Source organism: Actinoplanes sp. CA-030573 (assembly GCF_050951115.1).
In the GTDB taxonomy this organism is placed as follows: Bacteria; Actinomycetota; Actinomycetes; order Mycobacteriales; family Micromonosporaceae; genus Actinoplanes.
This window is the reverse complement of the sequence record NZ_CP192038.1, coordinates 2,406,482-2,521,368: the sequence shown is the minus strand read 5'-3', so window position 1 is coordinate 2,521,368 and position 114,887 is coordinate 2,406,482. Positions and strand designations below refer to the sequence as shown.

Genomic DNA, 114,887 nt, shown 5'->3' with positions numbered 1-114,887 from the left:
GGCCGCGGCGCGGATGCCCTGATTCAGCAGGTACGCGATGAGCAGGCACAACAGCATGGCGAAGAGATCCACCACATGGCCGTCGCCGGTCCCGGGCGCGCCGAGCACCCACTTCGGCAGGTGGATGCCGATGTCGTCGAGCAGGAACGAGAAGTAGCCGGAGATGCCGATCGCGACCACCGAGACGATCGCCGTGTACTCGAGCAGCAGATCCCACCCGATGAACCAGCCGACAACCTCCCCCAAAACCGCATATCCGTACGTGTACGCCGAGCCGGCCCGCGGAATCAGGCCGGCGAACTCGGCGTAGGAGAGGGCCGCACACGCCGAGGCCACGCCCGCGATCAGGAACGAGATGACGACGGCCGGCCCCGCGGTCTTGTTGGCCACCGCCCCGGCCAGCGCGAAGATGCCGGCGCCGATGATGCCGCCGACGCCGATCGCGGTCAGTTGGAAGAGCCCCAGCGACCGGTTCAGGCCGGCCGAGCCCTCGTCCGTGATGTCCTCGACCGGCTTGCGCCGGAAGAGCGCCGAAGTATCCATATCTATGGATCTAATCCGTCTCCCGCCGCGGCGCAACATCGGCGACGTGCCCGGCCGGCCCGTCGCTGACCACCACTTCCGTCGCGGGGTCGTGAGCCAGCGCCGACGCGGTGCCGACGATGAACCGCGCGCGCCGCCACGGCCGGTCACCGAGCAGGAAGGGCACCTCCTCCGCCTCCCACTCCTCCCAGTTGCGGTCGGCCTCCTCGGCGTCGCGCCCCTCCTCGGCCATGTCCCGCCGCACGCCCCGGCGTTTCGCCTCGGCGTAGTCGGACTGCACCCAGATCGCCACGTCGAGGTAGGGTGCGAGCGTTTCGCGGGAGACGCCGACGCCCTCGACGATCACGGTCGCCAGCCCCGCCGGCACCTCGATGTGCCCGTCGCGCCCGTCCCGCTCCCACCCCGGCGGCCGATAGCGAACCGCCCCACCGGCGCGCAGCGGTTCCAGAATCCCGTCGATCATCAGGTCGTCCCACCCGAACCGCGAGTGCGCCCAGGCCACGTCGTCGGAGTGCACAACAGCGGCCGCACCCAGAGCGCGCGCAAGCCGCCCGGCGAGCGTCGTCTTTCCACCCCCACCCCGCCCGTCGACCGCGATCACACGCGGCCGCCCGCCGGCGTCGCCACGCGGCCGCCCGCCGGCGACGTCACGCGGCCGCCCGCCCGCGACGTCACGCGGTTGGCCGCCGGCGACGTCACGCGGCTGGCCGCCTGAATCGTTATCTGGGCGGCCGTCCACGTTGCCCCACAGCCGGCCACCCGGATTCCCGCCCAGCCGCCCGTCCGAGGCTTCGGCCGCCCGGACCACGGAGCGGGCAAAGACCGGCAGAGGCTGGACTCGCCACGGCCCGGCCGCGGGCTCGCCCGGGCCAAGCTCGATGTCGCCGTTCGGTTCCACCGTGGCCCCACCGTCCCCGTCGGCATCCGTCACGTCTCGAGCGTGTCAGACTCTCCGCCCGCCCGCTGGGCGAGAGGGTGCGCCGGGCGAGCGAGGTCGGCCGCGCCGGTGAAGGAGAGCGGGCGGGCGCGTTCGGCGGGCAGGCGCGCCCAGCGGGCAGGCGCGCCCAGCGGGCAGGCGCGCCCAGCGGGCAGGCGCGCCCAGCGGGCAGGCGCGCCCAGCGGGCAGGCGCGCCCAGCGGGCAGGCGCGCTCAGCCGGCGGGCGCGCTCAGCGGGCGGCGCCGGCGTGGGTGAGCGCCTCGCGTGCCAGCGCCGACCAGGACAACGGGGACGGCTCGTCGAGTGTGAACCACTCCTTCATCGGCGTGCCCTTGTTGGCGTCGAAAGGGACGCCCGCGCCCGCCGCCACCAGCTCGCTCACCCGGGCCCTCGGCAACTTGACCACCAGGTGGCCGCGGACCAGCATGGCGAAGATCTTGCCGCGGAACTTCAGCGCCGCAGAGCCGAAGCCGCGCCCGGGGGCGGGCGGCGTGACGCCGTCGACGGCCGTCAGCTCGTCGACCAGATGCTCGAAACGCTCCTCCACCGACATGCGAGCACGCTAGCCCCACCCACCGACATTTTCCGCCGCGCGACCAGGCCCGCAGCAGCCGCCGCGCGATCAGGCCGGCAGCAGCCGCCGCGCGATCAGGCCGGCAGCAGCCGTACGCAGCACTGGCCGGGACGCGGGTCGAGCACGGCGCGGAACGGCGAGCCCTCCACCACGCCGCGCAGCAGGTCGAGGTTCACGTTGCAGACCAGCGACGTGTACTGCCGGGCCAGCCGGTGGAAAGGGCAGTTCCGCAACGTGATCGTGCCCGGCTCGGTGACGGACGGCTCGTACCCGGCGCCGGCCAGGGCCGCGTCGAGGTCGTCCGTCTCGGCGGCCCACGCGCGGCCGGACTCGTAGGCCGTTCGGTGCAGCACGTCCTGCACCGCCTCGCCGGAAGCGATCGACTCGGACACCGCGTCGGCGAGCAGGGAGCCGATCACGTCGTAATGGCGTTCCGGCACCGAGACCGCGACCTCGTCGCCGGCCCGCCGGTAGAGCTTGGCCGGCCGCCCGGCGCCGGGACCGCCGCGGCCGGGCGGGCGGCGGAACTCGAACTCGAGCAGGCCCTCCTCGGCCAGCCGGTCCAGGTGCATGGCGGCGATCCGGCGGGTCACGCCGAGCGCCTCGGCGGCGGCGTCGCGACTCACCGGCGCCTCGGCCCGGGACACCAGGTCGAAGACGGCCCTGCGCACGGGGTCGTCGAGCGCGGCCAGGGCGGCGAGACGGTCGGGCAGCGGGCGGACAGCCATGATCCGAGTGTAAAGCACCGGTCGCTTGACTTTAGAACGCGAGCTTTCTAGCGTACGGGAAACGGGCTTTTAGAAGGAGTGAGATGACCGTGGTGACCGAGACGCTCCGCACGAGCACCCCGACGCAGCAGGCATATCTGCTGCTCCGCACCGTTTTCACGGCGGCGCCGATCCTGTTCGGGCTGGACAAGTTCGTCAATCTGATGACCGACTGGCCGGGCTATCTGGCGCCGTGGGTCGATCACCTCGTCCCGGGCACGGCGCAGCAGTTCATGTACGTCGTCGGGGTGATCGAGATCGTGGCCGGCGTGCTCGTCGCCGTGCGGCCGCGGCTCGGCGCGCTCGTGGTCGCGCTGTGGCTGGCCGGCATCATCGGCAACCTGCTGATTCTCGGCGACTACTACGACGTGGCCCTGCGCGACTTCGGGCTGCTGGTCGGCGCCCTGGCCCTCAACCGGCTGGCGACGCCGGCCGGCTGACGCTCAGCCGACGCAGACGCGGTCGCGGCCGCTCTGTTTCGCCTGGTAGAGCGCCGCGTCCGCGCGGGCCAGCAGCTGCTGGAGATCCTGGTCGCCGTCGGGGGCGGCCAGGCCCACGCTGATCGTGACCGGCAGCGGGCCGGCGTCGGTCGGCACCGCCTGGCCCGACACCGCCCGGTGCAGCCGCTCGGCCAACTTTCCGGCCGGCATCGACGTCTGCGCGGTGACCACGGCGAACTCCTCGCCACCGTAGCGGCCGAGCACGTCGCCCGCGCCGAGCGTGTCCCGCAGCCGCCGGGCGACCATCCGGATGACCTCGTCGCCGACCGGGTGACCGTACGTGTCGTTGATGCGCTTGAAGTGGTCGATGTCCACCATGATCGCCGCCACCGGCCGGCCCTGCTCCCGGGCCGCGCCCACCCGCCGCCCGGCCTCGCCGAAGAAGTGGTTGCGGTTGAACAGCCCGGTCAGACCGTCGATCGTGGCCATCCGCCGCACCTGGCTGAAGAGCAGGGCATTCTCGTACGCGGTCATGCCCTGATCGGCGATGGCGGCGGCGATCTGGATCTGGGCCTCGGTCATCACGCCCTCGCCGGTCGCCCCGATCAGCAGGTAGCCGAACTGCTCCCCCCGCTGCGCCACCTGGTGGGCCCACCAGCAGCGCGGCGTCCCGAGCACGCCGCCAAACGGCGTCCGGTCCCCCGGGAAGACCGTGCGCGCCCGCGGTCCGGCCAGGTCGAGCAGGTCCGGCGGCGCCGACGGCAGCAGCGTGCCGACCGCCGCGGCGGCGCCGTGCGCGGCCGCGACCACCAGCCCCTCGTGGCCGACCCGGCTCAGCAGCACGGCCGTGTCGCCGCCGAGCGTGCGGGTGAGGCTGGCCAGCAGCCGGCGCATCACCTCGTCGGGGTCGAGCGACGAGCTCTGGTCGGCCATCGCCGCGCGCAGGGTCTCGGCCACGTTGCGCTGCCGGTGCGCGGCCTGCACCGCGACCTCGAGCTGGGCGGCCCGGGCGGTCTCCAGCGACACCGCGATGTGGTTGGTGATCGCCTTCAGGATGTCGACGTCGGCGCGGGTGAAGACGCCCTTCGCGATCCGGCTGTCCAGATAGACCAGGCCGCGCAGCTGGCCGCTGAACCGCAGCGGGGCGATCATGATGCTGCGCAGGCCGTGGACCTGCACGCTGTGCGAGCCGAGCGCCACGCCCTCCTCGCTGCCGGTCACCACCAGCGGCTCCCCCGAGTGCCGCACGCGGTCGACCAGCGTGGTGCTGTAACCGGTGAGCTCGCGGATGTCGTTGCCCTGCGCGTCGCGGCCGACGTGCGGGACCAGCTCGTTGCGGTCGCGGTCGAGCAGGAAGAGGTACGCCCGCTCGGCGCCGAGGATCCGCAGGGTCTCGTCGAGGGCGACCCGGGCCAGCGCGGTCGGGTCCAGCACCGTCGCCGACGCCAGGCTGACCTGCTGCAACGCCTCCAGCCGGCGCTGGTAGCGGCCGGGATCACCGCCCGGGGGCGGCGGCGAGACGGGCTCGTCGGTGAAGGTGATCGACCCCGGCTGCGTCGAGGAGTGCCGGCTCACCCGGAACTCGTCGCTGATCCAGCGCGACCGCTGCGGCCAATCCTGCTCGACGGCGATCATCTGGGCGAGCCGCGCCTGCTGCGCGGCGCCGGTGGGTTGCTCCAGGGCGAGCAGGGCGCGGGCTCTCACCCGGGCGGTCTCGTACGCGATGAGCGGCGCGTCGAGCGGGACGAGCTCGGCCTCGACGCCGCCGAGCGTGCGCAGCGCGTCGGCCGGCCGACCGGCCAGCACCTCGAGGTCGGCCCGGGCGACCAGGTGGAACGCGCGCAACGGCTTGGTGTCGGCCATCTTGGCCAGCCGGGCGACGGCGGCCTCGGCGGCGGCTCGTTCCTTGCCCGGGTCGGTCGCGGCCGGCGGCTTCTCGTGCCGGCCGGCCTCCACCGTGTCGTGCCGGCCGGCGTCCAGGGCGCCGCGGCAGCGGGCGAGCCGTCCCAGTGCCTCGTAGACGTAGTAGACGCGCTGCTCGGGGACCATCGCCCCGGGCTTGAGGCCGAGCGCCGCGAACTCGCTGGTGAGCCGCTCGAACGGCTCGTCCACGCGGCCCTGCTCGACCAGGGCGACCATCCGGGCGCCGTACAGGTTGATCAGTTGCAGGGGATTGTCGGGGTTGGCCCGCAGGAACCGGCGCAGCTCGTCGATGCGGGCCTCGGCCTCCTCGGGCCGTCCGCGCTGCGCCGCCAGCACCGCGCCGACCGCGCCGATCGCCGCGCCCTCGGCCTCCGCGCCCGGACCGAGGCGGGCCTGCCCGCGGCGGTACCAGGTCTCGGCCTCGGGCGTGCAGCCGCGCTTGAAGAACTGCATGGCCATGGTGGACACGCCGGTCAGGTAGTCGCCGAGCTCGAGCCAGCGCTCGTGGTCGACCAGCGCCCGGCTCCAGATCCGGCTCTCGTCGTCGTGACCGCCCAGGTACGCGCCGGCGCCGCGCTTCCACTCGACGAAGCCGACCAGCTCGGGGTCGCCGATCTCGGCCGCGACCTCGGCCGCCCGGTCGTAGAGGCGGGTTGCGAGCTTCCGCCGGCCGGCCACGTCGGCCACCACCCCGAGGCCGGCCATCTGCTGGGCGTACTCCCGGCCGGGACCGAGCCGGTTGATCGGGTAGAGCGCGCGCAGGCCCATGACCGCGCGCATGGCCCGGCGCATCCGCATCGACAGCGCCAGCGTCCCGATGTCGCAGAGGACGGCCTCGAGCCGATAGCGCTCGCGATCGCGGCCCTGGGCCGTGCCGAAGCCGATGCCGGTGCGGCCGACGAAGAGGCCGAGCAGCACCGACCAGATCGTGGTGAGGGCGAGCCCGATCCGGCCGCGGGGCAGCGGCGCGCCGAGCTCGGCGAGTCCCCGGCGGACCGCGTCGAAGGCGCGGTCCGGGTTCCACGCGCTGTTGTGGACCATCGCCTCCTGGGCCAGGATCTCGGCCCGGCCCAGCCGGTCGGGCTCGCCCCGCAGCGCCTGGTCGAGGTGCTGATGCGCCTCGGCGAACCGGCCCGAGCGGGCACAGCTGGTGCCGAGCGCGAGGAAGAAGTCGGGCGGCGGCGTGACCCCGGCGGCCGCGGCCGAGCGGGCGGCGACGTCGAGGAAGTCGCGGGCCTCGCGCGGCGCGTGCTCGGCCAGGGCGAGCCGGCCGGCCGCGAAGCCGCTGAAGTAGACCCGCTGCGGGCGGCGGGACGTCTCGCCGAGCGCGTAGTGGCGGGCGACGGCGTAGATGTAGCGGGGGTCGCCGGGCGCGGCCGCGTCGAGCACCTCGGCGATGCGCTGGTGCACCTCGCGCAGCGCGGGCTCGTCCAGGCCGAGCAGCAGCGCCTCGCGGATCCGGTCGTGCAGGAACCGGTAGCCGTCGCTGCCGGACGCGGTGACCAGCCGCCGCGACTCGGCCTCGGCCAGCAGGACGCGGGCCCGGCGCGGTTCCATCTCGCAGACGGCGGCGGCCAGCTCGGCCGGGAACCAGCGGCCACCGGCGGCGCCCGCGGCCAGCAGCCGGTGGCTCTCCGGGCCGAGGCCGTCGATGCGCTGCAGCACCAGGTCGACGGCGTCGCCGGTCAGCTCGAGGCGGTCGAGGTCGGCCAGGTCCAGCTGCCAGCCCTCCCACGAGGGCGTGACCAGGCCGGCGTCGAGGACGGCCCGCACGTACTCGCCGACCGTGAACGGGTTGCCGCCGGCCCGGGCCGCCAGCTCCTCGACGTGGCCGGCCGGCAGGCGTACGGCGCCCAGGTGCTCGGTGACCAGCTCCTCCACCGCGTCCTGATCGAGCGGGCCGAGCGGGATGCGGGTGTCCAGGGCGGCGTCCATATCGGCGCCGAACCGGTCGAGCGCGGCCAGGCTCGCCTCGTCGTCCCGGCTGGTGGCGATGACCAGCAGCGGCGTCACCGGCAGCCGGGCGGTCACCCGCTGCAGCACCCGGCGGGTCGGCTCGTCCAGCCACTGCACGTCGTCGATGTGCAGCACCGCCGCCTGGAACTCCTCGGCCAGTCCGATCAGGAACGCCCCGACCGCGCCGGCGAACTGCTCGTGGCGGTTGACCTCGCCGATGTCGGGCGCGTGCACGAGATCGGCGAGCAGCGGCGACAGGGTCCGCAACAGCGGGCCGCCGCGACCGGCCGCCCGGCGCAGCCGCTCGACCGCGCGGTCCCGGTCGGCCGGTGGCAGCCGCTCGACGGTCCGCAGGTACCGCTCGACGGCGCCGCGCAGGGGCGCCAGCGGCACCGGGTCGTCCGGGACGCACTTGCCGTACAGGATCAGATCGCCGTCGGAGGCCACCGCGTTGGTCAGCTCCCGCACCAGCCGGGTCTTGCCGGCGCCGGCCGGGCCCTCGACCACGACCGCTCCCCCGCCGCCGTCGCGGGCCCGCAGCCAGCGGTGGGCCAGCGTGACCACTTCCTCGTCCCGCCCGACCAGCCGGCGGGGTCCGCCCGGCTCGCCGTCCGACCGGCCGGCCGGCGCCACCGGGAACGCCGCGCCCGGCTCCGAGGCCAGCCGGCGCAGGTCGCCGAGCAGGCTCTCGCCGCTCTGGTAGCGGTCGTCGGGATCCTTGGCCATCAGCGTCGCGATGATCGCGGCCATCGTGGCGGTCAGCTCCGGCGCCAGCGTCCGCGCGTTCGGCACCGGCGCGGTGGCGTGCTTGCGGATGAGCTCGCCGGCGTCCTTCGAGTAGTACGGCAGCCGGCCGGTGACGCACTCGTAGAGCAGGACGCCCAGCGCGTAGAGGTCGGACCGCCCGTCGATCGGCCGCTTCAGCATGCCGGTCTGCTCGGGCGCGCTGTAGAGCAGCGTCCCGGCGACCCGGTCGCCCTGCGCGCCGCCGCGGGCCGCCAGCCCGAAGTCGATCAGCCGCGCGCCGCCGCCCGGCTCCACGATCACGTTGTCCGGCTTCACGTCCCGGTGCACGAGCCCGGCCCGGTGCGCCGCCGCCAGCGGCTCGACCAGATCGATCGCCAGCCGGATCGCGGCCGGCTCGTCCAGACGCCCGTTTCGAAGAGTTCTGGCCAGCGGGAAGCCGTCGATGTACTCCAGGATCAGGTAGGGCCCGGTGGACGTCTGGCCGACCTCGAAGATGCGGGGCAGCAGCGGGTGGCCGACCGAGCCGAGGAGGGCGGCCTCCCGGCGTACGGACGTCAGGGATTGCGCATCGGCCGAGGTCAGCACCTTGAGCGTGTAGTCGGCGCCGCGGCGCCGCACCCGATAGACGACCGTGTCGGCTCCGCGCCCGAGCTGCGAGATCACCTCGAGATCCGAGAGTGACCCCGCCGCCGTGCCGAAGATCGCGGTCAACGTGTCCTTCCATCAATGCGGGCTAATCGGAAGCTACGCCGCCATCCGACCGGATGCCACCGCCGCGCGGGCGGCAGAAGCATCCCTGTTCGGCCATGATCGGGTCAACCGCGGCGGCCGTGTCCGTCTGTCGACTGCGGCGTGCGACAAGCGCGGCGCAGGGTGGAGCGCGGCCGCCGCGCCGCCCGCGCGCCGTTGTGACCGTCGGCATAGGGCATTGTCGGGCGCGTCTGGTACCACCGGAGGTAGCCGAACGGGGGAGAACCGATCGTGGAACTGGGGATCGCACTGCCGACGTCCGGGCCGATGGCCTCGGTGGCGAACATCAAGCGGGTCGCAAAGGAGGCCGAAGACCTTCAATACGACGCCCTCTGGACATATGAGCGGCTGCTCCGGCCGATGGCCAAGATCATGCCGGGGCCGGACGGCGAGCTGCAGCGCATTCCGGAGGACTACCGGGAGACGTACGAGCCGCTCGAGACCCTCAGTTTTGTCGCCGGGACGACCGCGCGCATCAAGCTCGGCACCAGCATCATCGACGCCCTCTTCCACGCGCCGGTGGTGCTCGCCCGGCGCTATGCGACGCTCGACCAGTTCAGCGGCGGGCGGGTCATCGCCGGCATCGGGCAGGGCTGGATGCCGCAGGAGTTCGCCACCGCCAACGTGCCGCTCAAGCGCCGCGGAGCCGGCTTCGACGAGATGGTCGCGGCGATGCGGGCGTGCTGGGGACCGGATCCGGTGGAGTATCGCGGGCGGTTCTACGAGATCGAGGCGTCCGAGGTCAATCCCAAGCCGGTGCAGGCGCACGTGCCGATCATCATCGGCTCGAACGGCGAGGCGGGCATCAGACGCGCCGCGCGCATCGCCGACGGAATCAACCCCAATGCGTTCTCGTACGAGCAACTGGCCGCGGCCGTGACGACGTTCCACGACGCGGCGAAGGCCGAGGGACGCGACCCGGCCACGCTCACCGTCACCGCCCGGGCCAACGTGCCGATCACCGCCGGCCCGCTCGGCGACGGCCGCCCCTACCTGGGTGGCTCCCCGGCCGAGATCGCCGGCGACCTCGAGCGGCTGGCCGAGGCCGGCGTCGGTCATGTGCTCTTCTACAACCTCGCGCCGGACGGCGTCGACAACCACCTGCGGCTGATGGCCGACCTGCGCAACCGCGTCCCGGCGGCGCACCGGCCCGGCGCCTGACAGCCCGGCCGCCCCGGTCGCGGCCCGGCTGCCCCGGTCGCGGCCCGGCTCCCCCGGTCGCGGCCCCTCCTCCCCGGTCGCGGCCCGGCTCCCCCGGTCGCGGCCCCTCCTCCCCGGTCGCGGCCCGGCTCCACCGCCCGGCGCATGGTCCAATGGTCGCCGTGCTGCACCTGCGGATCATCAGCCCGGCCGACCGCACCGCCCGGGTCGAGCGGCTGCTCGCCGACGACGTGGCGGCGACCCACGTGGTGGTGTTCCCCGGCGTCGCCCGCGATCCGGCCGGCGACCTGATTACCTGCGACGTGGCCCGGGAGGGTGCCAGCGCGCTGCTGGGCCGGCTGCGCGGTCTCGGCCTGGAGCGGGACGGGTCGATCATGCTGGAGACGGTCGACGTGTCTCTGTCCCGCTCGGCCGACCGGGCCGAGCGCCGGGCGCCCGGCTTCGGCGTGGACGCGGTGGTGTGGGAGCAGATCGAGCAGGCCACCGGGGAGGAGTCGCGGCTGTCGGCGGCGTACCTCGTCTTCATGGCGGTGGCCACCGTGATCGCCGGCATCGGGGTGCTGCTCGACCAGCCGATCCTCATCGTCGGCGCGATGGTCGTGGGTCCCGAGTTCGGGCCGCTGGCCGCGCTCTGCGTCGGGCTCGTGCGCCGCCGGCCGCGGCTGGCCGGCCGGGCGCTGGGCGCGCTCGCCGTCGGTTTCCCGGTGGGCATGGCGGTCACCGTGCTCACCACCTGGCTGCTGGACGCGGCCGGGCTGGTCAGCAAGGACATGCTGCTCGCCGACCGGCCGCTGACCAGTTTCATCTGGCAGCCGGACGCGCTCAGCTGGGTGGTCGGCTTCCTGGCCGGCGTCGCCGGAATGCTGTCGCTGACCTCGGCCAAGGCCGGCACGCTGGTCGGCGTGCTGATCTCGGTGACCACGGTGCCGGCCGCCGCCAACGCCGCGGTCGCCCTGTCCTACGGCGTCACCGACGAGGCGGCCGGCTCGGCCGTGCAACTGCTCGTCAACGTGACCGCGATCGTGCTGGCCGGCGTGCTCACGCTGCTGGTGCAGCGCGTCGCCTGGCACCGGCCGGGGCGGCGGGTCACGGTGGACCCACGAGGGTGAGCACCGACTCGATCGGGTCGAAGCCGGCCGGCATGCCGGTGGTACGCCACGAGCCGGCCGGCGCGTCCGGGGGCAGCCACTCGGGACGGAACACGCCGAGGGCCAGGTCGAGGTCGTCGAGGTGCTTGCGGAGCTCGCCGGTCAGCGGTGTGCGCAGGTGCTCGGCCCAGAGGCGTACGCGCAGATCGCGTACCTCGTCGCCGGAGGTCACCATCGCCGCCGTGAGCTCGGTGTCCACCCCGGCCATCGACCGGCTGAACAGGTTCGCCGAGCCCACCGCCGCGAACTCGTCGTCGACGATGACGATCTTCGAATGCACCGTGAGGTGTTCGACGCGCCAGAGACCGACGTTGCGCCGCAGCTGCTGCGGCAGCGGGTCGAGGACCTTCTTCTGGAGATCGGCGTTGATCGTGGCGTTGATCAGCGGCGAGCCCTCGGCCGGGTCGCGGGAGCCCGAGCCGACCAGGATGACCTTCACGCCGCGGGCCGCCGCCGCCCGCAGGTGCGCGTACAGCTCGAACCGGTGGTCGCCGCCCGGGTACTCGCGGAAGTACTGGTCCTCCACGTAGACGTACCGCCGCGCCGCCCCGATCGCCTGCACCAGCGTCAGATAGACCTCGTGCACGCCCTCGGGCGCGACGTCGCTGTAGTGCCGGCGCTCCCACGGCAGCACCGAGTCGATGTACCAGGGCCCGACCGACCGCAGCACCTGGCAGGCCGAGCCGGGCGCCTCCCGGGCGGGCTGGGCCGGCGCCGGGCCGATCTCGTCGGTGAGGCCGGGCGGGTTGATCAGCGGCATGCCCTTGAGCGTCGGCCACAGGTACCGCCGCCGGGGCAGGTTCACCGCGCCGGTCCAGCGCATCCGCAGGACCCGCCAGACGTCGCCGGCGGCCGGTCCGCGCAGGATGGCGCCGGCGTCGTGCCAGCCCCAGCGGCCGCCGCGCACGGTCTGCCGCCGGTGCGGCGTCTCGTCGAACCGGTTGGCCGCGTAGTCGATCCCGCCGACCGCGGCGGTCAGCTCGTCGCCGCGCCGCACCAGGGTGATCTTCTGATGGTTGGAGCCGATGCCGGAGCCGGACCAGTCCAGCACGACCCGCTTGGCCAGCGGCGAGGGACCGGCCGCGGCCGTGCGCCAGTGCCGCAGCCGGTGGGCGGCGGCCACGTTCTGGTGGAACGGCCCGATCGTCGGCCGGGCGATGCTGCTGCTCACCACCGCGCCGGCCAGGATCACCCGGACGTCGACCCCGTTGCCGGCGAGCCGGGCCAGCAGGTCGCCGAGCGGCTGGTAGCCGGCCTCGCCCGGGCGCTTGCCGGTCAGGTCCATCTCCGGCTCCAGCTGCAGACCGCAGATGTACGCCGCATCGCCCGGCCCGAGCGACGTCAGCAGCTCGCGCATGCGCCCCATCCAGTGCCGGCCGTCGACCACGAGCTCGACCGACGAGTTCTCGCAGTGCGCGGTCACGGCCGGCGACAGATAGCGAGCGACGAGGTCGTCGAGCGGGGCCATGGCCGTGACTATATCGATCCCGATTCGCTGCTAAGTTCCTCCGAGACGATCATCGATCTTCGGGGGACGGAACGATGAGCACCCGCCGCGAGCGGATTGTCGAGGTCATGCGGGCCGGGCAGGAGGCGTTCGGCCGCGCTCTGGAGTCCTGCGACGGGCCCGGCCGTCTGGCGCCGCATCGCTGGGAGCGGCCGGGCGGGGGCGGCGGCGAGGCGCGGATCCTCGAGGACGGCGCGGTCTTCGAGCGGGCCGGGGTCAACGTCTCGGCCGTGCACGGCGACGAGGCGCCACCGTCGATCGCGGCCGAGCACGGGGTGGATCCGGCGGCCGGGTTCTTCGCGACCGGCCTCTCGATCGTGGTGCATCCCCGCAATCCGCACGTGCCGTCCTTCCACGCCAACTTCCGATATTTCGAGATGGGCGGGGAAACGTGGTGGTTCGGCGGCGGCGCCGACCTCACTCCCTCTTACGGGTACGCCGAGGACGCCGCCCATTTCCACCGCACGCTCCGGGATTACTGCGACGAATACGATCCGTCGTTCTACCCGTCGGCCAAGGACGCCTGCGACCGGTACTTCTACCTGCCGCACCGCCGGGAGACGCGCGGCGTGGGCGGCATCTTCTTCGACGGCCTGCGGCCGGGCGGCGCCGACGGCTTCGAGCGGGCCTTCGCCTTCGTGCGCCGCGGGATCGACACCAATGCCGGTGGCCTATCTGCCCATCGTGCGGCGGCGCATGCTCCAGGCGTACGGGGAAAGGGAGCGCCGTTGGCAACTCCACCGGCGTGGTCGCTATGTCGAGTTCAACCTGGTCTACGACCGGGGCACGCGGTTCGGGCTGCAGACCGGCGGCAACATCGAGGCCATCCTCATGTCACTGCCCCCGCTGGCGGGATGGTCCTTCGACGTGCGGCCGGAGCCGGGCACCCCCGAGGCCGAGATGCGCGAGCGGTTCCTGACCCCGCGCGACTGGGCCGCGGAACACGCGCCGGCGTAGGACCGTTTCGGCGGCTCGTCCCAGGCGACACCCGATTCCCGGCCGGTCGCTTGGCATCCGCGCTTCCGGCCAACCGGACGCGCAGAGCGTCCCCGTTGACGCCTCCGTGCAGGCGGCCTAAAGAGTCACCTCTGTTCCGATCGTGGCGGCCACGTCGTCCAGGATCTCCGCCGGCAGCACTTCGGAACCGGTGCTCGGGTTCACGTTGCCGCGCTTTCGTGAGCCGGTCCGGTGTCGTTGTTGGTTCTCCGTGGAACGTCCGCGTTCGCTACGCAACCAGATGCGAGGTTTGGCACGCCTTCGGATTTGCCGGTTTTGCTCGCGCCGAAGCCCTAACCCACCCCACCCGTAACTGGGTGGGGCTCAGGTTACGGCCCGGGTATGACACTTTTCAGCGGTTATCCCCAGGGCAGCCCGCTCAGCGCACTCTGCCGCAGCAGAGGACCAGCCGCGGGACCGGCGTGGGCGGGTGCGGGCCGACGCGGGCCGGCGCAGGCAGGGGCCCGACCCACGCTCACCGGGCCAGGCACGCCACGCTGAAGACGGCGGCCACCACGCCGTACAAATGGATGGTGTGCAGACGCTCGCGTAGCACCGAACGGTTCAGCAGCAGGGTGACCGCCGGGTAGAGGGACGCGACCACGGCGGCGGGGGCCAGGGCGGCTACGGCGGCGGTCAGGAAGGCGACGTCGGCCAGGGCGTCGGAGAGGCCGACGAAGACGATCGGGGGGCGCAGCAGGTTGCGGTCGCCGCGGCGCAGGGCGAGCACCAGGATGAGCGCGCCGATTCCCTCGGTTATGCGGGCCAGTGCCAGCGCCCAGAACTGGTCGGCCTCGCCTGCCTCGGGCAACAGCACGAAGTAGATCCCGAAGCCGAGCGCGGCGCCCAGGGCGCAGAGGTTCGCCGTACGGCGCCGGCGGTGCTGGGCTCCGCTGGGCACCGGCCAGCTCGCCATCGTGGCGCCGAGGAGGCCGGCCGCCACGCCGAGGCCGGCGCCCAGCCCCAGGCGCTCGCCGTGCAGCACGCCCCAGCCGACCGGCACCAGCGCGGCGACCGCGGCGACCGGGGCCACCACCGACGGCGTCCCGTCCCGCATGGCGCGGTAGAGCAGGCCCATCGCCGGCAACCCCACGACCCCGGCGGCCACGCCCAGCCACAGGCGGTTGTCCCAGGTGGCGGGCAGTCCGCGTACGGCCGCGGCGAGGAGCGCGAGCACCATCGCCGCGATCCGCGATCCCACCAGGATCGTCAGGACCGGCAGCCGGCGCGCCAGCAGGCCGGCGAGGAAGTCGGAGATCCCCCACGCGGTCGCCGCGCCGGCCGCGGCCGTCATCAACCACGCCATGCCCGTCAGGAGGCGGTGCCGGGGACGCTGGATACACGCGAACTCATGCGGCGACTATGCCGACCGCAAAGCCGCAGGTCAGTCGCCCGTAGGAGGGCGACCGACCGGACTAACCCGTTCGCGCACCCGGCTACTCGGTGGTGAGCAGACCGTTGGTCAGGGACGCCGCGGTCAGGTGGCGATAGCCGACCGAGTCGAACGCGACCACCAGCTCGTGGTCGTCACGGCTCAGGATGGTGCCCGGGCCCCACAGGCGGTGGCGAACGCGCGTGCTGCCGGGCGCGGCCGCCGCCCGGCGCGGCGGGACGGCCACCGCGTGGTGCGCCGCGTGGTGCGGCGGGGCCGCCGCCGCGTGGTGGTCGTTGTCGCAGGAACCGCAGGGCGGGTCGTACCGCTCGCCGAAGTAGCCGAGCAGGTCGGCCCGGCGGCAGTGGGTCGACTCGGCGTAGCCGCGGGCGGCCTCGATGCGGGAGCGCAGGATCGCCTGGCGACGGTCACCGGCGGCGGTCACCTGGCGGAACGCGTCACCCATCGGGGCGGCCAGCACCGCGTCGTTGCCGTCGGGGCGGACCAAGCCCAGCTCGAGCAGCTCGTCGACGACGCGGCTCACCGAGGGGCGGCCGGCGCCACTGGCCCCGGCCAGCTCCTTGACGGTGATGCGGCCGGTCGCGGCCTCGATCGCGTCGATGACGGCGTGCACCGTGGCCTCGCCGAGTTTCGACTTCGCGGCCAGCAGGCGCGGGATGCGTACGGTGCGCGGGTCGTAGACCAGGACGGCGCTCGCCGGTTTCCCGTCCCGCCCGGCCCGGCCGATCTCCTGGTAGTACTCGTCGAGGCTGCCGGGCACGCCGGCGTGGACGACGGTGCGCACGTCGGGCTTGTCGATGCCCATGCCGAACGCGCTGGTGGCGACGACCACGTCGAGCCGGCCGGCGAAGAACGCGTCCTGGATCCCGGCGCGGCGGGCGGCGGGCAGCCCGGCGTGGTACGGCTGCGCCCGGTACGCGTCGAGCCGCAGGCGGGCGGCCAGGCTCTCGCACCGCGCGTGGCTGAGGGCGTAGACCAGGGCCGGCCCGTCGTGGGCGAGCACGACCTCGACCGTACGGTCATCGATCGCCCGGTCCTCGGGAAGGTCGTGCCGCGCGCGGCGTACGGCCAGGGAGATGTTGGGTCGGTCGAAGTCGGCCACGATCACCTGGGGATCACGCATGCGCAGCTGACGCGTGATGTCCGCCTGCACCGGCGGCGCGGCGGTCGCGGTCAGCGCCAGCACCGGCGGACGGCCGGCCCGCTCGACCACGTCGGCCAGGCGCAGGTACTCGGGGCGGAAGTCGTGACCCCACTCGCTGACCAGGTGGGCCTCGTCGACCGCGACCAGCGTGATCGGGCGCGGGCTGCCGGCGACGGCGGCCATCGTCTCGGCGTTGGCCAGCTGCTCGGGACCGAGCATCAGGAAGTCGGCCCGGCCGCCGTCGAGCTCGGCGAGGGCGGCGGCCCGCTCGGCGTGGTGCTGGGCCGAGTTGAGCATGACCGCCCGCACCGTGCCGCGCGCCTCCATCGACCGCATCTGATCGCGCTGGAGGGCGATGAGCGGCGAGACGACCACGGTCAGCCCGCCCAGCGCGAGTCCGCCGACCTGGTAGATCGCGCTCTTCCCGCTGCCGGTCGGGAGCACGGCCAGCGTGTCGCCGTGCCCGGTCAGGGCGGTGAGCGCGCGGCGCTGCGCCGGCCGCAGCCCGATGCCCAGCACGTCGGCGGCGATGCGATCCAGCCGATCCATCGTCGTGCTCCTTACGCTCTGGTAAACACCGCCCGGCGACCTACGCGCTGCCGAGCCTCCGCGACGACCTCCTCGGCGTTCTCCACCGGCTGGACCTGCGCGACACCGTCCTGATCGGGCACTCGGTCGGCGCCTACGCCGCGGCGTTCGGCATCCTGACCGTCCGGCGCGACTATCACCTGCGGGCGCTGGGCTCGCTGCTGCGCCAGCTGTCCCGGCCCGATCCGGGCTGGTGGGAGCGGCTGGCCGCGGTCACCCACCCGACGCTGATGCTCTCCGGCGGGCCGGCCAGCTGCATCCCGCCGGGGCGGCTGGCCGACGCGGCGGCCGCCATCCCGGGCGCCCGCCTCGCCACGATTCCGGTCGGTCATCGCGTACACAGCCTGGCGCCCGACCGCTTCGCCACCGAGGTGCTGGATTTCCTCGAGCCAACTAGCCGTTGCGGCGCGGGAGCACCCAGTCCGGCCGGGGGAAGTGGCAGGTGTAGCCGTTCGGGATGCGCTCCAGGTAGTCCTGGTGCTCGGGCTCGGCCTCCCAGAACGGGCCGGCCGGCTCGACCGCGGTGACGACCTTGCCGGGCCACAGGCCGGAGGCCTCCACGTCGGCGATCGTGTCCTCGGCGACGCTCTTCTGCTCGTCGCTGGTGTAGAAGATGGCCGACCGGTAGCTGAGGCCGACGTCGTTGCCCTGGCGGTTCAGCGTCGTCGGGTCGTGGATCTGGAAGAAGAACTCCAGGATCTGCCGGTACGAGGTGACCGCCGGGTCGAAGGTGATCTCGATGGCCTCGGCGTGGGTGCCGTGGTGGTAGTAGGTCGCGTTCGGCACGTCGCCGCCGGTGTAGCCGACCCGCGTGCCGAGCACGCCGGGACGGCGGCGGATGAGTTGCTGCATGCCCCAGAAGCAGCCGCCGGCCAGGACGGCGGTCTCGGTTTGGCTCATCCGGCAACGGTACCGCCGGGCCGGGCCGCGGGTGTCCAATGATCTGGTGACGTTCCCCGCTCCCATACCGCCCATGCTGGCCACTCCGGGCACCTTGCCGACGGGCGGTGGCTGGGCTTACGAGTACAAATGGGATGGCGTGCGCGCCGTCGTCTACATCGAGGGCGATGACGTACGCATCCTGAGCCGCAACGAGAGGGATGTGACGGCCGCCTATCCGGACGTCGCCGACGCGGTCCGTGGCCTGGGCACGCTGGTGCTCGACGGCGAGATCGTGGCGCCCGACGCGCACGGCCGGCCGTCGTTCGCGCGCCTCCAGCGCCGGATGGGCGTGCACGAGCCGAGCGCCGAGCTGATCTCCGGGACGCCGCTGCGCTACAACGTCTTCGACCTGCTCGGCGAGGGCCGGACGTCGCTGGTCGCGAAGCCGTTCAGCGAGCGCCGGGCCCGGCTGGAGAAGCTCGGCGGTCTCCAGGTGCCGCCGTCGTTCGTCGCCGACGACCCGGGCGAGGTGGTCGAGGAGTCACGCGAGCGCGGGCTGGAGGGCGTGGTGGCCAAGCGGCTGGCGGCGCCCTATGCGCCCGGGCGGCGGTCGCCCGACTGGATCAAGGCGCCGTTCATCCGTACGCAGGAGGTCGTGATCCTGGGTTTCAAGGAGGGCGAGGGCCGGCGGGCCGGCACGATCGGCGCGCTCCTGGTCGGGCTCTACCGCGGTGGAAAGCTGTCGTTCGCCGGCGGCGTCGGGACCGGCTTCACCGACGCGGCCCTGCACGCGCTGCAGGCCCAGCTGAAACCGCTGGTCACCGCCGAGCCGGCGGCCGGCGATGTGCCCCGCCGCGACGCCCGCGGCGCGATCTGGGTGGAGCCGAGCGTGGTCGGCGAGGTCGAGTACCGCAGCTTCACCGAGGACGGCCGTCTCCGCCACTCGAGCTGGCGCGGGCTGCGCCCGGACCGCCGCCCCGAAGAGGCAAAGCTCTGATCGCCGGCAGGATCTCGGGGAACGTGCCGACGGCGGCGGTGAGATGGCGCGGGTGGAACTCGTCCAGCCGCCGCACGCCGCTCTGCAGGCAGGCGATGAACCGGATGCCGGCGCCGCCGGCCGCCAGCGCGTCGCCCGGCGAGTCACCGACGTAGACGCACTGTTCCGGCCGGAACCCGGTCTCGGCGAGCAGCTCGTCGAACACGCGCGGGTCCGGCTTGCGGAACCGCGTGTTGCCCTGGTGATAGGCGGCCGTGATGCGCGAGGCGAGGGCGTGGCCAGGTATCGCTGGTGGACGACCGGGAACAGCGCGGCGAACCGGTCGACGTCGACGATCACGGCTTCGGTCACGCCGGCAGCTTAAACAGGTTCACCAGCGTGCCGTCGGGGTCGCGGAACAGCAGGGACCGGTTGCCCCACGGCATCGTGGTCGGCTCCTGCACGAGATCGATGACATCGCGCAGCCGGGCGAACTCGGCATCGACGTCGTCGACCCGGAACTCCACGATCGCGGTCCGGTTGGCGGCGGGCGCGGCGGCGCCGACCGTCCGCACGCTGCCGATGGCGAGCGTCGCGCCCGGAGTGACGATCTCGGCGAAGTCGGGCGTGTGCCGGCGGGCCGGGATGCCGGTGACCCGCTCGTAGAAGGTCGTGAGCCGGTCGACGTCGGCAGTGATGATGCGGATCGAAGTGAGATTCATGGGAGCGACGCTAGAGCCGATACCGGACAGGATCCGCCCGGTATTTTGAGCAATGTGACCCGGCCGACCGCGCGCGTGCTCGCGCTTCTCGAGATCCTGCAGCGCGGCGGCACCCACACCGCGTCCGGCCTGGCCGCACGGCTCGGCCTGGACGAGCGGACGGTGCGGCGGTACGTGGAGCACCTGCTCGACCTGGAAGTGCCGGTCGAGTCGGTCCGCGGTCGCCACGGCGGCTACCGGCTCGCGCCCGGCTTCCGGATGCCGCCGCTCATGCTGACCGACGAGGAGGCCCTGGCGGTCATGCTCGGCCTGGTCGCGACCGGGCAGGAGTCCGCCGCCGCGAAGGTGCGCCGGGTGCTGCCCAAGCCGCTGGCCGCCCGCCTCGACGCGCTCTTCGGGAGCACGTCGTTCCTCAGCCGGAGCGCACCGGTCCCGCCCGAGGCGGCTCTGATGCTGCGGCTGGCCGAGGCGATCCGGCTGCGCCGGCCGGCGGCCATCGCCTACACCGACCGCGCGGGCCGGCGCACCGAGCGGACCCTCTGCCCGTACGGGATGGTGGCCCGCTCCGGACGCTGGTACGTGACCGGCGCCGACTCCGCCTCGGGCCGGGTCCGCACGTTCCGCCTGGACCGGATCGTCCTCGCCCGGATCGTCGAGGGCTCGTTCGCGGTGCCGGAGGGCTTCGACCCGGGCGCGTCGGTGCGGTCGGGCCTGGCCGCGACCCCGTGGCGGCACCGGGTGGCCGTGCTGGTCCGCGGCGCCGTGGAGGACGTGCGGGCGCGCCTGCCCGAGGGCCTCGCGACGATCGAGCCGGCGACGCCGGACGGGCCGGGTGGGCCGGGCGAGCCGGACCGGCGCAACGGGCCGGACGGGCCGGGGTGGGTGCTGGTGCGGCTGCGGGCCGAGCGGCTGGACTGGCTGCCGGCGGTGCTCGCCGGCCTCGGCCTGCCGTTCGTGGTGCGTGAGCCGGCCGAGCTCCGCGAGCTCACCCACGCGTGGGCGACCCGGCTGGCCGGGTGTGCGGCGGCCACGTCACCGGCGGAGGCGGCGCACGCCTACGACCGGCGGTGAACCGGGCCGTCAGCAGGACCTCTCGAAGGTCAATGCCTTTGCCGTGGCGGTCCACTGATAGGCGATCTGTTTGGGCCACAAATACCACGGCAACGGCGCGATCGCGACCGCCAGTGATCCGTCGTAGCACCGTTTTGTGCGCAGTTCCGCCCGCCACGCCTGATCGCGAGTGGTCACCAGAATCACCGAATGCCATTCGTATTTCTCGGCCAGTTCGGCGACCGCGCGCGCCTCGCCCCGGGTGGTGAACGGGTCCGAGTGGAAGCAGACGACCGGCACGCCGTACAGCGATCCCCGGTCGCACCAGCCCCAGCGCGCCTCGTCGTCGGGCACCGAGATCGCCACCACCGGCGCCCGGCCCTGCCGGTAGAGATCCATGGCCACGACCCGGCGCTCGCCGGTGCCGCCCAGTTGCACGATCGCGTCGGCCCGCTCGGGCACCGGGGGCAGGTCCGGCCATACGAACAGGTGAGCGGTCAACACCGAAAAGGCCGCAAAAAACACCAGGAAAACCGTTAGCACGCGACGCTTTATTCGCCTACGCGGCGCGGAACGGGCGTCGGTCGCGGTCATGAAATCACCGTAGGAAATGCCGCCACCGCTGTCCACGACTATGCGCGAGGTAACAATGACCATTTCATTCGCGCGGGGTGATGCGGCCGGGCCGGCGAGCCAGGACGATCGGCGGAGTGGGCACGCTGCTGACCGCCGGGGTCATCCTGATCGCCTATGCCGCGACCTCGGCCCGGCTCGACCGGCTGGGCGTCACGTCGGCGATCGTGTTCGTGTCCGCCGGGCTGGCGGTCGGCGGCGCCGGCTGGTTCGACGTCGGGGCGGCGAGCGAGGTGGCCCAGCGGGTCACCGAGGTCGCCCTGGTGCTCCTGCTGTTCAGCGACTCGGCCCGGCTCGACCTGCGGGCGCTGCGCGACCACCTGGCCTGGCCGAGCCGGCTGCTGCTGATCGGGCTCCCACTGACCATGCTGCTCGGGATCGGCGCCGGCCTGCTGCTCTTCCCGGGCCTGGGCCTCGCCGGCGCCTTCCTGCTGTCGACGATGCTGTGCTCGACCGATGCCGCGCTCGGTCAGCGGGTCGTCGAGGACCCGGCGGTGCCCGCTCGCGTACGGCAGGCGCTGGACGTGGAGAGCGGGCTCAACGACGGCCTGGCGGTCCCGTTCTTCCTGGTCGCCCTCGACATCTCGCTGGCCACCCTGGACAGCGCGGTGCCGTCGGCGGTGTTCCACAACGCGGCCGAGCAGATCGGCTGGGGACTGGTCGCCGGCATCGGCACCGGCGTCCTGGCCGGCCTGGTCTTCCGCCGCTCGGAACGAGCGGGCTGGCTGCACGGCCAGTGGGTGCAACTGTTCACCATCGCGGCGGCGCTGACCGGGTACGCGGCGGCGGCCACGCTCGGCGGCAGCGGGTTCATCGCCGCGTTCGTCGGCGGCATGGCTTTCGGGCACGTGTCCCGCGAGCACGGCCTGCGGGCCACCGCGTTCACCGAGGAGACGGGGAACCTGCTGGCCGCGGTCACCTGGATCGGCTTCGGCGCGGTCGCCGTCCGCACGGTGTGGCCCGAGATCGGGTGGCGGGTGCTCGCGTACGCGCTGCTCAGCCTCACGGTCGTCCGGATGGTCCCGGTGGCGGTGGCGTTCACCCGGTCCGGGGCCCGATGGCCGACGGTCGCCTTCGCCGGCTGGTTCGGCCCGCGCGGCCTGGCCTCGGTGGTCTTCGGGCTGATCGCGCTCGAGCACGGCATCCCGGACGAAGAGACGATCCTCGCCACCGTCGTGGTGACCGTGGCGCTCAGCGTCCTGCTGCACGGGCTGACCGCGTTGCCGCTGGTCGCCGCGTACCGGCGCTGGTACGACGGCGCCGGCCCCAGGGCGGGGACCGGCGGGGAGGCCGTCGGGGAGGCGCAGGACACCCCGGTGCCGCGCGCCCGGCGACGGGCCGCCCCGGCCTCCGCGCCGGCGGCCACCGCTATCTGACGTTGCGCCACTTCGCCCAGAACGGGGTCAGGTCGATGGTCGTGACCGCCTGGAACGCGTCCCGCAGGGTCGAGGGCTGGGCGATGCCGAAGCGGTTCCGGGCCAGGTAGTCGCGCAGCGCGGTCCGCACCCGGTCGGCGCCGATCAGCGACTCCAGTTCCAGGAACATGCAGGCGCCGTCGCCGTAGATGCCGGGGGCGTAGAAGTCGTGGTGGGTGTCGTAGTAGTCCATGCCGGCGTCGATCCGCATGCCGTCGTCGAACCAGAACGGGGCCTGCGCGCAGTAGCCGGGCGTCCCGAGCAGCTTGTCCGTCGTGTACTGGGCGAGCGACTCGTCGAGCCACGGATGCCGGTACTCGTCGTTGCCGACCAGCGCGTACCACCATTGATGCGCGGTCTCGTGCACGGCCGGCAGCGACGACGGCTCGGTCAGCACGAAGTTCGGGTACTCCATGCCCTGGAAGCCCTCGAACCCGCCGATCACGGCGTCCATCTCCGGGTACGGGTACGCGCCGTAGGTGGCCGCGCCGTACTCCAGCGTCCGGGCGACGTCGGCCTGCACCGAGCGCGCGGTATCCGCCGTGACCTCGCCGGTGTACCAGGTGTGCAGGCGGACCCCGGTCGACGTACGCCCGCTCACGCTGCCGAACGGCCCGGCCGCCCAGGCGAAGTCGCGCACGAGCGGCGCCGCGATCCGGGTGGTCACGCGCCCGCCGTGCCGGGCCTCGCCGACCACGGTCCCGGTCGCCGGGACGGAGATTCCCGCCGGGTGGTCGAGCGAGACGAGGAACGTCGAGGTGAGCGATTGGAAGCTCTCACCACCCGAGACGTACGGCGGCAGGTCGTCACCGATCGCCGGCACCGGCAAGGCGTTGCCGAGGAACGCGTAGTCACCGACCCGCCCGAAGCGATCCGCCCGCTCCGGCACGCGGATGGTCAGGGCGAAGGACAGGTCGGTGGTCCGGCGCGGCGGCAGCGGCCTGTTGAGCCGTACGCGCACGGCAGTGCAGCCGACCGCCGGCTCCCCCGGCGTGCCGCCCGTGAAGGATCCGACCGTCACGTCCGGTGTCGCGGCGCACCCGTCGACGCCGTTTCCCCACAGCCGCAGCCAGACCGCGTCGATCGGGGCCGGACCGGGGTTGCGCAGCACGATCGTCTCCCGGCCGTCCCACCGGGCGCCGGTCGCGTCGCTCGACAGGTTCACGTGGTAGGCGACCGGCCGGATCGCCGTCTCCACCGCGGTATCCGGGGCGGGTGCGGGGGCCGGAGCTATCAGGAGCAGCGCGCTCAAGGCGGGCAAGGCAGTCATGGCGGTCAGGATCGCGGCCACCTATCGACGGGCGCGATCCTTTCGGGCAGGGTCGAAACCATGCTGCGCCTGCACTTCGAGCCCGAGGACCGTGGGCGGGTCGTGTTCGACCTGGCCTGGCACTCCGAGACGATCGGCAGCCTCCAGGCGGTGCGGCAGCCCGGTCGCGGCCCGTTCCTCGACCGCTGGGCCCAGACGATGCGCCGGAAGGCGCACGGCCCGTTGCTGGAGGCGGTGCCCGCCGACGGTTACGTCCCCGACCTGTTCACGCCGGAGGAGCTCAGCGCGCTGCCCACCGACCGGGTGGTCGCCCGGGTGCGCACGGCGGGGAGGAACCGGGAGCTGCTGCCGTTCGGTGACGCTCTCCTCGCGTACCAGCAAGCCTGTATCGCCCCGGCCCTGCCGACGATCGGCGCCCTCCTGCGCGCCGAGCTGGCCCACCGCGCGCATTTGATCTTCACCGCGGGTCTCGACGCGGCGCTCGCGACGCTCGGGCCCGGCATCAGCTGGGAGCCGCCGGTGCTCGCGGTGAGCTCGCCGGCCGACGGCGACGTGCTGCTGAACGGCCGTGGGCTGCGGCTGGTGCCGTCGGTGTTCTGGCCGCGGCCGGGTGTGAGCGTGGCCGGCTACCGGCGGCCGACCGTCAGCTACCCGATCCATCCGGCGCCGGCGTCGCCCCCGAGGCCGCGCGACGATCCGCTGGCCGCTCTCGTCGGCGCGACCCGGGCCGAGGTGCTGCGCGCGCTCACCACCGGCTGCGGCACCACCCAGCTGGCACGCCGTCTCGAGATCAGCCCGGCGACGGCGTCCGCGCACGTCACGGCGTTGCGCGAGGCCGGGCTGGCCGCGACGCGACGCACCGGGAAGGCGGTTCATCACACGCTGACGCCGCTGGGACTGCAGCTGTTGGGGGCGCGCGGTGGAGGATCATGGACCCGGGTTGACGGATGACGCCGAACAAAGGACCACGACTGTGCTGACCGACCTCTCCCCCGAGCAGCTCGCCGCGTACCGCAGCACGCAGACCGCCCCCGCCGATTTCGACGACTTCTGGTCCTCGACCCTCTCCGCGGCCAAGGAGCACGAGATCGAGGTGCGGCTGCGTAAGGTCACGACGGGCCTCAAGACCATTCGCACGTACGACGTGAGCTTCCGCGGCCATGCGGGGCAGGACGTCCGGGCCTGGCTCCGTCTGCCCGCCGGCGCCGAGGGCCGGCTCCCGGCCGTCGTGCAGTACGTCGGGTACGGCGGCGGCCGCGGCCACGCGCTGGAGAACCTGTTCTGGGCGTCGGCCGGCTTCGTGCACCTGCAGATGGACACCCGGGGGCAGGGCGCGTCGTGGAGCCTCGGCGACACCCCGGACGAGGCGCCGGCCCCGCCGCAGGTGCCGGGCGTGCTCACCCGCGGCATCCTCGACCGCGAGCAGTACTACTACCGGCGGCTGTTCACCGACGCGGTCCGGGCCGTGGACGCCGCCCGCGAGCTGGACATGGTGGACCCGGCCCGGATCGCGGTGGCCGGCGGCAGCCAGGGCGGCGGCATGGCGCTCGCGGTGGCGGGGCTGCGGTCGGACGTGGCGGCCGTCGCGGCGTACGTGCCCTTCCTGTGCGACTTCCCGCGGGCGCTGCGGGTGACCGACGCGTTCCCGTACCGCGAGATCATCGACTACCTGGCCGTGCACCGGACCGACGTCGACCGGGTGCACGAGACGCTGTCCTACTTCGACGGCGTCAACTTCGCCGCCCGGGCGACCGCGCCCGCCTACTTCTCGTCGGCCCTGCGCGACGCGATCTGCCCGCCGTCGACGGTGCACGGCGCCTACCACGTCTACGGCGGCGAGCGGACGATGCAGATCTGGGAGTACAACGGCCACGAGGGCGGCGGCATCCTGGACGACGAGCGGGCTCTCGCGTTCTTCCGCGACCGCCTCGGCGAATAGATCGGAGCCGATGCCCATTCCCGCCCGCCCGGGTGGATCGCGCGCGTGTCGGTAATGTTGCCGATCCGAGAATCCGATCTTCAAACCCGCTGTCACGCTGCTCACAATCGAGCGCCGAAGATTTCTTTCGGTTGGTGCACGACGCGAAACCTCGACGCCCTGACCTGGACGTCGAGCGAGGCGGCGGGCATTTCGAAACGGCGGTGCAACCTTCTATTCGTACGGCCGAAAAGGTTGCATCGTGTCACGCGAGAGAAATGTGTTTCCGGGGTCTCGCGGATCCGGTCCGGATCCGCTTCTCTGGGGTTGCCCCCGAATATTCATAAGAGGCAATCGGAGCAGACCCATGACGACACCGCCGGCACCTGCGAACCGGCCCGGCGCCCGCCTGGCCTGGCGCCCACTGCAACGCTCCACCCGCGTCGCGATCATCGGCGCACTCACCGCAACGCTGTTCTACCAGCTGTTCCTGCTGAACCCCGCGTACCGCGGGCCGACGTGGTTGTGGGTCGCCATGCTGGCCGCCGAGGGACTCACCGCGCTGCACCTGATCGGCACGTGGTGGACCATCCTCGCGCACGACGACCGCCCGGAGGCGGTCGACGCCACGGTCTGGCGCAACCGGCTGCGCGCGGGCGCCGAGGCCCCGTCCATCGACGTCTTCATCACCGCGTACGGGGAGGAGCCGGCGCTCGTCCGCCGCACCCTGATCGCGGCCCGCGACATGGACCTGCCCCACCGGACGACCCTGCTCGACGACGGCGACAGCGACGAGTTGCAGGCCGTGGCCGAGGCCGAGAACGTCGGCTACCTCCGTCGGCCGGACGGGCGGCACGCCAAGGCCGGCAACGTCAACGCCGGCCTGGCCCGCACCGACGGCGAGTTCGTGGTCGTCCTCGACGCCGACCACGTGCCCGACCGCTCCTTCCTGATCACCGTGCTGCCGCACTTCCAGGACCCCGACGTGGCGTTCGTGCAGTCGCCGCAGTCGTACGTGAACGACGTGAACCTGGTGGCGACCGGCTCGGCCGAGGCCCAGCGCATCTTCTACGAGCTGGTCTGCCCGGGCAAGAACCACTTCAACGCCGCGTTCTGCGTGGGCACCAACGTGATGTTCCGCCGGGCCGCGCTCGACGAGATCGGCGGCATCTGGACCGACAGCAACTCCGAGGACATCTGGACCTCGATCGAGCTGCACAAGCGCGGCTGGAAGTCGATCTACACGCCGCAGGTGCTGGCGCGCGGCCTCGCCCCCGAGGACGTGCCGTCGTACCTCAAGCAGCAGCTGCGGTGGGCGAGCGGCGGCTTCGAGATCCTGCTGCGCGGCCGCCTGTTCCGGCGCCGCAGCGGGCTCACCATCGACCAGCGCCTGCAGTACCTGTTCTGCGGCACGCACTACCTCCTGTCGCTGGCGATGCTCACCTTCATGCTGTTCCCGGCCCTCTACCTGCTGGCCGGTCTCAGCCCGATCCGGGCCGACGGGTTCGCCTGGGCCACCCACTACCTGCCGTTCCAGGCCGCGGTGCTGCTGGTGACCTGGCTCCAGTCGGGTGGCTTCCGGCTCTCCGCGATCGTCGCCAGCATCGGCGCCACCCCGGTCCACCTGCGTGCGCTGGGCGCCGTGCTGCTCGGCCGCCGGGCCCGCTGGAAGGCCACCAACGCCGGCGGCGCGGCCCGCTCGCTGTGGGCGGTGATGCCGCTGGTCGCCCTGCTGATCCTCAACGTCACGGCGATCGTGGCCGGCCTCGCGGTGATGGACGACCCGGCGCCGACGTGGTTGTCGGTCGGCTGGGCGTCGATGATCGTGCTGATCACCGGCCGGATGATCCTCGAGTCGGTCACCGGCGGCCGGATCCGCCGGCGGCGCCCGGCCGCCACGCCGGCGGTCCAGCCGAGGGCGCTGGCGGCGGCGCCCGCGGGGCAGCCCGACCCGGTGGCCGTTTGAGGTCGGCCTTTCGCGCCGTCAGCCCTTCTGATCGTGCCGTCCCTTCTGATCGTGCCGTCAGCCCCTCTGATCGTGCCGTCAGCCCCTCTGATCGTGTTCCAGCCCCGTGATCATGCCCCAGCCCCCTGACCTCCCCCACCCGGTTACTGGGTGGGGCGACTCTACGGCCCGCCTACGACATCTTTTCGCCGCTGTCCACAGCGGCCGACCCCGAGCGAGGACGACATGAGCACCTCAACCCTGACCCCCCACGTGGAGACACCACCGGAACCGCCGAAAGGCGAGCGCCTGCGCCGGGCGGCACGGATCGCCCGTACCACCGTCGTGGTTCTCCTCCTGATCGCCGCCGCGGTGGCCGGGGGCGGATACGTCGTGCGCGAGCGTGTCGCCGAGCGGTCGATGGTCGACGCCGGCACCGCCGTCCTGTCCGCCGACCCGGTGATGGTCGGCTCGGCCGACGCCGGCGTGATCGCGCAGGCCCTGGTCGCCGAGCGGGACAGCGTCACCGCGGGCCAGCTGCTGGCCCGGGTGCGACTGACCGCGAACGGCGGCAAGGCCGCACCGGTCCAGGAGATCCGCGCGCCCGGCGCCGGCGTGGTGACCAGCATCCTGGGGCCGGGCGCCGTGGCCCGGGCCGGTGAGCCGGTCGCCGTCCTGTACGACCCGGCCAAGCTCGTCTTCACCGTGCCGGTGCCGCTCGAGACGCTCCGGAAGCTGCGGCTCGGCATGCGCGCGACGGTGCGCGGGCCGGGGCTGTCCGGCCCGGTCACGGCCACGCTCGCGGCGGTCAAGCCCGAGGTGGACGGCGCGACCGGAGCCGACGGCCGGCTCACCGTGGTGCTGCGGCCGGAGAAGGCGGCGCTGGCCACCGTCCGCACGCTGGTGCCGGGCCTGTCGTTCGCGGTGACCGTCGACACCACGACGGCGCCGGGCGGGACGCCGGCGGTGAACAGCGCATGATCCGCCGCCGTACGGTCCTGGCCGCCGCCGCGACCACGCTGCTGGCCGCCTGCACGACGTCCGCACCGGGGGCGGCGCCGCCGGGAGCCGCCGGGCCGGGAGCGACCGGGCCGGGAGCGACCGGGCCGGGAACGACCACCGAGGCGACCGGCGACGCGCCCGTCGGCGTCCCGGCCGTCCGCGGCCGGGGCAGCATCGCCGGGACGCTGCCGGCCGCGGCCACGCCGACCGCGCGGCCGGTGCAGGCGCCCGGATCGGCCGGGCAGGCGCTGCCGACCAACCAATGGTGGAGCTCGGCGCTGACCGGGCCGCGCACCCAGCCGCTCTGGGCCCATCCGCTGACCGTGCAAGCGGCCGCCGACGGGCTCCGGATCGGCGGCGGCGGCCCGGTGACGGCGGCCCCGAACGCGATCACGACGGCCTTCCGCCCGGCGCTGACCGTGCCGGGCGCGACCGGCCCGGTGAGCGTCGCCGGGTACGGGGCCTTCCACGTCGTCCTGCGGGTCGGCCTGGCCGGCGGGGGCAGCGTGGAGGCGACGATCGTGCAGGGCAGCCCGGTGCTGTGGCTGCGCTTCCGGGACGCCACCCCGGCGCTGTCGGGCGCGTTCCGCAGCGTCGGCGGACGCGCCCGGCTGTCCACCGGCGGGCAGCAATGGGACGTCCTCGGCTCCGGCCTGCGCGTCGGCGACGGGCTCACCGCCGCCGGATCCGGCCTCGCGGTGGCGCTGCTGCCGGACGGCGTGGACCCGGCGGCGTGGGAACGGGCGACGGCCGGTGCGGACGGCGACCCGGTCACCGGCACCGAGGCGGCGATGGCCTACGACCCGAAGTCCGGGACGGTGACCCAGACGCTGACCACGCACCGGGCCCGGCCCGGCGTCTGGGCGGTCCTGCCGCACCAGCATGTGGAACAGCCGATGGCCGGGTCCTATCCGGACGCCCGCGGCCCGCTCGCCGTGACCACCGGGACCGCCGTGCGGGTCACCGTGCCGATGCCGGGGCTGCTCACCGGCGTACCGGAGGTCTCGATCCCGGACGCCGACCGGCGTGCGGTGGCGGACGAGCTGACCCGGGACCTCGCCGATCCGCCGGGCGCGGGCGGCAGCTATTTCGGGCTCAAGGAGCTGGGCCGGCTGGCCTCGATCGCGGAGACCGCGGCCGCGGTGGGTGCCACCGCGCAGCAGCGGCAGGCGCTCGATCGGCTGCGCCCGCAGCTGGTCGACTGGCTGACCTATGCGGGACCGGCCGACGCACGCTACTTCGGGTACGACCGGGTCTGGGGCGGCCTGATCGCGGTGCCGGCCGAGTTCGGGGCTCAGGACTACAACGACCATCATTTCCAGTACGGCTATCTGGTCCGGGCCGCCGCCGTCCTGGGCGCCGCCGACCCGGCGTTCGCCCGCGACTACGGCGATGTCGTCGACGCGGTGGTGCACGACTTCGCGGGCGGCGCGCCGGGCTTTCCGCCGTTCCGGGTCTTCAACGCGTACCTCGGCAGCTCGGCCGCTTCCGGTTTCGCGCCCTTCGCCGACGGCAACAACCAGGAGTCGTCGAGCGAGGCGGTGGCGGCGTGGGAGGCCGTCGTCCGCTGGGGCACGATCCGCAAGAACAAGACCATGGTCGCGTACGGCGTGACGCACTACGCGATGGAGGCGGCCACCGCGCGCATGTACTGGCTCGGCACCGGGTCGAGCCGGCCACCCGGATACGGCCACTCGGCGGCCGGCATCGTCTGGGACGCGAAGGCCGACTTCGCCACCTGGTTCGACGCCAAGCCCGAGTCGATCCTCGGCATCCAGCTGCTGCCGCTGACGTTCGGCTCGCTGTACCGCGCCGGTTCCGAGCCGCGGATCCGGTCGCTGACCGGCACGCCACGCGCCTGGGGCGACCTGTTCGCCGCCGACCTGGCGCCGACCGACCCGGCCGGCGCCCGCCGCCTGCTGGACACTCCCGGCCTGCCCCGGGAGGACAGCACCAGCCGGGGCCTGGTCCGCTACTTCGTCGCCGCGATGGGGGTGCTCGGCCCGCCGACCGGACGCCCGGCGCCGATCGGCTCGCTCGACTTCGCCCGCGGCGGCCGAGTCAGCGCGGGCTGAGCGGCTCCCCGGGCGGTGTGGCCGGCGCCGTCACCGCGCGGTGTGGGCGGTGCCGTCACTGCGCGGTGTGGCCGGCGCCATCACCGCTCGGTGTGGCGGCCGGTCGAGGTGCTCAGCGACCCGACGAACACGGCGCCCTCACCGCGACGGCGGCGCCGACCAGCGCTGGGCGGCTGCCCGGAGGATCGCTCGGTCGACGGTCGGCCCGCCTGCGGGCCGGCCGTGATCGGGCCTCAGGCGTCGGCGGCGAGCAGGTGGTCGAAGTCGCCCTGCCGGACCCCGATCAGGAACTCGCGGAATTCGTCCGGCGTGTACTCGATCACGGGGCCGTCGGGGTGAACGGTGCTGCCGAACAGAATCTGACCATCGTGGGCGGCGACACGGATGCAGTTGCCCGTGGCACAGGATTTCGACTGGTACCAACGGACGCTCGCGGATGCAGACGGTCGCACTTGGACTCCACTTGGTCATGGGGCTCTCGCGGTTAATCTACCGCGAAGACGGACATTTCCCGGCGGTTTGCCGGAACTGTAGGGCGTTGCGCGACCTAACGGCCCGAGACCCGCGAAGGTCACGCCCGGATTCCGACGCGGCGTCCGTTCTACCGAGACCCGGTGGTGCCGCACAAGTAGGTAGCTCGAACTTGTGAATATCGAAAGCGGCCTACAGCGACGCGGTGACGCCGCGCAGAAAGGCGAGCGACGGGACCGGCGGCAGGGCGGCGGCCTGGAGCGCCGCGAAGGCCCGCTGGTGACGCTCCACGTCGGCCGGCTGGTCGTAGTACTCATTACCGCTCAACGTCTCTACGTAGACCACGGCGGGCACCTCGGCGGCCGGCAGCCCGAGCGCCGGGTTGTCGAAGTCAAGGATCACGAAACCGTTCAGCGTGCCGATATGCATGCCCGCCGAGAACGGAATTATCCGCAATTCCGCCGAGATCCTCTCGATCTGGTCGGCCATGTGCAGAAGCTGTTTCTGCATGACCGTCCGGCCGCCGACCGTGCGCCTCACCGCGGCCTCGTCGAGCACTATTCTGAGCTCCGGGTGACGCTCGCTCTCGAACGCGTGCTGCCGCGTCAGCCGCGCGTCTATCACCTTTTGTTTGCTGGCCTGCTCACCCGCGCCGTAAAACGTATCGACAATGGCGCGGATATAATCCGGAGTTTGCAGCAGACCGGGGATCAGCAATGGTTCGTACTCACTTATCGAGCGCGCCGCGCCCTCCATTCCGATGAGCACCTCGACGGCCGGATCGAGGTGCGACTTCTGCCACCAGGCGGTCTGCCGGCTCAGCTCGGCGAGCTCCATCAGCAGCGCCTGCGCATCGGTCGGAACGGCGTAGACGACGCAGAGATCGCGCACATCACGCAGCGTGGCGCGGCGCTGGCCGGTCTCGATGCGGCTTATCTGGGAGGGCGCCACCATCAGGCGCTGGGCGGCCTGGGTGACGCTCAGGCCGGCCTGGACGCGGTAGCCGCGCAGGGCGAGCCCGAGCTGCCGCCGGCGGACCAGCGGTCCCGGATCTCCGGGCACCTGACGCCTCCCCGGATGCGATTACCCAGCCATCGGCTATCACGCAGACTGCCACATGGCAATTGTTGTCCGCAAATGTATCTTGGCAAGGACCTCTTGGCAATTGCCAAGACGGCGTTGCACCATTTCCTTACACAGGGTCACGGGAAAAGAGATCACAAAGGGGGTGGGAGATCGACTCGACCGGGTTCGTCGGAACATCATTTCTCGCCGGGCCGGTGCGGCAACACCGGCCCAGCACGGCACCCTTCCTGCAATCGTCATGCCACCGGAGGGTCACCATGTCCGAAGCTACCACCATCGTCAATCGCGGACACGATCACGAATTGCCCGGCGGAACATTATGATCATCATGACGCCGGCCTCGTCGGTCATCAAGATTGCCATTGTCTGCGCCTTCATCGGTCTCGTCCTGGGCTGGCTGGTCGCCATGAACTCGCCGTTCTCCCCGGCGCCGGCGGCACCGCCGGCGACGCCTCCGGCCACCGCGCCGCGGTAGGCGGGGCCCGCCCGGCACCCACGGCGGCACCGCCCGGCCGCCCGGCGTGACGTCCCTCTCCGTTCCTCGCCTGCATCCCGGGGCATCTCCGGGGATAAGACTGAGGGTGACTACCGGAGAAAGGACGTACCGATGGCCAGGACCTGGTTCATCACCGGCACCTCCCGCGGCTTCGGCCGGGAATGGGCCGAAGCCGCGCTCGATCGGGGCGACCGCGTCGCCGCGACCGCGCGCGACGTCTCCTCGCTCGACGACCTCGCCGCCAGGTACGGCGACAGCGTGCTGACGCTGGCCCTCGACGTCACCGACCGGGAGGCCGTGCTGGACGCGCTGAAGGCGGCGCACGAGCGGTTCGGGCGGCTCGACGTGATCGTCAACAACGCCGGCTACGGTCAGTTCGGCATGATCGAGGAGATCAGCGAGGCCGAGGCCCGCGCGCAGTTCGAGACCAACCTGTTCGGGGCGCTGTGGGTCACCCAGGGCGCGCTGCCCTACCTGCGGGAGGCGGGCGGCGGCAACATCATCCAGGTGTCCTCGATCGGCGGCGTCTCCGCCTTCGCGAACATCGGCATCTACAACGCCTCGAAGTGGGCGCTGGAGGGCTTCAGCCAGGCCCTGGCGCAGGAGGTCGCCCTCTGGGGCATCCACGTCACCCTGGTCGAGCCCGGCGGCTTCAGCACGGACTGGGGCGGCTCCTCGGCCAAGCACGCGACGAAGCTCGAGGCGTACGAGAAGGTCCGTGAGATCGCGGCCGAGGCGCGCGGCAAGCGGGTCGCCAACCCGGGCGACCCGGTGGCCACCCGGAGCGCCATCCTGAAGATCGTGGATGCCGAGAAGCCGCCGCTGCGCGTGTTCTTCGGTGAGGCGCCGCTCGGCATCGCCACCGCCGACTACGAGTCCCGGCTCGCCGAGTGGCGCGAATGGCAGCCGGTGGCGATCGAGGCGCAGGGCGGCCGGGCGTAGGTTCGAGGCGAAGGCAGAGAGGGGAGCCGATACGTGAGCACTTCAACGATCGATCTCGGTGGCGATCTCACCGTCAACCGCCTCGGGTTCGGGGCGATGCGCATCACCGGGGACGGCATCTGGGGCGAGCCGAAGAGCCGGGACGAGGCCAAGGCGGTGCTGCGGCGCACGGTCGAGCTCGGGGTCAACTTCATCGACACCGCCGACTCGTACGGGCCGGAGGTCAGTGAGATCCTGATCGCCGAGGCCCTGCACCCGTACCCGGAAGATCTGGTCATCGCCACCAAGGGCGGGCTGGTCCGGCCGGGGCCGGGACAGTGGGTGCCGGACGGCCGGCCCGAGCACCTGCGCGAGGCGCTCGAGGGCAGCCTGCGCCGGCTGCGGCTGGAGCAGATCCCGCTCTACCAGTTCCATCGGCCCGACCCGAACGTGCCGCTGGAGGACTCGATCGGCGCGCTGGTCGAGCTCAAGGACCAGGGCAAGATCCGGCACATCGGCGTCTCCAACGTCACCGAGGAGCAGCTGCGCGCGGCCCAGCGGCTGACGCCGATCGTCTCGGTGCAGAACCGGTACAACGTCGACGACCGCCGGTCCGAGTCGCTGGTCGACCTGTGCGAGCAGGAGGGCCTGGCGTTCCTGCCGTGGGCGCCGATCCAGGGCCTGGAGGAGAACGCCGCGGTGCGGCAGGCGGCCGGGACGCACGGCGTGACGCCGCACCAGATCGTGCTGGCCTGGCTGCTCGCGCGCTCGCCGTCGATCCTGCCGATCCCGGGCACCGGCTCGGTCGGCCACCTGGAGGAGAACGTGGCGGCGGGGAGCGTCCGGCTCAGCCCGGCCGAGGTGGCGGCGATCAGCGGCCTCGTCTGACGAGCGGCCTGGCGGAAGAGGTGAGGGCGGCGCGGCCCCGAGGGACACTGGCGGCATGATCACGCATGACGCCGGCGCCCGGGGGTTCGGCAGCGACAACAACTCCGGCATTCATCCCGAGGTGCTCGCCGCGCTCGCCGACGCCAACGGCGGCCATCAGGCCGGGTACGGCGCCGACGCCTACACGGCCCGGCTGCAGGAGGTCTTCCGCTCGCACTTCGGCGACCGGGCCACGGCGTACCCGGTCTTCAACGGCACCGGCGCCAACGTGGTGGCCCTGCAGGCCGCCTGCGACCGCTGGGGCGCGGTCGTCTGCGCGGAGTCGGCGCACGCCCACGTGGACGAGGGTGGGGCCCCGGAGAAGACGGCCGGCCTCAAGCTGCTGCCGGTCCCGGCCGTGCACGGCAAGCTGACGGTCGAGGGCATCGCCCGCGAGGCCCGCGGCTTCGACGACGAGCACCGGGCCCAGCCGCAGGTGGTGTCGCTGACCCAGGCGACCGAGCTGGGCACGGTCTACCGCCCGGAGGAGATCCGGGCGATCGCCGACTTCGCCCACGCCCGCGACATGCGCGTCCACCTCGACGGCGCCCGCCTGGCCAACGCGGCCGCCCATCTCGGGCTGCCGTTGCGGGCGTTCACCACCGACGTGGGCGTCGACCTGGTCTCCTTCGGCGGCACGAAGAACGGTCTGCTGCTGGGCGAGGCGGTGGTGGTGCTCGACCCGGCGCTGAACCGCGGCCTGGACCGCCTGCGGAAGAGCTCGATGCAGCTGGCCTCGAAGATGCGCTTCCTCTCCGCCCAGCTGATCGCACTGCTGTCCGGCGACCTGTGGCTGCGCGGCGCCCGGCACGCCAACGCGTTGGCCGCGCTGCTGCACGAGCGGGTACGGGATTTGCCCGGCCTGCGGGTGAGCCATCCGGTCGAGGCCAACGCCGTCTTCGTCACGCTCCCGGCGGCGGCGCTGGCCGAACTGCACGAGAAGTTCTTCTTCTACGACTGGGACGGGGCGGCGGGCGAGGCGCGCTGGATGACCTCGTTCGACACCACGCCCGACGACGTCGACCGCCTGGCCGAGGCGGCCCGCGCGGCGCTCGGCGCCCGCTGACGGTCAGCGATCCGCAAGCGAGGTACGCGTCCAGGCGTCGAGGTCGTCGCGCGTCTCCCGGGTCATCGGATGGTCGCTCCCGCGGACGCGCTCGAAGGCCGGCAGCAGCGCGGCGAACTGATCGCGGGCCGCCTCGGGATCGCCGGCCCGGCCGGTCCACCCGGCGAGGTCGTACCGGATGCCGAGGGTGTCCGGGTGATCGGCGCCCTGGGTGCGCTGGCAGACGGGTAGCAGCTCGGCGAGCAGGTCGCGGGCCAGTGCCGGGTCGCCCGCCGCGCCCGTCCACCGGGCGAGCTCCTTGCGGAGGGTGAGAGTGTCGGGATGGGTCGCGCCGTGGACGCGTACGCGGATCGGCAGCAGGGCGGCGAACAGGTCGCGCGCGGTCGCCGGATCGCCCGCCTCGCCGGTCCACCGGGCGAGGTTGTGCCGGGTATTGAGGCTGTCGGGGTGCTCGGCGCCCTGGACACGTACGCGTACGGGCAGCAGCTCGGCGAACAGGTCGCGCGCGGTCACCGGGTCACCGGCTATGCCCGTCCAATAGGCGAGGTCGTGCCGGATGTTCACGGTGTCCGGGTGTTCGGCACCCTGGACCTCGATCGCGATCGGCAACAGCTCCGCGCAGATGTCACGGGACCCGGCCCAGTCGCCGGTCGCGTCGCCCCAGCGGGAGAGCTGGTGCTTGACGATCAGCGTGTTCGGGTGCCGCGGCCCGTCGATGCGCTCCCGCAACGCCACGAGGCCGGCGCACAGCGCGGCGGCCCGGACGGGATCGCCGGCCTCGCCCACCCAGTAGGCGTACTCGAAATGTCCCTCCAGAGTGTCCGGATGCTCGGACCCGCGTATCCGCTCGAGCACAGGCAGCAACGCCGCGAACAGGTCGCGAGCGGTTGCCGGATCGCCGGCGTCCCCGGTCCAGCGGGCGAGGTTGCTGCGGATGCTCAGGGTGACCGGCGATTCCGGGCCGCAGGACGCCTCGGCGTCCGGCAGGATGGCGGCGCTCAGGTCGCGCGCCGCCGCCGGGTCGCCCGCCTCTCCGGTCCAGCGGGCCAGGTCGCATCGCTCCTCCAGGCAACTCGACCGAGCCCGTTCGGCCACCGGCAGCAGGGCGGTGAGCACGGTGCGTGCCGCCTTGTGCAGGCCCGCTGTGCCCAGGTAGGTGGCCGTCCGCCGGGCCAGCCCGGCGATCAGCCCGCAGCTGTCGTCGTCGGCGTCGCCGGCCGCGGCCAGCAACTGCACGACGTGCGGGGTGAGCGACTGCCAGGCGCGCCGGTTCGCGGGGTCCGACGGGTCGCCGCCGGCGGCGTGGTCCAGCAGGCGGGCCGCGAGCGCGAGATGGGCCGGCACCTGCCCGGAGTCGCGCAGGTGGTGGCGTTCCGCGTCCCGGATCAGCGGATGGATCCGGATCGCGCCCGATTCGACGGTGAGCAGGCCGACGCCGTCGAGTGCCTGCACGAGCAGGGCCAGCCGGGTGGCGTCGGCCCCGGCCAGCAGCCGCGAGCCGGCGAGCACGGCCGGGTCGATCAGGGCGGTGGGTATCGGCACGTCGGCGAGGAGGGCGAGCAGCCGCAGCACCGTGCGCGCCTCGGGCAGGCCGCGACTGTCGAGCAGGTCGAGCGACAGCTCCCAGGTGCGGTCGAGCGCCGCCACGCTCCGATGCCCGTCGAGCGCCGCACGGTAGGCGGCGAACGTCGCCGGGGCGCCGGCGATGCCGGTGCGCCGCGCCTGGCTGATGGTCTGGCCGGCGATGGCGAGAGCCAGCGGCAGGCCGCCGAGGCGGTCGGCAAGAGCGGCCGCCTCGGCCGTGTCGCCGGCGTCGCTCGCGTGGTCGAGCAGCACCGACGCGCCCTCGGCCGGGGTCAGCATCCCCACCGGGTGCAATCGGTACCAGCTGCCGGGTCGGGAGCCGGCGGGCCAGGTGGCCGCGTCGCCGTCCCGGGTGGTGACGAGCAGCAGCCCGCGCCGCCGCGCCGGTGGGCGGATCCAGCCGCGCCCGGCGGTCACGGCCTCGCCCCCGGCCACGAGCAGGCGCAGGTCGTCGGCGTTGTCGATGACCAGCAGCCACCGCCCGGGCAGCTCGTCCAGCAGCCGCCACACGAGGTCGGGAGCGCTGCCCGCCTCGGACCAGGCATGCCGGACGGCGGAGTCGGAGGCGCCGAGGTCGGCCGCCAGCTGGCGCATGCCGGCATGCAACTGCGCGGTGCCGGCGGCCGACACCCACCAGACCCGGACCCCGGCGCGCCCGAGGCGCCGCGCGACCAGCTGAGCCACGGTGGTCTTCCCGGCGCCGCCCATGCCGTGCAGGACGTGGACGCGCGGCCCGCGCCGACCGGCCAGCTCGGTCACCAAGCGGTCCCGGCCGAGGATGCCGGCCCCGGAGAGCTCCGGCGGCCGCAGCGACCACATGCCGGCCCGGCGGGACGCGGGAACCGCCCGAGCCATCGGGGTGGCGCCGGCGGAAGCGCCCGCGCGGCGGTGCTGCAGCGCCGCCAGCACCATCAGGAGCACGGTGACCGTGCCGACGACCGACCAGATCACCACCGGGTCCTGCACCCAGCGCCATCCGGGCAGCAGGCCGGTGCCGATGTTGGTCGCCGCCCCCAGCGCGACGGTGAGCAGGACCGCCACCATCGTGCCGGTCGATCCGCCGCGTGACCGCCGCCCCCACGGCCCTGCTGCCACGTCGCCCCTCCGCGTGCTCCGGTTCGAGAACTGACGAAAACCCGCAAGACTTTACGGGCGGCCAGGGGCAGCGGTCGATGTTCGATCACGGAGAGTCAGAAGTTGGCACAAACCGCGATCATGTGTCCCCCTGCCGGACGCCGCGCCCGGTGATGGGCGCGGCGTCTCGGGCGGGCATCAGGCGCCGGCCGGCCGGCGAGTGCGGTTGACGGCGCGCAGGCCGAGGACCGCGAGCGGAGCGAACAGCGCCGTGAAGACCAGGCCGTAGGCCACGGTGAGGCTGACCGGGACGGTGAACATGCCGACCAGCGCGACCCCGTACACCGCGGGCGCCCACCAGCCGAGCACGCCCGAGCGGGCCAGGCCGATGTAGAGCAGCAGCAGGCCCAGGAAGCCGATCATGCCGGTGTCACGCCACGGGGAGAGCAGGGTCTGGGCGTCGACGGTGTCGGAGATGCGGACGGCCACGTCGAGCGGGACGGTCTGGCCGATCACCATGCGCCACCAGTCGTCCTTCACGGCGCCGGAGATGTTCAGCATGGTCAGGACGGCGGCGAGCATGCCGGCCAGGGTCAGCAGGCGGCCGCGGACACCGCGGACCAGCAGCGGCGCGACGATCAGGCCGAGCGCCATCGTCATGTTCGAGTAGTGCAGGAACAGCGCCGAGATCTGGGTCAGGTCGCTGTCGCGGGCGAGGGATTCGACGTACGCCTCGGTGGTGTCCGCCGTTTGCTCCGGCGCGGTGAGCATGCCGGCGAAGGTGAGGATCGGCCCGGCGATGAGCAGGCCGCCCGCGATGCGGTAGAGGATGGTGGTGGTCGGGACGAAGGTCTTCGCCGGAGCGGCGGTGGTCGTGATGTCCATGGCCGCAACCCTGCCGACCGGACCCACCCGCCGGCGTCCGCCGAGACGCACCGACCGGGTCCGTCGAAAGGCGGACTCGCCGGCCGCCGCGCCCACCTTACGATTCCCGGCATGAAGCGATCCGCGCGCGTGATTCCCCTGGTCCTGGGCCCGCTGGTGGGTGTGCTCGCGATCGCGGAGGCGCACCTGGACGCCGAGTTCGCCCGGCACGCGAGCGCGATCTGGGGTCCCGGCCTGCTGCTCGGCACGGGCATCGCGCTGGCCACCTGGCTGCCGCTGGCCGGCACCCTCGCCGCGGTCGCCTGTTTCCCGCTCGGCCTGCTGGTGGGCGCCCCGGACATCGGCGGCGCCGGCCTGATCGGGCTGATCGGCGTGGTCGCCTGGTCGGCCTGGCGGCTGCCGGCGCGCCGCGCCCTGCTCGCGCTCGGCGTCGCCATCGCGGCCGGCGTCGTCACCTCGCTGCTGGCCGGGCAGACGGTCTGGGAGGCGATCTTCCAGCCCGCCATCCTGCTGCCGGGCTGGCTGCTGGGCCGGCTGAGCCGTACCAACGCCGAGCGCGCGGCCGAGCTCACCCGCCTCGCCGCCGCCCTCGACGCCGAGCGTGAGCGCAGCGAGCACGCGGCCGTCGTCTCCGAGCGCACCCGGATCGCCCGCGAGGTGCACGACGCCGTCGCCCACTCGGTGAGCGTCATGACCCTCCAGCTCGGCGGGCTGCGCCGGCAGCTCACCGACCCGGTGCACCGCGACGTCGTGCTCGGCCTCGAACGCCTGGGCCGCCGGTCGGTCGAGGAGATGCGCGGCCTGGTCGGCATCCTGCGTGACGCCGGCGCCGCCGGGCCGCCCGCGCCGGAGCCGTCGCTGGCCCGCGCGAGCGAGCTGGTCGCCGACGTCGCCGCGGCCGGCCTGCCGGTGCACCTGGAGGTGGACGGCGACCGGGGCGAGGTGCCGCGGCTGCTCGACGCCTCGGCGTACCGGGTGCTGCAGGAGGCGCTGACCAACGTGCTGCGGCACGCCGGACCGGCGCCGACCCGGGTGACGATCAGGTACGAGCCGTCCCGGGTGTCGGTCTCGGTCGTGAACGGGGCGGGCAACGCGGCGCCGCCGGCCACCGGCGGCCACGGGCTGGTCGGCATGCGGGAACGGGTCTCGCTGTTCCGCGGCACGCTGCGCGCCGGCCCGGAACCGGACGGCGGCTTCGCGGTGCGGGCCACCTTTCCCACCGGGGCGGCGGCGTGATCCGGGTGGCCCTCGTCGACGACGAGGCGATGATCCGGGTGGGCCTGCGCATGGTGCTCAGCGGCGAGGACGACATCGAGGTGGTCGGCGAGGCCGCCGACGGTGACCAGGCGGCCGACCTGGTCGCCCGGGTGAGGCCCGACGTCGTGCTGATGGACGTACGGATGGCCCGCGTCGACGGCCTCACCGCGGCCGCCCGCATCTGCGCCGACCATCCGGACAGCAAGGTCATCGTGCTGACCACCTTCGACGAGGACGAATACGTCGCCGCGGCGCTGCGGGCCGGCGTCAGCGGCTTCCTGCTCAAGGTCGCCCCGCCCGAGCAGCTCATCGAGGCCGTCCGCACGGTCGCGGCCGGCCAGGGCCTGCTCGACCCGGCGGTCACGCTGCGGGTGATCGCCGCCTTCGCCGGCCGCCCGCCGGAGGCGCCCGACCGGGAGATCCTGGACCGGCTCACCCCCCGCGAGCTCGACGTGCTGCGGCTGCTGGCCGAGGGTCTCACCAACGCCGAGATCGCCGCCCGCATCTATCTGGGCGAGGCGACGGTGAAGACCCACCTCTCCCGGGTGCTGATGAAGCTGGGCCTGCGCACCCGGGTCCAGGCCGTGGTCTTCGCCTACCGCAACGGCGTCGTGGGCTGATCGACAGCGGGTTTGTTCCGGTACGCTTAGGTGGCCGCAAGGTTAACGAAGGGTGTACGGGGGTATGCGGGCTCGCGACCTCGCCCCATGCAAGCGTCCAGGGGCGCCAGGAAGCGAAAGGTACGTGCCGTGACGACGGGATTCTGGCAGCGTGACCCGCTGCGGTCGATGGCCGGTCAGGTTCCGAACGTCGAGCTCAAGGTGGTCGTGCCCGAGCAGGGCGGCCGGTCGCTGGGCATCGACACGAACCGCAAGCCGAACCGCCGGGTCTACTTCCTCGACACCCCTGACCTCGCCCTTTACCGGCACGGCGTGATCGTCCGCTTTCGCGACCGGGAGGGCCGCGACGACGCGGTGGTCAAGCTGCGCCCGGTCGTGCCGGGCCGGGTGCCGGGCTGGCTGCGCGACGCCGACACCTTCCACATGGAGATCGACGCGCTCCCCGGCAGGGCGGTCTGCTCGGGCGCCCTCAAGAAGCGCCTGGGCCGCAACGACGTGGCCCGCACGCTGGCCGCCGGCCGCCCGCTGACCAAGCTGCTCTCGTCCCGCCAGCGCCGGCTGCTGGCCAAGTACGCCCCGGCGTCGGTGGGCCCGGAGGACCTGGTCGTCTACGGCCCGATCGACGTGCGCTGCCTCAACGTGAAACTGCGCGGCCTCGACCGGGGACTGACCGCCGAGCGGTGGCGCTACCCGGACGGGTCGCGCCTGCTCGAGCTGTCCACCCGCTGCCGGGTCGGTGAGGCGGCGGCGGTGGCCAAGCGCGTCTCGACGGCGCTGCGCGCCTACGGGGTGACCCCGGCCGACCTGCAGCGCACCAAGACCGAGATGGCCCTCCAGGCGGCCGGCTGAGGACAGCGCGCCGGCCGCTTTCTCAGACCTCGCCGGCGTCGTGCACCAGCAGGGCCAGTTGCACGCGATTCTCCAGGCCCAGCTTGGTGAGCAGCCGGGAGACGTGGGCCTTCACCGTCGGCACGCTCATTCCCAGTTCCGCGCCGATCTGGGCGTTCGAGAGGCCGCGCGCGACGGTCCTGGCCACCTCGCGCTCGCGGCCGGTCGCACGGGACAGCAGGGTCTCGGCGGCCGCGCGGCGGTCGTGGATGACCGGGTCGGCGACCCGCTCGATCAGGCGGCGGGTCACCGCCGGGCTCAGGATCGGCTCGCCGGCGGCGACCCGGCGGACGGCCTCGACCAGCTCGCGCGGCGGGGCGTCCTTGAGCAGATAGCCGCTGGCCCCGGCGCGGAGGGCGCGCAGCACGTAGGCGTCGGCGTGAAAGGTGGTGAGCATGACGACGTACGGCCGGCGCCGTCGCGCGCAGAGCCGTTCGGCCGCCGCCAGCCCGTCGACCCGAGGCATGCGGACGTCGAGCAGGACGACGTCGGGGTGATGGGCGTCGACCATTTCGGGAACGTCGGCGCCGTCCGCGCCCTCGGCGACGATCTCGAGGTCGGGGGCGCTCGCCAACAAAAGGCGCAATCCCTTGCGTACGAGCGGATCGTCGTCCACCACCGCGACCCGCACCGGCCTCAGGCCAGCCACGGCAGCCGCACCTCCAGCCGGAACCGGCCCCGGCTCGTGCCGTGGGTGAGACGCCCGCCGGCCAGCTCCACCCGCTCGGCCACGCCGATCAGGCCGAGCCCGCTGCCCGGCATCGCCGTCGCCGCGCCGGAGACCGGGTTGCTCACCTCGATGCGCAGCCCGTCGCCGGGCCCGCCGTCCAGCACCAGCTCGACCGCCCGGCCCGGCGCGTGCTTGCGGGCGTTGGTCAGCGCCTCCTGCACCACCCGGTAGGCGATGCGCCCGGTCGGTGGCGGCGCCGTGCCGGCGATCCGGTCGTCGAAGCGGACGTCGCTGCCGCAGCGCCGGGCGTCGGCCACCAGCTCACGGACCTCGCCCAGCCCCGGCTGCGGCGGCTCCGGCGCGCGGCCGGCGTCGGCCCGCAGGACGCCGATGACCGCGCGCAGCTCGTCGAGGGCCTCGTGCGCGCCGTGCTGGATGACGCCGGCCGCCTCGTGCAGGTCGGGCGAGGTCGGGGTGCAGCTCGAGGGCGCCGGCCTGCAGGCTGATCATGGACAGTCGGTGGGCGAGCACGTCGTGCATCTCGCGGGCGACCGGTCGCGCTCGTCGCGGCGGGCCCGGGCAACGCGGGCCGCCTGCTCGGCCTCGGCCCGGGTGGCGCGCCGGTCGAGCTGCCGGATCAGCGCCTGCCGCTCCCGGGCGTAGAGGCCCCAGCCCAGCGCCGCGACGGCGAGCACGCCGCGGACCACGACGTCGGTCCAGACCGGAAGGCGGGGCTCGCGCTGGAACAGCAGATAGATCGGGGTGGTGGCGAGGTAGAGGGCGGCGAACCCGGCGGCGACCGCGAGCCGGCGGCGCAGGGCCAGCCCGAAGACGGCGGCGAGGACGGCGCCGGTGGCCATGACGGAGACGGCGCTGAGCGGCACGACCGCGGCGGCCAGGCCGACCGGCCACCGGCGCCGCAGCGGCAGCGCGAGGCAGGCGAGCACGCCGAGCGCCACGTCGACCGGCAGCGGGATCAGGCCCGGCACCGGTCCGGTGGGATCGCCCACGGCGACCAGGATCGCGCCGCCGATCAGCGCGGCCACGACCGCGAAGACGTCACCGAGCCGACGGCGGATCACCCCGTCAGGCTAGACCGGACCGGCTCGCGCTTCGTGACCGCGATCGGCGTCGCCGTCGCGTCCGCGCTGATCGGCGTGGCGATCGCTCGGTCGCCGGGATCCTTCGTCGCCGGGGCCGTCCTGGTGCAGGTGATCGCCCAACTGGTCGGCACCGGCAGCGGGCTGCTGATCCGGCGGCGGTGGGTGGCGATGGCGGCCACCATCGTGGTGCCGATGACGGTGACGGCCGTGCTCACGGTGGTCGCGCCCGATCTGGTGCGGTGGCTCACCCCGTACGGGAACGCGAAGTCCTTGCTGGCCGACCCGCCGGGCTTCGTGGGTCTCGCCGTGGTGGTTCCCCTGTGGTGCGTCCTGCCGAACGTGCTCGGGCTGCGGCGCCGGCGCGTGCTCAGATGATGCCGCCGTTGGCCCGGATGACCTGGCCGTTGACCCAGTGCCCCGACGGGCCGGCCAGGAACGCGACCACCTCGGCGATGTCCGCGGGCCGGCCGAGGCGCTCGAGCGGGGGCAGCTTGGCCAGGTGGTCGATGGTGGCCTGGTCCTTGCCGTCGAGGAAAAGATCGGTCGCGGTCGGGCCGGGCGCGACCGCGTTGACCGTGACGTCGCGCCCGCGCAGCTCGCGGGCCAGCACCAGGGTCATCGCCTCGACCGCGCCCTTGCTCGCCGCGTAGGGCGCGTAGGTCGGGCTCTGGATGCCGACCTGAGAGGTGGAGAGGGTGACGAACGAGCCGCCGGGGCGCAGCCGGCGGGCGGCCTCGCGGGCCACCACGAACGAGCCGCGGATGTTCACCCGGTGCATCCGGTCGAGGTCGTCGAGGTCGAGCTCCGCGATGGTGGACAGGATCATCACGCCGGCCGAGTTCACCACCACGTCGACGCCGCCGTAGGCCTGCTCGGCCCGGTCGAACATGGCGGCCACCGCCTTCTCGTCGGCGACGTCGGCGCCGTACGCGACGGCCTGCCCGCCGGCCGCGGTGATCTCCCCGACCACCTCGGCCGCGCTCGCCTCGTTGCCGCTGTAGCCGACGACCACGGCCGCGCCGGTCGCGGCCAGCTTCGTGGCGATCGCCCGGCCGATGCCCCGAGAGGCGCCGGTGACGATGGCAACCCGCTGCTGTGTCATGGGGAACGCTCCTTCGTAGCACTGTTATCGCCACATGGATTCGGTGATACGCCGACAGTAGCACGCGTCGCTAGCGTTGATACAACGCTGGCGTATCATTGATTTCATGAGCACGATCACGCCCGACGTCCGGTCCGCCATGCTCGCCGCGGCCGAGCGTCTTCTCGCCGACTCCCCCGACCGCGACATCGCCACCCGCGCCGTCTGCGAGGCGGTCGGGGTCACCCAGCCGGTGCTCTACCGGTTGTTCGGCGACAAGAACGGGCTGCTCGACGCCCTGGCCGACGACGGGCTGCGCCGCTACGCCGAGCACAAGGGCCGGCAGCCGCAGACCGGCGACCCGGTGGCCGACCTGCGGGCCGGCTGGGACGACCACATGGAGTTCGCCCGGCGGAACCCGGCCCTCTACCACCTGATGTTCGCGCCGCGCCCGCGCTCGCACGCCCAAGCCCGGCGCCAGATCATGGACCTGCTCGAGGCGGCGCTGCTGCGCTGCTCGGCGATCGGCGCGCTGCGGGTGTCACCGTCGGTCGCGGCCCAGATCATCTTGCCGGCCAACGTCGGTCTCGCGCTCAGCCTGATCGCCCAGCCTTCGCTGTTCGCCGATCCGGACCTGTCGGTGCGCATGCGCGAGGCCGTCTTCGGCGCGGTGCTGACCGAGCCGGCGGCTCCCGAGGAGGGCGACCCGGTGCCGGCCGCCGCCCTGCGGCTGCGTTCCCAGCTGGCGGTGTCCGGCACCTCGGCGCTGGAGCCGGCGGAGACGGCGCTGCTGGACCGGTGGCTCGAGCGGCTGGCATCTCGCGGCTCCGTGGGCCGCTGAGACGTCTCCGCCACGTCTGCCGATCCGGTCATACGCCGGCTTCCCGGCGCCGTCGCCGCGCTCATCGTCGCCGCTACGGCGGCCTATTCGTCCGGGCGGACCATGTCGGTGTCGCCGGACACCGACCGTACGTCGTATCCGGCGCCGCGTGGGACCCGCCCGCTCGGCCGGTCCGCCACCGGGTCGTCGCCGGCGGGCGCCGCGTCCTCCGCGATCTCCTCGTCGCGGACCTCTCTGGTCGTCCCCGGCTGCACCGACTCACCGGGCGGCCGCAGCGACGCGGCGTAGGCCGGCGTGCCATCCGGCTCGTCGGTGGGTGAGCGGTCGGCTCGTTGATCGGTCATGGTGTCCGGCTTCCCCGAGCGGCCGTCGCGAAACTGTTCGGTTCAAACGGATTGCCGAGGTCGACGACGACCCGGTGCGGCGGGCGCGGTCCCGGCCCGTCCGGGGCGAGCGGCTGGTCGAGATCGAGATCGCCAAGAACCTGTCCCGGCGTGAGTTCCTCGGCCTGACGGCCGGAGCGGCCGGGACCGCGGCCCTGGCCGCCTGCGGCAGTTCGGGACCGACTGGAGGCCGCGCGCACCAAGGGCTACGGCTTCGCCGAACTGCAGCGGCCGGCGATGAAACACCTGCTCGCCGTGCGCTGACCACGCCCGCGACCCGGCCGACGGGGCGGGGAAGCTGACTGGTCTACCGGTCGGCGCCCGCGGTGCGGCGCTCGTGCTCGGCGGCCAGGATCAGGTAGCTCGCGGCCGTCCAGGTTTAGGCGCGGTCGCGCAGGCCGGCTCCGGTCCGGGCGTCGAAGTTCTCGGCGAAGCCGGAGCGCTCGCACAGCACCCGGAACCGGCGGCTGATCTCGTCCGCGAGCGCCACGTGACCCGCGCGGCGCAGCCCGTCCTCGATCAGAACCGTCGGCGGCGCCCAGATCGGGCCGCGCCAGTAGCCGTCAGCTTCGTAGCGCGGCGAGTCGACGAGCTCGGTGGCCAGGCCGTGCTCGGTCAGGTGCCGCTCGATGTCGTGGGCGAGGGCGGCGGCGACCGGCGGTGGCAGCTCCTCGCCGAGCACGATCGGCATGAGGTCCAGCAGGCTGGTGCCCGAACGCCGGCCCGTCCCCAGGACGGCGTCGCGCATGCGGTCGGCCTCCTCGTTCCATCCGGCGTCCGGCTCGCCCAGCTCGGCGGCCATCTCGGCCAGGCAGCGCAGCTGCAGCGTCAGGAAGGCGGCGAGGTCGGCGGACTCGATCACGCGAGCGTCGTCGAAGGTGGTGGCGTTGTCCCAGCCGCTGTCGTTGCCGTGCTGGTAGTGCGGCACGGCGTGGCCCGGCGCCCGGCGATGGTCCAGCCAGAACCGGGTCCAAAGCACCATGCGCCGGTACGCCTCCGGCAGCCCCGCCCGGGCCACCGGCAACCCGCGCAGCCGCCGCCAGGCCCAGCCGTGGATCGGCGGCTTCACGAAGTTGTGCAGCACCTCGGAGTGCGCGACCGAGTCGGGCAGCGCGCCGGTGGGGTCCTGGTGGTCGAAGGGCAGCTGGAACTGGTGCCAGGCCAGCTCCGGCTCGCCGCCGGCCAGGGCGAGCGCGTTGAAGCAGTGGTCCCAGCTTCAGACCTTGTCCATCCAGTGCTTGGACATCAGCACGGCCGGGCGCGCGAAGAAGCCGGCCGGGTCCACGGTGGCCGACCAGAGGACGTAGGCGGCCAGCTCGGCGGCCGGCGTCCGCGCGCTGCGCCAGGGCGCGACCGCGTCCACGAACCGCCGGAACGTCTGCTCGGCGGCCCGGCGCGCCTCGTCGAACCCGGCGTCGAACCGGTAGGGACGCCGGGCGGTGGCGAACTCCTCGACCGCGATCTCCCACGGCTCGTCCGCCGGCAGGGTGAGGTGCCGGTCCGCGTCCCCGAGCGCCTCCACTCCGGCGGCGCCCGCCGCCGGGCCGGTCACCCGGTAGCGGCGGCCCGTCTCGTACGAGGTGAAGACATGCGCCCCGTCGACCGGGTCGCGGTAGAGGTAAAGGCCGCCGAAGGGCGTCAGCGTCCCGCTCGCGGCGGCGATGCGCAGGCCCAGCCCGTTCCCGCGCAGCCGGATCGTGTCCGGGGTCTGGTAGACGAGCTCGATCCGGCCGCCGCCGCCCTGCCAGGCGAGCACGGTCGGGGTCGCCGTCACGGTCGCCGGGGCGGACGGGGTGAGGCGCAGGACGGCGTGCATGCCGGTCTGGTGGGAGACCAGATGCAGGTCGTCGGCGACCGTCTTCTCGGCCACGACCGGCGAGACGTCGAACCAGGAACCTCGGTAGCTGAACGGGATGTCCCGGATGTCGAACATGCGGCGCCGCTTCCTTTCCCCATGCCTCAGGTCCCCGTGCCTCAGGTGCCCACGCGCAGGACGTCGCCGAGGCGGCGGCGCCGGCGGACGGCGGCCTCGGTCGCCACCACGGCGGCCAGGGTGACGGCCAGGACGGCCACGACCACGGCCGCCAGCCACCACGGTACGGCCGTCGCGGGGTCCGCGGTCTGGCCGGTCAGAGTGCGCAGCGCGAGCGGGCCGAAGGTCAGCCGGACCAGCAGCAGGGCCAGCAGCGGGCCACCGGCCGCGGCCACCAGCACCGGGGGCAGCAGCTCGCCGGCCGCGACCCGGTTGGTGTCGCGCGGGCGCAGGCCCAGCGTGCGCAGGCGGGCCAGCGTCTCCCAGCGCGACGGCGCGCTCGCGGCCGCGGCCAGGGCGAAGCCGAGCAGGCCCAGCACCAGCAGGGTGCCGGCGGCGAGCCGGTCGAGGGCGACCAGGCCGGCGTTCAGCGGCGCGGTCCGGCGGTCGTGCAGCACCTCGGCCCGGCTGATCGGGTGGCCACCGGCGGCGTTGGCCCGGACCGCGGCGGCGGCGCCGGGGCCGGTCGCCCACACCGTGTTCGGCGTGTAGTCCAGGCCGGCCGCGGCGTCGGCCAGGATCACGTCGGGGGCGTTGTCGACGGCCGGGGCGACGCCCACGGCGCGCAGCTCGACCGGGTCGCCGTCCTCCCGGTAGAGGCGGATCGTCATGCCCGGGCGCAGGCTGCCGTCGCTCGAGCGGACCAGCGCCGGGATCGGCGTGGATCGGCCCTTGCCGGCGAGCAGGGCGAGGCCGGGCGCGGCCGGCAGCGGGGTGGCGGCCAGCAGGCGCTGGTAGGCGGCGACGTCGACGACGACCAGGCTCGGGGTGACGGTGTTGTTGTCGGCGATGACCCGGGCGCTCTCGTTGACCTGGGCGGCCACCACCCCGGTGACGCCGGGCGCGGCCGCGATCCGGCCGGCGATCCGGGCGGTCGCGCCGTCGGCGCCGGGCGCCACGTCGGGGCGGGCGTCGGCGCCGGGCGCCACGTCGAGGCGGGCGTCGGCGCCGACCGTGCGCCAGGCGCCCTCGGCCATGCCGCTCGACGTGGTCGCGTTCAGGGTGGCGGCGAAGACGGCGAGGGCCACGGCGGCGGTGAGCGCGAGCAGCGGCAGCGCGCGGGTGGCGGTCGCGGCGGCGCGGGCGGCGCCGAAGACCGCGAGCGGCCGGCGCGAGCGCAGGGACCGGCGCAGGGCCAGGCCGGTGCCGACGGGCATGAGCCGGAGCAGCACGAGGGCGCCGGCCACGATGCCGAGGGTGGGTGCGGCCGCCGGCAGCGCCGAGTCCCCGCCGGTCGCGATGCCGCGCTGCCGCAGGGCGACGACGGCCAGCACGGCCGCGGCCAGCACGGCGACGTCGACGGCGGCACGGCGCAGCTGGGCGGTACGCCGGGCCCAGAGCCGGGCGGAACGGTTCGCCGGCGCCCGCCGGTCGCGGGTGGCCCGGGCCGCGGTGACGGTCCCGAAGGCGGGGCCGGCCAGGATGGCGCACACCGCCACCGGCGCGGCCCAGCCGACCGCGGCGCCGCCGGCCAGCGCGTTCGCGGCCAGCAGGCCGACCGCGGCCGCGGGCAGGGTGACCGCGAGCGACTCGACGAGCTGCTCGGCCGCCAGGCCGGCGAGGCCGGCGCCGCGCCGGCGGGCGGTGATCAGGGCCGGGGCGCGGCGGCGGGCCAGCAGGTCGGCGGCGAGCAGCAGGACGAAGCCGGCGCCGGTCAGGACGCCGATCAGCAGGACGGACGCCTGCGCGTACGCGGCGTGAACCTGATCGCGCACGTCGCGCAGCAGCCCGTCGAGCCGGGTGTCCCACTTGAGCGAGGCGTCGCGCTCGCCGGACGAACCGGAGGTGGCCTTGAGCGTGGCGACCTCGGCGGCCAGCGCCTGCGCCGTGGCCCAGCTGAGCCGGCCGGGGTCGGGGGCGAACCAGACCGTACGCCGGAACTGGTCCTGTTGCAGCGCGAGCCGGCCGTCGGGCAGCGACTTCGCCGACAGCAGGCCGCCGAACCGGGTGCTGCCGGCCCCGTCGAGGTCGGCGACCGGCCGCACCACCCAGGGAACGGCCTGCCACGCCGGGTCGTTCGGGTCGACCGGCCGGAAGATGCCGCTGACCAGCACGTTGTACTTGTTCCGCTGGTCGTCCTCGAGCGGGACGTGGTCGCCGGGACCGACCTTGAGCGCGGCCGCCTCGACCTCGGAGAGGCCGACCTGCGCCTCCCACTTCGGCCCGTTGAGCGGGATCTCCACGTTGCCGTCGGCGGTGCCGGCCGGCTCCTTGCCGGCGACCCAGGTGACGGCCGGGCCGCCGCTGTCGTTCTGCACGTAGTCGAGCTGGAACCGCCGCTGGATGCTGCCGTCGGTGACCGCGAGCGAGATGCTGGTGGCGGTGGTGACCGGCGGGCGCACCACCTCGCGCAGGTCCGGGTCGAGCGCGGCCACCGCCCGGCCCCAGAAGTCGTCGACGTCGGCGGCGAGCGCCTGGTTGCGGACCCGGCCGCCGGTCGGGCCGTAATCGTCCTCCCAGCGGGCCTGCACCTGGATGGCGGCGTCGGGGCCGGCCCGGCGGACGGCGTCGCGGGTGGCGCGGTCGGCGGTGGACCGCATGAGCGGCGGCACGGCCGCGGTGAGCACGGTGATGACCAGGACCACGGCGGCGACCAGCAGCAGCGGGCCGGCGTCGGCGCGGGCCCGGCCGCGGATGCTGGGCCAGTGCAGCGCGGGCAGGAGCGCGATGGGTCGCCGGAGGCCGGGCCGCCGCGGGGCGCCTGCGGGCGGGCCGGGCCGCCGCGGGGCGCCCGCGGGCGGGCCGAGCCGCCGCGAGGCGCCCGCGGGCGGGCCGGGCTGCCGCGGGGCGGCACCATCGGGGCCGGGACGGCGGGTCACGAGGCGACCCGCAGGTGGGCGGCGTCGGCCCGGCGGGCCTGCACGGTGACGACGGCCGCCACCGCCAACGCCGCGGCGGCGATCAGCAGGCCGAGCAGGGCGACCTCGGTGAGCCAGGGCCAGGCGGCCGCGGCCGGCGGCACCGGGGCGGCGCCGGTGTCGGAGCGGATGAGCAGGGGCGCCACGACCGCGGTCGCGAGCGCGCCGACCAGGGCGCCGGTGACGATCAGCGGCAGCAGCACGGCCGCGTGCTCGCCGAGCAGGGCCGCGCGGATGTCGCGCCGGGACATGCCCAGGCCGCGCAGCCGGGCCACCTCGAGGGCGCGCAGCTGCACGTCGCACGCCACGTGCAGGACGACGCCGCCGAGCAGCAGCAGAACCGCGGCGGCGACGAGTACCCGCAGGACGGCGGGCAGGGAGGCGCGCAACGGGCTCCCGGTGAGGCGGGCGGTCTCGGCCGTCCGGGTCCGGGACCGGCCGAGGTGCAGGCCGGCGGTGTCGCCCTTCGGATTGCCCACCCACCAGCCGGTGACCGGCGAGTCGAGGTCGCCGCGCAGCACCAGCGCGCGGGACAGCCAGTCCACATCGGACAGCGCTGCGGCGGCGCCGGGCCGCGACGGGATCGTGGGCACGACCCGCTTGACGACGGCGGTGACCGGGACGGTCCCGAAGCTGAGGCTGAGCTTGTCGCCGGGCTTGGCGCCGACATCGCCGGCGAAGCGGGCGGAGACGGCGACCGGGACCGGGCCCGGATCCGGGAACGAGGTGGCGACCAGGACGCGGCTCGAATCGGCCGGGTCGGCGAACCGCACCGTCGCGCCGAGGGTGAGCCGGCGTCCGGTGGCGGCCACGGCCGGCTCGGTGAGCTGCTCCGACTCGGGCGAGGCGGCGTGGGCGGTCCAGGCCGCGGCGGCCGGGCCGGGCAGGGTCAGCGCGACCTTGACCTGGCTCACCAGCACCTCCCACGAGTCGGTGGTGACCGGCAGGGCCACCCCGATCAGGCGCAGGCCGGCGACCGGCGCGCAGCCGGGCACCGGGCGGGCGCGGCCGTCGAGGACGATCGGCGGGCCTCCGCAGGCGGTACGCAGGCCGGTCTCGTCCTGCAGCAGCAGCCGCGGGGTCACGACGATCGGCTCCGAGCCGCTCGCCGTGCCGGAGACGGTCGGCGTGGCGCCCTTCGGCAGCGACGGACCGGTCACCACCCCGGCCGGCGCGAGGCCGTCGGCCACGTCGTCCGCGCCCCGGCCGCGCAGCAGCGCGGGTGCGTGCCGGGTATCGACGGCGACCAGCTGCGGCGACGCGCCGGAACCGCCGAGCCACTGGCCGACGGCGATGTTCTCGGTGACCACCGGGCTGATCGTGCCGCCGGCCGCGGCCCGCACCGCGGCGCTCTGGCCGGCCACCGGCGGCGCGTCCAGGGCGAGGGCGAGATCGGTGCCGACGGACAGGTCGGCCTGCTCGTGCTGGGAGACGTTCCAGGTGGCGGCGAAGGCGGCGCCGAACGTGGCGGCCGCGCAGGCGAGACCGATCAGCAGTCCGGCCGCGTACGCCTGGGGGCGGCGCGCGGCCTGGAACGCGGCCAGCGGCAGCACCAGCCCGCGGGCCCGGCCGGCCAGCCGCTCGGCCCCGCGCAGCGCGGGCGGCAGCAGGCGCAGGGACAGCGCGGTGCCGGCGGCCAGCAACAGGGCCGGGGCGAGCACGCGGACGACGTCGGCGCGGGTGCCGGCGGCCGCCGGCTGGGACCGCAGCTGCCACCAGCCGATCCCGGCCAGGGCGAGCAGCAGGACGTCGGCGCCGGAGCGGGCGAGCAGCTCCCGCCGGCCGCGCCGGTCGCCGCGGCCGGTGGCGGGCCGCACGGCCAGGCCGACGTGCAGCAGCGCGAGGGCGAGCGCGCCGGCGGCGACGGCCAGCACCTGGGCCGGGGTCACGGCCGGGCGGGTGGCGAGCCCGGCGGTGGACAGCGGCGGCAGGTGGGTCAGGGTGGCGTGCAGGGCCGACGAGGCCGGGATCGCGGCCGCGGCGGCGAGCACCGCGAGGGCGGCCGCCTCGACCGCGGAGACCAGCGCGAACTGTCCGCGGCTGGTGCCGAGCGCGGTGAGCAGCTCGCTCTCCTCGGCCCGTACGCCGGTGGTCAGCCGCCCGGCGAGGGCGAGCGCGATCGCCGTGAGCAGGATGCCGATCAGCGCCAGCGCGAGGACCGAGCCGGCCGTCAGCTCCTGCTGGCTGCGGGCGCCGAGCAGGGTCTGCGGCAGCGAGGACGAGACGCGCTCGATGCGTACCCGGTCGCCGAGCGTGCCGCCGAGCCGGCGGTCGGCGGCCTGCACCGCGCCGGTGAGCCGGTCGAGCGCGGGGCCGGTCGGCGCGGACAGGTCGGGGCGGGCGGTGACCTCGAGGCGGTCGAGGGCCGAACCGCTGGCCAGCAGGTCGCCCAGGCCGACCAGCAGCGGCCCGTACGCGTTGACCTGGTCGGCGTAGGCGGCGTCCTCGGGGTCGGGGTCGAACCCGGCGCCGCCCAGCGGATCACGGTCCCAGCCGGTGTCCGCCAGCGGGTGCACGATGCCGACGACGACCACGTCCAGCGGGCCGGCCGGGTCGCGGCCGATCTCGGGGCCGAGGTGCACGCGGCTGCCGGCCGTCAGCCCGAGCAGACGGGCCGTGTTGTCGAAGAGGGCGGCCTCCAGCGGCGCGCCGGGGCGGGCGCCGTCGCCCGCCGGCCGCGGCCAGCGACCGGCGATCAGCGTGGCCTGCGACGACAGGCCGTCGACGCCGGAGAGGTAGATCTCGCTGAGCAGCCCATGGTCCTCGTCGCTGGCCGCCGGCAGCTTGCGCATGGCCGAGGACGCGCGGGTGGAGGTGGCCGCGGGGAAGGGGGCGATCGCGGACGTCAGCAGCGTACGCGTGTCGGCCGCCACCGACCGCGCGTCGGCCGCCGCGATCGTCACCGTGTAGGCGGTGACCTCGACGTCGTCGGGCTCGGCCCGGGACGCCGCCACCTCGACCGCCCGCTCCGAGGTGCGGGTGACCAGCAGGGCGCAGGTGCCGAGCAGGGTGGCGCCGAGGGTGAGGACCGCGAGCAGGGCGAGCAGCAGCGGCCATTGCGCCCGGGCCCGCCGCGTGAGCAGCGCGATCACGTGGTCAGCTGTCCGTCGGCGATGTGCACGACCCGGTCGGCGAGCGCCATCATCACCGGGTCGTGGGTGGAGACGAGCGCCGTGACGCCCTCGGACTCGACGACGCCGCGCAGCAGCGCCATCACGGCCAGGCCGGTCTCGGCGTCGAGCTGGCCGGTCGGCTCGTCGGCGATGAGCAGCCGCGGCGACGCGGCGAGCGCGCGGGCGATGGCGACCCGCTGCTGCTGGCCGCCGGAGAGCTCGCCGGGGCGCTGCCCGGCGTGCCCGGCCAGGCCGACCAGCTCCAGCAGCAGCGCGACCCGGCGCTCCCGCTCAGCCTGGCCGGCGCGGGCCAGGCGCAGTGGCACGCCGACGTTCTCGGCCGCGGACAGCACCGGGATGAGGCCGAAGGTCTGGAAGACGTACGAGACCTTCTCGCGCCGCAGTTGCGACAGCCCGTCCTCGTCGAGGGCCGTGACCTCGACGCCGTCGACGGTGACCGTGCCGCGGTCCGGCCGGTCGAGGCCGCCGATCACGTTGAGCAGCGTGGTCTTGCCCGAGCCGGAGCGGCCGACGAGCGCGACCATCTCCCCCGGCTCGACGGCGAACGTGATGTCGCGCAGGGCGTGCACGTCGCCGAAGCTGCGGTGCACGCCCTCGACGGTCAGCAGGCTCATGCGTCGGGCCGGATCGTGACGTGGTCGGGCTCGAGGGCGAGCCGGACGCGGCGGGTCAGGTTGAGCGCCTCGCGGTAGTCGCGCGGCACCTGGACCCGGCCGGCGCGGTCCATCACCGCGTACTCCTCGGCGATGACGTGCTCGCCGCCGTCGTCGGCGGTCGCCGTGCGGCGCAGCACCTCGCTGCTGGTGCGCCCGTCGCGGATGGCGACCGTGCGCTCGACCTGGCCGCTCACCCCGGGGTCGTGGGTGACCACGACGACGGTGACGCCGAGCTCGCGGTTGACGTCGCGCAGCGCGCCGAACACCTCGGCCGAGGTGGCGGTGTCGAGCTCGCCGGTCGGCTCGTCGGCGAGCAGCACGCGCGGCTGGTTGGCCAGCGACACCGCGATGGCGACCCGCTGCTGCTGCCCGCCGGAGAGCTGGCCGGGCCGCCGGTCGGCGAAGCCGGCGACACCGAGCGCGCCGAGCAGCTCCATGCTGCGGGCCCTGCGGGTGCGGGCCGGCACCCGGGCGGCGGTCATCGGCAGGTCGACCATCTGCCGGGCGGTCAGGTACGGCACCAGGTTGCTCGCGGTCTGCTGCCGCACGAAGCCGACGGTCTGCCGCCGGTAGCGCACCCGGTCGGCGCGGGACATGCCCAGCAGGTCCCACTTGTCGACGCGGGCCCGCCCGGCGGTCGGCGCGTCGATCCCCGCCAGGATCGACAGCAGCGTGGACTTGCCGGACCCGGACGCGCCGACGACCGCGACCATCTCGCCGCTCTCGACGATGAGGTCGAGACCCTGCAGGGCCTGCACCTCGATCGGCCCCGACTGGTAGATGCGGACCAGGCTCTCGCAGACGATGAGCGCGTCGGCCCCGAACTCCGGCGCCCGGGGTGGTGGGGCCGGAAGAGACAGCGGTGTGCTGGACATGGGCCTCCTCCGGCTGGTGCGGGGCCTCACCCTACTCGGTGATCACCAGCGGGTCAGACCCGTTCGGCGCTGCCCAGGCCGTACCGCTCCCGGATCCAGTCGGCGGCCGGATGCCGGGTGGCGCCGAGGACGACCTCGAGCGGCAGGTACGACAGGGTCAGGCCGCCGGCCGAGCGCAGCGTCGCCTGGGACTCCCGCCAGCGGCGCCGGATGCTGTCGTCGCCGGCCGGGGTGCAGAGGGCGACGGCGACGTCGTCGTACGCGTGGCGGGCCCGCAGCGCCTCGCCCAGCGCGAGCGCCCGCATCGGCTCGGCGGCGCGGCGGAAGGGGCAGCCGCCGTCCGATGTCCACCAGCCGCTGGCCAGGGGCGGACCGGCGAGGTCGAGCAGCCGCGGATAGTCGATGTTGTCCCGGCGCAGCAGGTGGCACGCGTCGTGGTCGCCGCCGAACGGGGCGTCGACGCGGCAGGCGTCCCGGCGCGGGTTGGCCGGATCGGGGTGGCCGGCGCAGCGGCCGAGCTCCTCCTCGGTCAGCCGGACCAGCAGCAGGACGGCGACCCGGCGGCCGGCCGCGGCCGTGCCGGTGAGCAGCACGTCGATCTCGGTGGTCGGGAAGCCCGCCACGCGGTGGCCGAAGTCCGGCAGGGCGGCCTCCTCGACCGGCAGGCCGAGCAGGTCGCAGACCCGGGCCGCACCCTCGGCGCCGACCGGCGCGAAGACGTTCATGGCGAAGGCCTGGGCGCTGGTGACGATCGGGAAGCCGTCGCTGATCCCGTCGTGCTCCTCGGTGGCGGCGTAGGCGTTCCAGGCCGGCGGCAGCAGCGCCCGCATCGGGTCCGGCCACACGTCGTTCTCGGCGCCGGCCTCGGCCGCCACCTCGGCGATGCGCCGGGCCCGGCGGTGCCCGGACCGGGCCGGGGCGGGGCGTGGACCGGCGGTGGGCGCGTCGCAGACCGGCTGGGCCGCACGTCGCTCCATGCCCTCGGGACCGGGCATCCGGAGCCGTACCGGGGCGAGGTCGAAGGCCTCCAGCAGGGCCGGCGCGGTCGGGTGCAGCTCGTCGCCGGCGACGACGCGGTGGGCGAGGAACAGGGCCGCGTCGGGGACGATCGCGTCGAGCTCGGCCGCCACCGACTCCGCCCACACCATCTGGTCGAGCGCCTCCAGCAGCGCGGTCGGCGACGGCCGGGTGAGGGCCACGATGTGGTCCGGCATCGCGCGGGCGCCGAAGACCGCGGTGGCCGGCCCGGAGCGGGTCCGCCGGCGCACCCGGACCAGATCGGCGCCCCAGCCGTCGGCGGCCAGCAGCGTCTCCTGCTCGCTGTCCCACGGGGTCTCGGGCGGCGGCACCGACCAGCTCTGCGCGCGGTAGTGGGTGTAGACCTCGATCCGGGCCGGCAGCGGCGCGGGCGTCACCCGGCATCCGTCGTGCAGCCAGACCCGGACCCGGACGCTCAGGCACGGCGCCCGCCGCATCGTCGGGCCTTCCCGGCCCTCCGGCAGGATCAGCGTCACGTCGCGGTCGGCGGCGAGCCCGATGCCGTACGCGAGGGCGGCGTCGACGGCCGGCTGCGGCGCGTCGAGGCCGGCCACCACGACCAGGTCGTCGTCGCCGGCGAAGAAGGTCAGCCCGCCGGGGGCCTCGATGCCCGGTCGCAGCCGGGTGGTGGGCAGGCCGGCGCGCTGGGCCAGCCGGGCGTCGGGCTCGACCTCCCCCAGCCCTTCGACCATGGCGGCCAGCTCGCCCGGTCCGGCACCGGCGCGATGGGCGGCGGCGAGGTCGGCCACGGTGTCGCCGCGGTAGGCGAGGCCGGCCGGGCTGAGCGCGCACCACGCGGTGCGGGTGCGGACCATCACCCAGCGCGCCTTGAGCTCCAGGTCATTCTCGACCCCGTACGCCGCGGGCACGCTCCGGACCACGTCGTCCCAGCTCAGGACGCGGATCGTCCGGATCGCGGCGCCCGGCTCGTTGTCGGCCGTCCGCAGGCGCAGCCCGACCTGCCACATCAGCGGGAACATGGCGCCGGGGCGACGGTGCAGGCAGTCGTCGTGGACGCCCTCGTCGAGGTCGAGCCAGCTCTCCACCCGGTCGGCCCACTCGGTCCAGCCGTAGCCGTCGGGATAGCGCTGGCCGCCGCCGGCGTAGATGTCCGCGTACAGCGCGGCCATCGCGTTGTCGGCCCCGAGGTAGACCTTGTCCGCGAGCCGGCCGAGGTCACGGGCCGGGTGCTCGCAGTCGCCGGTCACGACGGCGATCTCGCCGGCGGTCCGCGGGGCCGGCATCAGTCCCCACCGGTGGTAGTGGCGGTCGGTCAGCTCCTGGCTCAGCCGCCACCGCCGCCAGGCCGCGGCCTCGGGCAGCGCGCTGTCGCGCCGGAGCAGCCCGCCGGCGTCCTCGGTCCGCCGCCGCCAGAACAGCTCGCTCACGCCGCCACCGCCAGGCTCTCGCGCAGGCCGCTGGCCCGGGCGATCGGCCGGGTCACCGCGGCCCGCACGGCGTCCTCGGTGCCGAGGATGCGCAGGCCGGTACGGGCGCGGGTCACCGCCGTGTAGAACAGCTCGCGGGTGAACAGCGGCGACGTGGCCGGGGGCAGCACCAGCGAGACCCGGTCGAACTGGCTGCCCTGGCTGCGGTGGACCGTCATGGCGTAGAGCGGCTGGGCCTCGGCCAGGCGGGACGGCGGGATCAGCACGATGTCGCCGCCCCGGGCGAAGGCGGCGCGCGGACCGTCGGGGGTGCGGACGACCACCCCGGTGTCGCCGTTGTGCAGCCCGGCGTCGTAGTCGTTGGCGGTGATCAGCAGCGGCCGGCCGGGCTCCCAGGCGGTGAGGTCGGTGGCGGCCAGCCAGCGGCCCGTCTCCCGGGTCCAGTGGCTCACCCCGTACGGGCCGCGGCGGTGGGCACAGAGCAGCCGGTGCGCGTCCAGCCCGCGCAGCGCCGTCCCGGCATCGCCCCGGCCGGCGGCCTCGGCCACCGCGCGCAGCGCCGCCAGGGCCTCGGTGCGCAGGTCCGCGCAGTCCGCGGCCGGGGTCTCGACGAACGCGAGCTGCCGGCCGCCGGCCCGCAGCAGCGCCACCACCCGGTCGTCGTCGCCGGCGCGGACGGCGCTCGCCAGGGCCGCGAGATCCCCGCCGAAGCGCCAGATCCGGTCCAGTGTGACCACCCCGTTCACGACCGCCTCCCGCTCTCCCACCTCGGCCAGCGCCGCCTGCAGGCCCGGCTCGCCCGGACCGTCCGCCGCCACGATGTCGCCCAGGACCGCGCCCGCCTCGACCGAGGCCAGCTGGTCCGGATCGCCGACCAGGATCAGCCGGGCGTCCGGGCGGACCGCCTCGATCAGCCGGGCCATCAGCGTCAGCGACACCATCGACGTCTCGTCGACCACCACCACGTCGTACGGCAGCCGGTGCGACCGGTGGTGCCGGAAGCGGGTGCGCGACCCGGGCCGCCGCCCGAGCAGCCGGTGCAGCGTCGAGGCCCGCAGGTCGGGCAGCGGCGGGCCGGGCAGCCGCCGGGAGACCTCGCGGACGGCTTCCTCGAGGCGGGCGGCGGCCTTGCCGGTGGGCGCCGCGAGCGCGATCCGGAGCGGACCGCCGGGCTGGGCGGCGAGGACCGCGAGCAGCCTCGCGATGGTGGTGGTCTTGCCGGTGCCGGGACCGCCGGCCAGCACGGTCACCCGGCGCAGGCAGCTGACCGCGGCGGCGAGCCGCTGCTTGTCGTCGCCGTCGCCGAAGAGCCGGTCGAGGTCGGCGCGCAGCCGGGCCCGGTCGGCGGGCGGGGGCGGCGAGACCGCGCGCTGTCGCAGCTCGCGGCCGATCTGGTCCTCCTCCCGCCAGTAGCGGTCGAGGTAGAGCAGCCCACGGACGAGGCGCAGCGGCCGGCCGGGCTCGCCGCGGGCCGACACCACCGGGCTACCGGCACAGGCGGACCGCCAGCGCACGGGGTCGGGCCAGGGCAGGGCGGCGACATCGACGCCGTTGTCGTCGGAGGCGGCGGTGCGGCTGACCGAGCCGAGGTCGACGCAGACCGAGCCGTGCCGCAGCGCCCGCACGGTGAGCGCGATCGCCAGGTGCATCGACTCGTCCGGCTCGCCGCCGAGCAGCGCGATCCGGCGCGCGGTGTGCACGTCGGCGAGGGTGAGCACGCCGGCGTCGTTGAAGGCGGCGAGCAGGCCGGTGGCGTGCAGCGCCCGTTCGACGAGCACGGTCATGGGCGGCCTCCGTCGAGCAGGTCGGACAGGTCGGTGACGAGCGCGGCCGGCGGCCGCCAGCCGAAGACGCCGTGCGGCACCCCGCCGGGCGCGGGCGTGGCCGGGCCGCACATCCCGCGCAGGAACAGGTAGAGGACGCCGCCGAGGTGCGCGGACGGGTCGTAGCCGGGCTGCCGCCAGCGCAGGTAGCGGTGCAGGGCGACGGCGTAGAGCAGCGCCTGCAACGGGTAGTGGGCGGCCATCATCGCCGGGCCGAGCGCGGCCGGGCGGTAATGATGGGCGGTGAGCGGCTCGTCGTACGGCCCGAGCCAGTTCGACTTGTAGTCGACGATCACGTAGCGCGGCCCGGGCAGCCGCAGCACCGCGTCGATGCTGCCGGTCAGGTAGCCGCGCAACGGCTGGACACCCAGCTCCGGGGAGCGCAGCCGGCCGGCGTACGCGGCGAGCGGGTCGCCGGGGCCGAGGTGCCGGGCCAGGCCGTCGCCGACGGCGCTCAGCGTGGCCGCCTCGGTGGTCGCGGGCCGGTCGCCGCCGTGCAGCGGCAGCTCGAACTCGAGCTCGTCGAGACGGTCGCCGCGGTCGAAGCCGGCCAGGCTGCGGCCGGCGGCGAGCGGGCCGAGCGGGGTGTGCAGGGCGGGCAGCAGCGCGGCGGCGAGCTCGTGCGGAGCGGGACCGGTCGGGGCCGGGCCGAGCAGGTCGCGGGCGTGCCCGGTCAGCTCGGCGGCCAGGTCGGCGGCGGCGAAGTCGCAGCGTTCGAGCAGCGCGTGCAGCAGGGTGCCGAACGCGGCGCCGGTGGGCAGGGCGCCCATCGGGGACGACAGGACCGCGGCGGCGGTCTCGTCCGGCACGACCACCGGCGGTATCGCCTCGTCGTCGTCATCGCCGGTCTCGCTGCGCACACCCGGCTCGTCGTGCCGGCCCGCGGTGAGCCGGGAGTACGAGGTGCGCCGCCATCCGCCGTCGAGGGCGCGGGCGAAGCGGGCCGCGGCGAGGGCCGGGCGCGTGGCCGGGGACGGCGCCCACGGCGCGGCCGGCACGCCGGCGGCCGGCGCGACCCGCTCGACCGGCTCGACCGGCTCGACCCGCTCGACCGGCTCGACGGCGAGGCTGTCGGAGGCCAGCGCCCGCAACCGGGCGAGCGCGGTGGCGTCGTCCGGCACCGGGTACCCGGCCGCGGGGCTCTCCGCCTCGCCCGGCCGCCCGAAGAGGAAGCGGTGCAGCGCCGAGGCCCGGGTGTTCGCGGTCGGCGCCCACCAGGCGACCACGCGGCAGGCGGCCCGGGTCAGCGCCACGTACAGCAGGCGCAGGTCCTCGCCGTCCTCCTCGGCCAGGTGCCGCCGGCTGCTCTCGGCGAAGCGCGGGCCGGCCGGTCCGCCCACGTCGAGGACCCGGTCGCCGGCGTCGTCGTGCAGCCGCGGCAGTCCCGGCTTGTCGACGTTCCGGTCCCAGCCGAACGGCAGGAGGACGACCGGGTACTCGAGGCCCTTGCTGCTGTGCACGGTGAGGATCTGCACCGCGTCGGCGTCGGACTCGAGGCGGCGGCTGCGCTCGGCGCTGACGTCGTGCGGCGCGTGGGCGATGCGGCGGCGCAGCCACTCGGCGACGGCGGTGAGGCCGAGACCACCGTCCAGCGCGGCAGCGTGCAGCGCCATGCCGACGTGCCGCAGGTCGGTGAGGCGCCGCTCGCCCGAGCGCAGGGTGAGCAGCCGGGCCGGCATGCCGGTGGCGGTGACGGCCTCGAGCAGGGCGGCCATCCCGCGGGTGGCGGCGAGCCGGGCCCAGTGGCGCAGCGTGCCGCCGAGCTCGTCGAGCTCCCGCTCGCCGGCCGCGGCGAGCCGGTCGGCGGACCAGCCGACGATGCCGGTGAGTGCCGCCGCCGCGACCCGGGGGCCGCGGTGCGGCTGCTCGAGGCCCTCGATCACGGCGAGCCAGTCGAGGGCGGCCGCGGTGCCGAAGACGCTGGCCGCGCCGGCCAGCACGGCGGGCACGCCGAGGGCGGCGAGGGCCTGCTGGGCTTGTGCGCTCTGCCGGTGGGTGCGCACCAGGACCGCGACGTCGCCGGGCGGCACGCCGTCGTCCCGGAGCAGACCGACGACCTGGGCAGCCAGGTCGGCGGTGACGGCGTCGCGGGCGTCGGCGACCGGGACCAGGCCCGAGCGCAGCGTGAACCCGGCCCGGCCCAGCACCCGCAGGCGGAACGGCGGGCCGGGCAGGCGCGCGCCGGGGTGGGCGGCGGCGACCGGCCGGACGGTGATCCGGCCGTCGCCGAGCGCGGCCCGGCCGAACACCGTCTCGAACGCGGCGAGCACGCCCCGGTCGCTGCGCCAGTTGGTGCCGAGGGTGGCGTGGGCCGGGGCGTCGCCGGCGGCGGCCAGGTAGCTGACGACGTCGGCGCCGCGGAACGCGTAGATCGCCTGCTTCGGGTCGCCGATCAGGACCAGCGTCGTGTGCCCGTGGAAGGCGGTGCGGACGATGCGCCACTGGACCGGGTCGGTGTCCTGGAACTCGTCGACGAGCACCACCGCGTAGCGGTCGCGCAGCCGTTGCCGGGCGGCCGGGCCGCGCACCGGGTCGGCCAGGGTCTCGTCGAGGCCGGTGAGCATGTCGTCGAAGCAGTAGAGCCGCCGCTCGCGCTTGCGGCGCCGCACCTCGAGCCGCACGGCGGCGGCGAAGCGGTACCGCATCCGGGCGTCCTCGGGGGCGTCGTCGCCGGCCGGCTCCAGCCGCGCCTGCCCGTCGCCGACGGCCTGCCGGGCGATCTCGAGCGCGGCCTTCCGGTCGAAGTGCGGGACCGGCGCCCGCGGGGTCGCGTACTTGCGGACGTAGAGGTCGTCGACCACTTCGGTGATCAGGTCGTCGAGGTCGTCGACGAAGACGGCGTCCGGATTGCGGTCGGCGGCGATGCCGAGCCCGGCCAGCACCTGCTCGCAGAACTGATGGGTGGTGGCGATGGTGGCGGCGTCGAAGTCGGCGACGGCGGCGGCGAGGCGGCGGCGCCGGAGCGCGACCTCGGCCGGGTCCGCGCCGGCGAGCAGCGCGAGGACGGCGTCGCCGGAGGCACGGGCGGCGGCCGGGTCGGCGAGGCCGCGCTCGGCGCTCACCAGGCGCTCGCGGACGCGCTGACGCAGCTCGGCGGTGGCCGCCCGGCCGAACGTCACCAGCAGCAGCTCGCGCAGCCCGGCGCGGCCCTCGGCGACGTAGCGGGCGGCCAGCGCGGCGATGGTGAAGGTCTTGCCGGTGCCGGCGCCGGCCTCCAGGACCGTGGTCCCCGACGGCAGCGGCCCGCACACGTCGAACGGGGTCGCGCTCATCGCGGCCGGTCCAGGGTCTCGGCCCGGCACAGCGGTTCCCACAGGCGCATCGCGATCGCGCCGAAGCGGGTCGGCTCGGCGCCGGCGGCCGGCTCGGCGAGCAGCCGGTCCAGCGTCGAACCGGCGCCCCAGACCAGGCGGTGCGGGTCGTCGTCGGCCTCTCCCCCGCCCCCGTACCGGGTCCACTCGGTGCGGGCCCTGGCCTCGGCGGCGGGCACGTCGCCGCCGCCGAGACGGCATTGGGCGTACGCGGGAGAGGCCTTGATGCTGAGCGGGACCGGCGCCCGCAGGCCCTCGTCGGCAAGCGCGACCAGGTCGCCGAAGAGGCGCGCGGCGCCGGCGGGGTCGATCGGGCCGGCCGTCGACCGGGACGGGCCGCGCATCCCCCGGCCGATGGTGACGGCCCGCCACCGGACGCCGGGCCGGGCGACGGTGAGCGCGAGCAGGTCGATCCAGGCGCGCAGGCGGTGCTTCGGGGCGAGCTTCGAGTAGGAGACGGCCACGATCGTGTCGCCGTGGACGTCGTCGACGGTGCCGGTGACCGTGCGGCCGTCCGGCAGCGCGAACGAGACATCGACCGCCTCGGGGGCGCCGCCGACATGCGTCAGCGCCGCCCTGGCCAGCGGCTCGGCCTCGGCCGCGATGGCATTCAGCAGCCGGGTGCCGAGCGGGCCGGGCGGCACCACGCCGCGCCGCCACTCGGCTTGGACGCAGCGGTCCAGCGGCGTGCCGGCGAGCAGCGACCGCAGCAGCCGGTCGCCGACCGCCCACTGCGCCAGCGGGTCGAGCTCGACCGGCAGGCCGTCGGCGGGCTCGCCGTCGTCGCCGGCGAACCCGATCCCGAGGCGGCGGCGGGCGAACGCGCGTACCGGATGGGTGAAGAAGGTCTGCAGGTCGCCCAGCTCGATGTCGCCGGGGATCGGCGCCAGCGGCGCCGCCAGGAAGGGCGGATCAGCGGCCCGCTCGCCGGTGGCCGCGAGCGCGCCGGCCAACGCGACCTCGTCGAAGCTGAACGGGGCCGGCGCGATGAAGTGGCGCGGATCGAAGGGCTGCAGCGGATGCCGGGTGACCACGGCGGCCGCCTCCGGGCCGAGCGCGTCGAGCAGCTCGGCGAGGGGCACGGCCGGCGAACGGGGCGCGTTGGTGCGCTCGTCCGCGCCCGAGTAGAGCAGCACGAGCGTTCCGGTCGCGGCCATCACCGCGTCCAGCAGCAGCTGCCGGTCCTCGCCGCGCGGGTCGCGCTCCCCCACGCAGGGAACGCGGCCGAGCACGTCGTCGCCGTCGACGCCGGCGCCGCGCGGGAACACGCCGTCGTCGAGCCCGAGGACGCAGATCACCCGGTGCGGCACCGAGCGCATCGGCACCATCGTGCACATGGTGAGGTCACCGGTGCGGAAGTTGGCGCGGGTCGGGCTTCCGCGCAGCCGTCCCTCCACAAGCGACCGTACGTCGGACAGTGTGAGCGACGCGTCCCCGTCGGCCGCCTCGGCGATGCCGGCCAGCTCCCGCCGCACCTGCGCCGCCTGCCATCCGTCGGCGTCCGCGACCGACGTGAGGGCGTCGACGGCCGAACCGATCGCGCCGAGCCAGCCGGACAGCGGCCGCTCGCCGGTGAGGGCGCCGAGGGCCGCGGCCAGCCGGTCGACCAGCTCGGCGAGGCGGCCGGCGAGGTCGGCGTCGCCGGAGTCCATGTCGTCGAGCGGCAGGGCGGTGCCCAGCCAGTAGGGCTCGTCCTCGCTCATGGCCACGCCGAGCAGGATGCGGTCGAGGCCCGCGACCCAGGTGTTGGAGCGGGCCGGCACCAGGAATTTCGACCGGTGCTCGGCGTCGAGCCCCCACCGGACGCCGGACTCGACGACCAGCTCGCGCAGCCGGTCGAGATCGTCGTCGTCGAACCGGAAGCGGCGGCGCACCGGCGGCAGCGCGGCGAGGTCGAGCACCTGGGCCGCGGTCATCCGGGCATCGGCCAGGCCGAGCAGGTGCGCGACGACGTCCAGCAGCGGGTTGAGCCGGCGCAGCGAGCGGTCGGCGAGCCGCACCCGCAGGCGGTGGGCGGGGTGGGCGGCGTCGGCGCCGAGGCCGAACGAGGCGGAGATGAGCGGCGCGTACGACTCGATGTCCGGGCACATGACGAGGATGTCCCGCGGTTCCAGCGCCGGGTCGGCGGCGAGCAGGCCGAGGATGACCTCGCGCAGGACCTCGACCTGACGGTCCGGGCCGTGGCAGGCGTGCACCTGGACGCTGCGGTCGTGCGTCTGTCCCTCGGCCCCGGCTGCGTTCGCCCCGGCTGCATTGGCCCCGGCTGCATTGGCCCGGGCTGCGTCGGGCCCGGCTGCATTGGCCCGGGCTGCGTCGGGCCCGGCTGCGCCGGCCATGGGCTCGTCGGCGGCGATCGCCCGTTGCAGCCGGCCGAGGCGGCTGGCCGGGAACGGCGTACCGGCGTGGTGGATCGATCGTCCCTTAGCGAGGGTGAGCTGCAGCTCCCGCGCATCCCGGCCGAGCGAGCCCAGCAGCGGGTTCCGGGGCAGGTCGCGGGTCCGATCGGCGGCGCGGGGAACGGGCGACCCGGCCGGGACGTGCGGCCGCAGCCGCTCCCACAGCGCGGGCGACGGGTGCGGCAGCCACAGATGCACGTCACGCCCGGCGGCCAGCGCTTCGAGCAGGGCCACGTGGGCGGCGGGCAGCCGGGTGAGGCCGAAGACGGAGATCCGGTCCGGCAACGGCGACCGCCCCGGATCGTGCCGCAGGGCGTCGCACATCTCGGTGAGCCGCTCGGCCGGGCTCGGCACGGTCATCCGCTTGGCCAGCCGCCGCCACAGCCCGGCCTGCCAGCGCAGGTCGTCCGGGAGCGCGCCGCCGAGCCCGTCCACGTCGTCGCCGGCCGACCAGGAGCGCAGCATCTCGGGCCGGTGCAGGCCGTAGGAGTCGAGCAGCCCGGCCAGGTGACGGGCCGTCGCGTACCGCCGCCCGCGCCGCACCGGATCGCCGTCGAGCGCGCCGAGATAGGCGGCGAGCGTGCGGCACCACGGCTCGGCGAGACACTCGTCGATGACCTCGAGAAGCGGCCAGACGAGCCGGTCGGGCCCCCATTGGTCGCCGCGGCCGGGCGCGCCGATCTGCTCGATCCGGCCGGCCAGCTCGATCAGGCCGGTCACCGAGGGGAAGCGCACGTTGGCGCAGACGCCGTCCTCGCCGTTGCCCGTGCCCAGCCGGTGCGCGAGGCGCTGGGCGAGCCAGCGCTCGACCCCCTTCGACGGGACCGCGACGATCTCGGCCGCGAAGGGGTCGCCGAGCGGCTCGCGCAGCAGCGCGGCGAGGGCTTCCGCGAGCCGGTCGCTCCGCTCGGCACGATGGAGAACAAGCATCAAGCCCAGCGTCGGCGACAAAAGGTGCAATACCGCCGGAACGCCGATTCACCCGCGTAAGCCCGCCGGCGGGCTTACGCTGCCGATGCCGCCCGGCGGCTCCGGACCGCGGGCGGCCCTTTCGGCGGTCTTCCCCCGCGGCCCACCGGCTTTGCGGCGCGGCCCACCGGCTTTGCGGCGCGGCCCACCGGCTTTGCGGCGCGGCCCACCGGCTTTGCGGCGCGGCCCGCCGGGTTCTCCGGGGCCGGTGCTAGCCGCTCGCCATGCGGATCAGGGCGTTGCCGCCCAGCAGCAGCACATCCGCGCCGGCGATCAGGGCCATACTCAGGTGCAGGCGGCGGGCGGCGAGCTCGGCGTCGTCGCCGGTCATGCCGCGCAGCGCGAGGACGACGCCGGCCAGCACCAGCGGGATGCCGCCGATGAGCAGGATGCCGACCGAGCCGGGGGTGTGCCCGCCGGTCACCAGCAGGGTCACCATGACGGCCGGCAGGATGCCGAAGAAGACCACGGCCAGCCCGGCCCACCAGCGCAGTGGCCGCAGCGTGTCCGGCATGGCCCTCCCCTCGTCAGCCGTACCAGGGTAGCCGCCGCCGGCGCTCACCGAAGGAAGAGGTTGAGCAGCACCGTCAGCCCGACGGAGAGCACCACCGAGAGGAGGATCATCCCGAGGCACCCCGGGGCGCCTCCGAGGAACCGGACTTCCGTGCCACCGATACGCATGCCGCATCGGCTACCCCCGAATCGCCCCGGACATGCGCCTCGATCAGTGCCGCGCATCGCTCGCCCGCGGTGGTCAGCGCGTTGTGGGCGGCGCCGGGCACGGTGACGGCCACACCGCCGGTCGCGATCGCGACGGCCGACCGCCAGCCGGGCGGCGCCACCGGGTCGAGCGCGCCGCCCAGCACCAGGGGACGTACCGGCAGCTCGAGCAGGTCGTCCTCGATCGCGTTCCGGGCCGAGTGCCCGACCGTCGCCCACACCCGCCAGGGCCTCGCCTGGGCGACGTCGCAGGCCAGGATCGGGGCCTGCCACGCCGGCTCGAACGGCAGGTCGGCCAGCCACCGCCGGAGCAGGCCCCACCGGCTGCGCGCCCGCACGTCGCAGGTCGGCCCGGCGAGCACCAGCGACGACACCGCGTCCGGACGCAGCACGGCGAGCCGGGCGGCGACCTCGGCGCCGAACGAGTGGCCGACGACACCGACCGGACCGAGCTCGCGGGCGTCCAGCCAGGCCGAGAGGTGCCGGGCGTGCCGGTCCACGTCGTAGGCGACCGGCGGCTTGTCGCTGTACCCGAAGCCGGGCAAATCTGGCACGAACACCGGCCGATGAGCCGCCAGCCGCCGCGCGGTCGGCATCAGGTAGCGGTGCGAGACGGCCAGGCCGTGCAGCAGCACGACGGGCGTCCCGGGCATGTCCCGTCGGTGCCGGTCGTGCGTCCGGACCCCGGCCACCGTGGTCCAGCCGCGGGCGAAGCCGTCGGCGGCCGCACCTACCGGCCGACGCCGTCCGGCGGTCAGACCTACCGGCCCAAGCCGTCCGGCGGCCACCCCTACCGGCCGGAACCGTCCTGCGGCCACCCCTACCGGCCGGAATCGTCCGGCGGCCACCCCTACCGGCCGGAACCGTCCGGCGGAACGTCGCCGATCCGCCGGCCGACGTCGTCGACCAGGCCCGGCGCCATGCTGCCGCCGTGGGCTTCCTGCTCGGGATGGCGTTGCCGCTCGTGCGCGGAGGCCTCCTCGCCGGTGTCACGGGAGCCAGGCCGGTCCGTGTCACGGGAGCCAGGCACGCCCGTGTCACGGGAGCCGGGGCCGTCCTCGGTCACGAACTCGGCATAGTTCTCGGGGTCGATGTCACTCATGATCGTCGTATACCCACCGACGCCGGACTTACGTGCGGTGCATGAGCGCGGGCGTCCGGGGGTAAACCATGACTATGATCCCCAACCTGTTTCGCCGTTTCGTCATCATGGCCATCGTCGTCCCGCTGGGCGCGATGGGCGCCCGCAAGCTCAGCGAGACGATGGAGGCCCGGCGCGGCCCGAGCCGCACGTCCCGCATGCTCCGGCAGGGCGCGGATGCCCTGCAGGGTTTCCGCCGCCCGAAGAAGCGCCGCTTCTCCTTCGGCCGCTGACCCGCGCGTTGCGGTGAGCGCCGCCGGCCGCGCGCAGATAGGTGAGCAGAGCCGGGGTTACGCGGACGTGCCGACCTCCCGCTGGGAACGCCGGCCCGTCCGCACGCCCCGGATCAGCCACGCGACGCCGGTGAGCACGGTGACGATCTCGATCAGCGGCACCCGATCCGCCGGGTAGAAGGACAGGCCGATCAGGGCGGCCATGCTCGCCCACGCCCAGGCGCTCACCGCGAACGGCACCCGCAGCGCGATCACGAACAGCAGCGCCATCTGGGCGGCCAGCACCGCCGGGTGCCAGGAGAACGGCGTGCGGTGGTGGGACTGCACCAGGATGCCGGTGACGGCCGAGGCGAGCCACAGCGCCCGCCAGGCCAGCAGCGGGCGGGTGACGGCCAGGACCATCGGCACCCCCAGCGCCGCGCCGCCGGCCGCGCAGACCAGCACCGGCAGGCCCGACTTGCGCTCCAGGTAGGTGGTCGCGCCCCACCCCACGTAGAGCGCGGCCGCGGTGGCCAGCGCGGTCGCCACGTGCTCGCGGCGACCGCCGGGCCGCGGTGGGTCGGCGCCGATCAGGAACACCGACCCGGAATGCAGGAACCTCTTCGCCAGATTCATCCGCGGAGCGTAGGTACGGGATACCCGCCGCGTCGTCATACCGGGGAGCCAAAAGCCCCCTCATACCTCAGTCCCAGTCGACCTGCGGCGACCGGTAGAAGTCGACGCCCTGCTCGACCCAGCGCGGGCCGTAGGCGCCGATCCGGGCGCGGAACGACGCCCAGTCGCGGTGCGGCGACCAGCCCAGCTCGGCGATGGCGGCCAGCCGCGGGAACGCCATGAACTCGATGTCGTCCAGGCTGCGCAACGTCTCCGACCACAGCGGGGCCTCGACGCCGAGGACCGCGCTCGCGGGCACGTCGGTCAGATGGGTGCCGGGATCCCAGTCGTACGCCGTCCGCACCTCGATGTATCCCGCCCAGTCCAGCCCGAGCGGGGTGTTCGCGTCGTATTTCTGGTCGATGTACGCGAGGTTGGCCGGCGACATGACCACCTTGGTGCCCTGCGCCACGGCCGCCGCCAGGGTCGCGTTGGAAGTGTCCAGGCCCCAGTACTGAGCGACCGCGCGGTGCGCCGCCGGCGCCGCGGCGATCTCGTTCCAGCCGTACGCCGTCTTGCCGTACTTGGCGACCAGCGGCAGCACCCGCTGCTCGAACGCCAGGTAGTCGGCCGCCGTCGTGGCGTGCGCCTCGTCCCCGCCGATGTGCAGGTAGGGCCCGGGCGTCATGGCCGCCAGCTCGCGGATCACGTCCTCGACGAAGCGGTACGTGACCTCCTTGCCGATGCACAGCGAGCTGTACCCGACCTCGGTGTCCGTCCGCGGCGGCGGCGCCACTCCGTCGCAGGTCAGCTCCGGGTAGGCGACCTGGGCCGCGTTGACGTGGCCGGGCATGTCGATCTCCGGCACGATCGTCACGTCCCGCTGGCTCGCATAGCGCACCAGGTCGCGGTAGTCGGCCTTGGTGAGGTAGCCGCCGCCCACGCCGTCGACCCCGGTGCCGGGCGCGCCGCCGACCGTGGTCAGCCGCGGCCACGAGTCGATCTGGATGCGCCAGCCCTGGTCGTCGGCGAGGTGCAGGTGCAGGTAGTTGACCTTGAAGCGGCTCATCTCGTCGATGTACGCCTTGACCTCCGGCACCGTGTGGAAGTGGCGCGCCTCGTCGAGCATCGCCCCGCGGAAGCCGAACCGCGGGTAGTCGACGATCTCCCCGCCGGCGACCGCCCACCGGGCGTGCCGGGGCGTGCTCGCGTCGATCGCCGCCGGCAGCAGCTGCCGCAACGTCTGCACGCCGGCGAAGAGCCCGGCATTGCCGTTCGCCGCGATCCGCACGCCGGAACGGCCGGACGTGAGGCGGTAGCCCTCCGCACCGAGTTGGTCGAAATGACCGGTGGCCAGGGACAGGGCCGGCACGCCGCGCGGCGCGTGGCCGACGATCGGCAGCCGGTACCCGGTGGCCGGGCGCAGCGCCTCGGCGAGCCGGTCGGCCACGTTCCGCGCCGACGCCGGCGCCTCGATGACGGTGTGCGGGGTGAGCCGGAACGCGGGGCCGTGCGGGCGCACCTGGACCGGAGCGGGCACGACGCTGCCGAGCGCCACCGGGGCGGGCGCGGCCCCGGCCGGAGCCGGGGCGCCCGCGAGCGGCAGCGCGACCACGAGAAGAGCGGCGAGACGTAGGCGCATCCCCCGACCGTACATACAGGCTTCTCGATCTGTGAAGACTCTTGTCAGTTCCGGTGCGGCATCCGCCGGGTCGCCCGCTGCCAGAGCCAGCCGGACGGCACGGTCCGGTCGTAGAGGACGTACTCGCTGACCGTGTGGTTGGTGGCGGTGTCGGTCAGCGCCCGCCGCGCCGCCCGATGCCCGGCCAGCAGCACCTGGTCGCCGGCCTCGAGCCGGGTGTCGTCGGCCGGCCCGAGCATCGCCTCGTCGCCGCGGAGCAGCAGCAGCGGCACCGCGGCCAGCTGCCGGTCGCGGTCCTGCGGCCGGCGCAGCAGGTCGCCGAGACGGGCGTCGCCGCTGCGCAGCCACGGGCCGAGCGCGGGCGTCTCGGCGTCGCCCAGGGTGAGCTTCCAGATGTCGCCGAGGCGGCTGCCGCAGTGCGCCTCGAGGCGGTCGAGCAGGTCCTCGGCCCAGTCGTTGCCGCGGGCCGGCATCTCCTGGACGAACCGCCACAACAGCGGGGAACTGAGCTGGGCGTACATCTCCCGGGCCACCACCTCGGCCGGCACCAGCACCCAGTCGGCGGCGACGGCGGCGAACAGCGGCGCGCTGGCCGGCCGGTTCTGCCGGGCGGCGATGAACAGGTCGGGGTTGTGCCGGCGGGCGGCGGCGATCAGCGACAGGTTGGTGGTGTCGTTGTCGGTGCCGGCCACGAAGCCGGTGGCTTCCTCGGGCCGGGCCCGCGCCAGCACCCGCGGATCGGAGGCGTCCCCGACGATGTCGGCCGGCTCGCGCAGGTCGACGATGGTCACCTCGAGGTGGTCGGCGCGCAGGTCCTCGACGAACTTGTGGCCGAACCGGCCGTGGCCGCACACCACCCAGCGCCCCGGCTCCGGCCGGCGGCCGGGCGGCGGCAGCTCGGCGCCGGGGCCGCCGGCCAGCCAGGACATCAGCTGATAGGCGGCCGGGGCGTGCAGGGCCAGCCGGACGTGGTCGCCGAACCGGTCGAAGGGGTTGACCACCGACGGCGAGCCGAACGCCCGCATCCGGTGCTCGATCGCCGGCGACAGGGTGCGGGCCAGCACCGGGACCTCCGGCCGGATCAGCGCGGCCGTCATGGCGACCACCAGGTTGACCTCGTCGTCGTCGGTGAGCGCCAGCACGCCCTCGCAGCGGGGGTGCTCGAGGCCGGCCAGGTGCAGCGTGCGCGGGTCGGCGGCGTCGCCGACCAGCCCCGGCACGTCGGCGTGGTAGGAGTCGATGTCGAGCGCGTCGACCCGTTCGGCCGAGAGATCCAGCACCACCATCCGCCGCCCGAGCGCGTCCAGCGCCCGGCCGAGGATCTGCCCGGTCTGCCCGTAGCCCGCGAGCAGCAGGAACGGCTCCCGCAGCCGGTTGACCGTCCGGGTGAACCGGCGCAGCGCGATGGCCTGCCGGAACGTGCGATCCTGCAACAAGGTCAAGAGCGACCCGATCGCGTACGCCCACCCGACCACCGTGAGATAGATGGTGGCCATGACCCACAGTCGCTGAGCGCCCGTGAACGGCTGCGGAAGCTCCCCGTAGCCGATCGTCGTCGCCGTGTAGCTCATGAAGTAGAACGCGTCGAAGAAGCTCATCCGCGCCGGGTGGCCGGCCGCGTCCCGCCCCGGGATCAGCGTGAGCCCGAGCACACTGATCGCGAAGATGGCGATCAGCACGATGAGCGGCGCCCGCATCCGCCGCAGGATCAGGAAGACCGTCGGCGACCGCTCGGCGTAGCGCGCCGCGAACCGGCGCCGCGGGCGGGACGTCATCGGCGGTGGAACGTGGTGGTCTCGATCACCAGAAGCACGACCGAGACGAGGTTGGCCACCAGCGCGCCGCCGGACAGCGACACCACGGCGGCCGTCGCCTCGCCGTCGAGCCCGGCCGACGAGACCTGCGTCGCCACCGCCCACACCACCGCGGCCGCGATCAGCTGCAGGTCGGCGACCAGGCTGGTGGCCAGGTGCACGGCCCCGATCTGGGTGCGGTCGCCGAACTTCAGCACGGTCGCGATCAGGCTCACCACGACCGCCGCGAACAGCTCGTACACGTTGTGCAACGCCGGGTCGGACAGGTCGCCGATGAAGAACCCGAAGTTCAGCGTGGCCGCCAGCAGCACGAAGAACCCGAAGACCACCTTTTCCAGACTCATGCGCTCACCTCGCCGCCCACGCTATCGGTGCCGCCGTCCACGCGCTCACCGAAGGTCACTCCCGGAGCTAGTGTCGAAGCGTGTCACTAGCCCTCTCTCTTCTTGACCTCGCGCCGGTCGCCAAGGGCCGGCCGGTCCGCGACAGCTTCGCGGCCTCGGTCGACCTGGCCCGCGCGGCCGAGCGCGCCGGGTTCCGCCGCGTCTGGTACGCCGAGCACCACAACATGCCGGCCATCGCCTCGTCGGCGACGAGCGTGCTGATCGGGCACATCGCCGATCACACCGAGTCGATCCGGCTCGGCGCCGGCGGCGTCATGCTGCCCAACCACTCACCGCTGGTCATCGCCGAGCAGTTCGGCACGCTGGCGACCCTGCACCCGGGCCGCATCGACCTCGGGCTCGGCCGCGCCCCCGGCTCCGACCAGAACACGATGCTGGCCCTGCGCCGCAACCCGGCCTCGGCCGACTCCTTCCCCGACGACGTGCTCGAGCTGCAGGGCTACCTGAGCGGGCACAGCCGGGTGCCGGGTGTGCAGGCGGTGCCGCGCGCCGACGAGACCGTGCCGCTCTACATCCTGGGGTCGTCGCTGTTCGGCGCCCAGCTCGCGGCGCAACTGGGACTGCCGTACGCGTTCGCCTCGCATTTCGCCCCCGACGCGCTGCACCAGGCGGTGGCGGTCTATCGCGAGCGGTTCCGGCCGTCCGGGCAGCTGGCCGAGCCGTACGTCATCGCCGGGGTGAACGTCTTCGCGGCCGAGGACCGCGAGGTCGCCGCCCGGCAGATGAAGGCGGCGTGGCGGGCCCGCACCCGCGCGCTGATCAGCCGGGGCGCGGTCGGCGGCAACTTCACCGACGCCGAGATCGACGAGTTCCTGGCGTCGCCCAACGGCGCCCAGCTCGCGTCGATGACCCGCTACAGCGTGGCCGGCACGCCGGAGGAGGTCCGCGACTACCTGACCGCGTTCGCGGCCAGCTGCCAGGCCGACGAGGTCATCACCACCCACCAGGCACCGGAGCCGGCGGACCGGGTCCGCTCGGTCGAACTGACCGGCGCCGCGATGGCGGTCACCGCCTGAGCCCGGCGCCCACCGCTCCCCGCGGGCCGGCGGTCGAGTCGAGATCGCCGTCATGCCCGCCCGTTCCGGGCAGCTGGGCGTGCGCCGGCGTCGCCGGGCTTGCGCCTACCGAGCTGCTCGCGCCCATCGTCGCCGTGCTTGCGCCGCCCGTCGCCGTGCCTGCGCCCGTCGCCGTGCTTGCGTCCAACGCCGCGCCCCGCCGTCTCTGCTCTGCTCACCTATACGCACCCAAGGCGAATGCGCTGTCGTTTCGGTGCGCATGTGTGAGCAGTGCAAAGTGGCCCGAAATACGTCGTCGTGGCGAGATAGCGGGACGGCCGAGGTGATGCGTGGGCGAGCAGGCAGCCGCGCCGATCGGCCCCCTTGGGTGGGCGGGGTGGCGGAATGCGGCGGCGGCCGGTGGCCGGTGCACGGCGGGCCGGTGGCTGGTGGCTGGTGCCCGCTGGCCGGCGGGCGGCGGCCGGCGGGCGGCGGGCGGCGGGCGGCGGGCGGCGGGCGGCGGGCGGCGGGCGGCAGCAGTGGGCAGCCGGGCGCCGGCGCCGGCGCGGGGACAGGCCGACGCCGGCGCGGGGACGGGTCGGCGCCGGCTTCGGCGTGCGACCTAGTTCTGCGGCGGGACGTCGGCCGGCATGCTGCCCCAGCTGTAGTTCGGAGTCGTGCCGAGCGTGTAGGTCAGGTGACCGCCGGCCGTGACCGTGCGGGCCGGCAGCCACGCCTTCGTGGTGCGCTTGCCGTCGACCTTCAGCGCCTGCACGTAGTGCGATGTCTCGGTGCCGGGCGCGTCGATGGTCAGTTCCTTGCCGCTGCCGAGCGTCACCACGGCGCGCGGGAACAGGGGCGTGGTCAGGGCGAGCTCGGCCCGGGTCGGCACGGTCGGGTAGAGGCCGAGCGCGGAGAAGACATACCAGGCGCTCATCGTGCCGGCGTCGTCGTTGCCGGGGATGCCGCCGGTGCCGTTGCTCCACTTGCCGTCGACGATCGCCTTGACCGTCTCCTGCGTCTTGTAGGCGGCGCCGAAGTAGTTGTAGAGGTACGGCGTCTGGATATCCGGCTCGTTGGTCGCGTCGAACCGGGCCGGCTTGGTGGCGGTCAGGTCGAACGTGCCGTCCGGGTTGCGGAAGAACGCGTCCAGCCGCTTCTCGGCGACGTCGTTGCCGCCCATCCGCTGGGCCAGGGTGACCACGTCGGAGTAGACCATCCAGGTGTACTGGGCGCTGCTGCCCTCGACGAAGCCGGTGCCGGTGGACGGGCTGAAGCCCTCGGCCCAGGTGCCGTCGCGGTACTTGTCGCGCATCCAGCCGGCGAAGGGGCTGTCGAGCGGCGCCGGGGTCGGCGCGGCCGGGTCGGCCAGCTCCAGCTCACCGAGCTGCACGATGTCGGCGCCGCCGTTCTTGACGACGTCGAGGCGGTAGAAGGCGAAGGACTGCGGGCTGCTCACCTCGTACGTCCTGGTCTGTCCTCGTTTTTCGAAGGCCTGCCCGGTCTGCGTGTCCACAGTGGTCCAGGCGCTGCCGTCGTTCGAGCCCTGGAGCCGCCAGTCGGCCGGGTCGCGCCCGGGCTCGTCGTTGCCCGAGGTGAGCGCGTAGCGGTCGACGGTGCGTGGCGCGTCGAGCTTGGCCGCGACCCAGCCGGTGGTGGCGAAGGTGAGCCACTTGGTGCCCTTGTCGCCGTCGAACGCCTGCGCCTTGCCCTCGTAGGGCGGGTTCTCGCCGCTCGCCGTGACCGCGGTGATGTGCTCGCGGATGTTGTGCTCCAGGCCCGGATCGGCCTTGGCCTCGGGGTCGTAGACGTTGCGCCAGTTGAGCGAGCGGGCCATGAAGGTCTTGTACGTCCGCAGGTCGCCCAGCGCGCCGGCCAGCTGGGCGATGCCGTAGTCGGCCGCCGCGTCCTCCAGCGTCTCGGCCGCGCCGCCCCAGCAGTGGCAGTCGTCGGCCGGCACGTATCCCTTGGCCAGGTAGAAGTCCAGCGACGGGCGCTGGCCGACGCACTCCACGTTGCAGCCTCGGTCGCTGGAGTCGTTGGCGGTCGGCACGGTCGCGGCCCGTACCAGCGAACTCAGGGCGCCCTCGGCGTCGAAGTCGCGGGCGCCGAACGCGTACAGGCCGGCGATCGCGGCGGCGGCCGGGTCGCCCGACATCACCGCGGTCTTGCCGTGTTCGAGCAGCCAGCGGTCCCACTCGCCGCCGCGCTGGGTGGCGTAGTTGAACAGCGACTGCGCATAGTCGCTCGCCTGGCGCCGGTCGAGCATCGCCAGCAGCTGCACCTGGGCGCGGTAGACGTCCCAGCCGGAGAACGTGCCGTACTGAGCGTGCTGGCCCTGGGACAGCTGATGGATCCGGTCGTCGGCGCCGCGGTAGCGGCCGTCCACGTCGCTGGTCAGCGTCGGCTCGAGCGCCGCGTGGTAGAGCGCGGTGTAGAAGGTGGTGAGCTGGTCACGGGTGCCGCCACCGATGCGGATCTTGCTGAGCCGGTCGGTCCACGCCTTCCGGGCGGCGGCGCGGACGGCGTCGAAGCCCCCGGTGGACTCGGCGGCCAGGTTGCGCTCGGCGCCGGCCTGATCCGTGTACGCGATGGCGACGCGCATGCCGACGCTGGTGGTGCCGGGCGCGAACGTCACGTAGCCGCCCGAGCCCTTGCCGGCGACCGGGCGGCCGGCGGCGCTGTAGCCGCTGCCGCCGCTCGCGTCGGTGCTGTCCGGGGTGAGCGTGCCGTCCGTCCAGGTGCCGGTGGCGGCGAACGGCTGGTCGAGCTGGGCGACGAAGTGCAGCGTGTAGTACGCGTGCGAGTTGTCGGTGCTCTGCGGGCCGCAGAAGTTGCCGGCGCTCACGCTGCCGGTGACCGTCCGGGTGGCCGGGTCGATGTGGACAGTGGCATCGGCGCTGCCGGTCTCCGAGAGCGAGGTGCGGAAGAGCAGGTTGGCCGGCTTGCCGGCGGGGAAGGTGAAGCGGCCGAGGCCGGTGCGGTCGGTGACGGTCAGCTCGGCGCCGGCCCCGCTGTCCAGGCCGACCCGGTAGTAGCCGGGCTCGGCGGCCTCGTTGGCGTGCGAGAAGGTGCTGGCGTAGAGGGCGTCCGTGGCGTCGGCGCTCGGCGAGGTGGTGACGCTTCCGGCGTACGGCATGATCGGAATGTCGCCGTTGGCGCCCGAGCAGCCGACGCCGCTGAGGTGGGTGAGGCTGAGCCCGCGGATTTTCGTGGCCGTGTACTGGTAGCCGCCCGGCGCCGGCGTCGAGATCTGGTTGCCGCGCGACGTCTGCGGGCTCCACGCGAGCATGCCGAACGGCCGGACCGCGCCCGGGTAGGTGTTGCCCAGGTTGGTGGTGCCGATGAACGGATTGACGTACGCGGCCGGGTCGTCGGCGAGCGCGACCGGTGCGGCCTGGGCGGCGGTGACCGGCGCCGCGACGGTGAGGGGAATGGTGACGGCGATCGCGGCGAGGACGGGTCGGAGCATGCGTACTCCCTTCTGACAACGATGTCAGCGTGACAACGATGTCAGTCAGGGTTAATCGATCTACTCCCATGTGCCAATGCCGCACGGTCTTGATCAGGCCGCGGCCCGGGCGGACCGGACGGCCTCGTCGACGGTCGGATGCACCTCGAACAGCTGGTCGAAGTTCACGATCTGCAGGACCGTGCGCACCATCGGCTGGGGGCAGGTCAGCCGCACCGAGCCGGCACCCGCCTCGGCGCGCCGCTGCAGCCGGATGAACAGGCTCAGGCCGGACGAGTCGCAGAACGTCACCCCGTCGAGGTTGATGATCAGATGAACGCCACCGCCGTCGAGCGCCGCGGTCGCCGCCGCCTCCAGCACCGACTGACTGGCCCGGTCGATGTCACCGGCCGGGGCGAGGACCACGACCGCCTCGGTCACGTGGGTCGTCACCACAGTCAGGGCCTGGTCGATCATCGTTGATCCTCGTCTTCTCGGTTCCGGTTGGCGTGCGGCACGGTGTTGCCGGCGGCCGCGGTGGACCATTCCAGCAGCAGAAGCGTGGCGTCGTCGTCCGGGGGCCGCCCTGGTGCTCCAGCACGGCGTGCGCCAGCCGGCGCAGCACCTCGGGCACGGGCAGGCCGGAGCCGGCGTGCCGGTCGATCAGGTGGATCAGGCGGGTGAGGCCGAACCGGTCCCCGTCCGGAGTCCGCGCCTCGGTGACGCCGTCGGTGTAGCAGAGCAACCGGTCCCCGGGCTCGAGTATGAGCTCGGCCGTCCCGCTCCGCCGGTCGCCGAGCCCCAGCGGCAGGCGGCGCCCGCTCCCGAGCTCGTGCACCGCCCGGCCGCGGCGCAACACCATCGGCGGCGGGTGCCCGGCGTTGAGGTAGCTCAGCCGGCCGCTCGCCAGATCGAGCTCGGCCAGCACCGCGGTGACGAAGCGCGCGTCCGGGAACTGCTCGGCCACCGCGTCGTCGGCCGCCCGCGCCTGCTCGCCGAGCCCCTGACCGGCGCGGCGCGCGGCCCGGATCGCCGCCAGCGCCACCGAGCAGGTCAGGGCGGCCGGCAGGCCCTTGCCCACGGCGTCGAAGATCGCCACGTTGACCCGCCCGTTCTCGAGCGTGTAGTCGAAGCCGTCGCCGCCGACGTCGTAGCAGGGCTGCAGCACCGCGCTCACGACGACCCCGTCGCCGGTCGCGGTGAGCGGGGGCAGCATCCGCCACAGCATCTCCGCGCCCGGGGACATGGCGGCCGACCGGCGGGCCCGGTCGAGGTGGTCACCGCGCTCCGACGTGGTGGTGACGAGATGCCCGACCAGCCCGGCCAGCAGCTCGCAGCGCTGCCGGAAAGTGGAGTCGGCCGGGCCGGCCGCCTCGCTCCGGACCACCTCGAGCACGCCGAGCCGGTCGGTGCCGTCGACCATCGGGATCCACCACTGCCGCTCGTCGGTGCCGGCCGCCAGCGACTCGACGCGAGCGAAGGCCCGGCCGGCCAGCGTGCCGGCGATCGGCATCGGCGGCGGGGCCGGGCGGCCGGGCTCCGCGAGCGCGCGCAGGCTGACCTGCTCGTAGTCGACCAGCCAGATGGTCGTGCGCAGACCCAGCGGCACCGCCGCCGCGGCCACCCACGACGCCATCGCGTCCGGGCTCCACCGATGGGAGTGGCCCAAAATCTCGCCGAGCGCGTCGAACCACCTCGTCGTGGCCGCATGGTCCATGGTCCACACCATAGGCCCCCGGCGGCCGATCAGCCGCCGACGAGCCTCTCCAGCTCCGGGATCACGGTCGCCGGGAGCGGCATCGCGGCGATCTCGGCCGCCACCTCGCCGGCCGTCGCCCGCAGTTTCTCGTCGGTGACCAGCCGGGTCAGATCGGCCGCGGTGATCGCCTTGGCCTCCACCGCGAGGCCGGCGCCCCGGCGGGCCAGCAGCTCGGCGTTGTGCCGGCGGTCGCCGGCGCCGATCGTGGTCAGCTGGGGCACGCCGGCCGCGAGGCCGCCGAGCACGCTGCCCGCCCCGGAGTGATGCACGAAACCGGCGGCGTACGGGAGAACCTCGTTCAGCGGTACGCGGCCGACCGCCCGCACGTTCGGCGGGAGGCCCCGCTCGCGCGCCGGCCGGACGAGCACGAACTCGGCGTCGACACCGGCGGCCGCGGCGATGACCGCGGGGCCGGGGTCGCCGTCGTTGGGCCCGGCCAGCGTGCTGCGGCTGACCAGCACCCGGGGCCGGTCGCCGGGCTCGAGCAGCCAGCCCGGGACCGAACCGCCGCCCGAGAACGGCACCGGCCGCATCGGGATCGCGCCCGGCAGCGGCCCGCCGCGGAGGCTCGGCGGGCAGACCGTGATGGTGAGCTCCGGGTTCGGGATGTCCAAGCCGGCCAGGACCGAGGCGCCGGTGACCGCCCCGAACAGCTCGGTGGCCGGCCACAGCGTGTTCTCCTGCAGCACCGACGGGATGCTCAGCCGCCCGGCCACGATCGCGCCCGCCTCCGCCAGCGGCTCGAAGACCAGCAGGTCGGGACGCTCCCGCTCGGCCAGCTCGCGCAGCGGCTCGACCAGTGCCAGGTTGGCCCGGCCGAACAGCTCGCCGACCATCGCGTGCCCCGCGGTGCCGCGCATCTCGGCGCGGGCGACGCCCGGATGCCGCAGCGCCGCCCGGATCGCGCTGCGCGGCAGGCTGAACCGGCCACCGATGTCGGCCGTGCGCAGCCCGAGCACGTCGGCCGGGAAGCCGCCGGACGCCAGGATCACGTCGTGCCCGGCGTCGCGGCAGGCCGCGGCGAGCGGGACGAGCGGCAGCAGGTGCCCCTGCAGGGGCGCGGCGACGAACAGGATGCGCATGCCCGGCTTTCTAACACGGCTCCGCTGAGCCGCCGCTGAGCCGCCGCTGAGCCGCAGCCGCCGGCCGGTCAGCCGTCCAGCCGGGGGGATCGCTCCAGCACCGCCTGGCGCAGAGCGACCAGGTCCGGACCGGGGCCGGCGCCGAGCTGACGGCGCAGCACCTCGTCCGCCTCCCGGTAGGCGGCGAGCGCCGCGCCGGCGTCGCCCGCGCGGTAGTGCGCCAGGATCAGCTGCGCCCAGGCCCGCTCGCGCAGCGGCTGGGCCGCGAGGTGCTCGCGCAGCAGCGGCACCAGGCCGGCGGCGTGGCCCAGCGCCAGCCGGACGTCGGCGAGGTCCTCGACGACCTGCAGCCGGTGCTGGTCCAGGCCTTGTAAGCGCTGGTCGAGCTCGGTGCCGCGGGCGACCCCGTCGCCGGCCGGCCCGCGCCAGATCCGCAGCGCGGCGGCCAGCTCCGGTTCGGCCGCGGCCGGGTCGCCGGCCCGGACCGCCCGCCGCCCGCTCCCGGCCAGCCGCTGGAACTCGGTCACGTCCAGCTCGTGGGCGTCCAGGACGAGCTGGTAGGCGTGCCGGTGGGACAGGATCCGCGAGTCGAGCACCCGGCGCAGCCCGGCGACGTGGTTGCGGATGTTCGGCACCGCCGACGCCGGCGGCGCGCCGGTCCAGAGCAGCCGGCTGAGCATGTCCACGCCGATCGGCCGGTTGCGCTCCAGGGCCAGCGCGGCGAGCAGCGCCCGCCGCTTGGCCGGGCCGAGGTCGACCCGGGCGCCGTCGACCCGCAGCTCGATCGCGCCCAGCAATCGCACCTGGATCGACACCGACCCCTCCCCCGTCCGACCGGCACAAAGGCCGAGAGCGCTCCTCACCCCTGCTCGACCAGATACTGCAGCCGGAGCACGCCGAGCATGCGCCGGACGTTCCGGCTCGGGCGCACCACGCGCAACCGCCGGTCCTCACCGCGTAACCGGGCGTCGGTCTCGGCCAGGGCACGAATCCCGGCGGCGTCGATGAAGGTCACATCGGCCAGGTCGACCGTCAGGTCGGACCCGACGCTCAGGGCTCGCTCGAGATCCCGTTGGAAGGCGGTGAGTGTCGTCATGTCCACCTCCCCGTGCGGGCGCAGTGTCGTCACGGGAGAAAGAGCGCTCGGGACGGCCCGGGCGTTACGCGGAGCCGGCGCGGCCCGGGTGACCCGCGTGCACGGCGGCCGCGCCGGTGCGGACCATGCGATGCCAGCGCAGCCTGCCGCCGAGCACCGCCATCACCGTCGACTGGATGACGACCAGGTACATCAGCTGGCGGTAGACGACCTGCTGGAGCGGCAGGCTCCAGAGCGGACCGTAGCGCTCACCGTCGAGACGCAGCGCGACCGCGGCCGTGGCCGCCTGCAGCACGGTGAAGACGGCCCAGACCAGCGCGGCCTTGCCGAACGGCAGGAACAGCAGGCTGTAGAGCGTGTACACGTCGATCATGGGCGCGGTCAGCGGCAGCAGCACCTGGAAGAGCAGCAGGTAGCCGAGGCCGCGCCGGCCGAGCCGCCCGCCGGCGCCCCGGTGCAGCACGGAGCGGCGGTGCTTCCACATGGCCTGCATGGTGCCGTAGCACCACCGGTACCGCTGTCGCCAGAGCTGGCGCAGCGTGGCCGGCGCCTCGGTCCACGCGACCGCCCGCGGCTCGTAGACCACCAGCCAGCCCGCGCGCAGGACGGCCATGGTGAAGTCGGTGTCCTCGGCCAGCGTCTCCCGGGACACGCCGCCGGCGTCGTGCACGGCGGCACGGCGGAACGCGCCGATCGCGCCCGGTACGGTCGGCATGCAGCGCGCCATCTCGAACATCCGGCGGTCGAGGTTGAAGCCGAGGACGTACTCGAGGTGCTGCCACCGGCCGAGCAGGCCGCCGCGATTGGCGACCTTGGTGTTTCCGGAGACCGCCCCGACCCGGGGATCCGCGAGCGGCTGCACGAGGCGGCCGACCGCGTCCGGCTCGAAGACGGTGTCCCCGTCGACCAGGATCAGGATGTCGCCGCGGGCGTGCCGGATGCCGGTGTTGAGGGCGGCCGCCTTTCCGACGTTCGGCTGCCGCACCACGTGAACGCCGGGCAGGCCGAGACGCTCGACGATGCCGGCGGTGTCGTCGGTGGAACCGTCGTCCACCACGATCACCTCGATCGCCGGGTAGTCGCCGCCGACCATCGAGCGGACGGTCGCGGCGATGTTGGCGGCCTCGTTGCAGGCGGGCACCACGACGCTCACCGGACCGAGGTCGCGCAGCGGCCGCCGATGCCGGCGACGCGCCCGGCGGACGTGGGCGGCGGCCGTGACCAGCTGGACCGCGAGACGCAGCAGGCCGAGCACCACGGCCGCCACCATGGCGGCGGTCAGGAACCGGGTCAGCCCGGCCGCGGCGAGCTGCGCCAGCCGCAGCGCCTGACCGCGCCACCGCTCGGCCGCGCCGGCGGCCGGCGCCGCCGGCAACCGCAGCGCCTCGGAGACGGTGACGAACCGGTAACCCTGGGCCTGGAGGCGGGGAATCACCCGATCGAGCGCGGCCACCGTCTGCGAACGGTCGCCGCCGCTGTCGTGCAGCATGACGATCCCGGGGCGCACGGCCCGGGCGATCGCCTCGGCGCCGGGGCGCGACCAGTCGCGGGTGTCGTGGTCGGTCAGCACGAGCGGATAGCCGGGCGCCGCCTCGCGCCAGGCGGTGTACTCGACCGCGGTGAGCGCCGACGGCGTCGAGGAGTAGGGCAGCCGGAGCAGGACCGGGCGGCGCCCGACGGCGGCGGCGACGGCGTTGCCGGTGAGGGTGAGCTCGGCCCGCATCCGCCACGCCGGGGCGCCGGGGGCGAGATGCGTGAACGTGTGGGACCCGATCTCGTTGCCGCCGGCCACGACCCGGCGGGCGAGCTCCGGGTACCGGTTGACCCGGGAGCCGACCTCGAAGAACGTGGCGCGGGCGTGGTACCGGGCCAGCACGGCGAGGATACGCGGCGTCCACACCGGGTCGGGCCCGTCGTCGAAGGTCAGCGCGATGGTCCGGGCCGGGACGGCGCGGCTGGTCACGGCGCCGCCAGGCTCGGCGCGCTGGACCGCGGCCGCGCCGGTCGCCGCCGCCGGCGCCGGCTCCGGGGCCCGCTCCGGCGACGTCGCGTCCTCGGCGCCGGCATGGGTCACGTAGCCGTTGAGGCAGAGCTCCGCCAGCAGGACGACCATGGCCACGGCGAGCAGCAGCCAGTGCGCGCGCGGCTCGCGACGCAGAACCCGCTTCCCCACCTCATCCCTTCCTCGGCGGCCGCCCGCTCGGCGAATGGATCCGGCCCTTGCCGCGGGCCGGCGCGGTGCTCGGCGTAGTGCTGGGCGTCGCATTCGGTGTCGCGCTCGGGGTCACACTGCCGGTCGCGGGCGGGGTGGGCGTGGCCGGCCGGACGGTGCGGCGCGCGGTGGTGCCGGCGTCCGCCCGCGCCGCCGGGGACGACGCGGGGACCGGCGCGCGATGTCGCGGAGAGGCCTTGCCGGCCTCCGCCGCCGGCCAGCCGGTGATCCCGGCCGGGCCGGCACCGGTGAACCCGGCCACCAGCACGACGACCGCCGCCAGCAGCAACGCCGCCCCGGCGGCGCCCGCGACCAGCACGACCCGGCGGCGCCGGCCGGACCGGTCGACGAAGACCGGCTCGACGATCATTTGCCGTTGCCGGGGTGACCCGGCGTCGTCGCGTGCGGGGTGGGGTGGGACGGCTTGGGCTTGTGCGACGGCGACCGGCCGGGCTTCGTGGTGGTGACCGAGGTGGCGGGGCCGGCCGGGCCGGTGGAGGGGGCGATCCGGGCGCAGTACGACGCCACGTTGTCCGCTCCGCCGGCGGCGGCGACCAGGTCCTTGCGGTCCCGGCCGTTCATCGGCTTGCCGCCGTCCGCGGCCGTCCGCCAGGCCGCGCACCAGGCCACGGCCGGACCGGCGCCGGGCGTGGTGGTGGCCGGCCCCGCCGTCGTGGGCGCGGGCGTGCTCCTGGGCGTGTGCGCCGGCCGGGAGCGGCTGCGGGCCGGCGCCGGCGGCGTGGTGCCTGTTCTCGGCGCTGGTACGCCCAGCGCCGAGAACAGACGGTGCGCGTGCTGCTGGACACCGGCGGGGAGACTTCCGGTCTCTGCCGCCACGGCGGTGCCGGCCAGCCCGAGGACGGCCACCCCGGCCGCGAGGCTCACGACAAACCTCCGGCCGGAGGCCGGCACCTGGACACGAATGGATCCCTTCGGTCGCGTGGTCAGCGCAGCACGGCGACGCTCCGCGGCGAGAGCAGCGACCATCGCCCGCTCACCGCTCATCTCCCCCGGCGTGCCGGGGGCTCGAACGGCGTCGAGCAGGTGGTCCAGCCCGGGGCTCCCCGGACCGGCCCGATCGCCCGCGACCAGGCGATCGGCCTCCTCGAGGCCGTCCCGGTCCGCTCGCCATGTACGCATCGCACGTAGGAGTGCGCTCGGCATCCGCATCCTGTTACACCTCCCCGGCGGTTTCCTGGCGCGAGCTGTCCGGCGCGCGTTTCCGCACGTCCGGGTCGGCGGCGAGCCGGCGCAGCCCGCGCATGGTCGCGATGCGCACCGCGCCGCGGCGTTTACCCAGCACATGAGCGGTGGCCGCGACGTCGAGGCCGGCCACCACCCGCAGCATCACCGCCTCGGCCTGGTCGGCCGGCAGGGCCGCGATCCGTTCCAGCGCCCACGCGGTCTCGGCGCCCTCGATCACCTCGGCGGCGGCGTCGCGGCCGATCGACTCCGGGGCGACCGAGCCGGACGGGTCCTCGCGCCGCCGGCCGGCCCGCCGCAGCTCGTCGATGCCACGATTGCGGGCGATGCTGAACAGCCAGCCGCGGAAGGCGGCGGGGTCGCCGGTGAACCGGTCGAGATCGCGGGCGACCTGCAGCCAGGTCTCAGACGCGACGTCCTCGGCCGCGCCGCCCGCGACCACCCGCAGGTAGCGCAGGACGGCCGGGTGCAGGGCCCGCCAGAGAACGGCGAAGCCCTGCTCGTCACCGGCCCGCGCCGAGATCAGCGCGTCGGCGAGTTCGTCATCCGTCGGCAATTGTGGCTCCCTGCAGAACAGGGCAGCACGCTACCCGTACGGTCAAGCCGGAGGCACCTCGGCGTCCATGTTCGCGAGAAAGGCGTCGACGGAGGCCCGAGCGGTCACCGGGTCGGCGGCCAGCTCGGCCCGGGCCGCGGCCAGTTCGACGACCGGGTTGGCGTTGTCGTCGGTGACATCCCGGAGGCGGTCGATCGTCTCGCCGGTTCGCTCGCAGAACCGGTCGAGCACGGCCGCCACGTAATCGAGATAGGCCGCGAACTGCTCGGTCATCAGCACGATCCCCGGGCTCTTCTCCGGGTCCTCGCAGGTGGGGGCGTTCTTCGCGTACTCCCGGATGCTCCCCGCGGTTAGGGAGACGCCGCGCGCCCCGCTCAGCCACCGGGTGAGCCGCGCGGTCGGCGGATCGGACTGGTCGGCGAGTTTCAGCGCCTGCCCGTAGGCGACCGAGTCGAGGTCGTGCCGGACGAGTTCGGCCGCGAGCTGGGCGAAATCGGTCATCCCCCGGTGGGCATGCACATCGTAGAGCAGGCGCACGGCGCGGTTCAGGTCCCGCGGCAGGCCTCCGGAAAGGCAATGACAGAGCCAGACGTACGGCTCGGGAAGTCGTAAAACCCGCTGCACAAGGAGTCGTCGGGTGTCCGCGAGCCCGAACCGGCGCAGCGTGATGATGTCGTCGAACGCGGTGTCGAAGGTGGTTCGCGTGGTGAGCGCTCGCCGGGCAAAACTGGACAAGGCGTCCTCGGAGACCGCCACCAGGAACACGCAACCGTCCACTCCGAAGATCGTCTTGAGGTCGTTGAGGAACTGCTCGGCCTGCTCGGCGGTAGCGATCTTGTCGAGTTCGTCGACACAGATCACAACCCGGGAGTACGCGCGTCCCGGCCGGCTGCGCAGATGCAGGCCGACCAGGCCGAGGAACTCCCGGAAGTCCCCGACGAGCTGCGGATAGGTGCGGATCTGCTCGGCTCGCTGCCGGGCCATCGAAGCGGTGGCGTCCACACTGGCGGGCGTCTTGACCGTGGCGCCGCGGGTGACCGTCAGCGTCTCGAGATAGCGCAACCGGCGGAGGTGCTGCCGGGCCAGCTCGTGGACCGAGCCGTCCCGCGGCCGCCGGCGACGGACCAGCACCGTCCGGGCCGTGGGCAGCAGGAGAAGCACCACCCCGGCCCCCAGCGCCACCGGCCGGAGATGGCCGGCCAGCCACAAGGGGATCGCCGCAGCGGCGTCCCACCAGATCGCGCCGGCCATCAGCAGCGCCCCGGCCAGGGCAGACACCCACGGCCAGCCGGCGCGCACCCGGCGGCGGGCGTGGCCGGGCTCGGTGGTGACGTCGCCGGGCGGCAGCACCGCCTGACAGAGGCGGGCGAACAGATGCACCAGGAAGTCGCGCCCGTTGTAGCTGGTCGGCGCCGAGACGAAGAGCATCAGGTTGTCGGTGCTGGAGCCGATGCGCTGGTCCCCGAAGCGCCGCAGCAGCGTGGTCTTGCCGACGCCGCGCGGGCCGCTGACCCCGATCGCGGCGGTGAGCGTGGAGGCGAGCGTGCGGCTGAGGCGGTCGCTCTCGGCGGTGGCGACGAACTGCACCCCCTCGGTAATGTCGCCGAGCCGCTCGACCGACACCGGCGGCAGCTCGGTGTCATAGCTGCGGCGCGTGAGGGGCTCCACCTTGGCGCTGATGAGCGGAAGGACCCCGAGGTCGACGACGGCGGCCGACCACTCGTTCCACGCCTGCACGGCAAGCCGGCGAGCGGAGACGGCCCAAGGCATTTCATCCGCGGACGGCCAGGCGGCCTTGTTGACGGCCCGGAGTGCCACGAGCCGCCGATGCCAGGGCCGCGACCAGAGCCACACCAGCCCGAGTACGACCGCGACGCCCGTAGTGACCAGGAGAAACAATGAGCCGAACAGTGTGCTGGCCCGGGTGACCGAGTAATCCCGAATCGCGTAGACCACGAGCTCCGCCACGCCCAGCATGCCCAGTACGAGGGCCGACCATCGAGCCCATGGCCACCACGGCTCCGGAAAGATCCGGATCCGGCGGAGCCCCCGCCACCAGCGACGGCGTTTCCGGATCCGGGCACCGGGCCAATACTGCTCCTCGCCTTCGTTCGCCTCGCCGCGCACCACCGCGGCCCGGCGCCACACTTCGAGGAGGGGCAGCTCGATGAGGACAGCGCCGCCGGCGACCAGGGCAAGCGCCGCGAGCGGGCCACCGGCGTTCCACACGTGGAGCGCCACCCCGGTGAGCGCGACGGCCGCCAGAAAGCCCGCGACGGCGGCGTACCCGATCGATACGCTCGCCGGCCGCGGGATGCCGGCCTGGTCGAGATAACGCCGGCGCGCGTCGGCCAGCCGATCCCACTGGGCCGTCGTCGCGGACGCCACCCGCGCGCTGTCGTTGCTCAGCTCGGCGCCGATCTCGTCCTTGAGGCGGCCGATCCGATCCGGCTCGATCAGATAGCGCACCGTCGCCTGCTCAAAGGCGGCCTCGACCAGCACGGTCCGCAGTTCCTCGATTGCCGTGCTCGCCGGCGTGCGTTTCGGCGGTTGGACGGCGTCGGGGGCATCACCGTGCTCACTCAGGTACTCCTGCAGCGCGGCGTGCCGGAACTGATAGACCGACCCCTTCTGGCGCAGCACGCCGGCGCCCTGAGCCGCCTCCAGGAACGACAGGAGACCCAGCGGCGCCTCACCTCGCGCCCTGAGCCACAAGGCACTCATGAGCAGTCGGCACGAGGCGGTGCCCGTCACTCCGACAAGGACACCGGCCAGGACAGGTCCGGCTGCGAAGCCCAGGTCACCTCCGGCAGCGGCGGCGGCGAGCCCCAGCATCCCGCAGAGCAGAGCGCAAAGAGCAGCATATCGACGATCGGCGTGCGCGAGCGCCCGTAGGTTCGACGCGAACGAGCCGCGCGCCGGCATGCCGACCGCAATGGTCAACGCGGCCATCGGAGCGAAGCATGCCCCGACCGCCACCACGGCGGTTCGCGCGACCGGCTCGGCCAGGATGAGCCCGATAACCACAGCGCTTCCGCTTGCGAGGATACCGAGAAGGAACCATGCCCACACCAGTTCCGCATTCCGCCGCAGACCGATCCGCTGGAAGGAAGCCGGCCGCCTGCCGGTCGCCAGGGTGTTGGCCAGGACGAGAATGAACAGCATCAGGCCCAGCCACCTGCTGCTCAAAAGTCCCGCGGCACCCGCCACCGCGGCCAAGAGGACCGAGACGGCGGTGGAGACGTACGGTGGCACCGCACCGGTCAGCTCCGGCAGGCCGATGGTCGTCGCATTGTCGTTGTCCAGACGGTTGGCCAGCGCCGAGAGCCATCGATACGCGCGCACCGAATATGCCGGTGATCGATAGGGCCCGCCCGGCTCGGGAAACACGGCCGCGACGAAGCGGCCGAGCAGGTGCGTCTCGATCGCCTCCCGGGTCGGGAAACGACCGATGTCCAGCAACTCGCTGGGCGCGCTGTCGGCCTGCGAATAGATCGATCGCGCCAGCTGAACGAACTGCGGGGTGGCCAACGCCGCTGCCAGCGGTCCCGCCGGGTCGGCTCGCAGCGCCTCGATCAACGGACGCCAGCGCTTGTCCGACGACGGTACCGAGCTGGCCAGAAAGCTCGCGACCGCATCAACCGGTGGCGGCTCGAGCTCCACCACCGTCATGGCGGGCGGAACGACGCCTTTGGCCAGCCCTTCGCCATAGGCGGCAGCCCGCGATGTGGCCACGAACGATCCGCCGGCGCCCGCGTACCGGCTCAGTTCCTTGAAGGCCACGGTGGCGTCACGCAGCTCGTCGACACCGTCGATCACTGGAAGAATTGCCCGCTGCGCCACGAGCTCTCGAGTGATCTCCGAGGCGGAGCGACGGCCGCCGTAGTAATGGTCGGTCAGGTGGCGGACCATGAAGTCGTCCACCGAATCGCCCGGATCCCATGCGGCCGCCGGCAACAGGACCGGAACGGGGTCACCCGGCGCCCGCCGGCGCAAAAGATCGAGAGTCAGCAACATGGCGACCGTAGTCTTGCCCGCGCCGGGCGAGCCGACGATGAGCAGTTGCCGCCGCGGGAGCGCGGCGAAGGCGGCCACGAAATCGTCGGCGTGGAACACCTGGCCGGCTCCCGACCGCGCCCGCCGGCTGGAGTCCGGAGCCGAGATCACCGACCAGCGCACCGGCAGGACCTCACCGAGTCCTCTTGCCCGCATCTCTTCGGTCCACTGGTGATGCACCATCGTCGCCAGTTCGTCGGCCCTGTCCTCAGGCCCCACGGGCGGACTCGAGCGCTCCCGCAGGCCCCGCCGCGCCGCCCGGATCGCCCATCCGATCGATCGCCACCGTCGTCCGCTCACGCCAAGCATGATGGCCGAGCGGCAATGCGCGGTCACCATGCAATTGCACTTCTCCCCCACCCGATCGGGCGACGCGGGCACACCCAGGAGTGATCCATTGACATTTGTCACCGGGAGGTGACAGCGTTTATATCGACGGATGTCGGTTTCGTCCCTTTACCAGGAGCGCCCATGCTCGATCGTGGTTCGGTTCGGTCCTTTGCCGCGGCGGCGGCCGGCAGCGTCCTGGTGGGCGGTCTGCTGCTGGCGCCCTCGTCGCCGGCCCAGGCGGTCGGGCGCAGCGCCCGGGATGCGGCCGTCGTCTCCGGGAACGCGCGCTTCGAGGTTTTGTCGCCCACGCTCATCCGGACGGAGTACGCGAACGGCGGCAAGTTCACCGACGCGGCGACGTTCAACGTGGTCGGGCGGGACAAGTTTCCGGCGGCGAGCTTCCGCAGCCGTACGGTGAACGGGTATTTGACCATCGAGACCGACGCCATGACGTTGCGCTACCGGGTGGGCTCCGGATCGTTCTCCGCGAGCAACCTCACCGTGCAGCTCAAGGCGGGCAGGCAGACCGTGCAGGCGGCACCCTGGGCCGGGCGCACCACGCCGGACTGCGCGCTCGGGACGCTGTGCGAGGCGGAGTCGCTGGCGTTGAAGGGGCCGGGCATCGCGGCCGACCACGGCGGCTACACCGGATCCGGCTTCGCGGCCGGGTTCCAGGCGACCGGCGACTCGCTCGCCTTCGCGACCACCGCTTCGGCCGCGGGCGACTACCAGCTGAGCGTGCGGTACGCCAACAGCACCGGCGGCGACGGGCAGAACGTCACCCGCACGCTGTCGGTCTCGGTGGACGGCGGCGCGGCCCGTACCCTCACGCTCCCGGCCACCGCCAACTGGGACACCTGGGCCATCGCGAGCGTGCCGCTCGGCCTGACCGCGGGACGGCACGAGGTCAGCGTCGTACGGACGGCGGCCGACTCCGGCAACGTGAACATCGACAGTCTCGCCGTCGTCGCACCGGGCGGCACCTTCCCCGGACCGACGCCGCCGGCACCGCAGCCGTGCGCGTTCGGGACGCTGTGCGAGGCCGAGACCGGCGCCTTCACCGGCGGGGCGAAGACCGCCAACGACCACAACGGCTACGCCGGAAGCGGCTTCGTGGCGGGGCTCGAGCGGGCCGGGGCCGGGGACGCGCTCACGGTGACCGGGGTGCCGAAAGCCGGTCAGTACCGCGTGCAACTGCGCTACGCCAACGCCAAGGCGGGCGCGCAACCGATCCAGTCGCGGACCATCACGGTGAACGGGACGACGGCGACGCTCCCGCCCACCAGCGGATGGGACTACTGGCGTACGGTATCGGTCCCCGTCACCCTCGCCGCCGGCACCGACACGGTGTCGCTGGGTTGTCCCACCGATGCCAGCTGCAACGTCAACCTCGACACCGTCGCCGTCACCACCGCCGCCTCTCCCCTGCTCGCGCCGCACGCGCCGCTCGGTGGATACCGCCGCGGCCTGGACGGCGTCGACCGCGGCGCGCTGACCGTCCCCGGCCTGCTCTACTCCGACGGCTGGTCGCTGCTCGACGACTCGGCCTCGGCGCTGCTCGACACCACGTCGCGCCCGGAGGCCGAGCAGGACGGCTACGTCTTCGGCTACGGCCAGAACTACGCGCGCGGCCTGCGGGACCTGTCCACGTTGACCGGTCCCACCAAGCTGCTGCCGCGATGGGCGTACGGCGTCTGGTACTCGGAGTACTACGACCGCACCGCGGCCGACTTCCAGCAGACCATCGTGCCCCGCTTCCGGGCCGAGGGCGTGCCGCTCGACGTGCTCGTGGTCGACACCGACTTCAAGGCCCCCGACCAGTGGAACGGCTGGACCATCGACCCGGCGAAGTACCCCGATCCGCAGGGCTTCGTGGACTGGGCACACGCGCAGAGCATCCACACCGGCTTCAACATCCACCCGAGCATCCAGGGCTCGGACCCCAAGTTCGCGGCCGCCCAGGCGACGGCCAAGGGCAAGCTCCAGCAGGCGGGCGGCAACTATGTCTTCGACTGGGGCGACCGGGACCAGCTCGCCGCGTACTTCCAGCTGCACCGCCAGATGGCGCCCGGGAACGTCGACTTCTGGTGGCTGGACTGGTGCTGCGACGGCTCGCGGTCCTCGCTGCCCGGTGTGACCCCGGACGCCTGGATCAACAAGAACTACGCCGACGAGACCGGCTTCGCGTTCTCCCGGGCGTACGGGTCGCTGCAGGCCGGCGGCTACAGCAGCCCGACCGCCGTGCCCACCGGGCCGTGGGCGGACAAACGGACCACGCTGCACTTCACCGGCGACACCATCTCCGACTGGGAGACGCTGCAGTGGGAGGTCGGCTACACGCCGGGTGAGTCGGTGGCGACCGGCCTCGCCGCCATCAGCCACGACATCGGCGGGCACACCCAGGGACTGCAGGAGCCCGGCAGCGAGCCGGGGAGCACCAAGCTTCCCGATGACCTGTACGCGCGATGGGTCCAGTTCGGAACGTTCCAGCCCATCGACCGGCTGCACTCCAACCACAGCGACCGCCTGCCGTGGCAGTACGGTCCCGCGGCCAAGGCCTCGGCCACTTCCTTCCTGCGCCTGCGGGAGCAACTGCTGCCGTACACGTACAGCGCCGCCGCCGAGGCCACCCGCACCGGCATGCCGATGGCCCGGCCGCTCTACCTCGCCTACCCCGGCGAGCAGGAGGCGTACGCGACGGCCGGCGCCGAGTACCTCTACGGCCCCGATCTGCTGGTCGCCCCGGTGACCACGCCCGGCAGTTCGGCCACCACCTCGGTCTGGTTCCCGCCGGGCAGCTCGTGGACCGACTACTTCACCGGCCGGACGTACGCCGGCGGCACCTCCGCCGACATCACGACGACCCTGGACACGATGCCGGTGTTCGTCCGCTCCGGCGGCATCGTGGCCACCGCCGACGGGGCGACCGTGAACGCGGGCGCCCCCGGCACGGCCGTCCTGCGCGACGACGCCGGCGCGACCGTGCTGGCGTACCGCAACGAGACGCTGCGGATCGCCGGCGCGGCCAAGCGGGCCTGGAAGCTGACCATCCTCGACGCGGACGCGCCGCGCACCGTCCGGATCGACGGCCGCACGGCGAAGGGCTGGAGCTACGCCGCCGAGACCCGGACGCTGACCGTCGACGTCGCGGCGCCGAGGACCAGGGCCCCGATCACCGTGACCTTCCGCTCGTAGGTGCCGTCGCGGCGCCCGGGCGGCCCCTTGCCGGGCCGGCCGGGCGCGCGCTCCGCGGCCGGGCACAATGGGCGGGATGCGCATACCGGCCGACGACGAGATCTGGGCGCTGCACGAGCGGTTCGCGCCGACGGCGGAGGCGCTCGAGCTGGTCCGTACCCACTGCGAGATCGTGGCCGGCATCGCCGCCCAGCTCATCGGGCCGGGGCTGGACGCGGCTCTGGTGCGGGCCGGCTGCCTGCTGCACGACATCGGCGTCTATCGACTGGGCCGCGGTGACGCGTACATCCGGCATGGGATTCTCGGCCATGAGCTGCTGCGCGATCTCGGGTATCCCGAGGAGCTGTGCCGGTTCTGCTCGTGCCACACCGGCGTCGGCATCACCCGCGCGGACATCGAGCGGCAGCGGCTTCCGTTGCCACCGGCCGACTACGTGCCGCGGACCGGCGAGGAGCGCCTGGTCATGTACGCGGACAAGTTCCACAGCAAGACCACCCCGCCGGCCTTTCTCACCGCCGCCACCTACCGGGCGGAGGTCGGGCGGTTCGGCGCGGACAAGGCGGCCGCCTTCGCGGCCATGACCGAGGAGTACGGCGAGCCCGACCTCACGGCGCCGGCGGCGGTCTCGGGTCACATCATCCGGTGAGAGCGCAGGGGTGGGAAAACCCCCGGAACGAGACGGATGGTTTCCGGCTTACCGCCACCGCCGGCGCTGCCTAGCGTCGTTCCTGTGATCGAACTACATGAGCTGACCAAACGGTACGGCGACCGGGTCGCCGTCGACGGGCTGAGTTTCCAGGTCCGGCCCGGGGTGGTGACCGGCTTCCTCGGCCCGAACGGATCGGGCAAGTCGACGACGATGCGGATGATCCTCGGCCTCGACGCCCCATCCCGGGGAGAGGCCCTCATCGACGGCGTCCACTATCGGGACCTCGCCCGGCCCCTGCGGGCGGTCGGCGCGCTGCTGGACGCCGGGGCCTTCCATCCCGGCCGCAGCGCCCGCGCGCACCTGGCCGCGCTGGCCGCGAGCAACGACCTCCCCGGCTCCCGGGTCGAGCAGGTGCTACGCACCGTCGGCCTGTCCGAGGCGGCCTCGCGGCGGGCCGGCACGTACTCGCTCGGCATGCGCCAGCGGCTCGGCGTCGCCGCGGCCCTGCTCGGCGATCCGGGCGTCCTGCTGCTCGACGAGCCGGTCAACGGCCTCGACCCGGAGGGCATCCGCTGGATCCGGGACCTGCTGCGCGGGCTCGCCGCCGAGGGCCGGACGGTATTCGTCTCCAGCCACCTGATCGCCGAGATGGCGCAGACCGCCGACCGGCTGGTGGTCATCGGGCGCGGCCGGCTGCTGGCCGAGACCACCGTCGCCGAGCTCGCCGCCGGTCACGAGAGCCTGGAGGACGCGTTCTTCCGGCTCACCTCACCGGTCACCGACTACCGAGGAGCCGAAGCGGCATGAGGAACGCGACACGCATGGAATGGATCAAACTGCGCAGCGTCCGGTCGACGTGGTGGCTGGCGATCGCGACCGTGGTCTCGATGGCGGCGGCCGGGGCCGGGGTGGGACTCGGCTACCGGTCGCACACCCCGGTCGCCACCGCCGCCCAGATCCTCGACAACAGCCTCAGCGGCGCCATCCTCGCCCAGCTGCTGCTCGGCGCGCTCGGCGTGCTCATGGTGACCGGCGAGTACGGCACCGGGACGATCCGCTCGACCTTCGCCGCCGTGCCCCGGCGCCGGACCGTCCTGGCCGCCAAGGTGGCCGTCTGCGGCGGGGCGGCCCTCACCGCCGGCCTGGTCGCCAGCTTCGCCGGCTACCTGGCCGGCCAGCTCGCGATCCGCGGCACCGCCATCCCGGCCGCCTCCCTCGGCGACCCGGTCGTCCGGCGCGCGGTCGTGCTGACCGGCGTCTATCTCGCTGCCACCGCCCTGATCGGGGTCGGCATCGGGACGGTCGTGCGGCACTCGGGCGCCGCGATCGGCATCCTCTTCGCCCTGATGTTCGTCCCGACGATCGCGGCCGGCCTGTTCGGCGAGAGCGGGGTCGCGGTCGGCCGCTTCGTCCCGGTGCTGATGCTGCTCAACTCGGTCGCGGTCACCTCGCCGATACCCGGGCTGTTCACGGCCTGGATCAGCGTGCTGCTGATGTGCGGGTACGCCGCGGTGGCGATCCTGTGCGGCGGCGTGCTGCTCCGCCACCGCGACGCGTGACCGGCGACAATGACGTGATGACCGCGCTGCGCGCCCCGTTCACCACCCTGGCCCTGCGCCAGGCGGTGTTCTGCGTCGCCGGCGTGGTCAGCGCGGTCGCGGTCCTGGCCGTGCCGGCCGCCCTGCCGGCCGTGGCCGTCGCCATCCTGTGGGCGACCGGGGCGATGTCGGAGCGGCCGGCGCCGGTGGTGGCGCCGGTGTTCCTGGTCCTGTTCCCGCTCACCGTCGCGCTCCTCGTCGTGCTGGCCACCACGATCGGGCGCGCGACCGGAGCGGTGCACCGCGCCCTGGCCGGCCGGCTGCTCGGCGTACGCGTCGACGCGCCGCCGCCGCGCCGGGCGAGCCGGGTCGCCGACGGACCGGGCTGGCGTGCCATCGGCTACGGCGTGCTCAAGGTGCCGCTAGCCATACCCGAGGGCTACGGCGCCTTCTGCTACGTCTTCGGCCTGGTCGACCTCAGCTATCCGGTGTGGTGGCCGCTGTTCCGCAACCACCCGCCCGGCACCCGCCTCGGGCCGGTGCACGCGCTGACCCCGTTCGGCATGATCGACGCGCGGACGTTCCCCGGCACGTTCGTCATCGCCGCCGCCGGCCTCGCGATGCTGCTGGTCGCGCCGTGGCTGATGCGGGCCGGCACGACGCCGGACGTAGCCGCGATGCGCCGGCTGCTCGGTCCCGGCCGGCTCGCCGAGCGGGTCCGCGAGCTGCAGGTCAGCCGGGCCCGCGCGATCGACGACGCGGCCACGATGATGCGCCGGCTGGAACGGGACCTGCACGACGGCGCCCAGATCCGGCTGGCCACGCTGGCGATGAACCTCGGCATGGCGGCCGAGAAGCTGGGCGCCGACGGCCCGCCACCCGATCTGGCCCAGGCCCGTGAGCTGGTCGCGCTCGCCCACCGCGGCGCCAAGGACGCCCTCGCCGACCTGCGCGACCTGGTGCGCGGCATTCATCCGCCGGTGCTCGACAACGGCCTCGGCGACGCGCTGGCGACGCTGGCCACGAGCAGCACCGTCCCGGTCGCGGTCACCGTCGAGCTGCCCGCCCGGCCGGCTCCGGCGATCGAGACCATCGCCTATTTCTGCGCCGCCGAGCTGCTCGCGAACGCGGCCAAGCACAGCCGGGCGAGCCGCATCGGCCTCGGCGTCGCCGGGGACGCCGACCGCCTGACAATGACGGTCGAGGACGACGGGACCGGCGGGGCCGACCCGGACGGCCCGGGGCTCTCCGGCCTGGCCCGGCGGATCGGCGTGGTGGACGGCCGGATGCGCGTGGACAGCCCGGCCGGCGGCCCGACCCGGGTCGAGATCGAGCTGCCCACCCAGGTATGAGAGGCGACGGCATGCGCGTGGTGATCGCGGAGGACGCCGCGATGATGCGGGAGGGGCTGGTCCGGCTGCTCACCGACCGCGGCTTCGAGGTATGCGCGGCGGTGGCCGACGCGGAGGCGTTGCGCGCGGCGGTCGCGGACTCGGCGCCGGACGTGGCCATTGTGGACATCCGGATGCCGCCGACCCACACCGACGAGGGCCTGCGCGCCGCGATCGACATCCGGCGCGACCATCCCGGCGTCGGGGTGCTGGTCTTCTCCCAGTACGTCGAGACCCGGTACGCGACCCGGCTGCTCGCCGACCGTCCGACCGGCGTCGGTTATCTGCTCAAGGAACGCGTCGCCGACGTCGCCGACTTCGTGGACGCGCTGACCCGGGTGGCGTCCGGCGGGACCGCGCTCGACCCGGAGGTGGTCGGCCACCTGATGCGGGCCGGGCGGGAGGCGGCCGGGCTGGCGTCGCTGACGCCGCGCGAGCGCGAGGTGCTCGCGCTGATGGCCGAGGGCCGGTCGAACGCCGGCATCGCGGCGGCGCTGGTCATCACGCCCGGGGTCGTGGAGAAGCATGTGGCCGGCATTTTCGCCAAGCTGGGTCTGCCGGCGTCGGACGGGGACAATCGGCGGGTCTTGGCCGTCTTGCGGCATATCGGCGGGTGAGGGGGTGGCGCGGGCGGGCTGTGGATGACGGAGCGAAATTGTCGGACCCGGGTGCTTCACTCGGCCCCGCCCTCACGGGGTGGGCCGGGACCGTCCCCGGTGTCGACGCGGGGCGCCAGGGGCGACGCGCGCTGTCGTTGATCCGGCAGCGGCCACGACAGATCACGGGCATGGTCACCCAAGGATCGTGCGCGGATTCCACGGGGGCCTGATGCCATGGGAATCGAAGCCGCACGCCGAGATCGGCCGGGCGCCGCACCTGCGGCACCTCGAACGGCTGGTCGCCGGGTTACGGGCCGGACGGGGCGGCGCGGTGGCGGTGACCGGCGAGCCGGGCGCGGGCAAGACGGCGCTGCTGGCTCGCCTGATGGAACGCGTCCCGGAAACGACCACCGTCCTGGCCACCTCGGGCGTCGAGAGCGAGGCGGCGCTGCCGTACGCGGCGCTCGGTGACCTGCTACGGCCGCTGCTCACCCGGCGGCCCACGCCGCCCGCGCCGCCTCCGCTGCCCGCGCTGCCACCGCTGCCACCGCCGCAGGCCCGCGCCCTCGGGGCGGCGCTCGCGCTCGAGGACGGGCCGGGCTTCACCCCGTACGCCCTCTGCATGGGTGTTCTGAATGTGCTCGTCGGCGCGGCCCGATCCCGCCCGGTGCTCGTCGTGGTGGACGACGCCGACGCGATCGACCAGCCGTCGGCCACCGCCCTGCTGTTCGCCGCCCGCCGGATCAGCGATGAGCCGGTGGCGATGGTCCTCGCCGCCCGGTCGCCGATCGACGGGCTGAGCGAGCTGCCGCTGACCGCACCGGCGCTCGCCCGGCTGACCCGGCGCGAGCTGCAGGTGGCCCGGGCCGTGGCCGGTGGGCTCAGCAACCCGGAGGCCGCCACCGCCCTGCGCCTGTCCCGGAAGACCGTCGAGACGCACCTCTCCGGCGCCTACCGCAAGCTCGGCGTGCGGTCGCGCACCGAGCTCGTCCGTTACCTCATCGAGGCGGACATCTCCCGTTTTGTCAGGTAGCCGCCAACCGAGGGAGTTCCCCGAGGCATTCCGGCCGCGCGGGCGCCAGTCTTGGTCCTTTCCAGAACGGGGGATTTCCATGCCACGCAACGGCGACCTCAGCACGATCATCGCCCACATCGGACACGGCGCCCACGCGATCGCCGACACCGCACCGGATTCCGCCGAGCTCAGCCGCGAGGGCTGGACGAAGCTCAGCGACGTCGTGCAGAGCGCGGGCCCGGTCGGCACCACCGACTTCGACTATCTGTTCAAGGAGCTGCTCGGCAAGCCCGACGCGCACCTGCCGGCCGGCAGCGAGGACGAGGTGACCACGACCGTCGCGGCGCTCAACGCGCTCGGCAACGCGATGATCGACCAGGAACCGCCGGCCGACGACCGCAGCTCGCCGATCCCGCCCGTCTACACGTACTGGGGTCAGTTCGTCGACCACGACCTCACCGCGGCCACCGACAACGACAAGGTGATCAGCATCCGGGACACCCCGCTGCCGCCGCTCGACCCCGACCAGGTGGTGGGCCTGCTCAAGAACGCGCGGAACCCCGCCCTCAACCTCGATTCCGTCTACGGCGACGGCCCGTTCGCGCCGGCGCCCACCAACCCCGACCGGATCGCCGTGCCGTACCAGGCCGAGGACCGGGCGAAGTTGCGGGTCGGCGCGCTCACCCCGGTCAACGTCGGCGTACGCATCCCGCCCGTCGACGACCTGGCCCGCGACCTGCCCCGCCGCGCCGACAAGGTGCCGCTGGTCGGCGACGCCCGCAACGACGAGAACCTGGTGGTCGCCCAGCTGCACGTGGCGTTCCTGCGCTTCCACAACGCGGCGGTCGACTGGGTGCGGGCCAACGAGCCGCAGCGCACCGGCTTGAGCGACGTCTTCCTGCGGGCCCGCGACCTGACCCGGTGGACCTACCAGTGGCTGGTGGTTCACGATTTCCTGCGTACGGTGACCGTGCCCGACGTGGTCGACTTCGTGCTCGGCAGCGACGGGTCGGGCCTGCTCGACGCGGCGTACATGCCCCTGGAGTTCTCGGTCGCCGCGTACCGCTTCGGCCACAGCATGATCCGTGGCGCGTACGACTGGAACCGCAACTTCGGCCGTCCCGGCAACAACACCCTGCCGAACGCGTCGCTCGACCTGCTGTTCCGCTTCACCGGCGTGGGAGGCTTGGGCGGCAACCCGACGCTGCCGAGCAACTGGCCGGTCGAGTGGAACCGCTTCGTCGACAAGGACAGCCTGTTCGCCGACCGCTTCGCCCGCCGCATCGACACCCACCTGTCGAAGCCGCTGAGCGAGATGGTCAACCAGACGGCCGGCGAGACCGGCGGCCCCGACCTGCTGGCACTGCTGAAGCACCTGGCCCGCCGCAACCTGCTGCGCGGCTACCGGCTGGGCCTGCCGACCGGCCAGGCGGTGGCCGAGGTGCTGGGCCTGCCCACCCTCACGGCGGCCGAGGTGGCCGGCACCGGCCCGGTGGCCGACGCCATCCAGCAGGGCGGTTTCGAGACGCGTACCCCGCTGTGGTTCTACGTGCTGCGCGAGTCCGAGCTGAAGGCCCAGGGCAACACGCTGGGCCCGGTCGGCAGCCGCATCGTGGCCGAGACCCTGATCGGCCAGCTGCGCCAGGACCCGACCTCCTACCTGCACCAGACGAGCTGGTCACCGAGCCAGGGCGTACGCCTCCCGGACGGCGCCCCGATCGACGCGATCCCGCAGTTCCTCCGCTTCGCCGGCGTCCTCTGACCCCGGCCTCTCAGCGCCCGATCCCGGGTCCCGCCACCCTGCCGGGCGGGACCCGCCGGCCGTTCAGGCGTCGCCCGGTCCTCGGGCCGCCCGCGCCGGTCGAACGCCGCCTGCACCGTGCCTTCGACCCGATCACACGGAGACGATCGGCCCGTTGCGATGACGCTTGATCCGCATCCCGAACGCGACAAGCATTCCCGCAGTCGCGGTGGCGAACACGAGCGGTGCGATGCCGTGCGCATCCGGCATCGCGGCGAAAGTCAAGCCCCAGCAGAGCGCCGAGACCGCGGTCGGCACGCCGAAGGCCAGCCAGCCGCCCAGCAAGCCCTCGGCCAAGCCGGCCGGGCCCGATCGCACCGCCACCACGGCCAGAGCGATCGTCACCATAGCCAACCCGACGTAATAGAGGTGGGCGGTCCAGATGTATCCCCAGCCGAATGAGTAGGTATCGACCAGGTAGGAGGCGGCCGCGACGCAGGCGAGAACGATGACCGCCCAGGCGTCCGGTTGGTAGCCGGGTCGTGACTTCGTCCGCAGTCGAGCGGCGGCGATGGCGCCCAGCACCGTCGCACTGATCAAGCCGAGGTATCCCGCCGTCACCGTCCCACTGAGCCATGCGCGCGACGCGGAACCGGATCCGAAGGCATCGCTCAACGGCCAGGTGCCGACCTCCGCGAGAGCATTCTCCAGATGCAGCGGAGCGGCGATCACCCAGGGAAGGCCGAAGCCGGCCACGATCCCGATCACCCGTGGCGTGGCCGGGCCCGACCTGGTTCGGCGCCACACCACCACGCCCAGGACCATCGTCACCGGCAACAACAGCAGGTCGTCCCACCACACCCGGGCCAGGTGCTCGGGAGCGCCGACCCAAAGATCGGTGAACTCGGCCGACCCGCCCTTGGTCGCCACGGCGACGCCGAGAACCGCCAGCTGGACCAGGCCGTACGCGAGCCCGGCGGCGAGGAACAGCCAGCCCATCGCCGATTCCATCCGTAGCGACGCCGTGATCGGCTTGCCGGCTCCCCAGCGGGTGCGAGCCTCGGGCGGCGGCCGGATGGGCTGGGCCGACGCCTCGGCCCGGCGGTTGCGCGCCAGGGCCAGCCGATCAACGTTTCCGGTTCCCCGCTGGCAAGGCCGCGGCAGGCCGCGACCGATCATTCTCTCCCGGAGGTGCTGATAGATAAAGCCGAATGTCAGTAGGTCTTCCTCACCGCCCACGCCGGCCCGCAACAGCTCGATAAGCTCACCGGTGAACGCGGTGTATCGCTCGCCTCGCGGCGCCAGCGCCACCGCGTTCGCCGGCGTCGACGCGAGAACGTACGTCCCCTCGATGTCCATTTGCCCGACGAGCGTGGCCTCGCCGCCCGCCATGTCCTCGGTCGCGCGGCCGCTGAAGCAGCAGTCCAGCATCACGATCCGGTTCTTCGCGGAACTTTCGAGAAGCACGTTCCGGAGCAGGTCATAGGGCAGGGAACTGACTTCGAGCTCATCGGGATCAGTGCCGGTCAAGCCCAGGTACAGCTCGTTGCGCCGCCCGGTCCGCCCGTGACCGGCGAAGTAGACCAGGAAGGTGTCCTCGGCGACTGCGCCGTACCGCCGCAGCGCGCGGTAGACGGCGCGCAGGTCGGTCGGCTCGGGGATCACTATGCGCCGGTCGGCCGGGAAGGCGCTCAGTTCGTTCGCCAGGTCCTTGACGTTGTTGCGCACCGCCGGCAGGTCCGGCAGCTCGCCGGACTCGTAGGAACTGGTGCCGATCAGCACCGCATAGGATCGCCGAGGGTCGGGAAGACGAATGTCAGGGCTCCGCCGCGGGCTTCGGCAGCACGGCATCCACCGCTTGGAGGATGAGGGCCTCCGGATCGGCGACCCGCTTCGCGTCGATCGCGACCTGGCGGCCGTCCGCGCCGGTCACGGTAATGCTGACGTCGGAGCGGCGCTGCGACAGCCAGGCCGTGACCGAGTTGGCGAGCGCGGCCCAGAGCGCGCCACCGCCCACGGCCGCACCCACCGCCTGCACCACGACCTCGGCCGAGGCGCCCATCTCGCCCGGCGCAACCGGTCCGGCGCCGAGCTTGATGTGGCCGCGCAGCGGCGGCTCGCCGCGCAGCCACTCGTAGAGGCCGGCCGTGTCCGCATCGCGCCCGGTCACGGCAATACGTACCTGCACGGAGGCTCCTGCGAGCTGGGAGATGTCGGCTACGGACATCGGATCGTACGTCGCCAGAAAGATCGATAAATACACCCCGGCGAGGGACAGAGCCTCGGACTTGATGCCCTGACTGCTGACGATCGATCAGGCGCGTCCACCCGGCGGGGTGGCCGTCAGCTCCGCCACCAGGTGTCGGACGGGGTGACCGGCACCGCCCGCTTGTGCCGCGTCGCCAGGAACGTAGCCTCGATCTTTGCGGCCACCTCGGCGGTGACCTCGCCGCCCTCCAGGTAGTCGTCGATCTCGCGGTACGTCAGGCCCAGAGCCACCTCGTCGGGCAAGGCCGGGCGATCGTCCTCGAGGTCGGCCGTCGGTATCTTCTCCCAGACGCTGGCCGGCGCGCCCAGCTCGGCCAGCAGGGCGGCGCCCTGGCGCTTGGTCAGGCCGGTCAGCGGGGTGATGTCGACGCCGCCGTCGCCGTACTTGGTGAAGAAGCCGGTCACCGCCTCGGCGGCGTGGTCGGTGCCGACCACCAGCAGGTTGAGCTGGCCGGCCACCGAGTACTGGATCACCATGCGCTCGCGGGCCTTGATGTTGCCGCGGACGAAGTCGCGCAGCTGCGGCTCACCGCCGAGCAGCTCGCGCAGGCCGAGGGCGGACTCGGCGGCGACGGCGTCGGCGCTGGGCTTGACGTTGACCGCGATGGCGCGATCGGGACGGATGAAATCCAGGGCCGTCCGGGCGTCGGCCTCGTCGGCCTGCACCCCGTACGGCAACCGGACCGCGACGAACGTCGCCGGGTGACCCTCCGCGCGCAGTTCCTCCGCCGCCAGCTGGCACAACCGGCCGGCCAGCGTGCTGTCCTGCCCGCCGCTGATGCCGAGCACATAGCCCTCGGTCCGCGACGCCAGCAGGTAGTCCTTGAGGAAGTCGACGCGGTGGCGGATCTCCGCCTTGGGCTCGATGCGGGCGCTGACGCCGAGCTCGGCGACGATCCGCTGCCGTAGGTCCGTCATGACCGCACTTTATCCGGCGTGGGTGCACTGCTCGTCCTGGTCGGCCAGGGAGAGCAGGATCGCCTGCAGCTCGGCCGGCTGGGGACCGCCGCCGCCGAGGTGGAAGATGAAGATGTACTTGGCCTTCGCGTTGCCGGGCACCGGCGCCGAGAGGTAGCCGATGAAGCGCACCTGTTCCTCCGGGCTGCCCAGCTCGGCGTTCCGCACGCCGGGGTAGGCGGCGGCCACCTGCGCGACGCTCGCGCCCATTCCGATGCCCTCGGGCGTCCGGGCCGCCTGCGCCACCGTGATGACGGCGAGGCCGTGGTCGCGGGAGAAGTGGACGCTCGTTCCCCCGTCCAGCGACACGATCGAGCAGGTCGAGGTGCTCGTCCTCGGCCAGCCGGGCGTGATGCTCACCTGCCCGGTGGCGTCGGCCTGCTCCTCGGTCATCCCCAGCCCCAGCTTGCCGATGCCCTGCGGTCCGAGCACGAGGTCGCCGCCGAGGCTCTGGAGCTTGGCCGGGCCGGTGCGCGGTGCGGTCCGGTCGCGGTAGGCGCTGTAGCCGACGACGCCGAGCAGCACCACCAGCGCGAGCTGCAGACCCCGGATGAGAATCGTTCGCATTGACCGGAATCGTAGGGCACCGGCCCCCGTCTCGGATCCGACAAGTCTGACATATCGTGCAGGCATGCCACTCATGCTCGCCGCCGCCCTCGTCGCGGCGACGGTTCCGGCGCCGTTGACCTCGACCGGGGCCGGCCTCACGAAACAGACCGTCAGCGTGCACGTCCCGGCCGGCTGGCGGATGACCCTCGACGGCCGCGATCCGCGCTATGTCGAGACGGTGCTGGTGCCGCAGGGCTTCTACAGCCGCGACGCACCCGGCACGGTCACGTTCACGCCCAAGCTCGGCTTCGTCGGTGCGGCCTCGCCGGTGACGATCCGGCTCAGCGGCCCCCACCATCGAACCCGCTTGCTGACGTACGCCGCGACAGTCACCCGCCCGCCGGCGCCGGGCGCGCCGGACATCGGCTCGGCCGGCCCCCGCGGCGCGCAACAGTCGGTGACGTTCACCGTCCCGGCCGGCGGCTCCATCGGCTACCTCGATCCGCCGGAGACGCCGCAGGGCACGTACGCGCTGGCGATGGCCTCGTCGATCGCCATCGCACCCGGCCACCCGCCGGACGACACGCTGATCGGCGTCACCGGCACGCTCTTGTTCACGCCGGCCCGCGGCGCCCCCGGCCGGATCCCGGCGATCCGCTATCGGGTCACCGACGCGTACGGCCAGACCTCGGTCGGCCACTACACGCCGGCCGTTACCGGCTACCGGGAGCGCGGCGTCGGTCGGCGTCCTCATTCCCGGATCCGCACCCCGAGCCATGCCCTGTGTGACAGCGGTGTCACGCTCGGATAGTCCGAAACGGAGGATGTGAAATGCATCCGGTCCGGCGACGATGGATTTCTTGATCTTGTCGCCGACGCGAACCGGGGGAACAGTGACGGCCGATCTGGCGAGGACCGCACCCGCGTACCGGCCCGCGCCGGAGGTGACCGGGGACGACCCCTTGCTGCAGTCGAAGTTCGCCGTGCCCGAGCCGCCCCGGTTCCTGGTCGCCCGCCCGCGGCTCACCCAGCGCCTGGCCCGCGGGGTGCGCGAGCCGGTCACCCTGGTCGTGGGCCCGGCCGGGGCGGGCAAGACCCAGCTCGTCGCGTCCTGGGCGGCCTCGGGCGCATCCGGGTTCCGCACCGGGTGGATCACCCTCGAGGAGGACGACGGTCACGCGCCGGTCTTCTGGGCCTACGTCCTGGAGGCGCTGCGGCGGGCGGGGGTCGAGCCCACGCCGGCGCTCACGGCGCCGGATCGGTCCTTTCTCGTACGCCTGGCCGCCACGCTCGCCGAGCAACCGTCGCCCGTGGTGCTGGTCCTCGACGGCGTCTCCCACCTCACCGGCCAGCAATGGGCCACCGACCTCGAGTTCGTCCTCCGCCACGCCGGCCGCATGCTCCGCCTCGTCCTCGTCGGCCGCTGGGACCCACCCCTACCCCTGCACCGCTACCGCCTCGCCGGCCGCCTCGAAGAAATCCGCAGCGAAGACCTCGCCTTCACCACCACCGAAGCCACCGAACTCCTCACCCTCCACCACGTACCCCTCAGCCACCACGGCATGGACCAACTCCTGCAACACACCGAAGGCTGGGCCGCCGGCCTCCGCCTGTTCGCCATGGCCCTCGAAGACGCCGGCAACGCCGAAACCCTCGTCGCCACCATCACCGGCAACGAAGCCACCATCGCCGAATACTTCGTCGACGAAGTCCTGCGCATCCAACCCGACCACGTCCGCACCTTCCTGCTCGAAACCAGCATCCTCGACGTCTTCACCCCCGAACTCGCCGAAGCCGTCACCGGCCGCACCGACGCCCGCTGGCTCCTGACCGCCCTCTGCCGCCAGAACGCCTTCGTCCAACCCGCCGGCGACGGCCTCACCGCCTACCGCTGCCACCGCCTCTTCGCCGAACTCCTCCAAGCCCAGCTCAACCGCACCGCACCCGACCGGATCCCGGGCCTGCACCGGCGTGCCTGCGCCTGGTTCGCCGCGAACGGGCAGGTGAGCGAGGCGATCGGGCACGCCGCCGAGGCCGGCGACTGGGATCTGGCGGCCACCACGCTGATCGAGGCGCACGCCATCGGCCGGGTGCTGCGCGGCGATCCCGGCCGGCTGGCCGACATGCCGCGCGACCCCTCCAGCGCGGCCGGCTCGGTGGTCGCCGCCGCGCTCGCCCTGACCATCCGCGACACCGACGAGGCCGCCGCGCGGCTGCACCGGGCCGGCGAGCTGATGGCGCCCCGCCCCGGCGGCGACGGCCCGGCGCCGGCGGTCGCCCTCCCCCTCGCCCTTGCTCATCAGGTCACCGGCGTCATGCTGGCCCGCCTGCGCGACCAGCCGGAGCGCGTGCTGCAGATCGCCGCCACCGCGCTGGCCGGCCTGGAGAACCAGGGCGAGCCGCGAGCCGCCGAGGTGCGGGCCGCCGAGCTGCGGATCCTCGAGCTGCGGGCGCTCGTGCTCGTGGCCAAGGGCGACGCGCAGAGCCGGATCGGCGCCGTCGACGCCGCCGCCGTCACCCTCACCGAGGCCGCCGGCGCCGCCACCGAGAGCCCCGAGCTCCGCATCGAGGCGCTCAGCCACCTGGCGTTGATCGAGGCCCACCGCGGCCGCCTGCGGCACGCCGAGCGGCTCGCCGACCAGGCGACCGAGCTCGCCGACCGGATCGGGCTCGACACCGCGGGCCGCCCGGTCGGCGCCGAGCTGGCGCTCGCCTGGGTCGCGCTGGAACGCTTCGACGTCGACACCGCGGGCCGCCACCTGCGAGCCGCCGACCCGCGGCGCATCCGCCCCGCCGATGGCATGATCCACGCGGCCTTCGCCCTCCTCCGCTCCCGCCGCCTCCAGGCCCGGGGCGAGCTGCGCAGCGCCTTCACCGCCCTCGGCGACGCCGCGCCGGTCCCCGGCGGCCAGGCCGCGCCCTCATGGTTGTCCCGCGAGCTGACCCTGACCCGCGCCCGCCTGCAGATCGCGATGGGCCGCCCGGACCTGGCCCTGGAGACCATCACCACGCTCGCCGGCGCGACGCCGTCCCCGAATGGCGACGCGGCCCGCGACGAGACCGCCGGCGTGACCGTCGTGCGGGCGGCGGCGCTGGCCGCGGCCGGTGACGCCGAGGGGGCCCGGCAGCTGGCCGAACCCCTGGCCGGCGCGGCCGGCGTGCCCGCTCCGGTGAGCCTCGACGCCTGGCTGGTGCTGGCCACCGCGGCCGTCCGCCGCGGCCGGGCCGGTGAGGCGCGCGCGGCCCTGCGCCAGGCGTTGCGGGCCGCCGCCCCCGAGTCGCAGCGCCGGGCCGTGCAGCAGGCCTGGGGCGAGCTGCGCCGGGTGCTGCGCGACGACGACGAGCTGGCCCGGCTCTACCGGCAGCTGCGGGGCGCGCCGCACGCCGAGCGGCCGTCGATCGCCGCCACCGCCGACGGTGAGATCGTGGTGGTCGAGACGCTGAGCAAGCGCGAGATGCAGGTCCTCGAGGGCATGGCGGCGATGCTGCCCACCGAGGAGATCGCCGCCTCCCTCTACGTCTCGGTCAACACCGTCAAGACGCACGTACGCAGCATCCTGCGCAAGTTGTCCGCCTCCCGCCGCAACGAGGCCGTCCGCCGGGCCCGCTCGCTGGGCCTGGTCACGGAGAAGCCCGCTCAGCCGACGTAGAGCCCCAGCAACGCGCCGTGCCGTTCGAGGCCCGCCACGACCTGGGTCGCGGTCATCGGCGGGATCGCGGGCCCGCGCTCGCCCAGCTCGGTGACCACCCGGGCGGCGTTGGCCCGGGCTAGCGGCAGCCGCGGATAGCGGCCGGCGGCGAGCCGGTCGACCCGGCCCACGTGGCGGGCGAAACCGGCCACCGAGCGCCACTGGGCGAGCCCGGCGTGGGTGTCGCCGCCGGCACCGGGCGGCTCGGGCAGGACGGCGAGACGCTCGAACGGGTCGCCACCGGCCAGCCACCACTCGGCGGCGGTGACGGCCGGGCGGGCCGCCGACTCGCACCAGTACGGGACCAGACCGTGTGCGAGCGCGCCGTACGGGTCGAGCAGCCGGCCGGTCTCCACCACGCAGGCGTCGCCCGGCCCGCCGGCGCCCCGCAGGTGCTCCCGGCAGAGGTCGGCCACGCAGGCGCTGAGCGCGGCCGGCGCCGAGTAGAGCACCCGGCAGGCGCGGTGGCCGGCCTCGTCGGCGATGCGGCGCAGCTCGGGCTCGAGGGCCGGTTCGCCGCCGCGCTCGGCGTACCGCGGGGGCAGGTCGCGGTCCGGCCGCGACCAGCGCCGGATGCCGAGGCCGCGGGAGATCTTCCGGAAGGTGGGCCGCTCGACGTCGTAGTCGGCGGCCGACAGCCCCGCCACCGGGCTGCCGACCTGCAGGCTGTGCCCCGGGCCCAGCTGCTCGACCGGCCAGCTGCGCAGATCCCGGAGCACGAGCGACATCCCGCCCGGCGCCAGGCGGGTGCGCAGGAAGCGGGCGTACGCGGCGGGCAGCCGCCGCCAGCGCAGATGGAACGTGACGGTGGCGCCGCAGATCGGGCCGTCCAGCACCGGGTCGTGCACCTGGCGCACGGCCAGCCCCGGGTTGGCGGCCAGGATCCGCCGGGCCGGCCCGGCGCCGTGCTCGCCGGCCTCCGCCCAGTCGCCGGCGAGGCCGTCCGGCCAGCGCATGCGTACGGTGAACGCGGTCGGCAGCCAGGCCGCGCCGAGCGCCGCGGCCAGGTGCGCCGCCCCGCCGTGCGGGGAGCCGAGCAGCACCGCCGGATAGGACGGGCCGGGGTAGCGGCGGACGAGCCACTCGGCGACGGCCTCGGCGTCGATCCGGCCGGCCGCGCCCGGCGGCATGGCGGCCGCGCTCGCCTCGTCGCGCAGCGCCGGCCCGCGCCGGTCGTCCGGCAGCTGGCCGAGCCGGCCCAGCACCGGCACGTGCCCGAGCCGGGCGGCGCCGCCGGGCGCGGTGGCGTCGATCAACGCACGCTCCAGGCTGTCCGGCCAGAGCACGGCTTCGGGACCGACCGGGACACGCGGCGGTCGGGGCGCTTCGGAGAGGGTCATGGCGGTTCCCGGCTCGCGGATGGGGCGAGGCGGCGGCTACCCCCGCACGCCCCGATCAAACCGGGCAACCGGAGGGGCGCGCCGGATCGGACCCGGCGCGCCCCGTCGCGTACGGGATCAGCAGGCGCCGTTGTCGGCCCAGACGTCCCATTGACCGCTGTGGGTGGCGGGCGACTCGTTCTGCGTCCACCACTTGGCCGTGTACTTGTGGCCGTTCTGGCTCACCTGGTTGCCCTGGGTGTAGACCGCGGTGGCGCTCCAGGCGGCGATCGTGCAGGTGCCACCGTTACCCGGCGTGGTGGGCGTCGTCGTCGGGATCGTGGTGGGTGGGGTGGCGCCGGCGAAGCGGGCCGAGTACTTGGTGAACTCCCACGGCGTCTGCGGCACGCTGCTGCACGTGCCGGAGGTGGTGCTCTGGTTGGGGTCGGGGCACTGCCGGTCCCGGTTCACCGACCAGTTCGTGTAGCGCGCCAGCTTGTGACCGGTCGCGTAGTCGAGCGTGGTCTGGAAGTCGGCCTGCCGGAAGTACTCGCCGGCGTCGCTGCGCCCGTTCATCTGGGAGATGCCCTCGTGCGCGTACGCGGTGGCGCTGTCCCAGCCGAACGTGTTCATCAGGATGCTGTGGAACGCCTCGAGCGCCGACACCTGCGAACTGCCGCCGTTGAAGCCGCCGTCGAACGGCATGATCGAGAAGTTGGCCGGCGTGAAGCCCTGGGACTTGGCCTCGTTGAGCATCTGGGTGCCGAACCAGCCGGTGCCGGACGCCGTCCCCGCGGTGGTGATCGAGACGTACAGGCCGGGGTTGTTCGCCTGCAGGATGCGCGCCGCGCCGATCTCGTTGTGCACGGCCGCGGTGTTCTCGTACTCGGGTTCCTCGAGGTCGAAGTCCATGGCCTTGAGGGCATACTTCGACACCACTTGCTGGTACGCGGCGGCGGTCGCCTCCGGGGTGCCGCAGGTCTGACCGAGCTTGGTGCCGCCGTAGCCGCCGATCGAGACGCTGACGTCGCCGCCGTTCGCCCGGATCCGGCTGATCATCGCGGCGGCGTCGGTGTCGGCGGAGACGGCGCGGGTGCCGTCCCAGGTCGGCGAGCAGCCGCCGCCGTTGGGCGCGAGGATGAACGCCAGCTGGAACGCCTTCTGCCCGGTCGCGTTCATGACCTCGACCGGGTCCGGCGGGCTGTTGTCGAACGGCATCAGGTACGGCGCCGAGGCGTACCAGTTGCTGGTGAGGGTGGCCGCGTCGGCCTGGGTGGCGACCGCGATGCCGGTCGCGGCGAGGGCCAGGGCGCCGGCCCCGGCGATGAGCAGTCTCTTCATGGGGGCTCCTGCGGAAGGGGATAGACCGCGGTAAAACCTTTAACAAAGTTTCTTAATCTTTGGCCGGCCGCGCCCATGACATTGGTCATGGGTCGCCACACCCGCATTGCAACGCGGCCCCGGCGCACGTGCTCGTTCCGGCTGCCGATTGCTTCGCTGTCGGTGTCAGCACGGTCCGGGGGGAGGCAAGGGATGACTGGCGCGAAGCTGCTCGCGGCCGCCCGCTACCGGTCGGCGGCCGGCGACCTGCCGGAGGTGCTGGAACTGGCCGCGGACGTGTGCCAGGCGCCGATGGCCGCGCTCGAGATGTCCGGCCCGGCAACGGCGCACTTCGCGGCGACCTGGAACATCCCGGCGACGGTGGACGTGCGCCGGTCGCGCTCGCTGTCCGGCATGGTCTCGGCCGCGCACGACGCCCTGGTGGTCGACGACGCCGCGCACGACCCGCGGGTGGCCGACCACCCGCTGGTCGTGGGGGCCGCGCACGTCGACTTCATCGCGGCCGCCCCGCTGCACCACGACGGGCACATCGTCGGCGCGCTCTGCGTCTTCGACAACGAGCGGCGGCGGCTCGACGCCGAGACCACCCGGCGCTACCTCGGGCGGCTGGCCCGGCGGGTCGACACCGAGACGAGCCTGCGGCACCTGCTGGCCCACCGCTCGCCGCTGGACCTGACCGACGCCGACGACGTGGTCACCACCGTCTCGCACGAGATCCGGACGCCGCTCACGGCGATCCAGGGCTACGCCGAGATGCTGGCCGACACCCCGGGCGCGATCTCCCCGGCGTACGCGGCGCAGATGACGGCGATCGGGCGCAACACCGAGCGCCTGTGCCGTACGGTCGACACCCTACTGCGCGCGGTGAACCAGCAGCGCCACGAGCCCGTCGGCGAGCGCCGGACCGTCGACCTGGCGTCCGTGGTCGCGCTGGCGGCGGCCGGTTTCGACGCGGCCGCCGCCCGGGTCCGGATCGACACGCCGGCACGGCCGGTCCAGGTCCTCGCCGACGGCCGCCTGCTCGGGCTCGCGATCGGGCACCTGCTGCGCAACGCGCTCGGCTTCAGCGGCGACCGCCCGGTCACCGTGACCATCGGCGACCGCCCCCGCCCGGTCATCGAGATCCGCGACCGGGGCCCGGGTCTCGACGAGCCGGAGCTGGCCCGGCTCGGCACCCCGTTCTTCCGCGGCGACCACGCCCGCCGCACCGAGTCGCCCGGCGTCGGCCTCGGCATCGCGGTGACTCAGCAGATCATCCAGGCGCAGGGCGCCGGCCTGCGCTTCGCCGGCGCACCCGGCGGCGGTCTCGTCGCCCGCATCCAGTTCTAGGGGTCCGGCGTCTTCCAGGGGTCCGGCGTCTTCTAGGGGTCCGGCGTCCTCTAGGGGTCCGGCGTCGCGGCGGCCCGGTCACCCGCCGGTCCTGATGTCCCAGCCGGCCGGGAACCTGTCCGGGCCGGGCCGGAGACGTGCCCGTGGCGATGGGGACGCCCGCCTCATGCGGCCGGCACGGCGGGCGGCGCACGCTCGCCGGGCAAGCGAGTGCAGAGGAGAATCCCATGACCCGCGCACGCCCGCTGTTCATCGCCATAATGGCCTCGACCCTGCTCCTGCCGGCCTGCGACGGCAGCCGGGACGCCGATCCGTCGCCGGCCGTCCACACGTCCCCGTCGCCCGCGAAACAGCCGCCCGCGAAACAGCCGCCCGCTGAGCAGCCGCCCACCAAACGGCCGCCCGCTGAGCAGCCGCCAGCTGAGCAGCCGCCGGCGGCTCCCGGCCCCACCGAAACGCCGGCCGCCCGACCCACCACGACGATCCCGGTCGCCGAGGCGCCACCCCGATCGCGAGTGCCGAAGAAGCTGACCGGCACGTGGGGCGGAGGCTCCTGGAACGACTCGACCGGCGGCAGGAGCTACCGCTTCACCTCCGACGGCACGGTCACGTTCGCCTTCCGGGGCGCCGAGACGACCGGCACCGTCGTGGTCGAGGACCACACGATGACCCTCCACTTCGGAGCCACCAAACGGACGATGAGCTGGTCCTACGTCGACTGCGACGACCCGGCCGGCTACGGCTTCGCCTTCAAGTCCCTGGTCCTCGACGGGCTGTCCTACGTCCAGGACTGCTGACCGTGAGCGCCCGGGGCATCTTCGGCACCAGATCGGTCGCGGTGGCAACCGTCGTCGGCCTCCCGGTGGCCGCCGCGTCGTTGTTCGTGGCCGTCTATCAGGCGGCCGGCTCGCCCGGGCCGGCGCCGCCGGACACCACGGCCGCGCCGCCTTCGACCGTGCCGGCCGGCACGTCCGCGTCGCCGCCGGCCGCGTCCGGGCCCGCCGCCGATGGGCCCTCCGCCGGTGGACCCGCCGCCAGTCGGCCTGCCGCCGATAGGCCCGCCGATGGGGCCGCCGATGGGCCCGCCGGTGGACCCGCCGATCGGCCCGCCGGTGGACCCGCCGATCGGCCCGCCGGTGGACCCGCCGGTGGACCCGCCGCTGACGGGCCCACGCCTCGATCGGTCCCGCCGTCGCGCAAGCCGTCCGCCCGTCCGCCGGAGGCCGGGACCGGCCGGCCGGCGACCCCCGCGGTCCGCTGGACCGGAGAATCCTGGCTGAGCAGCGGCGGCCTGGACGTCGACGCCGAGCCGCCGCGGCGCGGGGACGCGGGCCCGGATCTGCGCATGGACTACTACACCGAGGTCACTCCGGGCCGGGGCGCCCGGCTGGAGCGATGGCTCGGCGGCGGGAAGCCGGCCTACGAGCAGTGCCGGACCGCCGCCGGCGCCACCCCGGACCTGCCGCTGTTCGACCTGCCCGAGGGCGGCTGGTTCTGCGTCTTCACCACCGAGGGCCGGGTGGCCGCCGCGCGTTCGCTCGGTCTCGACGAGACCGGCCGGTCCGGTTTCGCGATCACCGTCTGGCAGCGGTGACCACGCCCACGACGTGCATGACAGACGGCCACCGCGCGACCGGGCGACGAGCCGGTCGTGCGCTACCGAGACGGCAGACCGAGGCGTTCCAGGGTGGTGCGCAGGGTGTGCCGTCCGGCCATCGAGGACGGTCCGCGCAGCCGGGCCAGCACCCGGCCGGTCCAGTCGCCGGGCAGGCCGAAGCGGGCGTTGTACTCGGCCAGCCGCTTGTCGTAGGCCGCGATGTGCGCGTCGGCCGCGGTGGCGTCGTAACGCTCCCGGTGCAGGACGGCGCCCTGCGGGAGGCGGGGCTTGACGTCCGCCTGCTCGTCCGGGTCGGGCACGCCCACCGCCAGACCGAAGGTGGCCACGGTGTGCGGCGGCAGGCCGAGCTCGGCCGCCACCTCGGCCGGCCGGTTCCGGATCGCGCCGACGAAGACCGAGCCGAGGCCGAGCGAGTGGGCGGCCAGCACCGCGTTCTGAGCGGCCAGCGCGGTGTCGACGAAGCCGATGATGGTCGTCTCCAGGTAGCCGACGGCCGACACCTCGTTCCCGGACCGGGCCGCCAGCCGGGACGCCCGGCCGAGGTCGGCGACCCAGACCAGGAACAGCGGCGCCTGGTCGATGAAGGCCTGGTTGCCGGCCAGCGCGGCGAGCCGGGCCTTGCGCTCCGGATCGCGGACGGCGACCACGCTCCACGGCTGGAGGTTGGACGAAGTGGGCGCCGACTGGGCGGCCGCGATCAGGGCGGTCAGCTCGTCCTCGGTCACGGCCCGGGAGCCGAACCGGCGCACCGAGCGGTGGGCGAGCTGCAGGCGGAGCACCTCGTTGTGGACGTTCAGGACGGCGGTGGGATCGCCGTAGCGGGCGGCGGCCGACAGGTCGGGCATGGCTATCCCTTCGGTACCAGGCTCAGGCGGTCGATCAGGGCGTCGCCGACCCGGGCCGTCTCCCGCTTGTACGGGGTGTCGGACAGGACGAAGTGGGTGATGCCGAGATCCGCGTAGCGGCGCAGCGCGGCGGCGACGTCGTCGGCCGAGCCGACCAGCCAGGTGGTGCCCGCTCCCCCGCCGCCGTGCCGGCCCGGCGCCGTGTAGAGGCAGGTGTCCAGCACGTCACCGCGGGCGGCCAGGTCGAGCAGCCGCTGCTGGCCCACGGCCGGACCGCGCAACCGGTCGTTGCGCCCCGATCGCCGGGCCATCTCCTCGACCTTCGCCTCGGCGTCGCGCCAGGCCTCCTCGGTGGTGTCGCGGACCAGCGTGGTGATGCGCAGGCCGAACTCCAGCGGCGCCAGGTCGCGGCCGAGCGAGGCGGTGAGCCCGCGGAGCCGGTCGATCCGCTCGGCGATGCCGTCCAGCGGCTCGCCCCAGAACAGCTGGACGTCGGCCTCGGTGGCGGCGACCCGCTCGGCCGCTGCCGAGGCGCCGCCGAAGTAGAGGCGCGGGCCGGCGCCGAGCACGCGGGGCACAACCGTCGACTCGGTGACGTGGAAGTGCTCCCCGGCGAAGGTGACCCGCTCCTCGGTCCACAAGCGGCGGACCAGGCGCATGAACTCCTTGGTGCGCGCGTACCGCTGGGCCTGGTCTCCCTCGGCATCGCCGTACGCCGCCAGGTTGTCCTGCCCGCTCACGATGTTGATGAGCAGCCGGCCGCCGCTGAGGTGGTCGAGGGTGGCGGCCGAGCTGGCGAAGTGCGCCGGCTGCCAGTAGCCGGGCCGGATCGCCGCCAGTGGCCGGAACGTGGTGGTGCGCGCGGCGATCGCGGTGGCCACCGTGAACGTGTCCGGCCGGCCCCAGCCGGTGCCGATCAGCGCACCCTGCCAGCCGTGCTCCTCGGCGGTCCGGGCGAGCTCGACGGAGTGGTCGAGAGTGCCGTAGCCGGCCACCGCGTCGTCGCCGCGGTGGCCGGGCTCGACCGTGTTGGGGATGTACCACAGGAAGGTGAGGCTCATGGGTCTGCCCTTCAGGCGCGACGCCGGCGCGCCGGGTCGGTGAGCGACGGCGGCCGGTAGCCCTGGTCGCGGTCGGACAGCGTCACGCCCGGCGGCACGATCTTGTCGATCTCGTTGAGGACGTCCGGGGTGAGCCGCACCTCGGCCGCGCCGAGCTGCTGCTCGAGCTGCTCGTAGGTGCGCGGCCCGATGATCGGGGC

General features: G+C 74.1%; 95 protein-coding genes and 3 pseudogenes (2 of these 98 running past the window's edge). 37 read left to right on the top strand and 61 right to left on the bottom strand.

Annotated features, from left to right (window positions below; translation table 11 throughout):
- From ACQP2F_RS11735 to ACQP2F_RS11720, 4 genes are all read right to left on the bottom strand, one after another.
- Window positions 1–543, bottom strand: partial view of an amino acid permease gene (locus ACQP2F_RS11735; RefSeq protein ID WP_433303337.1) — the 5' end (the start) only. 846 nt of this gene lie to the left of the window's left edge; only the first 543 of its 1,389 coding nucleotides appear in the window; its start codon is at window positions 541–543; its stop codon lies off the left edge, out of view.
- A gap of 10 nt (window positions 544–553) precedes the next feature.
- On the bottom strand, window positions 554–1,474 hold the full coding sequence (locus tag ACQP2F_RS11730) for a uridine kinase family protein (protein ID WP_433303335.1): 921 nt from the start codon (window positions 1,472–1,474) through the stop codon (window positions 554–556).
- A gap of 235 nt (window positions 1,475–1,709) precedes the next feature.
- Window positions 1,710–2,033 (bottom strand): hypothetical protein, encoded by a 324-nt coding sequence (locus ACQP2F_RS11725; protein WP_433303334.1) that lies wholly within the window; start codon window positions 2,031–2,033, stop codon window positions 1,710–1,712.
- 95 nt (window positions 2,034–2,128) lie between these two features.
- Window positions 2,129–2,782, bottom strand: coding sequence for a helix-turn-helix transcriptional regulator (locus ACQP2F_RS11720; RefSeq protein ID WP_433303332.1), 654 nt, complete (start codon window positions 2,780–2,782; stop codon window positions 2,129–2,131).
- An 83-nt stretch (window positions 2,783–2,865) separates the two neighbouring features.
- Here ACQP2F_RS11720 and ACQP2F_RS11715 point away from each other — a divergent pair, with 83 nt between their 5' ends.
- Window positions 2,866–3,261, top strand: coding sequence for a hypothetical protein (locus tag ACQP2F_RS11715; protein WP_433303330.1), 396 nt, complete (start codon window positions 2,866–2,868; stop codon window positions 3,259–3,261).
- A 3-nt stretch (window positions 3,262–3,264) separates the two neighbouring features.
- Here ACQP2F_RS11715 and ACQP2F_RS11710 read toward each other — a convergent pair whose 3' ends face one another.
- A complete protein-coding gene (locus tag ACQP2F_RS11710) occupies window positions 3,265–8,598 on the bottom strand; it encodes a diguanylate cyclase (RefSeq protein ID WP_433303328.1) in 5,334 nt (1,777 codons plus the stop codon).
- A gap of 270 nt (window positions 8,599–8,868) precedes the next feature.
- Here ACQP2F_RS11710 and ACQP2F_RS11705 point away from each other — a divergent pair, with 270 nt between their 5' ends.
- Window positions 8,869–9,798: a TIGR03619 family F420-dependent LLM class oxidoreductase gene (locus ACQP2F_RS11705; protein WP_433303327.1), complete on the top strand. Its 930-nt coding sequence runs from the start codon at window positions 8,869–8,871 to the stop codon at window positions 9,796–9,798.
- Between the two features lie 152 nt (window positions 9,799–9,950).
- Window positions 9,951–10,907 (top strand): DUF389 domain-containing protein, encoded by a 957-nt coding sequence (locus tag ACQP2F_RS11700; RefSeq protein ID WP_433303325.1) that lies wholly within the window; start codon window positions 9,951–9,953, stop codon window positions 10,905–10,907.
- On the opposite strand, the gene ACQP2F_RS11695 is transcribed toward ACQP2F_RS11700, so the two are convergent.
- Window positions 10,885–12,414, bottom strand: coding sequence for a phospholipase D-like domain-containing protein (locus ACQP2F_RS11695; RefSeq protein ID WP_433303322.1), 1,530 nt, complete (start codon window positions 12,412–12,414; stop codon window positions 10,885–10,887). The genes ACQP2F_RS11700 and ACQP2F_RS11695 overlap by 23 nt on opposite strands.
- 74 nt (window positions 12,415–12,488) lie before the next feature.
- On the opposite strand from ACQP2F_RS11695, the pseudogene ACQP2F_RS11690 reads away from it, so the two are divergent.
- A pseudogene (locus tag ACQP2F_RS11690) lies at window positions 12,489–13,046 on the top strand (coproporphyrinogen III oxidase); the annotation flags it as partial.
- Window positions 13,047–13,119: 73 nt separating this feature from the next.
- Window positions 13,120–13,410 (top strand): coproporphyrinogen III oxidase, encoded by a 291-nt coding sequence (locus tag ACQP2F_RS11685; protein ID WP_433303320.1) that lies wholly within the window; start codon window positions 13,120–13,122, stop codon window positions 13,408–13,410.
- A 514-nt stretch (window positions 13,411–13,924) separates the two neighbouring features.
- On the opposite strand, the gene ACQP2F_RS11680 is transcribed toward ACQP2F_RS11685, so the two are convergent.
- The 4 genes from ACQP2F_RS11680 to msrA form a co-directional block, all read right to left on the bottom strand.
- Entirely contained in the window at window positions 13,925–14,755 is an 831-nt protein-coding gene (locus ACQP2F_RS11680; protein ID WP_433303318.1) for an EamA family transporter, read from the bottom strand.
- Between the two features lie 130 nt (window positions 14,756–14,885).
- Window positions 14,886–16,535, bottom strand: coding sequence for a RecQ family ATP-dependent DNA helicase (locus tag ACQP2F_RS11675; RefSeq protein WP_433303316.1), 1,650 nt, complete (start codon window positions 16,533–16,535; stop codon window positions 14,886–14,888).
- Between the two features lie 175 nt (window positions 16,536–16,710).
- Window positions 16,711–16,890, bottom strand: coding sequence for a hypothetical protein (locus ACQP2F_RS11670; RefSeq protein WP_433303314.1), 180 nt, complete (start codon window positions 16,888–16,890; stop codon window positions 16,711–16,713).
- Window positions 16,891–16,967: 77 nt separating this feature from the next.
- Window positions 16,968–17,474, bottom strand: a complete 507-nt coding sequence (msrA, locus tag ACQP2F_RS11665; RefSeq protein WP_433303312.1) for a peptide-methionine (S)-S-oxide reductase MsrA — start codon at window positions 17,472–17,474, stop codon at window positions 16,968–16,970.
- A gap of 73 nt (window positions 17,475–17,547) precedes the next feature.
- Here msrA and ligD point away from each other — a divergent pair, with 73 nt between their 5' ends.
- Entirely contained in the window at window positions 17,548–18,453 is a 906-nt protein-coding gene (ligD, locus tag ACQP2F_RS11660) for a non-homologous end-joining DNA ligase (protein WP_433303311.1), read from the top strand.
- Here the strand turns inward: ligD and ACQP2F_RS11655 are convergent.
- Both ACQP2F_RS11655 and ACQP2F_RS11650 read right to left on the bottom strand, forming a co-directional pair.
- A complete protein-coding gene (locus ACQP2F_RS11655; RefSeq protein ID WP_433303309.1) occupies window positions 18,374–18,658 on the bottom strand; it encodes an HAD hydrolase-like protein in 285 nt (94 codons plus the stop codon). The two genes, ligD and ACQP2F_RS11655, sit on opposite strands and share 80 nt — an antisense overlap.
- A gap of 142 nt (window positions 18,659–18,800) precedes the next feature.
- Window positions 18,801–19,154: a VOC family protein gene (locus ACQP2F_RS11650; RefSeq protein WP_433303307.1), complete on the bottom strand. Its 354-nt coding sequence runs from the start codon at window positions 19,152–19,154 to the stop codon at window positions 18,801–18,803.
- Between the two features lie 54 nt (window positions 19,155–19,208).
- On the opposite strand from ACQP2F_RS11650, the gene ACQP2F_RS11645 reads away from it, so the two are divergent.
- Window positions 19,209–20,225 carry a helix-turn-helix transcriptional regulator gene (locus tag ACQP2F_RS11645; RefSeq protein WP_433303306.1) on the top strand — a complete coding sequence of 339 codons (1,017 nt, stop codon included), beginning with the start codon at window positions 19,209–19,211 and terminating at the stop codon, window positions 20,223–20,225.
- 9 nt (window positions 20,226–20,234) lie between these two features.
- Here the strand turns inward: ACQP2F_RS11645 and ACQP2F_RS11640 are convergent, their stop codons facing one another.
- The gene (locus ACQP2F_RS11640; RefSeq protein ID WP_433303304.1) at window positions 20,235–20,798 is read right to left on the bottom strand and encodes a YdcF family protein; all 564 of its coding nucleotides are present in this window, start codon (window positions 20,796–20,798) and stop codon (window positions 20,235–20,237) included.
- A 116-nt stretch (window positions 20,799–20,914) separates the two neighbouring features.
- On the opposite strand from ACQP2F_RS11640, the gene ACQP2F_RS11635 reads away from it, so the two are divergent.
- Window positions 20,915–22,213: a cation:proton antiporter gene (locus ACQP2F_RS11635; protein WP_433303302.1), complete on the top strand. Its 1,299-nt coding sequence runs from the start codon at window positions 20,915–20,917 to the stop codon at window positions 22,211–22,213.
- On the opposite strand, the gene ACQP2F_RS11630 is transcribed toward ACQP2F_RS11635, so the two are convergent.
- Window positions 22,206–23,522: a M1 family metallopeptidase gene (locus ACQP2F_RS11630; RefSeq protein WP_433303300.1), complete on the bottom strand. Its 1,317-nt coding sequence runs from the start codon at window positions 23,520–23,522 to the stop codon at window positions 22,206–22,208. The two genes, ACQP2F_RS11635 and ACQP2F_RS11630, sit on opposite strands and share 8 nt — an antisense overlap.
- A gap of 60 nt (window positions 23,523–23,582) precedes the next feature.
- Here ACQP2F_RS11630 and ACQP2F_RS11625 point away from each other — a divergent pair, with 60 nt between their 5' ends.
- From ACQP2F_RS11625 to ACQP2F_RS11605, 5 genes are all read left to right on the top strand, one after another.
- Entirely contained in the window at window positions 23,583–24,473 is an 891-nt protein-coding gene (locus ACQP2F_RS11625) for a helix-turn-helix domain-containing protein (protein ID WP_433303298.1), read from the top strand.
- A 22-nt stretch (window positions 24,474–24,495) separates the two neighbouring features.
- Window positions 24,496–25,461: an acetylxylan esterase gene (locus tag ACQP2F_RS11620; RefSeq protein WP_433303296.1), complete on the top strand. Its 966-nt coding sequence runs from the start codon at window positions 24,496–24,498 to the stop codon at window positions 25,459–25,461.
- A 346-nt stretch (window positions 25,462–25,807) separates the two neighbouring features.
- Window positions 25,808–27,406 (top strand): glycosyltransferase family 2 protein, encoded by a 1,599-nt coding sequence (locus ACQP2F_RS11615; RefSeq protein ID WP_433303294.1) that lies wholly within the window; start codon window positions 25,808–25,810, stop codon window positions 27,404–27,406.
- A 225-nt stretch (window positions 27,407–27,631) separates the two neighbouring features.
- Window positions 27,632–28,366 (top strand): HlyD family efflux transporter periplasmic adaptor subunit, encoded by a 735-nt coding sequence (locus ACQP2F_RS11610; protein ID WP_433303292.1) that lies wholly within the window; start codon window positions 27,632–27,634, stop codon window positions 28,364–28,366.
- Window positions 28,363–30,462 (top strand): glycosyl hydrolase, encoded by a 2,100-nt coding sequence (locus ACQP2F_RS11605; RefSeq protein ID WP_433303290.1) that lies wholly within the window; start codon window positions 28,363–28,365, stop codon window positions 30,460–30,462. Before ACQP2F_RS11610 ends, ACQP2F_RS11605 begins: the two co-directional genes overlap by 4 nt.
- 332 nt (window positions 30,463–30,794) lie before the next feature.
- Here ACQP2F_RS11605 and ACQP2F_RS11600 read toward each other — a convergent pair.
- A pseudogene (locus ACQP2F_RS11600) lies at window positions 30,795–30,914 on the bottom strand (hypothetical protein); the annotation flags it as partial.
- A gap of 211 nt (window positions 30,915–31,125) precedes the next feature.
- Window positions 31,126–31,995 (bottom strand): helix-turn-helix domain-containing protein, encoded by an 870-nt coding sequence (locus ACQP2F_RS11595; protein WP_433303288.1) that lies wholly within the window; start codon window positions 31,993–31,995, stop codon window positions 31,126–31,128.
- A gap of 352 nt (window positions 31,996–32,347) precedes the next feature.
- Between ACQP2F_RS11595 and ACQP2F_RS11590 the strand changes: the two genes are divergently transcribed.
- The 4 genes from ACQP2F_RS11590 to ACQP2F_RS11575 all read left to right on the top strand — a co-directional run bounded on the left by ACQP2F_RS11590 (window position 32,348) and on the right by ACQP2F_RS11575 (window position 35,429).
- The gene (locus ACQP2F_RS11590; protein WP_433303286.1) at window positions 32,348–32,494 is read left to right on the top strand and encodes a hypothetical protein; all 147 of its coding nucleotides are present in this window, start codon (window positions 32,348–32,350) and stop codon (window positions 32,492–32,494) included.
- Window positions 32,495–32,626: 132 nt separating this feature from the next.
- Window positions 32,627–33,457, top strand: coding sequence for an SDR family oxidoreductase (locus ACQP2F_RS11585; RefSeq protein WP_433303284.1), 831 nt, complete (start codon window positions 32,627–32,629; stop codon window positions 33,455–33,457).
- Between the two features lie 33 nt (window positions 33,458–33,490).
- Window positions 33,491–34,324, top strand: a complete 834-nt coding sequence (locus tag ACQP2F_RS11580) for an aldo/keto reductase (protein ID WP_433303282.1) — start codon at window positions 33,491–33,493, stop codon at window positions 34,322–34,324.
- A gap of 55 nt (window positions 34,325–34,379) precedes the next feature.
- Window positions 34,380–35,429 carry a threonine aldolase family protein gene (locus tag ACQP2F_RS11575; RefSeq protein ID WP_433303281.1) on the top strand — a complete coding sequence of 350 codons (1,050 nt, stop codon included), beginning with the start codon at window positions 34,380–34,382 and terminating at the stop codon, window positions 35,427–35,429.
- A 3-nt stretch (window positions 35,430–35,432) separates the two neighbouring features.
- Here ACQP2F_RS11575 and ACQP2F_RS11570 read toward each other — a convergent pair whose 3' ends face one another.
- A complete protein-coding gene (locus ACQP2F_RS11570) occupies window positions 35,433–38,108 on the bottom strand; it encodes a tetratricopeptide repeat protein (RefSeq protein ID WP_433303279.1) in 2,676 nt (891 codons plus the stop codon).
- Window positions 38,109–38,285: 177 nt separating this feature from the next.
- Window positions 38,286–38,972, bottom strand: a complete 687-nt coding sequence (locus tag ACQP2F_RS11565; RefSeq protein ID WP_433303277.1) for a hypothetical protein — start codon at window positions 38,970–38,972, stop codon at window positions 38,286–38,288.
- 111 nt (window positions 38,973–39,083) lie between these two features.
- Here ACQP2F_RS11565 and ACQP2F_RS11560 point away from each other — a divergent pair, with 111 nt between their 5' ends.
- The 3 genes from ACQP2F_RS11560 (at window position 39,084) to ACQP2F_RS11550 (ending at window position 41,698) form a co-directional block, all read left to right on the top strand.
- Window positions 39,084–40,208, top strand: coding sequence for a sensor histidine kinase (locus tag ACQP2F_RS11560; protein ID WP_433303275.1), 1,125 nt, complete (start codon window positions 39,084–39,086; stop codon window positions 40,206–40,208).
- A 29-nt stretch (window positions 40,209–40,237) separates the two neighbouring features.
- Entirely contained in the window at window positions 40,238–40,849 is a 612-nt protein-coding gene (locus tag ACQP2F_RS11555) for a response regulator (RefSeq protein WP_433307455.1), read from the top strand.
- Between the two features lie 129 nt (window positions 40,850–40,978).
- Window positions 40,979–41,698: a hypothetical protein gene (locus ACQP2F_RS11550; protein WP_433303273.1), complete on the top strand. Its 720-nt coding sequence runs from the start codon at window positions 40,979–40,981 to the stop codon at window positions 41,696–41,698.
- Window positions 41,699–41,720: 22 nt separating this feature from the next.
- On the opposite strand, the gene ACQP2F_RS11545 is transcribed toward ACQP2F_RS11550, so the two are convergent.
- The 4 genes from ACQP2F_RS11545 to ACQP2F_RS11530 are packed head-to-tail and all read right to left on the bottom strand — an operon-like array spanning window position 41,721 to window position 43,489.
- Complete coding sequence (locus ACQP2F_RS11545) at window positions 41,721–42,386, bottom strand: response regulator (RefSeq protein ID WP_433303271.1); 666 nt, start codon at window positions 42,384–42,386, stop codon at window positions 41,721–41,723.
- Entirely contained in the window at window positions 42,374–42,724 is a 351-nt protein-coding gene (locus ACQP2F_RS11540) for a sensor histidine kinase (RefSeq protein ID WP_433303269.1), read from the bottom strand. Before ACQP2F_RS11540 ends, ACQP2F_RS11545 begins: the two co-directional genes overlap by 13 nt.
- Before the next feature lie 4 nt (window positions 42,725–42,728).
- Window positions 42,729–42,947, bottom strand: a complete 219-nt coding sequence (locus ACQP2F_RS11535) for a hypothetical protein (RefSeq protein ID WP_433303267.1) — start codon at window positions 42,945–42,947, stop codon at window positions 42,729–42,731.
- Entirely contained in the window at window positions 42,914–43,489 is a 576-nt protein-coding gene (locus ACQP2F_RS11530; RefSeq protein ID WP_433303265.1) for a hypothetical protein, read from the bottom strand. Before ACQP2F_RS11530 ends, ACQP2F_RS11535 begins: the two co-directional genes overlap by 34 nt.
- 33 nt (window positions 43,490–43,522) lie before the next feature.
- On the opposite strand from ACQP2F_RS11530, the gene ACQP2F_RS11525 reads away from it, so the two are divergent.
- Complete coding sequence (locus ACQP2F_RS11525; RefSeq protein WP_433303263.1) at window positions 43,523–43,885, top strand: hypothetical protein; 363 nt, start codon at window positions 43,523–43,525, stop codon at window positions 43,883–43,885.
- Here the strand turns inward: ACQP2F_RS11525 and ACQP2F_RS11520 are convergent.
- The gene (locus ACQP2F_RS11520) at window positions 43,878–44,612 is read right to left on the bottom strand and encodes an SDR family oxidoreductase (RefSeq protein ID WP_433303261.1); all 735 of its coding nucleotides are present in this window, start codon (window positions 44,610–44,612) and stop codon (window positions 43,878–43,880) included. The two genes, ACQP2F_RS11525 and ACQP2F_RS11520, sit on opposite strands and share 8 nt — an antisense overlap.
- A 106-nt stretch (window positions 44,613–44,718) precedes the next feature.
- On the opposite strand from ACQP2F_RS11520, the gene ACQP2F_RS11515 reads away from it, so the two are divergent.
- Window positions 44,719–45,432 (top strand): TetR/AcrR family transcriptional regulator, encoded by a 714-nt coding sequence (locus ACQP2F_RS11515; protein WP_433303259.1) that lies wholly within the window; start codon window positions 44,719–44,721, stop codon window positions 45,430–45,432.
- Between the two features lie 83 nt (window positions 45,433–45,515).
- On the opposite strand, the gene ACQP2F_RS11510 is transcribed toward ACQP2F_RS11515, so the two are convergent.
- The 14 genes from ACQP2F_RS11510 to ACQP2F_RS11445 all read right to left on the bottom strand — a co-directional run bounded on the left by ACQP2F_RS11510 (window position 45,516) and on the right by ACQP2F_RS11445 (window position 68,117).
- Window positions 45,516–45,776: a hypothetical protein gene (locus tag ACQP2F_RS11510; protein WP_433303257.1), complete on the bottom strand. Its 261-nt coding sequence runs from the start codon at window positions 45,774–45,776 to the stop codon at window positions 45,516–45,518.
- 418 nt (window positions 45,777–46,194) lie between these two features.
- Complete coding sequence (locus tag ACQP2F_RS11505) at window positions 46,195–46,980, bottom strand: MGH1-like glycoside hydrolase domain-containing protein (RefSeq protein ID WP_433307453.1); 786 nt, start codon at window positions 46,978–46,980, stop codon at window positions 46,195–46,197.
- Window positions 46,981–47,031: 51 nt separating this feature from the next.
- Window positions 47,032–47,748 (bottom strand): hypothetical protein, encoded by a 717-nt coding sequence (locus tag ACQP2F_RS11500; protein ID WP_433303255.1) that lies wholly within the window; start codon window positions 47,746–47,748, stop codon window positions 47,032–47,034.
- A gap of 41 nt (window positions 47,749–47,789) precedes the next feature.
- Window positions 47,790–50,666: an FtsX-like permease family protein gene (locus ACQP2F_RS11495; protein ID WP_433303253.1), complete on the bottom strand. Its 2,877-nt coding sequence runs from the start codon at window positions 50,664–50,666 to the stop codon at window positions 47,790–47,792.
- Window positions 50,663–53,797, bottom strand: a complete 3,135-nt coding sequence (locus ACQP2F_RS11490) for an FtsX-like permease family protein (protein ID WP_433303251.1) — start codon at window positions 53,795–53,797, stop codon at window positions 50,663–50,665. Before ACQP2F_RS11490 ends, ACQP2F_RS11495 begins: the two co-directional genes overlap by 4 nt.
- Window positions 53,794–54,453 (bottom strand): ABC transporter ATP-binding protein, encoded by a 660-nt coding sequence (locus ACQP2F_RS11485; protein WP_433303249.1) that lies wholly within the window; start codon window positions 54,451–54,453, stop codon window positions 53,794–53,796. The genes ACQP2F_RS11490 and ACQP2F_RS11485 overlap by 4 nt, the downstream gene beginning before the upstream one ends.
- Window positions 54,450–55,370 (bottom strand): ABC transporter ATP-binding protein, encoded by a 921-nt coding sequence (locus tag ACQP2F_RS11480; protein ID WP_433303247.1) that lies wholly within the window; start codon window positions 55,368–55,370, stop codon window positions 54,450–54,452. The genes ACQP2F_RS11485 and ACQP2F_RS11480 overlap by 4 nt, the downstream gene beginning before the upstream one ends.
- A gap of 53 nt (window positions 55,371–55,423) precedes the next feature.
- Window positions 55,424–57,796: a hypothetical protein gene (locus tag ACQP2F_RS11475; RefSeq protein ID WP_433303246.1), complete on the bottom strand. Its 2,373-nt coding sequence runs from the start codon at window positions 57,794–57,796 to the stop codon at window positions 55,424–55,426.
- Window positions 57,793–59,580 (bottom strand): exodeoxyribonuclease V subunit alpha, encoded by a 1,788-nt coding sequence (gene recD / locus ACQP2F_RS11470; RefSeq protein ID WP_433303244.1) that lies wholly within the window; start codon window positions 59,578–59,580, stop codon window positions 57,793–57,795. The genes ACQP2F_RS11475 and recD overlap by 4 nt, the downstream gene beginning before the upstream one ends.
- The gene (locus ACQP2F_RS11465) at window positions 59,577–62,891 is read right to left on the bottom strand and encodes a UvrD-helicase domain-containing protein (RefSeq protein WP_433303242.1); all 3,315 of its coding nucleotides are present in this window, start codon (window positions 62,889–62,891) and stop codon (window positions 59,577–59,579) included. Before ACQP2F_RS11465 ends, recD begins: the two co-directional genes overlap by 4 nt.
- On the bottom strand, window positions 62,888–66,256 hold the full coding sequence (recC, locus tag ACQP2F_RS11460) for an exodeoxyribonuclease V subunit gamma (RefSeq protein ID WP_433303240.1): 3,369 nt from the start codon (window positions 66,254–66,256) through the stop codon (window positions 62,888–62,890). The genes ACQP2F_RS11465 and recC overlap by 4 nt, the downstream gene beginning before the upstream one ends.
- Before the next feature lie 250 nt (window positions 66,257–66,506).
- Window positions 66,507–66,809, bottom strand: coding sequence for a hypothetical protein (locus tag ACQP2F_RS11455; RefSeq protein ID WP_433303237.1), 303 nt, complete (start codon window positions 66,807–66,809; stop codon window positions 66,507–66,509).
- Window positions 66,810–66,915: 106 nt separating this feature from the next.
- Window positions 66,916–67,668 carry an alpha/beta fold hydrolase gene (locus ACQP2F_RS11450; protein WP_433303235.1) on the bottom strand — a complete coding sequence of 251 codons (753 nt, stop codon included), beginning with the start codon at window positions 67,666–67,668 and terminating at the stop codon, window positions 66,916–66,918.
- Between the two features lie 197 nt (window positions 67,669–67,865).
- Complete coding sequence (locus tag ACQP2F_RS11445; protein WP_433303233.1) at window positions 67,866–68,117, bottom strand: hypothetical protein; 252 nt, start codon at window positions 68,115–68,117, stop codon at window positions 67,866–67,868.
- 68 nt (window positions 68,118–68,185) lie between these two features.
- On the opposite strand from ACQP2F_RS11445, the gene ACQP2F_RS11440 reads away from it, so the two are divergent.
- On the top strand, window positions 68,186–68,389 hold the full coding sequence (locus ACQP2F_RS11440; protein ID WP_433303231.1) for a hypothetical protein: 204 nt from the start codon (window positions 68,186–68,188) through the stop codon (window positions 68,387–68,389).
- A gap of 57 nt (window positions 68,390–68,446) precedes the next feature.
- Here ACQP2F_RS11440 and ACQP2F_RS11435 read toward each other — a convergent pair whose 3' ends face one another.
- The 4 genes from ACQP2F_RS11435 to ACQP2F_RS11420 all read right to left on the bottom strand — a co-directional run bounded on the left by ACQP2F_RS11435 (window position 68,447) and on the right by ACQP2F_RS11420 (window position 72,783).
- Window positions 68,447–69,004, bottom strand: a complete 558-nt coding sequence (locus ACQP2F_RS11435; RefSeq protein ID WP_433303229.1) for a hypothetical protein — start codon at window positions 69,002–69,004, stop codon at window positions 68,447–68,449.
- A gap of 67 nt (window positions 69,005–69,071) precedes the next feature.
- Window positions 69,072–70,625, bottom strand: a complete 1,554-nt coding sequence (locus ACQP2F_RS11430; RefSeq protein WP_433303227.1) for a beta-N-acetylhexosaminidase — start codon at window positions 70,623–70,625, stop codon at window positions 69,072–69,074.
- A 44-nt stretch (window positions 70,626–70,669) separates the two neighbouring features.
- Entirely contained in the window at window positions 70,670–72,400 is a 1,731-nt protein-coding gene (locus ACQP2F_RS11425; RefSeq protein WP_433303225.1) for a potassium channel family protein, read from the bottom strand.
- Window positions 72,397–72,783, bottom strand: coding sequence for a DUF6394 family protein (locus ACQP2F_RS11420; protein ID WP_433303223.1), 387 nt, complete (start codon window positions 72,781–72,783; stop codon window positions 72,397–72,399). The genes ACQP2F_RS11425 and ACQP2F_RS11420 overlap by 4 nt, the downstream gene beginning before the upstream one ends.
- Before the next feature lie 80 nt (window positions 72,784–72,863).
- On the opposite strand from ACQP2F_RS11420, the gene ACQP2F_RS11415 reads away from it, so the two are divergent.
- The gene (locus ACQP2F_RS11415) at window positions 72,864–73,859 is read left to right on the top strand and encodes an LLM class flavin-dependent oxidoreductase (RefSeq protein ID WP_433303221.1); all 996 of its coding nucleotides are present in this window, start codon (window positions 72,864–72,866) and stop codon (window positions 73,857–73,859) included.
- Between the two features lie 601 nt (window positions 73,860–74,460).
- Here the strand turns inward: ACQP2F_RS11415 and ACQP2F_RS11410 are convergent.
- From ACQP2F_RS11410 to ACQP2F_RS11360, 11 genes are all read right to left on the bottom strand, one after another.
- Window positions 74,461–77,310: a GH92 family glycosyl hydrolase gene (locus tag ACQP2F_RS11410; protein WP_433303220.1), complete on the bottom strand. Its 2,850-nt coding sequence runs from the start codon at window positions 77,308–77,310 to the stop codon at window positions 74,461–74,463.
- A 93-nt stretch (window positions 77,311–77,403) separates the two neighbouring features.
- On the bottom strand, window positions 77,404–77,766 hold the full coding sequence (locus tag ACQP2F_RS11405) for an STAS domain-containing protein (protein ID WP_433303218.1): 363 nt from the start codon (window positions 77,764–77,766) through the stop codon (window positions 77,404–77,406).
- On the bottom strand, window positions 77,693–79,006 hold the full coding sequence (locus ACQP2F_RS11400; protein ID WP_433303216.1) for a PP2C family protein-serine/threonine phosphatase: 1,314 nt from the start codon (window positions 79,004–79,006) through the stop codon (window positions 77,693–77,695). Before ACQP2F_RS11400 ends, ACQP2F_RS11405 begins: the two co-directional genes overlap by 74 nt.
- Window positions 79,007–79,035: 29 nt before the next feature.
- Entirely contained in the window at window positions 79,036–80,130 is a 1,095-nt protein-coding gene (locus ACQP2F_RS11395) for a glycosyltransferase (protein WP_433303214.1), read from the bottom strand.
- 68 nt (window positions 80,131–80,198) lie between these two features.
- A complete protein-coding gene (locus ACQP2F_RS11390) occupies window positions 80,199–80,945 on the bottom strand; it encodes an AfsR/SARP family transcriptional regulator (RefSeq protein ID WP_433303212.1) in 747 nt (248 codons plus the stop codon).
- A gap of 44 nt (window positions 80,946–80,989) precedes the next feature.
- Window positions 80,990–81,226, bottom strand: a complete 237-nt coding sequence (locus ACQP2F_RS11385) for an STAS domain-containing protein (RefSeq protein ID WP_433303210.1) — start codon at window positions 81,224–81,226, stop codon at window positions 80,990–80,992.
- Between the two features lie 64 nt (window positions 81,227–81,290).
- Window positions 81,291–83,399, bottom strand: a complete 2,109-nt coding sequence (locus ACQP2F_RS11380; RefSeq protein WP_433303208.1) for a bifunctional polysaccharide deacetylase/glycosyltransferase family 2 protein — start codon at window positions 83,397–83,399, stop codon at window positions 81,291–81,293.
- A gap of 1 nt (window position 83,400) precedes the next feature.
- Window positions 83,401–83,808 (bottom strand): hypothetical protein, encoded by a 408-nt coding sequence (locus tag ACQP2F_RS11375; RefSeq protein WP_433303206.1) that lies wholly within the window; start codon window positions 83,806–83,808, stop codon window positions 83,401–83,403.
- Window positions 83,805–84,578, bottom strand: coding sequence for a hypothetical protein (locus ACQP2F_RS11370; protein ID WP_433303204.1), 774 nt, complete (start codon window positions 84,576–84,578; stop codon window positions 83,805–83,807). The genes ACQP2F_RS11375 and ACQP2F_RS11370 overlap by 4 nt, the downstream gene beginning before the upstream one ends.
- Window positions 84,579–84,612: 34 nt before the next feature.
- On the bottom strand, window positions 84,613–85,197 hold the full coding sequence (locus ACQP2F_RS11365) for an RNA polymerase sigma factor (protein ID WP_433303203.1): 585 nt from the start codon (window positions 85,195–85,197) through the stop codon (window positions 84,613–84,615).
- Between the two features lie 42 nt (window positions 85,198–85,239).
- Complete coding sequence (locus ACQP2F_RS11360; protein ID WP_433303201.1) at window positions 85,240–89,472, bottom strand: hypothetical protein; 4,233 nt, start codon at window positions 89,470–89,472, stop codon at window positions 85,240–85,242.
- Window positions 89,473–89,724: 252 nt separating this feature from the next.
- Between ACQP2F_RS11360 and ACQP2F_RS11355 the strand changes: the two genes are divergently transcribed.
- The 8 genes from ACQP2F_RS11355 to ACQP2F_RS11320 all read left to right on the top strand — a co-directional run bounded on the left by ACQP2F_RS11355 (window position 89,725) and on the right by ACQP2F_RS11320 (window position 99,732).
- A complete protein-coding gene (locus ACQP2F_RS11355; RefSeq protein ID WP_433303199.1) occupies window positions 89,725–92,778 on the top strand; it encodes a TIM-barrel domain-containing protein in 3,054 nt (1,017 codons plus the stop codon).
- Window positions 92,779–92,854: 76 nt separating this feature from the next.
- A complete protein-coding gene (locus tag ACQP2F_RS11350; RefSeq protein WP_433303197.1) occupies window positions 92,855–93,424 on the top strand; it encodes an HD domain-containing protein in 570 nt (189 codons plus the stop codon).
- 84 nt (window positions 93,425–93,508) lie between these two features.
- Complete coding sequence (locus tag ACQP2F_RS11345) at window positions 93,509–94,234, top strand: ABC transporter ATP-binding protein (RefSeq protein WP_433303195.1); 726 nt, start codon at window positions 93,509–93,511, stop codon at window positions 94,232–94,234.
- A gap of 14 nt (window positions 94,235–94,248) precedes the next feature.
- Entirely contained in the window at window positions 94,249–94,986 is a 738-nt protein-coding gene (locus ACQP2F_RS11340; RefSeq protein WP_433303193.1) for an ABC transporter permease subunit, read from the top strand.
- Between the two features lie 17 nt (window positions 94,987–95,003).
- Window positions 95,004–96,317, top strand: coding sequence for a sensor domain-containing protein (locus ACQP2F_RS11335; protein WP_433303191.1), 1,314 nt, complete (start codon window positions 95,004–95,006; stop codon window positions 96,315–96,317).
- Window positions 96,318–96,328: 11 nt separating this feature from the next.
- Complete coding sequence (locus tag ACQP2F_RS11330) at window positions 96,329–96,973, top strand: response regulator transcription factor (protein ID WP_433303189.1); 645 nt, start codon at window positions 96,329–96,331, stop codon at window positions 96,971–96,973.
- A gap of 211 nt (window positions 96,974–97,184) precedes the next feature.
- Complete coding sequence (locus ACQP2F_RS11325; RefSeq protein ID WP_433303188.1) at window positions 97,185–97,988, top strand: helix-turn-helix transcriptional regulator; 804 nt, start codon at window positions 97,185–97,187, stop codon at window positions 97,986–97,988.
- Between the two features lie 79 nt (window positions 97,989–98,067).
- On the top strand, window positions 98,068–99,732 hold the full coding sequence (locus ACQP2F_RS11320; RefSeq protein ID WP_433303186.1) for a peroxidase family protein: 1,665 nt from the start codon (window positions 98,068–98,070) through the stop codon (window positions 99,730–99,732).
- A gap of 132 nt (window positions 99,733–99,864) precedes the next feature.
- Here ACQP2F_RS11320 and ACQP2F_RS11315 read toward each other — a convergent pair whose 3' ends face one another.
- The 4 genes from ACQP2F_RS11315 to ACQP2F_RS11300 all read right to left on the bottom strand — a co-directional run bounded on the left by ACQP2F_RS11315 (window position 99,865) and on the right by ACQP2F_RS11300 (window position 103,503).
- On the bottom strand, window positions 99,865–101,493 hold the full coding sequence (locus ACQP2F_RS11315) for a caspase family protein (protein WP_433303184.1): 1,629 nt from the start codon (window positions 101,491–101,493) through the stop codon (window positions 99,865–99,867).
- 34 nt (window positions 101,494–101,527) lie between these two features.
- Complete coding sequence (locus ACQP2F_RS11310; RefSeq protein WP_433303182.1) at window positions 101,528–101,899, bottom strand: effector-associated constant component EACC1; 372 nt, start codon at window positions 101,897–101,899, stop codon at window positions 101,528–101,530.
- Window positions 101,900–102,054: 155 nt separating this feature from the next.
- Window positions 102,055–102,897 (bottom strand): ammonia-dependent NAD(+) synthetase, encoded by an 843-nt coding sequence (nadE, locus tag ACQP2F_RS11305; protein WP_433303180.1) that lies wholly within the window; start codon window positions 102,895–102,897, stop codon window positions 102,055–102,057.
- A gap of 9 nt (window positions 102,898–102,906) precedes the next feature.
- Window positions 102,907–103,503, bottom strand: coding sequence for a hypothetical protein (locus ACQP2F_RS11300; protein WP_433303178.1), 597 nt, complete (start codon window positions 103,501–103,503; stop codon window positions 102,907–102,909).
- A gap of 64 nt (window positions 103,504–103,567) precedes the next feature.
- Here ACQP2F_RS11300 and ACQP2F_RS11295 point away from each other — a divergent pair, with 64 nt between their 5' ends.
- Both ACQP2F_RS11295 and ACQP2F_RS11290 read left to right on the top strand, forming a co-directional pair.
- Window positions 103,568–104,296: a hypothetical protein gene (locus ACQP2F_RS11295; RefSeq protein WP_433303176.1), complete on the top strand. Its 729-nt coding sequence runs from the start codon at window positions 103,568–103,570 to the stop codon at window positions 104,294–104,296.
- A gap of 82 nt (window positions 104,297–104,378) precedes the next feature.
- Entirely contained in the window at window positions 104,379–107,135 is a 2,757-nt protein-coding gene (locus tag ACQP2F_RS11290; RefSeq protein WP_433303174.1) for a LuxR C-terminal-related transcriptional regulator, read from the top strand.
- Here ACQP2F_RS11290 and ACQP2F_RS11285 read toward each other — a convergent pair.
- Together ACQP2F_RS11285 and ACQP2F_RS11280 are read right to left on the bottom strand one after the other, a co-directional pair.
- Window positions 107,123–108,514, bottom strand: coding sequence for a hypothetical protein (locus tag ACQP2F_RS11285; protein ID WP_433303172.1), 1,392 nt, complete (start codon window positions 108,512–108,514; stop codon window positions 107,123–107,125). The genes ACQP2F_RS11290 and ACQP2F_RS11285 overlap by 13 nt on opposite strands.
- A 120-nt stretch (window positions 108,515–108,634) precedes the next feature.
- Window positions 108,635–108,832: pseudogene (locus ACQP2F_RS11280) on the bottom strand (carbohydrate-binding protein); the annotation flags it as partial.
- Between the two features lie 1,194 nt (window positions 108,833–110,026).
- Here ACQP2F_RS11280 and ACQP2F_RS11275 point away from each other — a divergent pair.
- The 3 genes from ACQP2F_RS11275 to ACQP2F_RS11265 all read left to right on the top strand — a co-directional run bounded on the left by ACQP2F_RS11275 (window position 110,027) and on the right by ACQP2F_RS11265 (window position 112,757).
- Entirely contained in the window at window positions 110,027–111,163 is a 1,137-nt protein-coding gene (locus ACQP2F_RS11275) for a GAF domain-containing sensor histidine kinase (RefSeq protein ID WP_433303170.1), read from the top strand.
- A 227-nt stretch (window positions 111,164–111,390) separates the two neighbouring features.
- The gene (locus ACQP2F_RS11270; protein ID WP_433303168.1) at window positions 111,391–111,960 is read left to right on the top strand and encodes a hypothetical protein; all 570 of its coding nucleotides are present in this window, start codon (window positions 111,391–111,393) and stop codon (window positions 111,958–111,960) included.
- Window positions 111,961–112,508: 548 nt separating this feature from the next.
- Entirely contained in the window at window positions 112,509–112,757 is a 249-nt protein-coding gene (locus ACQP2F_RS11265) for a hypothetical protein (RefSeq protein WP_433303167.1), read from the top strand.
- Between the two features lie 62 nt (window positions 112,758–112,819).
- Here the strand turns inward: ACQP2F_RS11265 and ACQP2F_RS11260 are convergent, their stop codons facing one another.
- The 3 genes in view from ACQP2F_RS11260 to ACQP2F_RS11250 are tightly spaced (at most 11 nt apart) and all read right to left on the bottom strand, a layout consistent with a single transcriptional unit that may run on beyond the window.
- Complete coding sequence (locus tag ACQP2F_RS11260) at window positions 112,820–113,626, bottom strand: NADPH-dependent oxidoreductase (protein WP_433303165.1); 807 nt, start codon at window positions 113,624–113,626, stop codon at window positions 112,820–112,822.
- A gap of 2 nt (window positions 113,627–113,628) precedes the next feature.
- The gene (locus ACQP2F_RS11255) at window positions 113,629–114,687 is read right to left on the bottom strand and encodes an LLM class flavin-dependent oxidoreductase (protein ID WP_433303163.1); all 1,059 of its coding nucleotides are present in this window, start codon (window positions 114,685–114,687) and stop codon (window positions 113,629–113,631) included.
- Between the two features lie 11 nt (window positions 114,688–114,698).
- Window positions 114,699–114,887, bottom strand: the 3' portion of a protein-coding gene (locus ACQP2F_RS11250) for an aldo/keto reductase (protein WP_433303162.1). 843 nt of this gene lie beyond the right edge of the window; only the last 189 of its 1,032 coding nucleotides appear in the window; the start codon falls outside the window, past its right edge — the gene reads right to left on this strand; the stop codon is at window positions 114,699–114,701.

Coding starts and splice junctions, on each gene's coding strand:
- ACQP2F_RS11725 (WP_433303334.1), bottom strand. CDS start 2,033: ATGTCGGTGGAGGAGCGTTTCGAGCATCTGGTCGACGAGCTGACGGCC.
- ACQP2F_RS11720 (WP_433303332.1), bottom strand. CDS start 2,782: ATGGCTGTCCGCCCGCTGCCCGACCGTCTCGCCGCCCTGGCCGCGCTC.
- ACQP2F_RS11715 (WP_433303330.1), top strand. CDS start 2,866: ATGACCGTGGTGACCGAGACGCTCCGCACGAGCACCCCGACGCAGCAG.
- ACQP2F_RS11700 (WP_433303325.1), top strand. CDS start 9,951: ATGGTCGCCGTGCTGCACCTGCGGATCATCAGCCCGGCCGACCGCACC.
- ACQP2F_RS11695 (WP_433303322.1), bottom strand. CDS start 12,414: ATGGCCCCGCTCGACGACCTCGTCGCTCGCTATCTGTCGCCGGCCGTG.
- ACQP2F_RS11680 (WP_433303318.1), bottom strand. CDS start 14,755: ATGGCGTGGTTGATGACGGCCGCGGCCGGCGCGGCGACCGCGTGGGGG.
- ACQP2F_RS11675 (WP_433303316.1), bottom strand. CDS start 16,535: ATGGATCGGCTGGATCGCATCGCCGCCGACGTGCTGGGCATCGGGCTG.
- msrA (WP_433303312.1), bottom strand. CDS start 17,474: ATGAGCCAAACCGAGACCGCCGTCCTGGCCGGCGGCTGCTTCTGGGGC.
- ligD (WP_433303311.1), top strand. CDS start 17,548: ATGCTGGCCACTCCGGGCACCTTGCCGACGGGCGGTGGCTGGGCTTAC.
- ACQP2F_RS11650 (WP_433303307.1), bottom strand. CDS start 19,154: ATGAATCTCACTTCGATCCGCATCATCACTGCCGACGTCGACCGGCTC.
- ACQP2F_RS11640 (WP_433303304.1), bottom strand. CDS start 20,798: ATGACCGCGACCGACGCCCGTTCCGCGCCGCGTAGGCGAATAAAGCGT.
- ACQP2F_RS11630 (WP_433303300.1), bottom strand. CDS start 23,522: ATGACTGCCTTGCCCGCCTTGAGCGCGCTGCTCCTGATAGCTCCGGCC.
- ACQP2F_RS11625 (WP_433303298.1), top strand. CDS start 23,583: ATGCTGCGCCTGCACTTCGAGCCCGAGGACCGTGGGCGGGTCGTGTTC.
- ACQP2F_RS11615 (WP_433303294.1), top strand. CDS start 25,808: ATGACGACACCGCCGGCACCTGCGAACCGGCCCGGCGCCCGCCTGGCC.
- ACQP2F_RS11610 (WP_433303292.1), top strand. CDS start 27,632: ATGAGCACCTCAACCCTGACCCCCCACGTGGAGACACCACCGGAACCG.
- ACQP2F_RS11605 (WP_433303290.1), top strand. CDS start 28,363: ATGATCCGCCGCCGTACGGTCCTGGCCGCCGCCGCGACCACGCTGCTG.
- ACQP2F_RS11590 (WP_433303286.1), top strand. CDS start 32,348: ATGACGCCGGCCTCGTCGGTCATCAAGATTGCCATTGTCTGCGCCTTC.
- ACQP2F_RS11585 (WP_433303284.1), top strand. CDS start 32,627: ATGGCCAGGACCTGGTTCATCACCGGCACCTCCCGCGGCTTCGGCCGG.
- ACQP2F_RS11575 (WP_433303281.1), top strand. CDS start 34,380: ATGATCACGCATGACGCCGGCGCCCGGGGGTTCGGCAGCGACAACAAC.
- ACQP2F_RS11565 (WP_433303277.1), bottom strand. CDS start 38,972: ATGGACATCACGACCACCGCCGCTCCGGCGAAGACCTTCGTCCCGACC.
- ACQP2F_RS11560 (WP_433303275.1), top strand. CDS start 39,084: ATGAAGCGATCCGCGCGCGTGATTCCCCTGGTCCTGGGCCCGCTGGTG.
- ACQP2F_RS11555 (WP_433307455.1), top strand. CDS start 40,238: ATGATCCGGGTGGGCCTGCGCATGGTGCTCAGCGGCGAGGACGACATC.
- ACQP2F_RS11535 (WP_433303267.1), bottom strand. CDS start 42,947: ATGCACGACGTGCTCGCCCACCGACTGTCCATGATCAGCCTGCAGGCC.
- ACQP2F_RS11520 (WP_433303261.1), bottom strand. CDS start 44,612: ATGACACAGCAGCGGGTTGCCATCGTCACCGGCGCCTCTCGGGGCATC.
- ACQP2F_RS11515 (WP_433303259.1), top strand. CDS start 44,719: ATGAGCACGATCACGCCCGACGTCCGGTCCGCCATGCTCGCCGCGGCC.
- ACQP2F_RS11510 (WP_433303257.1), bottom strand. CDS start 45,776: ATGACCGATCAACGAGCCGACCGCTCACCCACCGACGAGCCGGATGGC.
- ACQP2F_RS11500 (WP_433303255.1), bottom strand. CDS start 47,748: ATGTTCGACATCCGGGACATCCCGTTCAGCTACCGAGGTTCCTGGTTC.
- ACQP2F_RS11485 (WP_433303249.1), bottom strand. CDS start 54,453: ATGAGCCTGCTGACCGTCGAGGGCGTGCACCGCAGCTTCGGCGACGTG.
- ACQP2F_RS11480 (WP_433303247.1), bottom strand. CDS start 55,370: ATGTCCAGCACACCGCTGTCTCTTCCGGCCCCACCACCCCGGGCGCCG.
- recD (WP_433303244.1), bottom strand. CDS start 59,580: ATGACCGTGCTCGTCGAACGGGCGCTGCACGCCACCGGCCTGCTCGCC.
- ACQP2F_RS11465 (WP_433303242.1), bottom strand. CDS start 62,891: ATGAGCGCGACCCCGTTCGACGTGTGCGGGCCGCTGCCGTCGGGGACC.
- recC (WP_433303240.1), bottom strand. CDS start 66,256: ATGCTTGTTCTCCATCGTGCCGAGCGGAGCGACCGGCTCGCGGAAGCC.
- ACQP2F_RS11455 (WP_433303237.1), bottom strand. CDS start 66,809: ATGCCGGACACGCTGCGGCCACTGCGCTGGTGGGCCGGGCTGGCCGTG.
- ACQP2F_RS11450 (WP_433303235.1), bottom strand. CDS start 67,668: ATGCCCGGGACGCCCGTCGTGCTGCTGCACGGCCTGGCCGTCTCGCAC.
- ACQP2F_RS11445 (WP_433303233.1), bottom strand. CDS start 68,117: ATGAGTGACATCGACCCCGAGAACTATGCCGAGTTCGTGACCGAGGAC.
- ACQP2F_RS11440 (WP_433303231.1), top strand. CDS start 68,186: ATGACTATGATCCCCAACCTGTTTCGCCGTTTCGTCATCATGGCCATC.
- ACQP2F_RS11435 (WP_433303229.1), bottom strand. CDS start 69,004: ATGAATCTGGCGAAGAGGTTCCTGCATTCCGGGTCGGTGTTCCTGATC.
- ACQP2F_RS11430 (WP_433303227.1), bottom strand. CDS start 70,625: ATGCGCCTACGTCTCGCCGCTCTTCTCGTGGTCGCGCTGCCGCTCGCG.
- ACQP2F_RS11425 (WP_433303225.1), bottom strand. CDS start 72,400: ATGACGTCCCGCCCGCGGCGCCGGTTCGCGGCGCGCTACGCCGAGCGG.
- ACQP2F_RS11420 (WP_433303223.1), bottom strand. CDS start 72,783: ATGAGTCTGGAAAAGGTGGTCTTCGGGTTCTTCGTGCTGCTGGCGGCC.
- ACQP2F_RS11410 (WP_433303220.1), bottom strand. CDS start 77,310: ATGCTCCGACCCGTCCTCGCCGCGATCGCCGTCACCATTCCCCTCACC.
- ACQP2F_RS11405 (WP_433303218.1), bottom strand. CDS start 77,766: ATGATCGACCAGGCCCTGACTGTGGTGACGACCCACGTGACCGAGGCG.
- ACQP2F_RS11400 (WP_433303216.1), bottom strand. CDS start 79,006: ATGGACCATGCGGCCACGACGAGGTGGTTCGACGCGCTCGGCGAGATT.
- ACQP2F_RS11395 (WP_433303214.1), bottom strand. CDS start 80,130: ATGCGCATCCTGTTCGTCGCCGCGCCCCTGCAGGGGCACCTGCTGCCG.
- ACQP2F_RS11385 (WP_433303210.1), bottom strand. CDS start 81,226: ATGACGACACTCACCGCCTTCCAACGGGATCTCGAGCGAGCCCTGAGC.
- ACQP2F_RS11375 (WP_433303206.1), bottom strand. CDS start 83,808: ATGATCGTCGAGCCGGTCTTCGTCGACCGGTCCGGCCGGCGCCGCCGG.
- ACQP2F_RS11370 (WP_433303204.1), bottom strand. CDS start 84,578: ATGCGTACATGGCGAGCGGACCGGGACGGCCTCGAGGAGGCCGATCGC.
- ACQP2F_RS11355 (WP_433303199.1), top strand. CDS start 89,725: ATGCTCGATCGTGGTTCGGTTCGGTCCTTTGCCGCGGCGGCGGCCGGC.
- ACQP2F_RS11350 (WP_433303197.1), top strand. CDS start 92,855: ATGCGCATACCGGCCGACGACGAGATCTGGGCGCTGCACGAGCGGTTC.
- ACQP2F_RS11340 (WP_433303193.1), top strand. CDS start 94,249: ATGGAATGGATCAAACTGCGCAGCGTCCGGTCGACGTGGTGGCTGGCG.
- ACQP2F_RS11335 (WP_433303191.1), top strand. CDS start 95,004: ATGACCGCGCTGCGCGCCCCGTTCACCACCCTGGCCCTGCGCCAGGCG.
- ACQP2F_RS11330 (WP_433303189.1), top strand. CDS start 96,329: ATGCGCGTGGTGATCGCGGAGGACGCCGCGATGATGCGGGAGGGGCTG.
- ACQP2F_RS11325 (WP_433303188.1), top strand. CDS start 97,185: ATGCCATGGGAATCGAAGCCGCACGCCGAGATCGGCCGGGCGCCGCAC.
- ACQP2F_RS11320 (WP_433303186.1), top strand. CDS start 98,068: ATGCCACGCAACGGCGACCTCAGCACGATCATCGCCCACATCGGACAC.
- nadE (WP_433303180.1), bottom strand. CDS start 102,897: ATGACGGACCTACGGCAGCGGATCGTCGCCGAGCTCGGCGTCAGCGCC.
- ACQP2F_RS11300 (WP_433303178.1), bottom strand. CDS start 103,503: ATGCGAACGATTCTCATCCGGGGTCTGCAGCTCGCGCTGGTGGTGCTG.
- ACQP2F_RS11295 (WP_433303176.1), top strand. CDS start 103,568: ATGCCACTCATGCTCGCCGCCGCCCTCGTCGCGGCGACGGTTCCGGCG.
- ACQP2F_RS11285 (WP_433303172.1), bottom strand. CDS start 108,514: ATGACCCTCTCCGAAGCGCCCCGACCGCCGCGTGTCCCGGTCGGTCCC.
- ACQP2F_RS11275 (WP_433303170.1), top strand. CDS start 110,027: ATGACTGGCGCGAAGCTGCTCGCGGCCGCCCGCTACCGGTCGGCGGCC.
- ACQP2F_RS11270 (WP_433303168.1), top strand. CDS start 111,391: ATGACCCGCGCACGCCCGCTGTTCATCGCCATAATGGCCTCGACCCTG.
- ACQP2F_RS11265 (WP_433303167.1), top strand. CDS start 112,509: ATGGACTACTACACCGAGGTCACTCCGGGCCGGGGCGCCCGGCTGGAG.
- ACQP2F_RS11260 (WP_433303165.1), bottom strand. CDS start 113,626: ATGCCCGACCTGTCGGCCGCCGCCCGCTACGGCGATCCCACCGCCGTC.
- ACQP2F_RS11255 (WP_433303163.1), bottom strand. CDS start 114,687: ATGAGCCTCACCTTCCTGTGGTACATCCCCAACACGGTCGAGCCCGGC.